Genomic DNA, 113230 nt, shown 5'->3' on the forward strand with positions numbered 1-113230 from the left:
CACCTGGCCTGGACAACACCTGACCCGCTGAAGGGGCGCGGGGAACGGCGCGCTCCCCCCCCCCCCGCCCCCCCCCCCCCCCCGCCCCCCGGGGGGCCCCCCCCCCGGGGGGGGGGCCCGGGGGGCGCCCCCCCCCCCCCCCCCCCCCCCCCCCCCCCCCCCCCCCCCCCCCACGGCCGGTCTGTCAGTCGCGGGCGACCTGCGGGGCGATGTCCTCGGTGAACCGGCCGGCGGGCGCGGCGGCACGCCGGACGGCCGCGGCCGGGTCGGTGCCGCAGAACGAGGCGTCCAGCGTGGCGCCCAGCGTGGTGTTCACCGTGCCGTTGTTCGATGTGTTGGCCAGCGAGGCCATGCTGCGGCGGCCGTCGCTCGTGGTGAAGGCGTACGTGTAGTAGCCCTGCACGGTGCCCGTGTGCCCGTAGACGGTGGTGCCGCAGGACAGCGTCCGGCCGCGCAGCCCCAGCCCGTAGGACTGCTTGCCGTCCGCGGTGACCGGGACCATGGTGGTCATCTCGTCCAACTGCTCGGCGGGCAGCAGCTTTCCGGACAGCAGCGCGGAGAAGAACCGGTTGAGGTCCCTGGCGTCGGAGATGACCGCGCCCGCGGACTGCGCCCAGGAGACGGTCTGCTCGGTGGAGTCGACCAGCGGCAGCGTGGTGTCGTCCTGACGGAGGTAACCACGGGCGTACGTACCGGAGATGGTCGTCCGCGGGTGGACGTACGACGTGTTCCTCAGTCCCAGCGGCTTGAAGATGCGCTTCTGGTAGTGGGTGGCGATCGGAGTCCCCGTGACGTGCTCGACGAGCGCGCCGATGACGACGAAGTTCGTGTTGGAGTAGCTGTAGGCGGCGCCCGGCGTGTTGTTCAGCGGCCGCTCGGTCGACAGGTCGATGAGCTCCTGGTAGCTGAAGACCTTGGTGCGCACCGCCTCGAAGCCCGGCACGGTGTTGTAGAACATGTCGTTCGTGTAGTCGTACAACCCGCTGCGGTGGCTGAGCAGATGACGCACCGTGATGCGGTCGTCGGGCAGCGGCTGCGGCAGGTAGCGGTTGGCGGGGGCGTCCAGGTCGATCCGCCCCTCGGCCACCAGCTGGAGCAGCACCACCGTGGTGAAGGTCTTGCTGACACTGCCCACCCGGAACCGCCGCCCGGTGTCCATCGGCGTGTGGGCGGCGGTGTCGGCCTCACCCGTGGCGACGTGGTAACTCCTGCGGCCCTCGTCGATCCGGGTCAGGGCGCCGGGAGCGCCCTGGGCCAGCGCCTTCTCGTGCACCGCGGCCACGGCGGCGAGATCGGGCGCGGGCAGGGAAGGGGAGTCGGCGAGGGCGGGGGAGGCCGCCAGTGTGACGATCAGGGTGGAGCCGGCGAGCACGACGCTCACGTCTTTGATCCGCATCCGCATCTTCCTGGGTGTGGGGGACGGGCAGGCGCCTGCGGCCGGAGCGTCGAAGCAACTACCCCTGGTCAGAGGGAAGTTGACTGAGTCACAGAAGGCCACGGCGGCAACGTCTGCATCGTAGTCCACCCGCGTCACGGTGATCCGGGGAACGACGTACCGCCGCGCCGGTTGGCCGGTTCTCGTGGGTGAGCCCCGGACCAGGGGAAAGCGGCACCGATGTGTCCCCCGCTCCGTGCCGGGACAGCCGTTCACTGCCGCTCGGGCGTGCCCCCGCCGATCCGGTAGTGACGCGTTCCCGCCGCCCCGCGGGGAGCCGGCGCCGGCCATACGCAGTCCAGCACCGAGGCCGAAGGGCCGAACAGCGCGGACGGCACCTCGCCGCGCGGGAACCACTCCCAGCGCACGATCTTGTCCGGCTCGGTGACCACGGGCGTGCCCGCCGCTCCCTCGGCGACCGCCGCGGCCGTGACCCGGGTCAGCCCCTGGAGGCCGTCCACCACGACCGCCAGGACCCGTACGGCCGTCACCGGCACGGACAGCCCGGTCTCCTCCGCCAGTTCCCGCGCGGCGGCGGTCTCGAAGTCCTCGCCCGGGTCCACCTTGCCGCCCGGCAGCTCCCACCGGCCGTCGTGACCGAGACCGAGCAGGACGCGCCCGGCGTCGTCGAGGACGGCGACGCCCACCCCCGTCATGCTGTGGGGCGCGGGGCGGGCGCGCTCGGGACGCTCGGCGGCGTGTTCAGTCCTGTTCACCGGTCCCTTCTACACCCTCGCGGGGGAGGGGAGACACGACCCCCACGGTGTCCGTGGGGGTCGGGAGCCGGGGCCAGGGGCCACGGGCCAGTGGCCAGGGGGTCAGCCGAACTGGCCGGGCTGGTAGTCGCCGGCGGGCTGCTGGTTGATGACGTTGATGCGGTTGTAGGCGTTGATGATCGCGATCAGGGAGATCAGCGCGGCGAGCTGCTCCTCGTCGTAGTGCTTGGCGGCGCGCGCCCATACCTCGTCGCTCACCCCGCCGGCGGCGTCCGCGATCCGCGTGCCCTCCTCGGCCAGTTCGAGCGCGGCGCGCTCGGCGTCGGTGAAGACCGTGGCCTCGCGCCAGGCGGCGACCAGGTTGAGGCGCTGCTGGGTCTCGCCCGCGGCGGTGGCGTCCTTGGTGTGCATGTCGGTGCAGAAACCGCAGCCGTTGATCTGGCTGGCGCGGATCTTCACCAGCTCCTGGGTCGCGACGGGCAGCGGCGAGTCGTGCACCGCCTTGTTCGCCGAGTTGATGTGCCGGAGCACCTTCCCCGCGAGCGCGTTGCCGAAGAAGTCGATTCGAGCGTCCATGGTCTGCCTCACCCTCCAAGATGCGGTTGCACTCCGTTGACCGGGCAGGCACCGGACCTGTGACCGCCCTGCGATGTGATGCACGTCACCGAGTCCGGGCTTGTAGGGGTGGGGCATGCGTTGGCGAGGCTGGAAGGGGACGCCGGGGCGGGGGGCGCCCACCGCGAGGGTGCCCAGGTAACGGCCGGAGTCGTGATCGGACCTTTGCCTGGCGACCCTTGACGCGTGCCATGGCTGAAAATATCTTTCAGGCTCAAGCCAGTCGCCGAAAGTAAATTTCGACACCGAGGAGTGTGAACGTCGTGCCCGCCGCAGACGCCGTGGAGAACGGCCGGTTGCGTGAGCAACTGGCCACCATGACCACGGAGGCCCACCGCCCCGAGCTGGCGGACATCGACCGCCTGCCCACCCTCGACATCGCCCGCTTCATGAACGCGGAGGACGCCACCGTCACCACGGCCGTCGCCGCCCGGCTGCCGCAGATCGCCGCCGCGATCGACGGCGTCGCCGAGCGGATGGCCCGCGGCGGCCGGCTCGTCTACGCCGGCGCGGGCACGGCCGGCCGGCTCGGCATCCTCGACGCCTCCGAGTGCCCGCCCACCTTCAACACCGACCCCGCGCAGGTCGTGGGCCTGATCGCGGGCGGTCCGACCGCCGTGGTCAACGCCGTCGAGGGCGCCGAGGACCGTGAGGACGCCGCCCGCGAGAACCTCGACGCCCTGGCCCTGACCGCCGACGACGTGGTCGTCGGCATCTCCGCCTCCGGCCGCACCCCGTACGCCGTCGCGGCGGTCCGGCACGCCCGCGCTCTTGGCGCGCTCACCGTCGGCCTGTCCTGCAACGAGGGCAGCGCGCTCGCCGCCGCCGCCGACCACGGCATCGAGGTGGTCGTCGGCCCCGAGACGCTGACGGGCTCGACCCGGCTCAAGGCGGGCACGGCGCAGAAGCTCGTGCTCAACATGATCTCGACCATCACCATGATCAAGCTGGGCAAGACCTACGGGAACCTGATGGTCGACGTCCGGGCCTCCAACGAGAAGCTCAGGGCGCGCGCCCACCGCATCGTCTCCCTCGCCACCGGCGCCCGCGACGAGTCCGTCGAGACCGCGCTGGCCGACAACGAGGGAGAGGTGAAGAACTCCATCCTCACCCTCCTGGCGTCCGTCGACGCCCCCACCGCAGCCCGCCTGCTGCAGGACGCCCACGGGCACCTGCGCAAGGCCCTGGAAGCCGCAGCCGCCTGACGCGGCCTGCCCCACCTCACAGCAAGGCATGACCGCACCATGAGCGAAGAGAACAAGCATCGCGCCACTGCTGCCGCCATCCTTCCCCTCGTCGGAGGCGCGGGGAACGTGACGTCGGTGGCCCACTGCATGACCCGGCTGCGGCTGGGGCTGCGCGACCGGTCCCTGGTACAGGAGGAAGCACTCAAGGCACTGCCGGCGGTCATGGGGGTCGTCGAGGACGACACCTACCAGATCGTGCTGGGCCCGGGCACCGTCGCCCGTGTCACCCCCGAGTTCGAAGCCCTGGTCGAGGAGGGGCGCGCCGACGCCCCCGAGGAGCCCGCCGCTCCCGCGGGCGGGGCCGACCCCGTCACCGCCGAGGAGCTGGCGGCGCAGGGCGCGGCGCTCCGGGCGGAGCGGAAGGCGAAGAACGCCACGCCGTTCAAGCTGTTCCTGCGGCGCATCGCGAACATCTTCGTGCCGCTGATCCCCGCGCTCATCGGCTGCGGCATCATCGCGGGCCTCAACGGCCTGCTCGTCAACCTGGAGTGGCTGCCCGCCGTCACCCCGGCGCTGGCCGCCATCGCCTCCGGCTTCATGGCGCTGATCGCCGTCTTCGTCGGCTACAACACCGCCAAGGAGTTCGGCGGCACCCCGATCCTCGGCGGCGCCGTCGCGTCGATCATCGTCTACGCCAAGGTGGCCGACGTCGAGGCGTTCGGCCAGCACCTGTCGCCGGGCCAGGGCGGTGTGCTCGGCGCGCTGGGCGCGGCCTGCCTCGCCGTCTACGTCGAGAAGCGGTGCCGGCGCTGGGTCCCCGAGTCCGTCGACGTACTGGTCACCCCCACCGTCACGGTGCTGGTCTCCGGTCTCGCGACCTTGTTCGGGCTGATGTTCCTGGCCGGTGAGGTGTCGACCTGGATCGGTGACGCCGCCGACTGGCTGCTGACCCACGGCGGCGCGGGCGCCGGCTTCCTCCTCGGTGGTCTGTTCCTGCCGCTGGTGATGCTGGGCCTCCACCAGGCGCTGATCCCCATCCACACGACGCTGATCGAGGGCCAAGGCTTCACCGTCCTGCTGCCTATCCTCGCCATGGCGGGTGCGGGACAGGTCGGCGCGGCTGTCGCGATCTACTTCCGGCTGCCCCGCAACACCTCGATCCGCACGACCATCAAGTCCGCGCTGTGGCCGGGCTTCCTCGGTGTCGGCGAGCCGCTGATCTACGGCGTCTCCCTGCCCCTCGGCCGCCCCTTCGTGACCGCCTGCGCGGGCGGCGCGTTCGGCGGTGCCTTCGTCGGCCTGTTCAACCAGCTGGGCACGGACGTGGGCTCCACCGCGATCGGACCGTCCGGCTGGGCGCTCTTCCCGCTCCTCGACGGCAACCACGGCCTCGGGCAGACCATCGCCGTCTACGCGGCCGGCCTGGTCGTCGGCTACGTGGCGGGCTTCGTGGCGACGTACTGGTTCGGCTTCACCAGGACCATGCTCGCCGAACTGAACGCGGCGCCCGACGCGCCGGCGGAGAACCGGCCGGCTCCGACGGCGGCTCCGGCGGACGAACGGGTCGCCGAGAAGGTCTGACCCCCGGCCGGGACCCCGGCCGACCGCACGCCCACTGGGCCGTCCCCGGCAAGGGGACGGCCCGGTGCCGTTCGCCCGGCGGGCCGGAACCGCGGGCCGTTCAGCGCGAGGCGAGGGAGGTCTCGGTCTCGACGCGGGTGAGCTTCTCGGGATTGCGCACGTAGTACAGGCGCGTGACCCGGCCGTCCTCCACCCCGGCGGTCAGCACGCCGTCGATCCCGCCGTCCAGGCGCAGGACGAGTCCCGGGTTGCCGTTGACCGTGGTGGCCTCAACGGTGAGGGTGCCGCCGGCCTTGCCGAGGCTGCCGGCCATGTGGCGGAGCACCTTGCCCGCGCCGACGACCGGCCGCAGGGCCGCGAGCCTGAGCCCGCCGCCGTCGCTGACGAAGACGACGTCGGGGGCGAGCACGTCGAGCAGCCCCCGCAGATCGCCGGTCTCCAGGGCGGACCGGAACGAGGCCAGTGCCGCCCGGGTCTCCTCCGCGGACACCGTGGTGCGCGGGCGGCGGGCGTTGACGTGCTGCCGCGCGCGGCAGGCGATCTGACGTGCCGCGGCGGTGCCCATGACGTCTCCTGTCGTGGAATCGGATCTCGGCCTGGAGACACCGGCCGCGCGCGCGGTGTCACACCCGCCGGCGTGTGCCGTGGCTCACGCCGGTCCGGCCGTCGGGGGAGGGCGGCGGCCCTCACGGGCGCCCGGGGTTGAAGGAGCGGAGCTTGTCGGGGTTGAGGACCACCCAGACCTGGACCACGTGGTGGTCGGCGACGTCCAGGCTGATGACCGCCGCCACCTGCCGCTCGTAGCGGACCACCAGACCGGTGCGCCCGTTGACGGAGTGCGTGTCGAGGGTGGTGCGCGGATGCCGGGCCAGGAGCCGCAGCACGCTGCGGGCGACCTGGGCGTCGCCGTGCACCGGTCCCACCAGTGCCCGTACCTTGCCGCCGCCGTCGAAGACGGCTGTCGCGTCCGGAGCCAGCAGCGACGCGAGCAGTGCCTCGTCCTCCTCGGCACAGGCCCGCCGCACCGCGTGCGCCATCACGTCGTGCTGCCGGTCCGACGAGGTCCGTGCCGGGCGGGCCCGTACGACAGGCTCCGCAACGTCGGCCGGGGTGTTGTGGCCGGTGTCCGGCTGTCGTCGTACGCCGGCGGCGGCTTCCCGCGCCGTCCCGAGGACGTCGTCGAGGACCAGGGCGGCCCGTTCGGCGGGTGTCAGGGAGTCGAGGGCCGACAGGCGGAGGCCGGCGGGCTCCTCCTCCGGCACGCCGCCCGCCCCGGGAAGGTCGCCGTCCCGGTCGGGGAGCGCCAGGCGGGACAGACAGAGATCGCCTACGACACCGGCCAGCCAGGAGCGCGGCGTCCCGATGACTTCCCGCTCGTCGTCGGACAGCCCGTACCAGCGGCGGTAGCACTCGTCGACGGCGCTCTCCGCCGCACGGCCGCTGCCGAGGAGCCAGCGCGCCATGGCCACGAGCTGCCGCCGCTCGTCGAGGAGGTCGGCGATCGGCAGGCCCTCGTCGACGCGGCTCATACCCCACCTCCCTCACACGCTCCCGTCCGGCGGCGGACACCGCTGGACCAGGAAGACCGGACAGGCGCCCGTCCTGTGACACCCGGGAACGCGTCGACCCGCCGCGCGGGAGCTTCGGACCTCTGCGCGAAATGGTTTCGTTTCGTCCATGAAACCTGCACCCGTACCACCTACCTTTGGGAGCGCTCCCATCACGTTTCACCCACAGGATTGGAGTCATCCCCCCATGCACAACTCGCATTTATCCGCCGGTACTTACCGGCCGGCACGCCGTCGCGTCTTCCAGGCGTTCCTGATGCTGTTCGCCGTGGTGGCCGGCGCGCTGTCGTGGTCGGGCACCGCCCAGGCCCACGGTTCCGTCGTCGGTCCCGCCTCCCGCGCGTACCACTGCTGGGAGGCGTGGGGCAACGACCACATGAACCCCGCGATGGCGGAGCAGGACCCCATGTGCTGGCAGGCCTACCAGGCCAACCCCAACACGATGTGGAACTGGATGAGCATGCTGCAGGACGGGCTCGGCGGCCAGTTCGAGGCGCGGATCCCCGACGGCAAGCTCTGCAGCAACAACCTCTCGAACTTCGAGAGCCTGAACCGGCCCGGTGCGTGGAAGACCACCACCGTCGGTGACAACTTCTCGGTCCACCTGCACGACCAGGCGTCCCACGGCGCGGACTACTTCAAGGTCTACGTGAGCAAGCAGGGCTTCGATCCCAAGACCCAGACGCTGGGCTGGGACGACCTGGACTTCATCACGCAGACGGGCCGCTTCGCCCCGGCGCAGGACATCACGTTCCCGGTCCAGACCTCCGGGTACTCCGGACACCACATCGTCTTCACCATCTGGCAGGCCTCGCACCTCGACCAGGCCTACCTGATGTGCAGCGACGTGAACTTCGGCTGAGCCGCCCAGCGCACGACGGCCCGGTCCGGTGAACAGCTCACCGGACCGGGCCGCTCCGCGCGCGGGTCAGGCCGGGAGGAACACCGGCCACCAGGGCGGGACGTTGCCCGGACAGTACGGCGCGGGGTAGTCGTCCGGCATGCCGAGCCACGTCACCAGCAACCAGGTGAACGACAGGGCGAGAAGCACCCCCGCCGTCAGGGCCGTGCCGCGACCACGCCTCGCGAGGGCGCCGTACAGGATCCCGCACGGTGTCCCGGCCGCCACCCATACAAGAGGCGCGAGGAACAGCAACGTCACGCTGTTGGCCGCCGAGCCCGAACCGACGTCACACGCGGCCCACGCCCTCCCGATGACGGCAACGGACACCACCGAGGTCAGCCCGCCGAAGAGAACACCGGGACCGACGCCCCGCCCCCAGAAGCCCGGCGAACCGGCCGCACGTTGACCCACGTTCCCCCCCGTTCAGCTGTGCAGGTCGTCAGCCGACAGTATCCCGGCCGGAGACCTGTCCAGGCCTGGTCAGGCGTCTTTCCGCGCCCTTGGGCCCCCGCCCGGTGGCGGGGGCCCAAGGGGAATGGTGAGTGTTACTGCTGTGTCGCCAGCCAGTCCGCGTAGGTTGTGGTGGAGAGTTCGGCGTCGGGGCCCGGGAGGAGGGTGGATTCCTCCACGGGGGCGCCCGAGTAGCCGGCCTGGGGGTCCGTCACGATCGGGCGGGGGTCGCCCGCGGCCGTGAGTGCCGTGCGCAGGGGCTCCTCCAGCGGCACCGCCTCCGGGCCGCCGATCTCCACCATCCCGTCGACGGGCGTGGCGACAGCCGCGCGGGCCACCGCCGCGGCCACGTCGTCGGAGGCCATCGGCTGGAACTTCGCCGGCGGCACCCGCACCGTGCCGTCGACCGTCGACAGGTCCGCGAGCCCCTTCATGAACTCGAAGAACTGCGTGGCGTGGACGATCGTGTACGGCATGCCGGAAGCGGTGATCAGGTCCTCCTGCGCCTGCTTGGCCCGGAAGTACCCGCTCGCCTGCAGCCGGTCCGTGCCCACCACGGACAGGGCGACATGGTGGGCCACGCCGGCCTCCTCCTCGGCCTTCAGCAGGTTGCCGGTGGAGGTGCGGAAGAACTCCATGACGGCGTCGTCCGCGAAGGACGGTGAGTTCGACACGTCCACGACGACCGAGGCGCCCTCCAGAACCTCGGCCAGGCCCTCACCGGTGAGCGTGTTCACCCCGGTGTTGGGCGCGGCCGGGACCGCCTGGTGACCCTGTGCGTCCAGCAGGGCGACGACCTTCGAGCCGATGAGCCCGGTACCGCCGATCACTACGACCTTCATGACGAATCCTTTCGATGACGATGACGATGACGATGGTGAGAGTGGGGGAGTGAAAGGGGGCCACGCGGAGGGGAGTCGCACCGCTCACTCCGCGAGCTTGCCGTCCGCCGACACCTCCTCCATCAGGGAGGCGATCTCCGGCGGAACCGGCGGAATGCTCTCCCGGGTGACGCCGCCCGCCGGCGACCACACGAGGTTCACCCGCAGCCCCGGATCCATGTCCGGGTAGTCGCTGCGGTTGTGACAGCCGCGCGTCTCACGGCGTTCCAGCGCCGCCTCGAGCGTGGCCCGCGCGGCCAGCGCCGCCGCCTTCAGGTCGAAGGCGTGCGCCAGATCCTGGAAGCCGGCGATGTCCGGATGCACCCCGACGTCCTCCATCCGCTTCTCGATCGCGGCGAGTTCGTCCAGCCCGGCGCGCAGCCCCTCCTCGTCGCGTACGACACCCGCGTGCTCGGTCATGGTGTTGCGGATGGCGCGCTGCAACGCGCGGACGTTCTCCGGACCGTCCGCGGCCAGCAGCCCGTCGACCTCCGCCCGCGCCTCGGCGACGGCCGCCGCCGAACGGGGCTGCGCGGTCAGCGACTCCGAGTACGCGGCGGCCGCCTGCCCGGTGATACGGCCGTAGACCAGCAGCTCGATCAGGCTGTTCCCGCCCAGCCGGTTGGCGCCGTGCAGACCGCTGGACGCCTCGCCGATGGCGTACAGGCCGCGCACGTCGGTGCTGTGGTCCTCCGGCCGGACCCACACGCCCCCCATCGAGTAGTGCGCCGTGGGCGCGACCTCGATCGGGTCGCGGGTGATGTCCCGCATCTGCAGGTCCAGCAGCGTCTGGTAGACCCGTGGCAGCCGCTTCATGATCGTCTGCCGGGGCAGGTGGGAGACGTCGAGCCACACACCGCCCTTGGCCGTGCCGCGGCCCTCCTTGATCTCCGTGTAGGAGGCCAGGGCGACCCGGTCGCGGGTGGACAGCTCCATGCGCTCGGGGTCGTACCGGCTCATGTACCGCTCACCGAGCGCGTTGCGCAGGATGCCGCCCTCGCCGCGCGCGGCCTCGCTGACCAGGGTGCCCGCCGCGTTCTCCGGCTCGATGATCCCGGACGGGTGGAACTGCACCAGCTCCGGGTCGCGCAGCCGGGCCCCCGCCTCCACGGCGAGCCGGAAGGAGTCCCCGGTGTTCTCGTCGCGCCGTGACGACGTGCGCCGCCAGATCCGGGTGTGCCCGCCCGCCGCGAGGACGACCGCGTCGGCGTGGACGAGGTAGCGCGTGCCGTCCGTCAGGTCGAAGCCGTACGCACCGAACACGGCGCCCTCGTGGGTGAGGATCCGGGTGATGTACACGCCCTCCAGCACCGGTATCCGCAACTGCTCGGCACGCCGGACGAGGGTGCGCTGGATCTCCAGGCCGGTGTAGTCACCGGCGAAGGCGGTGCGGCGGAACTTGTGCGCGCCGAAGAAGCGCTGGGAGATGCGGCCGTCCTCCTCCCGGGCGAAGGCCATGCCGTAGCGCTCCAGGTCGTCGATGCCTCGCGCGGCGCCCCGGGTGACGATCTCGGTGGTGCGGGGGTCGCCCAGCAGGTAGCTCTCCTTCAGAGTGTCCGCCGCGTGCTGCTGCCAGCTGTCCTCGGGGTCCATCGTGGCCAGGGCCGCGTTGATGCCGCCGGCGGCGAGGGAGGTGTGCGCGTCGTCCTTGGGGCGCTTGCCGACGGCCAGGACGTCGACACCGGCCTCGGCCAGTTCGATCGACGTCCGCAGGCCGGCCCCGCCGGTGCCGATGACCAGCACCGTGGTGGCAAGACGTTGTTCGGTGGCAGCCACGATTGCTCCGATCGTTGAGGTGTTTCACCGACTACGACCGGACGGCCGCACGGGTTGTGACACCTCGGCGCCGCGCACGCCCTCCCAGGATGCGCCCGCCGCGCGCCCCGGGCGACTCGTGCAGGGGCGCGCACCCGCCGTCCGGCGCGGGACGGCGGGTGCGTGGGCGGGCCTCGCCGCGCATCTGCTGCGCCCCGCCCACCCCGCTGTCACTCGGGCAGCGGCCTCGGCGCCGCGATCCGGCGCACCGTCGTGACCACCGTGGGCACGGTGGCCACCGACACGTCCCCCGTGATCAGGCGCTGCACCGGGCAGCGGCCGGCCACCTTCAGCAGCCGCTCCACCTGGGAGGGATCCAGCTCGCCGGTCAGCCGGACGTGCTTGACGATCTGGCCGCGAGGGCCGAACCGCACGTCCACGCCGACGTCGTCGAGCGGCCAGCCCTGGCGTCGCGCGTACGCGCGGACGGCCATCGAGGTGCACGACCCGAGGGCGGCCAGGAGCAGTTCCCCGGGGGTGGGGCCGGTGTCCGAACTGAGCGGTTCGGGTTCGTCCGCGGTCAGCAGATGCGGTCCGACCGTGATGGAACGGGCCAGGCGCCCGCCCTCACGGACGGACACGGTGCGTCCGGTCATGATCCTGCCTCTCGGTGGTCCTGCGGGTCACCCACCAGACCGAAAGGATCACGCCCTTGTGACATGCCACCCGTGAGGGCGGACCCGCGCGGCGCGGAACCGCCCGCACGGAGGAGACCCGCGCGCCGTGACGTCAGGTGCTGAGCGACTCCACGTACGGCGCCAGCTTCTCCGGGTTCATCACCCACATGATCCGGTCGATGCCGTCCGCGGAAGCGTCGACGGAGAGCAGCGCCACCGGGCTGCCGCCCGCCGTGACGAGGACGGCCGGGCGCCCGTTGGCCTCCACCCAGCGGGTTGCGGCCGGCGGCCAGAAGCGGGGCGCGAAGGCGGCCAAATACTTGGACACGTGCGGCCGTCCGACCACCGGGATGCGCGAGGCACCGCGGATGCCGCCGCCGTCGGCGTAGCTGACGACGTCGGCCGCCAGGACGTCCTCCAGCACCCGCAGGTCGCCCGTCTGCGCCGCCGCGAGGAACACCTCCAGCAGCCGCCGGTGATCGGCCGGACTGACCGGCTCCTTGCGCTCGGCCGCCAGGTGCTTGCGCGCGCGGCTCACCAGCTGCCGGGTGTTGGCCTCACTGGTCTCCAGGATCTCCGCGACCTGTCGGTAGGGGTAGTCGAAGGCCTCCCGGAGCACATAGGCGGCGCGCTCCACCGGGTTCAGCTTCTCCAGCAGGAGCAGCACCGCCATCTCCAGCGCCTCGGCCCGCTCCGCGCCCAGTTGCGGGTCGTGCCGGGTGTCGACCGGCTCGGGCAGCCACGGACCGACGTACGCCTCGCGCCGCACCCGCGCGGACTGCGCCACGTTGATCGCGAGCCGCGCGGTGATCGTGGTCAGGAAGGCGGTCGGTTCCTTGACACCGGACCGGTCGGTGTTCTGCCACCGCACCCAGGTCTCCTGGAGGACGTCCTCCGCCTCCGCGGAACTGCCGAGCACCCGGTACGCGATCCCGAACAGCTGCGGGCGGGCCGTGAGGAAGTCCTTCGTCGCCCGCTCAAGGGAATCCGCCTCGTCCCGAGCGTTCATGGTCGTCCTTCCGGCTCCGGGATCACCATGCTACGCGCCGCCTCCACCGGGTGCGTCCGGGGTCCGGGGCGCCCCGCACGGCACCCGGACGCACCCGGCACACCGTGTCACCCGGTGGTTCCGGGCAGCGTCTCGCTTCCCTTCTCCCACCCGTGACGGGCCCGGGCCCGGGCGACCGTCGCGGGGGAGACCTCCCCGGCGCGGGCCAGCCGGTCCAGGGCCGCCACGACGATCGAGCCGGGGTCGACGCGGAAGTGGCGCCGCACCGCCTCCCGGGTGTCGCTCAGGCCGAAACCGTCCGTGCCCAGGGACGCGTAGTCCTGCTCGACCCACTGGCTGATCTGGTCCGGCACCTGCCGCATCCAGTCACTGACGGCCAGCACCGGACCCGGCGCCCCCGCGAGCGCGCGCGTCACGTACGGGACGCGCTCCTCCCCGCGCAGCCGCGCCTCGTCGGCGAGCAGCGCGTCACGGCGCAGCTCCGTCCAGGAGGTCACCGACCACACGTCGGCCCGCACCCCCCACTCCGAGGCCAGCAACTCCTGCGCCTGGAGCGCCCAGTGGATCGCCGTCCCCGACGACAGCAGCTGGATCCGCGGTCCGGCCTCCGGCGACGGGGCCGCCCGGTAGCGGTAGATGCCCCGCAGGATGCCCTCCTCCACCGACGGGCCGGACGGCATGGGCGGCTGCCGCTTCGACTCGTTGTACACGGTGAGGTAGTAGAAGACGTCCTCGGGCCGCTCGCCGTACATCCGGCGCAGCCCCTCCCGGACGATCACCGCGATCTCGTAGGCGAAGGCCGGGTCGTAGCTGACCGCAGCCGGGTTGGTGGACGCCAGCAGGTGCGAGTGCCCGTCGGCGTGCTGCAGGCCCTCTCCCGTCATCGTGGTGCGCCCGGCCGTCGCGCCGACGACGAAGCCGCGCCCCAACTGGTCGGCCAGCGCCCAGAACTGGTCACCGGTACGCTGGAAGCCGAACATGGCGTAGAAGATGTACAGCGGGATCATCGGCTCGCCGTGCGTGGCGTACGAGGTCGCCGCCGCCGTGAACTCGGCCAGTGAACCCGCCTCGGTGATGCCCTCGTCGATGAGCTGCCCGTCCTTCGCCTCCCGGTACCGCAGCAACTGGCCGGCGTCGACCGGTTCGTAGCTCTGTCCCTCGGGCGCGTAGATGCCCGCCGTCGGGAACAGCGACTCCATGCCGAAGGTGCGGGCCTCGTCCGGGACGATCGGCACCCAGCGGTGCCCCGTCTCCTTGTCCCGCATCAGGTCCTTGACGAGCCGGACCAGCGCCATGGTGGTCGCCACCTCCTGCTTGCCGAAGCCCTTCCGCAGCGCCTCGAAGGCGCCCGGCGGCGGCTGCGGCAGGGGCCGCGCCACGACCCTGCGCTCGGGGACCGGACCGCCCAGGGCGGCGCGCCGTTCGCGCAGGTACCGCACTTCGGGGGCGTCCTCGCCGGGGTGCCACAGCGGCGCCTGGCCGCCGTCCAGCGCCCGGTCGGGGATCGGCAGGTCCAGCCGGTCGCGCAGCTCGCGGAACTGCGCCGTGGTCAGCTTCTTCATCTGGTGGTTGGCGTTGCGCGAGGCGAAGTCCGGGCCCAGCGTGTGCCCCTTCACCGTCTGCACGAGGACCACGGAGGGTGCTCCCCGGTGCTCGACCGCCCTGCGGTAGGCGGCGTACACCTTGAGCGGCTCGTGACCGCCGCGCGAGGAGCCGAACAGGCCGGCCAGCCGGTCGTCGTCGAGCCCGCCCGCGACACCGGAGAGGGCGTCGCCGGTGAAGAAGTGCTCGCGGACGTAGGAGGCGTCCCGCGCCGCGTACGTCTGCAGCTGGGCGTCCGGCACCTCGCCGAGCCGGCGCACCAGGGAGCCGTCGGTGTCCTGCCGGAACAACGGGTCCCAGGCCTCGCCCCACAGCGACTTCACCACGTTCCAGCCCGCCCCGCGGAACCGCGCCTCGAGCTCCCGCACGATCTGGGTGCCGGGCCGCACCGGGCCGTCCAGCTTCTGCAGGTTGCAGTTGACGACGAAGGTGAGGTTGTCCAGCCCTTCGCGGGCCGCGAGCGCCAGCGCCGCGGTCGACTCCGGCTCGTCCATCTCGCCGTCGCCGAGGAACGCCCACACCCGGGAGGCGGAGGTGTCCTTGATACCCCGGTGGTGCAGATAGCGGTTGAACCTGGCCTGGTGGATCGCGGCGAGGGGACCGAGGCCCATGGACACGGTCGGGAACTCCCACAGCCACGGCAGCCGCCGGGGGTGCGGGTAGGACGGCAGCCCGTGGCCGTCGGCCTCACGCCGGAAGCCCGCCAGGTGGCGTTCGTCGAGGCGCCCTTCGAGGAAGGCGCGGGCGTAGACGCCGGGCGAGGCGTGTCCCTGCAGGAACAGCTGGTCGCCGGAGCCGTCGCCGTCCTTGCCGCGGAAGAAGTGGTTGAACCCGATCTCGTACAGCCAGGCCGCGGAGGCGTACGTGGAGATGTGGCCGCCGAGGCCCGCGGCGGAGCCGCGGCTCACCATGGCCGCCGCGTTCCACCGGTTCCACGCGGTGATCCGGGTCTCCAGCGCGAGGTCGCCGGGGAAGTCCGGCTGCGCCCACGCCGGGACGGTGTTGATGTGGTCCGTGGTCAGCAGCCCGGGCACGGTCAGCCCCGACCGGGCGGCGTGCTCGTGCACCCGGCGCAGCAGGTACACGGCCCGGTCGGGACCCGCGTTCCGCACGACCGCGTCGAGGGACGCCCGCCACTCGTCGGTCTCCTCGGCGTCACGGTCGGGCAGTTGGTCGAGCTCGCTCGCCGCGGAGGGCTCCGGGAGCCGGAACGGGTCACTCATGGCGCTTTTCCTTCGAGTCACACAGGGGCGGGGCGCGGGGGACACGCCCCGGGGCGGCCCGTCGTCCCCGCCGGCTGCCCGGCGGCGGCGCCTGCCGGCCGCTCACCCCGTACGACCGGCCCGCGTCCCCCGCTGTGACAGCGCGCGCCGTGACGCCCGACACGTCCCCCGGCCGCCGCGCGGTGCCGCCCCGGCAGGAGCTGTCACAGACGGGACGGCTGTCCGGTCCATGAGGAGAACGCGAACGCGTCGACCGAGTGAGGAGAGAGGACGAAACGATGAGTGGCTCGGGTCTGCGAGACCTTCCCCGGCCCGCGACGCCGCCGCCCGGGGGCGTGACCGGTCCCAGGCGCGCCGGTGCCGGGTGCCCGCCGGACCGGCGCGGCCGCGGCGGCCGGCGTGGCCACGGTGCGGGAGCCGCACGGTGAGCACCATCGCGTTCCTCAACGTCCCGCTGCGCGGTCACATCAACCCCACCCTGCCCGTCGTGGCCGAACTGGTGCGCCGCGGCCACACCGTCACGTACCACACCACCGCCGCGTTCGCGGAGGAGACGGCCGCCGCCGGCGCCGTCGTGCACCGCTACCCCGGGGACGGCCCGCCGCTGGCCGGTCCGCCGACCCCCGTCACGCTGCTGGAGCAACTCGCCCGCACCGCCGTCGAACTGCTGCCGTCCGTGCTCCGCGACCTGCGGCACGTCCGGCCCGACCTGATCGTCCACGGCGCCGCGTGCCCCTGGGGCCCGGTCGCCGCGAGCGAACTCGGCGTACCCGCGGTGTCGGTGTTCACCACCATGGCGTTCGGCCCCGGCGCGCCCAGCCCGACACGCGCCTCGGCCGGACTGCTGGCGGAGGCCCTCACCCGGCCCCGCAGCCTCCTGGGCTACGCACGGGCGCGAGCACTGCTCGCCCGCCGCCACCGCACCCGCGGGCTGCCGCTGGTCGACCTGGTGAACGTCACGCAACCGCTCAACCTGGTCTTCACCTCCCGCGCCTTCCAGCCCGGCGCCGGCTCCTTCGCCCGCAGCTACCGCTTCGTGGGCCCCAGCGTCGGCGCCCGCCCGCACGATCCCACCTTCCCCCTGGACGGCCTGCGGCCCCCGGTCCTGTACGCCTCCCTGGGCACGGTGTTCGACGCCGGCCCGCGGGCGCTGCGGGGGTTCGCCACCGCACTCGCGCCGCTCGGCGGCACCGTGGTCGTCGCCACCGGACGCACCGACCCGGCGGACCTCGGCGCGCTCCCGGACAACGTGCTCGCCCGCCGCTTCGTCCCGCAGCCCGACGTACTCGACAAGGCCGCGCTGTTCGTCACCCACGGGGGCATGAACAGCGTCAACGAGGCCCTGTACGCGGGCGTCCCCGTGCTGGTCGTCCCGCAGGGCGCGGACCAGCCGCAGGTGGCCCGCCGGGTCGTGGAACTCGGCGCGGGACTGTCCGTCCGCCCCGAGGACGCCACCGACGCGACGGTGCGCACCCTGGCCCGCCGCCTGCTCACCGAGCCGCGCTTCCGGCAACGGGCCGCCGCCCTGCGCACCGCCCAGCGCCGGGCCGGCGGGCACCGCCGCGCCGCCGACGTGATCGAGTCCCGTCTGCGCGGGCCGGCCCCGGCGGACGGGCCCCGGACGGAACCCTCACAGGAGCGGGAGCACTGAACCATGTCACCCCTCGTCGTCGCCCTGGTGCTGCTCGCCGGCCTCTCCGAGGCGGCCGGGCGGATCCTGCCCTTGGTGGCCCGCCGCCGGACGGTGTCGCCCCCGGTCGTGGCCGGGCTGCTGCTCACCGGCACCGCGGTGGAGAGCGCGGTGATCGCGCTGTGGCCGCTCACCGCATGGACCCTCGCCGAGATGCTGCCGCACGCCACCGCGTCCGCCGCCGCGCCCGGCTGGACGGCCGCACAGGTCGCGCCGATGCTGCTCGGCGCCGTCATCGCGTTCCCCTTGCTCGGCCCGCTGCTGCATCTGATGCTGCTGACCGGCGTCGGGGCCGGGCTGGTCGGCCCGGTCGCCGCGGCGAGCGGCGTGGGCGGCTGGGCCGCCGCGGGCTGCGTGGCCGTCGCCGGGGTCGGACTCGCCGCGGCCGTCGAGGCGGTGCGGCGACTCGTGGGGCGGATCGGCACGACCGGGACGCGGGGGGTGCCGGCATGACGACCTGGTTCCCGCTCGTCGCCCTGGTGCTGGGGCCGCTCCTGCTCGTCGAGGCGCTGCTCGCCCGCTACGAGGTGATGCTGTACACCGCCGGCTGGCGCACCCCCCTCACCGACCTCCCGCCCGGCGTGCCGTACGCCCGGGGCGCCGGCCCCGACCGTCCGCCCGCCGCCTACCTGGTCTACCTGGACGGCATCGGCAAACGGCGCTTCACCGACACGCGCGACGGCGGCCAACTGGTCAAGGCCCTGATCGCCGCCGCCCCGGAACTGCGGGTGCTGGGACAGGTGCAGCCGTACTCGCCGCTGGCCGCCCCCCTCGCCGACCGGCCGGTGTGGGTGCGCATCCGCAGGCACGCCGGACTGCTGCTGTTCCTGCACAACGTCATGCAGATCTTCGTGGCCGCCGACCGCCGCTACCGTCCCCTCTACAACCGCGCCGTGGGCGCCCAGATCGCCGGCCAGCTGCGGCGGGCCGGATACCGGCCGTACAGCGGCGTCCCCGTCGTGCTGCTCAGCTACAGCGGCGGCGCCCAGGTCGCCACCGGCGCCGTACCCGAACTCCACGCCCAACTGCGCGCCCCGCTGCTGCTGATCACCCTCGGCGGCTTCCACAACGGCGCCAACGACCTCACCGACGCCCTGCACCTGCACCAGCTCACCAGCGCCCACGACCGGATCGAACGGGTCGGCACCTGGCTGTTCCCCCAGCGCTGGCCCCTGCTGCGGCGCAGCGGCTGGAACCGGGCCCGGCGCGCCGGACGGATCACGGTGCACCGGATGGACCCGGCCACCCACCTGGGCAGCCGCAGTTACATCAGCCCCCGCTGCCACCGCCCCGACGGCCGCAGTCACCTGGAGCACACGACCGACACCGTGCTGGCGCTCATCCGCACGGTCACCGGAAGCGACCGCCCGTCAGAACCGGTGTGAGGAACGGGGGTTGCGCGACCGCGAGGCTCACGCGCGGGGAAAGGATCGGCCAAGGCACTCGGCCGCCGGCCCCGCCTGTGCTTCCATGCGATGACGCACCCCCCGTCGCCAACAGCGCGTCCGCGCACAGGAGAAGGCATGCTGCCCGGTCCCAGACGTCCCGTCCGCCCCGCCCGCGCCGTCGCCGTGCTCCTCGCCGCCGTCCTGCCGCTCACCGCGGCACCGGCCGCCGGGGCGGAGGATGCACCCGCGTCCGGTTCCGTGCCACTGCGCGTGGCGACGTACAACATCCACGCGGGAGCGGGGGAGGACCAGGTCTTCGACCTCGACCGCACCGCCGCCGCCCTGCGCGGCCTGCGCGCCGACGTCATCGGGCTCCAGGAGGTCGACGTGCACTGGGGCGACCGCAGCGCCTTCGCCGACGAGGCCCGCGCGCTCGCCGGGAAGCTGCGCATGCGGGTGTTCTTCGCGCCGATCTACGACCTCGACCCGGCCGTCGAAGGCGGTGAACGCCGGCAGTACGGGGTGGCCGTGCTGAGCCGCCACCCGGTGCTGTACGCCGAGAACCACGAAATCACCCGGCTGTCCACCCAGACCCCCGACCCGGTGCCCGCCCCGGCGCCGGGCTTCGCCGAAGTGGTGATCCGGGTGAAGGGCGTACGCACGCACTTCTACACCACGCACCTCGACTACCGGGCCGACCCGTCGATCCGCACCGCCCAGGTGGACGACATGCTGGAGGTGCTGGCCGCCGACCGGGGACCGCGCGTCCTGGTCGGTGACTTCAACGCGGAGGCGTCCGCACCCGAGTTGGCGCCGCTGTGGCACACCCTGCGCGACGCCGCCCCCGGCGCCGGGGCCACCTATCCGGCGACCGACCCGGAGAAGCGCATCGACCTGATCACCGTCTCGCACGGCGTGGCCGTGACCGGCGCCCGCACCCCGGAGACCGGCGCGTCGGACCACCGTCCGGTCGTCGCCGACCTGCGTCTGCCCCGCGAGAGGCGCTGACCGCGCGACGAGGACCGCTCGCCGCGCGCGTCACACCGACCGCTCGGCGTGCCCCTCACCCGGGCGGGGCGCCCGCCCCGCCGCCCTGGAGGCGTTCCAGGTCCGAGGGACGGACCTGGATCGCCACCACCGCGACCAGCGCGGCCAGGCCGGCGAAGACCGCCGCCGTGACGAACGCGGCGGAGACCCCGGAGGTCAGCACCTCGGCGCCCCACGGCGCGGGCAGTTCGCCCGTGCGCTGGAACTGCAGCCGCTCGGCCGGGGTCGCCTGTTCCAGGAAGCGCGGGACCTGTTTCTCCGACTCGTTCCGGCTGGCCGTGCCGTACATCGTCACCAGGATGGACAGCCCCAGGGAGCCGCCGACCTGCTGGGTGGCGTTGAGCAGACCCGAGGCGGCGCCGGTCTCCTGCACGGGCACGTTGGACAGCGCCATCAGGGTCAGCGACACGAACTCCATGCCCATGCCGAGGCTGAACACCAGCATCGGACCGAGCACACTGCCCGCGTAGGTGGAGTGCACGTCGGTGAGGGTCAGCCAGCCCAGGCCCGCCGCCGCGAGGAGACCGCCGCCCACCATGAACGGCTTGGGCCCGTACACCGGCAGGAACCGTGAGGCCAGCCCGGCCCCGATCGCGATGACCGCGCTCACCGGGAGGAAGGCGAGACCGGCCCGCAGGGGGCTGAACCCCAGTACGTTCTGCACGAACAGCGTCAGGAAGAAGAACATGCCGAACAGCGCCGCCGCCAGGAACAGCATGATCCCGTAGGTGCCCGCGCGGTTGCGGTCCGCGAACATGTGCAACGGCGTGATCGGCTGCCGTGATCTCCGCTCGACCATGACGAAGCCCACCAGCACCACGACCGCCACCGCGAACGAGGCCAGGGTGAGCGGGTCCCGCCAGCCGTCCTGCCCGGCCCTGATGAACCCGTAGACCAGCAGCACCATGCCCGCGGTGGACATCAGCGCGCCGGTGAAGTCGAAGCGGCCCGGGTGGCGTTCGGACTCCTTGATCCAGCGTGGGGTGGCCAAGGCGATGAGCAGACCGATCGGGACGTTGACGAACAGCACCCACCGCCAGTTCAGCCACTCGACGAGGACGCCGCCCGCCAGCAGTCCGATCGCGCCGCCGCCCGCCGAGACCGCGGCGAACACGCCGAAGGCCCGGTTGCGTTCCGGCCCCTCACGGAAGGTCGTGCTGATCAGCGCGAGGGAGGTCGGGGAGGCGATGGCGCCGCCCACACCCTGCAGCGCCCGGGCCGCCAGCAACTGACCGGAGTTCTGCGCCAGCCCGCCCAGCAGCGACGCCAGCACGAAGAGCAGCACACCGAAGATGAACACCCGCCGTCTGCCGAGGATGTCACCGGCCCGGCCGCCCAGCAGCAACAGGCCGCCGAACGTGAGGGTGTAGGCGTTGACCACCCACGACAGGCCGGTGGTCGAGAAGTCGAGGTCACGCTGGATGTGCGGCAGCGCGATGTTCACGATGGTGATGTCGAGCACCACCATCAGCTGACACGAGGCGATGACGAACAGGGCCATCCCGTTGCCGCCGCCGCTGCCGCCCTGGGCGGTGTCCTGCGCGGAGGCCGCCGGTCGCGGACTTTCGGTCATATCGGGTCGCCCTTCCGGGAGTCCACCGTTCGACCGTACGCGCGCCCCCCGGAGGCCACCACTCGATCACCGGCGCCCCGGACGGTAGCGCCTGCACCACCTGAAGCCGGTAGCCGGCTGCATGGGCGGCGGGCCGCCGCCGCCCTAGCGTCGGTGGGGTCCCGCAGAGCTTCACCCGGAAGGCCCACCATGTCACCGACCCCGGACGGCGTCGCCGTCTGCCTCGAGCGCGTACGCAGGACCTACGGCGGTGAACAGCCGGTCGTGGCGCTCGACGACGTGAGCGCCGTGTTCCCGCGCGGCACCGCGACCGCCGTGATGGGGCCCTCCGGATCCGGCAAGAGCACGCTGCTGCACTGCGCGGCCGGGCTGGACCGGCCGGACTCCGGGCGGGTGCGGATCGGGGACACCGACCTTTCGTCGATGTCGGAGAAGCGGCTCACCGAACTGCGGCGCGGCCGGGTCGGTTTCGTGTTCCAGGCGTTCAACCTGGTGGGCGCGCTGAACGTGGAGCAGAACATCCTGCTGCCGTCCCGGCTGTCGGGCCGGCGGCCCGACCCCGCCTGGGTCGACGAGGTGGTCCGGCGGGTGGGCCTGGAGGAGCGGCTGGGGCACCGGCCCGCACAGCTCTCCGGAGGCCAGCAGCAGCGGGTGGCGATCGCCCGGGCCCTGGTCGCCCGGCCGGAGGTGATCTTCTGCGACGAGCCCACCGGTGCCCTCGACACCCGCTCCGCCGCCGCCGTCCTCGGCCTGCTGCGTTCCGCCGTCGACGAGTACGGGCAGACCGTCGTGATGGTCACCCACGACCCGGTCGCGGCCTCCTGCGCCGACCGCGTGCTGATCCTCGCCGACGGGCGGATCGTCCGGGACATGGAGCGGTCCGGTCCCGAGCGGATCGCCGAACAGCTCGCCGTGCCGGGCCGCCGGCGGCCCGCGGCGAGCCGGGAGGGCTGACGCGTGCTCCGACTGGCAGTGCAGACGCTTCGCTACCGCAAGAGCGGCTTCCTCGCCACGTTCGTCGCCCTCGCCGTCGGGGTCGCCGTCCTGATGACGTGCGCCCTGCTCATGGAGTCCGGGTGGCGGTACAAGGGTGACCCGCTGGGTTACGGGGCGGCGGTCGCCGTGGTTGCCGACCGGGAGCTGACCGTGGACGGGCCGACGGTGTTCGGCGAGACCGAGCGGACGACCGTGGTCCTGCCCGAACGGGGCAGCGTCCCCGAAGCACTGGCCGCCGAGCTGGCCGAGGTGCCCGGTGTGGCCCGCGCGGTGGGCGACCGCCGGCTCGTGGCGGCCACGACGGCCGCCCCGGAGCTGCCGACCACCGGTCACGGCTGGTCGAGCGCGGCGCTCGCCCCGTACCGGCTCGTGGACGGCGGCCCGCCCCGCTCGGACCGGGACGTCGCCGTCGACCCCCGGATCGCTGACGGCACCGGGCTCGCCCCCGGCGGGACCACCGAGGTGGTCACCGGCGGCGTGAGCCGCACCTACCGGGTCAGCGGTGTCGTCGACACGGGCGGGACCGCGACGGGGCCGGCCGCGCTGTTCTTCACCGACGCCCACGCCGCCGCGCTGGACCCGCACCCGGGCCGCTTCGACGCCGTCGGTGTCCTCACCGCACCGGACGCCGACCGGGAAGCCGTCCTCGCCGCCGTACGCCGGATCGCGGACGCCGCGGGTGCCACCGCGTACACCGGTGACGCACGCGGACTGGCCGCCGAGCCCGAGGGCGCCACCGCGCGGGCCCTCACGCTCGGCGCCGGCGGCGCCTTCGCCGGTTACGCGGCGGCGATCGTGGGCTTCGTGGTCGCCGGGACCGTGGGCCTGTCCGTACGGCACCGGCGGCGTGACCTCGCCCTGCTGCGGGCCGTCGCCGCCACCCCGGGCCAGGTACGGCTGATGCTGCTCGCGGAGGTCGGCCTCCTCGGCCTGCTCGCCGCCGTCGTCGGTGTCCCGGCCGGGCTGTTCACCACCGGCCTGGTCCGCGACCAACTCGTTGCCCGCGGCTTCGTGCCGGACACCTTCGCCGTCCAGGGCGGGGCGCTGTCCGCCGCGGCCGTCACCGTGACCGTCGTCGCCGTGGCGCTGCTGTCCGCCTGGGCCGCCGCGCTGCGCGTGACCCGGATCCGCCCCACCGAGGCGCTCGGGGAGGCCGCCGTGGAACCCGGCCCCGGAAGCGGGGCGCGCCTGGTGAGCGGTCTTGCCTGCCTCGCCGGGGCGGCCTCGCTGACCGTGCTCACCGGCGCCGCCGACGGGCAGACCGCGCTGGGCGCCGCGATGGGGATGCTCTACGCCTTCGTCCTGGGCGTCGCCCTGCTCGCGCCCTGGATCAACCAGGGGACGGCCCGCTTGCTCGGGCCCGTACTGCGCGCCGTGTGGGGGAACAGCGGGTACCTCGCCGCCGCCAACCTGCGCGCCAACGCCCGCGGCATGGTCGCCGTGCTCACCGCGCTGGTGCTGTCCGTCGGCCTCGGCGGCACCGTCTGGTTCCTCCAGGACAACCTCGAACGGCAGGCGGTCGCCCAGAGCCGTGCCGGCACCCTCGCCCAGTACGCGCTGACCGCCGGTGCCGGACTGCCCGCGTCCGCCGCGGCCGAGGCCCGCCGGGTCCCCGGCGTGCTCGCCGCGACCGGCGTGCGCCGCACCTCGGTCGTGGTGCCCGACCGGCTGGAGCCGCAGACCGTGCCCGCGCTGGGCATCGACCCTCCGGGCGTGGAACGGACGCTGGACCTGCGGGTGCGGTCCGGCAGCCTCGGCGAACTGCGCGAGAACACCGTCGCCGTGTCCACCACGCGGGCGGACGCCGCCGGCTGGCGGCTGGGGGACCGGGCCCGGCTGTGGCTCGGTGACGGCACCCCCGTCACCCTGCGCGTGGTCGCCCTGTACGAGCGCGGCTGGGGCTTCGGCGACGTCACCCTGCACCGGGACATCCTCGCCGGGCACACGGTCACCGGCCTCGACGACCAGGTCCTCGTCCGCACCGCCCCGGACGCCGGGGTCGAGCGGGACCTGGCCGGACTGGCCCGCCGCCACCCGGGCGGCGCGCTGGTGGACACCGGCGCGCCGACCGGCGAACTCGCCGAGGACGTCGCCGTCAGCGGCTGGCTCAACAAGATGCTCGTCGCCGTGCTGGTCGGCTACGCGGTCCTGGCCGCCGCCAACACCCTCGTCATGGCGGCGCTGGCCCGCACCCGGGAGCTGTCCCTGCTGCGCCTGGCCGGCGTCACCCGCGGTCAGGTCAGGCGGATGGTGCACGCCGAACAGGCGGGTCTGCTGGGCGTGGCGCTGCTGATCGGGGCCGGGATCGCCGCCGTCACCCTCACCTCGGTCGTCCGTGCCGTGACCGGGGCGGGCGTACCCCATGTGCCCGCCGCCGGCTGGGCGGTGCTGCTGGGCGGCACGGCGGCGCTGGCGCTGCTGGCCACGGTACTCCCGGTCGGCCGGATCCTGCGTACCGCCCCGGTCGAGGGCATCGGCGTCCGCGAGTGAGCGCACCCGCCCGCGCCCGGGCCCGCACCCGCCCCGCGACGTCCGGCCGTGAACGCCCGCCGGCCGGACGCGTCGGCGGGCCGGGGCCCGTGCGTTCTATCCTCCGTGCCTGGGAGGTGCGGATGGTGGTGACCCACGACCGCCCGGCGGACGTACGGCCGGGGCGGCGCCGGGCCGGGTCCGCCCGCGCCCGGGCGGCACTGGACGCGCTGGAGCACCTCGTCGGGGGCCTGGGCACCGGACTGCTCGCCCTGCTCGCGACGCTGTGGCTCGCCCTGACCGCGGCGGCCTGCCTCGTCGGGGCGGGCCTGTGGCTTCTGCCGTCCGCCCTGCACGCGGTGCGTGCCGTCGCCGACCGGGAACGCGGCAGGCTCTCCCGCTGGGGTCCGGAGATCGTCGGCCCGGCGCCGCTGCCGTCAGGACTCCGGGCGATGCTCGCCGACCGCGCCGTGCGCCGCGAGGTCCGCTGGGTGGCCACGCACACGCTGCTCGGCCTGTTCCTCGGGCTGATCGGGGCGACGCTGCCGCTCAGCGCGGCGCACGACATCAGCTTCCCGCTGTACTGGCGCTTCCTGCCGGAGAGCGAGGCCACCTCCGCCGTGGGCTGGTGGACCGTCCGGGACTGGCCGGGCGCCCTGGCCGTCAGCCTGGTCGGCGCCGCGCTGGTCGGCGTCGTCCTGGTCTGCGCCCCCGCCCTCGCCCGCCTCCAGGCCTGGCCCGGACGGCGGCTGCTGCGCCCCGACGCGGGCACCGACCTCGTCCTGCGGGTCGCCGAGCTCACCGCCACGCGGGCGGCCGCGCTGGACGCCCACGTCACCGAACTGCGGCGCGTGGAAAGGGCGTTGCACGACGGCACACAGAACCGCGTCGTCGCGGTCACCGTGCTGCTCGGAGCCGCCCGGCGGGCCCTCGCCCGGAACCCGGAGGAGGCCGCCGCCCTGCTGGACCGCGCCCAGGACGCCGCCGAGCAGGCACTCACCGAACTGCGCGCGGTCGTCCGCGGCATCCTCCCGCCGGTCCTCGCCGACCGGAGCCTGCCCGACGCCCTCACCGCGCTGGCGGCCGGCTGCCCGGTGCCGTGCCGGGTCGACGCGGACGTCCCCGTGCGGTGCCCGGCGGCGGTGGAGGCGACGGCGTACTTCGTGGTCGCCGAGGCCCTCACCAACATCGCCCGGCACAGCGGCGCCGGTGAGGCGTGGGTCGCCATCCGCACCGCGGGCGGCCTGCTGCGCGTCGAGGTCCGCGACGACGGCCACGGCGGCGCCGACGAGCGGGGCGGGTCCGGGCTCACCGGCATCCGCCGCCGGGTCGAGGCACACGACGGAACACTGGAGCTGGCCAGCCCCCGGGGCGGCCCCACCACCCTGAAGGTGACCCTGCCATGCGGATCGTGATCGCCGAGGACGACGCCCTGCTGCGCGAAGGGCTGGCGCTGCTGCTGCGCGCCGAGTCCCTGGACGTGGTGGCCACGGCCGAGGACCCCGGCGGCTTCCTGGACGCCGTGGACGCGCAGCGGCCGGACGTCGCCATCGTCGACGTGCGGATGCCGCCCACCCACACCGACGAGGGGATCACCGCGGCGGTGGAGGCCAGGCGGCGCCTGCCCGGCCTCGCGGTGCTGGTGCTCTCCGCCTACGTCGAGCAGGCGTTCGCCGGCGATCTGCTCGCGCAGGGCAGCGCACGGCTCGGCTATCTCCTCAAGGAGCGGGTGGGGCGGGTCGAGCAGTTCCTCGAGGCGCTGCACCGGGTGGCGGACGGCGGCACCGCCATCGACCCGGAGGTGGTCGCCCAGCTGCTGACCCGAGGCAGGCCCGACACCCGGCTGGAGCGGCTCAGCCCCCGCGAGCGGGACGTGCTCGCGCTGATGGCGGAGGGACTGGGCAACGCGGCCATAGCCGAACGGCTCGTCGTCAGCGACGGCGCCGTGCACAAGCACATCCGCAACATCTTCGCCAAGCTCGACCTGCCTCCCACCGACCGCACCGACCGCCGGGTCGCGGCCGTCCTGCACTTCCTGGAGGACACCCGCCGCCGCGGCTGACCCGGCACGGCCTCCTGGCGGGCCCGCCGCACCTTCGCGGCGCGGCCCGGTGAGGTGCCGTCAGGCCGCCTGCCGGTGCCCGAGGGCCCGGGCGCGGGCGGTCGCGTCCAGGTGGGCGCGCTCGCGGGAGCTTTCGAACAGCGGGACCAGGTCCGCCATCGCCGGCACCCGCGGGGCCATGGTCAGCTCCGGGACGATGAAGTCGACGTCGAGCCCCATCATGTCGCCGAGCACCGCGCGCAGGTAGTTCTGCACGTACTCGTAGCCCTCGCGGGGCGTGCCGGGGGCGTAGGAGCCGCCACGGCTGGCGACCACGGTGACCGGGGTGCCCTTGGCGGACGGCGCGTCCCCCGCGGTGCGGCCCACCAGGATCACGTTGTCCAGCCAGGCCTTGAGCGTGGACGGGATCGTGAAGTTGTACATCGGCGCGCCGATCAGCAGCGCGTCCGCCCGCTCGATCTCCTCGATCAGCGGCAGCCGCCGGGCGAGGGCGGCGGCCTGCTCCGGGGTGTGCTCCGCGGGGTCGGTCAGGGCCGCCAGGTGGGAGTCGGCGGTCAGGTGCGGCACGGGGTCCGTGGCGAGGTCGCGGTGGATCACCGTGCCCTCGGGGTGCTGCTCCTCCCACGCCTGGCGGAAGGTCTGCGCCACGGCCCGGGACGCGGAGGCGGAGGCCGGGAAGACGGAGGAGTCGATGTGCAGAAGCGTGGTCATCTGGGGTTTCTCCCATGGCCGGAGAAGCGGAGGCGCATGACACGCAACCGCTGCGGATTCGTACGGGACTATGAATAACACAGGTACTTACTTTTTTTCACCTCCTACGGACGGCAGTACCCTGAGGGCATGGCGGCGGAGCAGGTACACGGGACAGAGGCGTGCAAAAAGGTCGACGGCGGTATCACGCGCGTGTTCCAGCTGCTCGGCAAGCGGTGGACCGGCCCGATCGTGGCCGTGCTGGTGGAGCAGCCCGCCTACTTCGCCGAGCTCCGCAGGGCCATCCCCGGCATCAGCGAGCGCATGCTCTCCGACCGGCTGGCCGAGCTGGGCGCGGCGGGACTGCTGGTCCGTGAGGTGGACGAGGGCCCGCCGCTGCGGGTCGCCTACCGCCTCACGGAGTCGGGGGCCGCGCTCGAACCGGCGCTGAAGGAACTGGGCAGGTGGGCGGAGACCCACCTGCCGGAGGACAGGTCCTGCTGAGGAGGCGCTCCGAACGGCGGCGCGCGGCGGGACGGCCGGGGGAGTCACGCCCCCACGGGCGGCCCGCGGAGGTCACGCCGCCACGGGCCGCCCGCGGGTGTTCACGCGCCCAGTGACCGCTCGGTGAGCCGGTCGAGGTGGCGGGTGAAGACCTCCCGCGCCTCCGGGGTGAGGGTGCGCAGCGCCACCAGGGCCGTGACGGCGACGTCGCACAGCTCGGCGCGCACGTCGTCCCAGTTGTGCGTGACGCCCTTGCGGGGGTTCTGGCCGGTCACGCCGACCAGGGCCTGCGCGACCTCGCCGACCTCCTCGGACAGCTTCAGGACGCGCATCAGCAGGCGCTCGGGGCCGTCGACGGGACTGTTCGCGTCCAGCCAGCCGCACAGTCCGTCGATGGACTCCCACAGACCCGCGGTCGAGGCCGGCGGGGAAGACAGGTGCTCGCTCATGGGCGCAGAGCCTGGCACAGTCCACCGACAGTGCCCGCCGCGCCGTGACGCGCTACTCGAACAGCACGCCCTGCTGACCCTCCCGCGCCTTCCGCAGCCGCCGGCCGCGCGCGCCCACCGCCACCGCCGTGGCCGCCGCCGTGGCCGCGAAGGCCGCCGGAACCATCCAGCTCCGGTCGGCCGCGTGCCCGAGCAGGTGGTCGAGGGAGAGCCGGCCCGCTCCCGTCACCGCGAGACCGGCCGCCGTCAGGCCAAGGGACGCGGCGTACTCGAAGCCGCCCTCCTGGTTGAAGAAGCCGTTCGGCGCGTGCACGGCGGCGGCGCCCGCCATCGCGCCGGCGGCGGCCGCGCCTGCCGCCGGAGTGGCCAGTCCCAGTGCGAGCAGCAGCCCGCCGCCGGTCTCCGCGAGGCCCGCCGCCGTGGCGCTGACCTTGCCGGGCGCGTACCCGATGGAGTCCATGAACTGGCCGGTCCCCGCGATGCCGCCACCGCCGAACCAGCCGAACAGCTTCTGCGAACCGTGTGCGGTGAGCACCCCGCCGGTTCCCAGCCGGAGCAGCAGCAGTCCCAGGTCGCGTCGGTCGTAACAGGTCACGTCGTCTCCCCGTGCACGGTGGTCTGGCCCCGACCACCGTCCCACCGGAGCCCCGGGACCGGCCCACCATCGGCGCCGATCGGGTGACGCGGGTGGCGGGGGCGGGGCATCGGGACGAATCTGACGGCATGACCATTCAGATCACCCGCCTCAGCGACCCGGCCGTCCGCGCCTTCGTCGCGGCCGTCAACAACCATGACCGGGAGGCGTTCATGGCCCTGTTGGCGCCGGGCGCCACCATGGCGGACGACGGCACCGAGCGTGACCTCGCCGAGTGGACCGACCGGGAGATCTTCTCCTCGCACGGTCACATGGAGGTCGACAACGAGTCCGACGGCGGCCGGCGCCTCGTCGCCCGCTACAGCAACGACACCTGGGGCGAGATGCGCACCAGCTGGTCCTTCACCGTGGACGACGACGGCCGCATCTCCCGCTTCGAGACCGGCCAGGCCTGACTGCCCGGCAGACGCCTCACCGTCGGGCCGGGTCCGCGTCGTACTCCTGCCGTGCCCGCTCGACCCGGTCCAGGTGGGCGGCGCCCCACTCGGCCAGATGCGCGAAGAGGGGCGCCAGGCTGCGGCCCAGCTCGCTGATCTCGTACTCCACCCTAGGGGGCACCTCCGGGTGGTAGGTGCGCACCACCAGCCCGTCACGCTCCAGCTGCCGCAGACGCTGGGTGAGCACCTTCGGCGTGATGGTGCCGATGCGCCGTTCCAGCTCGACGAAACGCTGCCGCCCGTAGGTGTGCAGGGCCCACAGCACCGGCGTCGTCCAGCGGCTGAACACGATGTCCACCACCGGGCTGACGGGACAGGCGAACGCGGGCTCGCTCCCGGTGGTCGTCGTCCGTGTCGTGCCGGCCATGCGCACCCCTCCGGGGAAGTCACTATCTTCTAGGTACCTACTATATTCAGGCTGTTAGCGTCCTCACCACACCGAGACAACAGGGGAGTTGTTCATGTTCGTGGTGACCGGGGCAACGGGGAACGTCGGCCGGGAACTGGTCCGTTCCCTCGCGGCGGACGGCGAGCGGGTGACCGCGACGTCGAGGGGGATCACGGCCGCGCGGGTGCCGGACGGCGTACGGCCGGTGCGCGCCGACCTGACCGACGCGGCCGGCCTGCGTGAGGCGTTCGAGGGCGCCGACGCGCTGTTCCTGCAGAACGGGGGCGCCTCCGCCCACCTGATCGACCCGCACGCCGTCGTCGGCACGGCCAAGGCCGCCGGTGTCCGGCGCATCGTGCTGCTGTCCAGCCAGGGCGTCGCCACCCGGCCCGGTTCGGCGTCGCACGGCGCGGTGGCACGCGGCATCGAGGACGCCGTCCGGCAGTCGGGCACGCACTGGACGGTGCTGCGCCCCGGAGGGTTCTCCTCCAACACCCTGGCCTGGGCCGAGGGGGTGCGCGCCGCGCGGACCGTCACCGCGCCGTTCGGCGACGTGGGACTGCCCGTGATCGACCCGGCGGACGTCGCCGAGGTCGCCGCCGCCGTCCTGCGCGACGCCGGGCCGAGCGGCCGCGTGGTCGAGCTGACCGGTCCGGCGCTCGTCACCCCGCGCCGACAGGCCGAGGAGATCGGCGCGGCGCTCGGCGAGCCGGTGCGGTTCGTGGAGCAGTCCCGTGCGGAGGCCCGCGGGGCGATGCTGCGGTTCATGCCGGAGGACGTCGTCGAGACCACCCTCGGCATCCTGGGCGAGCCCACCGAGGCCGAACTGCGCCCCGGCCTCGGTGTCGAGGCCGTCCTCGGCCGCCCGGCGCGTGCCTTCGCCGACTGGGCCCGGCGTCACGCGGACCTGTTCCGCTGACCTCCGGCGACGCCCCGGAACGCGAGAGTCCGAAACACCGGCCGGGTGAGGGTTGGGTGAGGGCATGGTCACGAATCTCGCCCAGGTGCTGGTTGGCGCGTTCAAGTACCCCGCTCAGCTCGGCTTTTGCCGATCGGTTGGCTCCGACATGGGCGGACGTTGTGGAGATGTGCCGTCGCACGGCGTCCGCCGCCACCGGTCACCATTGATCTGACCGCGACAGCTGGTCAGTCTTCTCGTCAGCCTCCCCGTGACATCGCGCCGGAGGTCAACCCCCCACACCTGACGAGGAGATCCCTCTTCATGACGCATCGGATGCGCACCGTCGCACTGAAGGTCACCGCCGCCGCCTGCGCGGTGACCGCCGCGAGCACGGCAGCCCTCTTCGGGGCGACCTCCGCCCAGGCGGCCCCACCCGCCGAGGGCACCGTCTTCGGCCTCGGCGCCGCGAACGCCGTCGCCGGCAGCTACATCGTCCTGCTGGACGAGAGCACCACGCCCGCGGACCGCGAGGAACTGGCGCAGGAGTACGGCGGCGAACTCAGCCGGTCGTACACGGCGGCCCTCGACGGGTTCGCCGCGGACGGCCTCAGCGCGACGGAGGCCAAGCGGCTCGCCGCCGACCCGGCCGTCGGCGCCGTGGTCGCCAACCGCACCTACCGCACCACCGCCACCCAGGACAACCCGCCGTCCTGGGGCCTGGACCGCATCGACCAGGCGGACACCGCGGGCGACAGCGCGTACACCTACCCCGACCAGGCGGGCGAGGGCGTCACCGCCTACGTCATCGACACCGGCGTGCGCATCACGCACCAGGACTTCGAGGGCCGCGCCAGCCACGGCTACGACGCCGTCGACAACGACGACAGCGCCGACGACGGCAACGGCCACGGCACGCACGTCGCCGCCACCATCGCCGGAGCGAAGCACGGCGTCGCCAAGAAGGCGAACGTGGTCGCCGTCAGAGTGCTGGACGACAACGGCTCCGGCACCACCGAGCAGGTCGTCGTCGGCATCGACTGGGTGACCGAGAACCACAAGGGCCCCTCGGTCGCCAACATGAGCCTGGGCGGCGCCGCCGACCCCGCGCTCGACGCGGCCGTGCAGAAGGCCATAGCCTCCGGCGTCACCTTCGCCGTCGCCGCCGGCAACGAGTCCGCCGACGCGGGCCAGGGCTCGCCCGCCCGGGTGCCCGAGGCCCTCACCGTCGCCTCCAGCACCGAGGACGACGCCCAGTCCGACTTCTCCAACTTCGGCCAGTCGGTCGACCTGTACGCGCCCGGCTCCGACATCACCTCGGCCTGGAACGACAGCGACACCGGCACCAAGACCATCTCCGGCACCTCGATGGCCTCACCGCACGTGGCCGGGGCCGCCGCCGTCTACCTGGCCGGCCACCCCGACGCCGACCCGGCCGCCGTCGCCGAGGCGCTGACCGCCGGCGCCACCGCCGACGCGATCGGCAACCCGAGCACCGGCACGCCCAACAAGCTGCTCAAGGTCACCGAGTAAGACCGCACCGCACGGGCGCACACCGCCGCCCGGCACCGGGGCCACAGGGGAAACGCTCCTCTGTGGCCCCTTTCGCGTCATGACGTGCCGGGGCGAGTGGCCCGGCTCACATGGCGTACCGGACCGGCCGCAGACACGATGGTCATCGTCACCGGCAGGCTGAAGGGATCGACCATGTTCCGCAAGGTGCTCGTCGCCAACCGCGGCGAGATCGCGATCCGGGCGTTCCGCGCGGGCTACGAACTGGGTGCGAGGACCGTCGCGGTCTTTCCGCACGAGGACCGCAACTCGCTGCACCGTCTCAAGGCCGACGAGGCCTACGAGATCGGCGAACCGGGGCATCCGGTCCGGGCCTACCTCTCCGTCGAGGAGATCGTCCGCGCGGCGCGCCGGGCGGGCGCCGACGCCGTCTACCCGGGCTACGGGTTCCTGTCGGAGAACCCCGAACTGGCCAAGGCCTGCGAGGACGCGGGCATCACCTTCGTCGGTCCCGACGCCCGGATCCTGGAGCTGACCGGCAACAAGGCCCGCGCCGTGGCCGCCGCCCGCGAGGCGGGCGTCCCCGTCCTCGGCTCCTCGGCGCCCTCCACCGACGTCGACGAACTGGTCCGCGGCGCCGACGAGATCGGCTTCCCCGTCTTCGTCAAGGCGGTCGCGGGCGGCGGCGGGCGCGGCATGCGCCGTGTGGAGGAGCCCGCCCAGCTGCGGGAGTCCATCGAGGCGGCCTCCCGGGAGGCCGCCTCCGCCTTCGGCGACCCCACGGTGTTCCTGGAGAAGGCCGTCGTCGAACCCCGCCACATCGAGGTGCAGATCCTCGCCGACGGGCAGGGCGACGTCATCCACCTCTTCGAGCGGGACTGCTCGGTGCAGCGCCGCCACCAGAAGGTCATCGAGCTCGCGCCCGCGCCCAACCTCGACCCGGAGCTGCGCGACCGCATCTGCGCCGACGCCGTACGGTTCGCCCGGCAGATCGGCTACCGCAACGCCGGGACCGTGGAGTTCCTCCTCGACCGCGACGGCAACCACGTCTTCATCGAGATGAACCCGCGCATCCAGGTCGAGCACACGGTGACCGAGGAGGTCACCGACGTCGACCTGGTCCAGGCCCAGCTGCGCATCGCCGCCGGTGAGACGCTCGCCGGTCTCGGGCTGTCGCAGGAGACGGTCACCCTGCGCGGCGCGGCACTGCAGTGCCGCATCACCACCGAGGACCCGGCCAACGGCTTCCGCCCGGACACCGGCCGGATCAGCGCCTACCGCTCGCCCGGCGGTTCCGGCATCCGCCTCGACGGCGGAACCACCCACGCGGGTACGGAGATCAGCGCCCACTTCGACTCGATGCTGGTCAAACTGACCTGCCGGGGCCGCGACTTCGGAGCCGCGGTGGGCCGCGCCCGGCGCGCGGTGGCCGAGTTCCGTATCCGCGGCGTGGCCACCAACATCCCCTTCCTGCAGGCCGTTCTGGACGACCCCGACTTCCAGGCCGGGCGGGTCACCACCTCGTTCATCGAGCAGCGCCCGGAGCTGCTCACCGCCCGCCACTCCGCCGACCGCGGCACCAAGCTGCTCACCTACCTCGCCGACGTCACCGTCAACAAGCCGCACGGCGAGCGGCCCGAGCTGATCGACCCGATGACCAAGCTGTCCGAGGTGCCCGCGGGGGAGCCGCCGGCCGGCTCGCGGCAGCGGCTGACCGAACTCGGCCCGGAGGGCTTCGCCCGCCGGCTGCGCGAGTCGCCGACCGTCGGCGTCACCGACACCACGTTCCGCGACGCCCACCAGTCGCTGCTCGCCACCCGGGTCCGCACCAAGGACCTGCTCGCCGTGGCGCCCGTGGTCGCGCACACCCTGCCCGGGCTGCTCTCCCTGGAGTGCTGGGGCGGCGCCACCTACGACGTCGCCCTGCGCTTCCTCGCCGAGGACCCCTGGGAGCGGCTGGCCGCGCTGCGCGAGGCGGTGCCGAACATCTGTCTGCAGATGCTGCTGCGCGGCCGCAACACCGTGGGCTACACGCCGTACCCGACGGAGGTGACCGACGCCTTCGTGCAGGAGGCGGCGGCGACCGGCATCGACATCTTCCGCATCTTCGACGCGCTCAACGACGTCTCCCAGATGCGGCCCGCCATCGAAGCGGTGCGGGCGACCGGCACGTCCGTGGCGGAGGTCGCCCTCTGTTACACCGCCGACCTGTCCGACCCCTCCGAGCGGCTCTACACGCTGGACTACTACCTGCGCCTGGCTGAGCAGATCGTCGAGGCAGGCGCCCATGTCCTGGCCGTCAAGGACATGGCGGGCCTGCTGCGGGCGCCCGCGGCGGCGACGCTGGTGTCGGCGCTGCGCCGGGAGTTCGACCTGCCCGTCCACCTGCACACCCACGACACCGCGGGCGGGCAGCTCGCCACCTACCTCGCCGCGATCCAGGCGGGCGCGGACGCGGTGGACGGGGCGGTGGCCTCCATGGCGGGCACCACCTCGCAGCCCTCGCTGTCGGCGCTGGTCGCGGCCACCGACCACTCCGAGCGGCCCACCGGCCTGGACCTCCAGGCGGTCGGCGACCTGGAGCCGTACTGGGAGAGCGTCCGCAAGGTCTACGCGCCGTTCGAGGCGGGCCTGGCCTCGCCGACCGGCCGCGTCTACCACCACGAGATCCCCGGCGGCCAGCTGTCCAACCTGCGCACCCAGGCGATCGCGCTGGGCCTCGGCCACCGCTTCGAGGACATCGAGGCGATGTACGCCGCCGCCGACCGCATGCTGGGCCGGCTGGTCAAGGTCACCCCGTCGTCCAAGGTGGTCGGCGACCTGGCCCTGCACCTGGTCGGCGCGGGCGTCGACCCGCGCGACTTCGAGGACAACCCGGGCCGCTACGACATCCCCGACTCGGTGATCGGCTTCCTGCGCGGCGAACTGGGCACCCCGCCCGGCGGCTGGCCCGAGCCCTTCCGCAGCAAGGCCCTGCGCGGCCGTGCGGAGCCCAAGCCGGTGACGGAACTGTCCGCCGAGGACCGCGACGGCCTGGCCAAGGACCGGCGCCCGACCCTGAACCGGCTGCTGTTCCCCGCCCCGACCCGCGAGTTCGAGACGCACCGGCAGTCGTTCGGCGACACCAGCGTGCTGGACAGCAAGGACTTCTTCTACGGCCTGCGTCCCGGCAAGGAGTACAGCGTCGACCTCGACCCCGGGGTCCGGCTGCTGATCGAGCTCCAGGCGGTGGGTGACGCCGACGAGCGCGGCATGCGCACCGTGATGGCCACGCTGAACGGCCAGTTGCGGCCCATCCAGGTCCGTGACCGGGCCGCGGCCTCCGACGTGCCGGTCACCGAGAAGGCCGACCGCGCCAACCAGGGCCATGTCGCGGCACCCTTCGCCGGTGTGGTGACCCTCGCGGTCGCCGAGGGCGACGCGGTGGAGGCCGGCGCGACGGTCGCGACCATCGAGGCGATGAAGATGGAGGCGGCCATCACCGCGCCGAAGTCGGGCACGGTGTCCCGTCTGGCGATCAACCGCATCCAGCAGGTGGAGGGCGGCGACCTGCTCGTCGAACTCGCCTGAACAACGGGCTCACCCGTGGGCCTGGCCATGCCTGTGGCATATGCCCTCACCGGGGCCGCCGTCATCGCGACGGCGGCCCCGTGCGAACGTCCGGCGCACCTTCGAACAAGCCTGCGCCAATGAGCTGTGGGACCGTAGATTGAGCGCGACAACAGCTCTCGGATCACCACGGACGGTACCCATGACCGACCCTGCGACGGCACCCGGATCAGCGCAGCAGAAGATCGACACCTCGGTGCCGCACTCGGCCCGCATCTGGAACTACTGGCTGGGAGGGAAGGACAACTACCCCGTCGACGAGGAGGCGGGCGACGCCTACACCGGCGTCTTCCCCGGCATCGTCACCATCGCCCGCAGCAGCCGCGCCTTCCTGCGCCGCAACATCACCTACCTGGCCGGCGAGCAGGGCATACGCCAGTTCCTCGACATCGGTACCGGCCTCCCCACGGCCGACAACACCCACCAGGTCGCCCAGCGGATCGCACCGGACGCCCGGATCGTCTACGTCGACAACGACCCGATGGTCCTCGCCCACGCCCGCGCGCTGCTCTACTCCACGCCCGAGGGCGCGACGGCGTACGTCGACGCGAACGTGCTGGAGCCCGAGCGCATCCTTCAGGCCGCGGCCGGGACCCTGGACCTCACCCGGCCCACCGCGCTGATCCTCAGCAACATCCTGGGCCACATCGCCGACTACGACCAGGCACGGTCCGTCGTCGACCGGCTGATGTCCGCCCTGCCGTCCGGCAGTTACCTCTCGATCAACGACGGCTCGCGCGGCGTCGACCCGGTCTTCGAGCGCGCCCAGGACGGCTACAACTCCAGCGGCGCCGTCCCGTACAACCTGCGCACCGTCGAGCAGATCACCTCGTTCTTCGACGGGCTTGAGCTGGTCGAGCCCGGCGTGGTCTCGGTGCAGCAGTGGCGTCCGGAGGCCGACGCGCCGGCCCCGGAGGTCATCGCCGAGCACGGCGGTCTCGCCCGTAAGCCCTGAGCCGTCCGGCGCTCCACGAGAGGCGGGTCCCGCAACTGCCGGGGCCCGCCTCTTCGTTGCCCGTCCGCCGAACTTTGAACTCATCGATGACAAAGTATGGACGGGATCGGCAGAAGTCTCCTACCGTGTCGGCGCAACCGTTGGCGTATTCGCGTACTCGCCCATTCGGTACCGGAGTTGATCCGGCCCTCCGGTCGACCCAGCAGGAGGAAGCATGGACGCACGGCTGTACCGGCATGTCCGAAGATCCCTCACAGGTCTGATCGTCGGCGCCTTCCTCGCGGGCGGGGTGTGGGGGTCGCCCCTGGCCTCCGCCCGCCCGGGCGCCGCGCCGCGGGCCGAGGTGCCGCCCCAGGAGCCCGGCGTCACCCTCCGCGTGTTCGACGTGCAGGTCCCGCTCGAGGAGATCTGCACCCTCAAGCCCGGCCAGACGCCCAACGTCGACCGGCTGGCCCCGGTCGTCGACTTCAGCTCCACCGACGACTTCGGCGGGTTCGCGGACAACTTCGTCAGCCAGGTCACCGGCAACGTCCAGGTGCCGGCCGACGGTTCGTACACCTTCCGGCTGATCAGCGACGACGGCTCGCGGCTGACGGTCGACGACCGGGTGGTCGTCGACCACGACGGACTGCACGGCGCGGAACCCAAGGACGGCACCGTCGAACTCACCGCGGGCCTGCACGCGTTGCGCATCGACCACTTCGAGCGCGGCGGCGGCCAGCAGCTCACCCTGGCCTGGCGGCCGCCGGGCGCCGACGGCTTCACGACCGTGCCGAACGAGGCACTGAGCACCGACGCCGGGGTGGTCCGGGTGACCGCGCCGGGCCGCAAGGAGTGCGAGGGCATCTCCGACTCGCCCGGCGACGGCCTGCCGCTGAACGCCGTACGCCCCGACCACACGCTCACCGACCTGCGCCCCGAAGGCTTCGAACCGCAGGTCACCGGCATGGACTGGCTGCCCGACGGCCGGCTGGTGGTGAGCACCTGGGGCGGCACCGACAACACGGCCGGTGAGGTGTACGTCCTCGACCACGCCACCGGCCCCACCGGACCCGACCAGGTGCGGGCCACGAAGATCGCCGACGGACTCAAGGAGCCGATGGGCCTGAAGGTCGTCGACGGCACAATCTACGTCTCGCAGAAGCACGAGCTGACCGAGCTGCGCGACAGCGACGGGGACGGCTTCCTGGACCGGTCCCGGACCGTCGCCACCTGGCCGTACGGAGGCAACTTCCACGAGTTCGCCTTCGGACTGCTCTACGACAAGGGCCACTTCTACCTGAACCTGTCCGTCGCCATCGACTACGGCGGAGCCACCACCGACCCGCAGCCCGCACCGGGCCGGGGCGTGACCGTCAAGGTGAACAAGAAGACGGGCAAGGTCAGTTACCTGGCCGGCGGCCTCCGCACACCCAACGGCATCGGCTGGGGACCCGGCGGCGGCATGTTCGTCACCGACAACCAGGGCGGCTGGCTGCCCGCCTCGAAGCTGGTCCACGTCCGGCAGGACCGCTTCTTCAACCACTACACCAACCCCACCGGCCCCTTCGACCAGCAGCCGGTGACACAGCCGGTGCTGTGGCTGCCGCAGAACGAGATCGCCAACTCGCCCAGCACACCGCTGTACCTGACCAAGGGGCGCTTCAAGGGGCAGATGCTGTTCGGCGACGTCACCTACGGCGGCCTCCAGCGCGCCTACCTGGAGAAGGTCGACGGCCAGTACCAGGGCGCCGTCTTCCGCTTCACCCAGGGCCTCGAAGCGGGCGTGAACCGGATCAGCATGGGCCCCGACGGCGCCATCTACGTCGGTGGCCTCGGCGCCGACGGCAACTGGGGCCAGGAGGGGAAGCTCAAGTTCGGTCTGCAGAAGCTGACGCCCAACGGCGGCAACACCTTCGACATCCAGGCCATGCGGGTGCGCAAGGGCGGCTTCGAGCTGGAGTACACCCAGCCGCTGTCGCAGGAGACCGCCGAGAACCTGGTGAGCCACTACCGGGCCGAGCAGTGGCGCTACACCCCGACCCGCGACTACGGCGGCCCGAAGATCGCCGAGGAGACCTTGGAAGTGACCTCGGCGAAGCTGTCCGCCGACCGCAAGAAGGTCACCCTGGCGATCGACGGCCTCAAGCCGGGCCGCGTGGTGCACGTCCGCTCCCCGCGCCCGTTCAGCTCCGCGTCCGGCGAGACCCTGTGGAGCACCGAGGCCTGGTACACCCTCAACGCCCTGCCCGGCCCGCAGCCCGCACCCGGCCCGGTGTACGAGGCGGAGGAGGCGTCCCTGACCGGCGCGGCCGGCATCAACACCGACCACCGCGGATACTCCGGCAGCGGCTTCGTCGACCGGTACGGCACCCAGGGCGCCACGACCACCTTCGACGTCACGGCCGGCAAGGCCGGCGAATACGACGTGGGCCTGCGCTACTCCAACGGCCCGAACCCCTTCCAGGGCACCAAGTCCCTCTCCTTGTACGTCAACGGGCAGAAGGTGAGGCAGACGCAGCTGCGCAGCACCGGTGACTGGGAGACCTGGTCCACCCAGAGGGAGACGGTGCGCCTGCGCGCCGGGCACAACACCGTCGCCTACCGGGTCGACGAGGGCGACACCGGGCACGTCAACATCGACCTGATCACCGTCGACCGGCACGGCGCACCGGTCACCCTGTTCGACGGCCGGGGCCTGGACCGGTGGCAGCACACCGACGGGCGGCCGGTGCAGTGGCCGGTCGCCGGCGGGGCGGCGGAGGTCTGCTGCGGCGACATCCGCACCAAGGACAGCTACGACGACTTCCGGCTGCACGTCGAGTACTGGCTGCCGAAGCTGCCCCCGGACGTCACCGGTCAGGACCGCGCCAACAGCGGGGTCTACCTCCAGGACCGCTACGAGATCCAGATCCTGGACTCCTACGGTGACACCACCCCCGCCACCGACGAGGCGGGCGCCGTCTACCAGAAGAAGGCGCCCGACGTGAACGCCGCCCTCCCGCCGGAGACGTGGCAGTCGTACGACATCGTTTTCCGCGCCGCGCGGTACGACGCCGAGGGCCACAAGACGTCCGACGCCCGGATCACGGTGGTGTGGAACGGCAAGAAGATCCACGACGACGTGGCCGTCGACGGTCCGACGGGCGGCGGCGCCCCCGAGGGACCGGCGGCCGCGGCGATCCGGCTGCAGGACCACGGCAGCACGGTGCGCTACCGCAACATCCGCATCGAGCCGCTGAGGTGACGCGAGGCTGAGGAGGAGCAGGGTGGTGGCCGGGTCCGCGGGGACCCGGCCACACCCGTGTGGAGGCGCACCGTGCGGCGGGCTGCCGCTCTCCCGGACGGGGCGACGGCACGGCGTCGAGCGACTCGCCCACTTCATCCCGCGCGCGTGGGACGAGGCCCCGGGCGCCACCACCGCCTGCCTTGAGAGGGAGGCGTGGGAACACGGACTTCTCGCCGTCCGGGACGCCCGGACGGCGAAGCCGGAGGGCGGGCACCTGCGGCCGGTGGCAGGCTGAGGCCGTAGGCCAGCTCCGAAAGGACCTCGCGGTGATCACCACTGACTTCGCCCCCGGCTCGCCCTGCATGCTCGACCTCGGCGTCCCCGACGTCCCGGCCGCCGCCGCCTTCTACGGCGCGGTCCTCGGCTGGGACTACGAACCGATGGACGAGGACGTCGAGGGCGGCATGTTCCGCAAGGACGGCAAGATGGTCGCCGGCCTGGGCAAACTCACCGAGGAGGGCGCCCGGCCGGCCTGGATGATCTACTACACCGTCTCCGACGCGGACGCCACGACCCGGGCCGTGGAGAGCGGCGGGGGCACCGTCCGCGTCCCTCCGATGGACATCGAGCAGTGGGGCCGGATGGCGCAGTACAGCGACCCGCTGGGCGGCCAGTTCGCCGTGTGGCAGCCCAAGGAGAGCGCCGGCGTCGACCTGGTCGACGAGCCCGGCTCGCTGTGCTGGACCGAGCTGTACACGAGCGACGCGACCGCGGCCCGGCAGTTCTACGGGGACGTCCTCGGGTGGCGGTTCAGCGACATGCCGATGCCGGGCGACGAGGGCACGTACACCCTGATCACGCCGTCCGGGCTGCCCGAGGAGCGGATGCACGGCGGTCTGCTCCAGGTCGGCGAGGACGCCCTGTCGCTGGCGGGCGGGCGGCCGTACTGGCACCCGGTGTTCGCGGTCGCCGACTGCGACGCGGCCGTCGCCCAGGTCACCGGGAAGGGCGGCAGTGTGCAGATGGGCCCCGTGGACGCGGAGGGGGTCGGCCGGATGGCCCTGTGCCTCGATCCCTTCCGGGCCGACTTCGTCCTGCTCACCCCGTCGGGGAGCTGACGGACCGGGCGGTCAGGCGGCGGGACCGGCCCTCCGGGCGCGGGCGGTCAGCCGGCGGGGTCGGCCCGCCGGGCCTCCACCTCGATCTCGATCTTCATCCGGGGATCCGCGAGCCCGCGGACCATCATGGTCGCGGTCGGCCGCCCCTCCCCGGAACAGCGGCGCGGCACCGGCCGGCACGGCTCGAAGTCCTCGCGGTCGCAGGAGATAGCGCACCCGACGTCGTAAGCCGCGCCGGCGGAGGCGGGGTGCCGACGTGGTGTCGGTGAGATGCGCACGTCGGTGCGTCGTGAGCGGCACGCCGGGCGGTCGTCGCGCACCGCCCGGGCCGTAGATCATGGCCGCATCGTAGGTGATCGTCAACTCGCCGTGCCATGATGGGAGGACAAGAGACTGGTCGGCGTCAGGGTGCCGGCTCGTGGGTCCTGGCAGTCGCCCCCTATCAGGGCAGTCGGATCCGCCATCGTCGGCCCCCCCGCCAGGGGCATCGCCTTTGGGCTCACAACCCCCTAGAAGGGGGCCGCCCACCATGCACTTCACCACACACATCGACGGTTCCACCGCACGGATCACCGTGCACGGAGACATCGACTACGACACCTTGCCCGCTCTCCGCGCCGCCGCCGGCGGGCTGCCGCCGAGCGTGACCGAACTGGTCTGGGACCTGGAACACGCCCGTTTCATGGACGTCGCCGGTCTCCACCTGCTGTTCGAGGAGAAGACACCGGAGTATCCGCTCCGCAAGACGACGGTGACCAACCTCGCCCCCCAGCCGCTGCGGCTGCTGGTTCTCGCCGCCGAGGTCAGGCCCGACCTGGAATTCAGCCGGCTCTTCCCCGACACGCCGACGGCCCTGCTCGACGACTGACAGGGGGCCGGCCGTCCCGCCCCCGTCCGCCGCCGCACCGGTGGCGTGGTACGCACGGACCTGCCGGGGTACACGGCAGCACTGGCGCCCCCGAGGGGCCGCAATCGTGTCCATGAGACGAGGGAAGCCGGAAGCGGGGAACCGCCATGGAACCTGACGACCAGATCATGCGAGGCCCGGGGGAGCGGCGCGTCGCCGAGGCGGCGGAACGGATGGTGGAGGAGGGGCGCCCACGTCTGCACCGCACCTGGATCTCGCTGGTGGCCACCTCGCTGCTCGGCGGTATCGACGTGGGCGTGGGCGTCATGACGCTGCTGTTCGTGCAGCACGAGACCGGCAGCGACCTCCTGGCCGGCCTGGCCTTCTCCGTGGGGCTGATCGCCCTGCTGCTGGGGCACAGCGAACTGTTCACGGAAGGCTTCCTGGTCCCGGTCGCCACCGTGATCGCCGGCGCGGCCACCTGGCTCGGCCTGCTGCGGATGTGGGCGACGGTCCTGGTGATGAACCTGGTCGGCGGATGGGCGTTCCTCTGGATCGTGATGCGGGCCTTCCCGGAGCTGCACGGCACGGCGGCCGTGGCGGGCGCGAAGTTCGTCGACGGCGGGTACTCCCTGAGCACCTTCTGCCTGGCCGTACTGGGCGGCGGCGTCATCACGCTCATGACCCGCATGCACCAGGGCACCGAATCCATGACCGGGAAGATCGTCGCATCGGTCTCGGCGGCGTTCGTGCTCGCCGGGCTCGGACTCTGGCACTCCGTCCTGGACTCCCTGATCGCGTTCGCCGGCCTGCACGCCGGCGGCACGTCCTACGGGTACGGCGACTGGCTGGTGTGGCTGGCCTGGGCGGTCCTCGGCAACGTCGTGGGCGGCCTGCTGCTGACGACGGCACTGCGCCTCGTGCGCAGTGCGCCGGTGCTGAGCGAGGACAAACCCTCGACGAAGGCCGGGGGCGCCTGAGCCCTGGCGCCGCCGGCCTTTCCCGCGAGGCTTCAGCGGTCCTGCGACAGGTGCAGCAGGTCGGCGAAGGTGCCCCCGGCGTGGACCAGGTCGTCGTAGGTGCCGTGCTCGGTGATGCGGCCCTGTTCCATGACGACGATGTGATCGGCGATCCTGGTGTTCTCCAGGCGGTGGGTCACCACGATGGTGATGCGGTCGCCCGCGATCGCCTTGATCCGCTCGAAGATGCCGTGCTCCCCGCGGGGGTCCATCTGCGACGTCGGCTCGTCGAGGATCAGCAGCGGCGGACGCCGGTACAGGGCCCGGGAACAGGCGAGCCGCTGCCACTGGCCGCCGGACAGTTCGGCACCGCCGAAGATCTCACGGGCCAGGAGCGTGTCGAGACCGCGGGACAGGCCCTGCACCGCGTCGCGCATCCCGACCGCGTCGACCGCCTCCCACACCTCGTCGTCGCCCGCGCCGCGCGGCTGCCCGAGCGTCACGTTCTCGCGCACCCGCAGCGGCCACTGGGCGAAGATCTGCGGCACCAGACCGGTGCGGCGCCACACCGACGCGGGGTCGGTGTCCGCGAGGTCGACGCCGTTCCAGGTGACCCGGCCCTTGTCCGCGACGTAGATGCCGGTGATCAGCCGGGTCAGGGTGCTCTTGCCGGACCCGTTGACGCCGACGACGGCGAGGATCTCGCCGCGCCGCAGCGTCAGCGACACGCCGTCCACGGCGGGCCTCTCCTTGCCCGGATAGCGGTAGGTGACCTCCTCGAGGCGGATCTCCTCGACCCGGGCTCCCACCTCTTCCCGCCCCCGCCGAGGGGCCCGCGCGGCGGCGTCGTCGAGGAACGCCTGCATGTCGCTGAGGTACAGGCTGGTGTGGAACACCGCGGCGCCGTTCATGACGACCTGGGACAGCGCCGCCAGCGTCGTCTGCACGGCGATCACCGCCGTGGCGGCCACGGCCGGGGCGATGCGCCCGGTGGCCGCGAGCCAGGCGAGCATTCCCCAGGTCAGTACCAGGAACCCGCCGCCGGCGAGGGACGACAGCAGGGCGATCCGCAGGGTGCGCGGGGCGGCGGCCAGCGACCGCCGGTCCACCCGCTCGGACAGGGCGCGGTACCAGTGGAGGATGTAGTCGGTCATGCCGTTGGCGCGGACCTCGTCGGCGTACTTCGGGGTGGTCGCCCACCAGCGCGTCATGCCCCGCACGGTGCGGTCGGCGACGTTCGCGTAGTGGATCTCGTAGTCGACGCGCGCGGTGAGGACGGCTCCCGCGCCCGCCGGGGCGACGGCCAGCAGGAGCAGCGGCAGCATCAGCGGGTTCAGCACCGACAGGACGCCGCCGGCGGTGACCATCTTGATGAGCGCGGCCATGAAGCGCTGGGCGTCCGTCACCATGACGTGCGTGCGCATCACGCCCATCTCGGCCGCCTCCTGACGGTCGGCGAACCCGTCCACGGCGTACGCCTCGGCCTCCACCCGGCACACCGCTTCGACCAGCGCGCAGTCGGTCTCCGTGGTCAGCCGGGGGGTGATCCGCCGCTCGGCGTACGTGGCCAGCGCGACCGACGCCCGGGCGACGGCGCTCGCCGCAGCGACGACGACGAGCGCCGGAAGCGCACCGCGCAGCCGGTCCTCGACCGCGCCCGAGCCGAGCAGCGGGCCCATCGCCCTGGCCGTCGCGGTCAGCAGGAGGGCCGCGGACACCCCGGTCACCAGCTGGCAGGTGAGGAGCATCAGCACGGCCCGGCGGTCGGTCTGCCACGCCATGGCGCAGATCCGCCGCAGCACCGCGGGGAGCTGGGAGCACAGGGCGCGGAAGCCGACCTGCCCGAGCGGGTTGACGGAGTGGTGTCCCGAGAAGGTGATCTCGGCGGGCGGCGGGGGCGGGGCGGCCTGGGTGGTGGGTCGGGTCACGGCACTTCTCCCTGCTGGTCCGAGGGGTGAGGGCGACGGCACCCGGCTCAACGAGGAGGCCGCCGGTATCGAACACACGTGTTTCGGACGACGTCCTGCCCGTGCGGGACGCGGCGGCCGGGGTACGAGTGCTTGGGCGCCGGGGGCGGTCGAGTGACCCCGGGTGGCCGAAACGCCGATGAGGGAGGCACCCCGTAAGGGGCGCGGGGAACTGCGCGACCAGCCCCCGACGGCCCGCAGCCGCCGTGTGAGCAGCTTCACCCCTCCCGCTTTTGCCTAAATGCTTTAGGTAATGGCACACTCGTTGTAGCCGAAAGAGGGGATCGCTCATGGCTCCGCGCGTAGGACTCACCACCGAGCGCCTGACCGAAGCAGGCGCGGACCTCGCCGACGAGGTGGGGTTCGATCAGGTGACCGTCTCGGAGCTCGCCCGGCGCTTCGACGTCAAGGTGGCGAGCCTGTACTCGCACCTGAAGAACTCGCACGACCTCAAGACCCGCATCGCGCTCCTCGCCCTGGAGGAGCTGGCCGACCGCGCCGCCGACGCGCTCGCCGGACGGGCCGGCAAGGACGCCCTGGTCGCCCTGGCGAACGTCTACCGCGACTACGCCCGGGAGCACCCCGGCCGCTACGCGGCGGCCCAGTTCCGGCTCGACCCGGAGACCGCCGCGGCCAGCGCGGGAGTGCGGCACGCCCGGATGACCCGGGCCCTGCTGCGCGGCTACGACCTGGACGAACCGGATCAGACCCACGCCGTCCGCCTGCTGGGCAGCGTCTTCCACGGCTACGTCAGCATCGAGATGGGCGGCGGCTTCAGTCACAGCGCGCCCGACACGGAGGAGACCTGGTCCCGCGTCCTCGACGCGCTGGACGCCCTCCTGCGCACCTGGCCGCCCGCGCCCTGACCCCGCGGCGCCCCCTCCCGCCCCCGCCACCCCCTCCACGGACGGACCGAGACATGACCTCCGCACCCCTTGCCCACACCACACCCGTCACCGCGGACCTCGTGCGCGGTGCCCTCGACCTGGAGCAGACGCACGACGGCCTGCTGCCGCACCGCCTGCCCGCCTGGGCGCGCGCGCAGAACACCGACGGACAGCTCGCCATGGCCGAGTCCCAGCCCTCCGGCGTCCGCCTGGTCTTCCGTACCCGGGCCACCGTCGTCGAGCTCGACACGGTCCCCACCAAGCGCGTCTACGCGGGCGCCCCGCCCCGCCCGGACGGCCGGTACGACCTGGTCGTCGACGGCGAGCAGGCGGGGCAGGCATCCGCGACCGGCGGCAACACCGTCACCATCGACATGTCCACCGGGAACGCCGAGATGAGCTCCGGGCCCGCGGGCGGCGTGCGCTTCGACGGCCTGGCCGACCGCGACAAGACCGTGGAGATCTGGCTGCCGTACAACGAGATCACCGCGCTCGTCGCCCTGCGCACCGACGCCCCGGTGGAGCCGGCGCCGCCCTCGGGCCGGCGGACCTGGGTGCACCACGGCAGCTCCATCAGCCACGGCTCCGACGCGGCGAGCCCCACCACCACCTGGCCCGCGCTCGCCGCGGCGGCCGGCGGGGTGGAACTGGTCAACCTGGGCTTCGGCGGCAGCGCCGTGCTCGACCCGTTCGTCGCCCGGACGATACGCGACACGCCGGCCGACCTGATCAGCCTGAAGATCGGCATCAACCTCGTCAACGCCGACGTGATGCGGTTGCGCGCGTTCGGTCCCGCCGTGCACGGTTTCCTGGACACCGTCCGGGAGGGGCACCCCGACACCCCGCTGCTGGTCGTCTCGCCGATCCTGTGCCCCATCCACGAGGACACCCCCGGCCCCACGGCCTTCGACTACAGCCGGCTCGCCGAGGGGAAGCTGTCCTTCACCGCCTCCGGCGACCCGGAGGAGCGGGCCGAGGGCAAGCTGACGCTGAACGTGGTGCGCGACGAACTGGCACGCATCGTGGAGGAGCGTGCGAAGGACGACCCGCGCCTTCACTACGTCGACGGCCGCGTGCTGTACGGCGAGGCGGACCACGCCGAACTGCCGTTGCCGGACCGGCTGCACCCCGACGCGGCCGCCCACCGCCGCATCGGCGAGCACTTCGCCGCCCACGTCTTCGCGGACGGCGGCCCCTTCGCCGACGCCGAGAGCTGACCGGGGCCGGCCGCCCCGTCCCCGGGGCGGCCGTTCGCGGTCGAGGTCAAGATCCGCAAGCACAATCACTGTTGACGCACAGTCACCTCTGCGCAAAGCCTGGACAGCCGCCGAACCTCGTGTTGTCATTCCGCTGCACACCGGATTTCCAACGTTGGAATAACTCCCGGCGGAGCTGACGGCCACCCCCGTTCCGCCGTGGCCCCATGCCCCCAGCGCGAGGAAAGGTTCGATGACCAGACAACACCCCCGCCCGCGATCCAGATGGTGGGCCGTGCTGACCGTGACAGCCCTGGCCCTGTCCACGGGCGCCCTGGCGCCCGCGGCGACGGCCGCGGCACCGGCAGCCGACGGTGCGTCCGCCGCCCGGGCCGCCGACAGCGACGTGACGGTGCACGGGCTGAAAGGCGAGTACTTCCGCATGTCGGCACCCGGCGCCCGGGACTTCGCCGAACTCGGTGGCACCCAGCTCGAGCCGCAGATCAACCTCGCCGGTCTGGCCGGCACGTTCGAGGAGCTCACCGGGCAGACGGAGCACACCACCGCCCGGTGGACCGGCCAGATCGAGGTGCCGAAGACCGACGACTACACCTTCCACGCCATCGGCGACAACGGCTTCCGCCTCTTCATCGACGGCGAGCCGGTCATCGACCACTGGGAGCCCGACTGGGACCGCGAGCAGACCAGCGCCCCGGTCACCCTGACGGCCGGCAAGAAGTACGACTTCCGCATGGAGATGTTCCAGGACGTCGGCGGGGCGAACATGTTCCTGCGCTGGTCCACGCCGACGCTCCCCAAACAGCTCGTCCCCATGACGGCGTTCACCCCGCCCGCCGACTTCGAGGTCTACCCCGTCGAACTGACCGTGGGCCGGGACGGACGCACGCTGCGCGCCCGCTTCGACGGCCGGGTGAGCGATCTCGCGCGGGTGGCCGGGCACCTCAAGGTCGAGGCCGACACCACGGCCATGCCGATCACGTCGGTGAGGACCGTCCCCGGTGACCGCGACTCCCTCCAGGTCACCCTCTCCGAGGCGATCCAGAAGAACCAGACGGTCCGCGTCGTCTACGACGGCGAGGGCGGCCTCAAGGCCGGCGGCGAGACCGTACCCCGTGTCGCCCGCTACGCCGAGAACGTCTCCACCCACCGCCTCACCACCCCGTGGGGCGACAAGGTGAACAAGAACAACCCGCTGCCCGAGTACCCGCGCCCCCAGCAGGTCCGCACGCAGTGGAAGAACCTCAACGGGCCGTGGCAGTTCAGCGGCGCGAAGGCGGGGGAGCAGCCCGTCTTCGGCAAGAACCTGAACGAGAAGATCATCGTGCCGTTCCCGGCGGAGTCGCTGCTCTCCGGGATCGAGCGGCACGAGGACCACATGTTCTACCGCAAGCTCGTGGACGTGCCGAAGAACTGGAAGGTCGGCAAGGGCGGCAAGGAAAGACTCAAGCTGAACTTCGGCGCCGTCGACTACCAGGCCCGCGTCTGGGTCAACGGCAAGAAGGTCGCCGACCACACCGGCGGCTACAACGCGTTCAGCGCCGACATCACCGACGCGCTCAAGCGCAAGGGCCCTCAGGAGATCGTCGTCGCGGTCACCGACACCGGAGGCGCCGACCAGCCGCTCGGCAAGCAGTCCACCAGCCCCGGCGGCATCTGGTACACCCAGTCCTCCGGCATCTGGCAGACCGTGTGGATGGAACCCGTCGCCGAGACGTCCATCGACAACGTCGTCACGACGCCGGACATCGACACCGGGACCCTCGCCGTGACCGTCGAGTCGGCCGGCGCGTCCGCGAAGGCACGCGTCGAGGCCGTCGCCCGCGACCACCGCGGCAAGGTCGTCGGCAAGGTGACCGGCCCGGCCGGCAAGCAGTTGAACCTGCCCGTGGCCGACCAGCACCTGTGGAGCCCGGACGACCCCTACCTCTACGACCTCGACGTCACGCTGAAGGACGGCCGCTCCACCGACACGGTCGACAGCTACTTCGGCATGCGGAAGATAGGCATCGAGGACGTGGGCGGCTACAAGAAGCTCGTCCTCAACGGCAAGCCCGTCTTCTCCCTCGCCACCCTGGACCAGGGTTTCTGGCCCGACGGCCTCTACACCGCGCCCAGCGACGACGCCCTGGCGTTCGACCTGAAGGCGCACAAGCAGCTCGGCTTCAACGCCGTCCGCAAGCACATCAAGGTGGAGTCGCCGCGCTGGTTCTACCACGCGGACCGGCTCGGCCTGCTGGTCTGGCAGGACTTCGTCTCCGGCAACATCACGAACGAGACCGGTCAGAAGGCCTTCGTCGACCAGGGCAGGGAGATGATGCGCCAGCACCACAACTCGCCCTCCGTCATCGGCTGGATCGTCTTCAACGAGGGCTGGGGCGAGTGGAACCGCGAGGAGACCGGCAAGCTCACCGACGCCGTCAAGGCCGCCGACCCCTCCCGCGTCGTCAACGCCCACAGCGGGGTCAACTGCTGCAACAGCAAGGGTGACTCCGGCCGTGGCGACATCATCGACCACCACGACTACACCAACGAGGACCCGCCCTTCCCGGACCACCGCGCGGCCATGGACGGCGAGCACGGCGGCTTCACGCTGCGCTCCCCGGGGCACATGTGGCCCGGCCCGCCCACCGTCATCTACAGCGGCGTGGACAGCAAGGAGGCACTGACCCGCAAGTACGTGGAGAACACCGAGAGGTTCTACCTCGACCAGGCCGGCGCCGAGCTGTCCGGCTCGGTGTACACCCAGATCACCGACCTGGAGAACGAGCTCAACGGCCTCTACACGTACGACCGCCGGGAGATCAAGGTCGACCCGGAGCAGGTGCGCGACATCAACCTCAAGGTCGTCGCGGCCGGCGCGGCGGCGGGCCGGCGGGAGCGACTCAAGGGCGGCGGCCACTGGTCCCTCGACGAGGGCACCGGCACCACCGCCGAGGACAACGGTCCGAACGGCAAGACGCTGAAGCTCACCCCGGGCACCACCTGGACCACCGGGGTCAGCGGCAGCGCGCTGAAGTTCGACGGCAGCGGGCAGTTCGCCCAGACGGACGGGCCGGTGCTCGACACCACCGGCAGCTACACGGTCTCCGCCTGGGTCACCCTCGACGCGCTGCCGGGCAACTACGCCACCGCCGTCAGCCAGGACGGCCGGCGCCAGGCGAGCCCCTTCTACCTCCAGTACGGCCAGGGCGCCTTCGCCTTCAGCACCCCCGACGGCAGGCGGGCACGCCTGGAGACCCGGCCCGAACTCGGGCGCTGGTACCACCTGGTGGGCGTCCGGGACGGCGCCACCAACCAGATCACGCTGTACGTCGACGGACAGAAGGCGGCGACCGTCACGGGCGGCCCGAACTACGTGGGCTCCGGTCCCCTCGCGGTGGGCCGCGCCAAGTGGAACGGTGACGACACCGACTTCTGGAACGGCTCCGTGGACGAGGTCCACGCCTACGACAAGGCGCTCACCGCCGAGGAGGTGACCGCCCTCCACCAGGCGGAGAAGCCGTAACACCGGCACGACGAGGGGGCGGACGCCACGGCGACCGCCCCCTCTCGCGTGCCCGTCATCCCCGGGCCGGTGTACGGCTCAGGGTGTCCAGGGCGCCTCCACCGCCCAGGTCGTGTCCTCGGTGAACAGGGCGGGGGAGTCGTAGGCGCGCGTCCCGCCCGGGACCGCCAGCCACAACTCGGCGTCGTAGTGGCGCAGATACTGTCCGGGGAAGTTGTACGCGGACAGCCGGACCCCGCCGTTCGCTCCCCGTACCGGGCAGAACGTGGCGTCGGCGCGGAACAGGTCGCCGCTGCCGCCCTCCTTGTGCACGCGCGACCCGCGGTGCCGCAGGTACTCGCCCTGGTAGTTGCGCGACTCGAACGAGTAGCAGGAGGTGTCCGCCAGGCCGGGAACGATCCGCCAGGTGGCGTCGGCCTTCAGCAGCGCACCGCTGCCGCCGTTCACCACCTCGGTGAACGCGGCGCCGTCCTTGTGCCGCAGGTAGCGGTCCGTGTGGCCGGGCGTGGTGACACGCAGGGACCGGAACTGGCCGGTGGGCAGGGTCACCGGGGCGGCCGGTGAGCGTGAGGCGTCGATCAGCGCCCGGTTGGCCGCCCGGACCCGTGCCTCGTCCACCTTGACCACCTGGCGGTCGTAGGTGAGCAGGCCGTTCGCCTCGTTCTCCACGTCGGTGATCTCGGTGTAGACCGCGGCGGACAGGCCCCGGGGCAGGCGCACCTCGCGGATGCCGTCGAGGAGCCCGACGAACCGGTTGTTCAGATGGGCGAGGTCCGGCTGGTCCTCGTAACTGAAGCCGCCACCCGGGTACCACTCGTGACCCGCAACCTTGAAGCCCAGTCCGCCGTACTCGCCGAGCACCGCGGCCCGGGTGGAGCTGGGCACCGTCGTGCCGGGTCCGACGTAGACGTGGTGGTCGACGACGTCGCCGTTCCCGCCGTCGACGGCACCGCAGCAGTTGACCCCGCTCATGTTGTCCACCAGCCGCGACGGGTCGTACGCCCTCACCTCGTTCGCGATGCGCGCCTGGTCGTACTGGCCCCAGCCCTCGTTCTGGTTCACCCACATGATGACCGACGGGGAACTGCGGTGCTGGTCGATGACCCGCCGGTACTCGGCCTCCCACTGGGCGCGCCCCGCCGCGTCGGGCGTGCGCTCCATGGACGGCATGTCCTGCCAGACCAGCGGCCCGAGCCGGTCGGCCCAGTGGAACCAGCGCTGCGGCTCCACCTTGATGTGCTTGCGCACCATGTTGAAGCCCAGGTCCTTGTGCTTCTGCAGGTCGAACCGCAGGGCCGCGTCGGTCGGCGCGGTGTAGATGCCGTCGGGCCAGTAACCCTGGTCCAGGGTGCCGGTCTGGAACACGAACTGACCGTTGAGCACGGGCCGCAGGACACCGTCCACCCGGGCGAGACCGACGGTGCGCATGCCGGTGTAGCTGCCGACCGAGTCGACCGTCGTCGACCCGGACAGCAGGCCGGCGCGCACGTCGTAGAGGAAAGGGTCGTCGGGTGTCCAGCGGTGGGCGTTCGGCACCGGGACGGTGAACTCCGCGCCGACCGGACCGGTGGCCGTGCCGACCGCGGTACCGCCGGAGGAGACGGTGACACGGGCCTGGTGTCCGTTCGTCCCGGAGCCCCGTACGGTGACCTTGAGTCGGTTGTTCACGAGGTCCGGCACCATGTCGAGGCGGGTGATGTGCGCCGCCGACGTGGGCTCCAGCCACACCGTCTGCCAGATGCCGGAGGCGGCCGTGTAGAAGATGCCCCCACCCGGGTGCGGGGTGACGTCGTTCAGCCGCTGCTTGCCGACCGCCTGGGTGCCGGTCTGGGTGGGGTCCCACACGGAGACGACGATCGTGTTGGCGCCGCCCCGGTCCAGCAGGTCGGTGATGTCGTACGAGAAGCCGTCGAAGCCGCCGTCGTGAACGGCGCCCGCCTGCCGGTCGTTGACCCACACGGTGGTGCGCCAGTCGCTCGCGCCGAAGTGCAGCTGGACGCGCCGGCCGTCCCAGCCGGACGGGACGGTGAAGGTGCGCTTGTACCAGAGCTTGTCGTTCTGCGTGATCCGGCGCTGGATGCCGGAGAGCGCCGACTCGGCGACGAACGGCACCCGGATCTGCTCGGGGAACACGGCGGGCCGGCCGGCGTCCGCCGAGGTGACGGCGAAGTCCCAGATGCCGTTGAGGTTCGCCCAGTCGGGGCGGGTGAGCTGCGGGCGCGGATACTCCGGCAGCGGGATATCGACCGGAACCTGGTTGGTCCACGGCGTGGTCATCGGCGCCGGCTTCGGCGTCCACGCCGCCGGCGCCGCGGTCGCGGCCCCGGGAACGATGAGGGCGGTGCCGGCCAGCAGGGCCAGCACCGCCAGGACGGCCGCCGTCCACCGTGGTCTCGGGCGGCCGGCGGGCGGGACGGGTGCGGGTGTCCTACGCATCGTCACTCCTCGGGAAGTGGGGGTGGGAGACGTGCGCGTGCGAGAAGCGGCCGGCCGCGCGAGGAGCGTGACCGGCCGCCGTACCGGACGCGGCGGCGGGAGCCAGGAGGCCCGCCGCCGCGCCCGGGGTCTACAACAGTTGCCGTCGGCGCCCCAGCCAGGTCTGGGCGACGACCACCACGGCCAGGAAGGCGCCGCTGACGACCTGCTGGTAGGAGGAGTCCAGCGAGCCGATCTGGTTGATGACGTTCTGGATCACCTTCAGCAGCAGCACCCCGACCAGCGACCCGCTGACGTAGCCGAGCCCGCCGGTGAGCAGCGTGCCGCCGATGACGACGGCGGAGATGGCCTCCAGCTCCATGCCGTTGCCGAGGATGGTCACCCCGGAGGCTAGCCAGGCGGCGTTCAGCGCCCCGGCGAGGCCCGCCAGCACCCCGGACAGGGTGTAGACGAGGATCTTGGTGCGGGCCACCGGGGCACCCATCAGCGCCGCCGCGTCCTCGTTGCCGCCGACCGCGTACACGTGCTGCCCGAACCGCGTCCGGCGCAGCACGACCGCCCCGGCGACGAACAGCGCCAGCATGATCCACACCGGGTTGCCCAGGCCGAGCGTGCTGCCCTGCCCCAGCTCGGCCAGGAACGAGCCCTTGCCGATGAGATAGGTGTCGGCCCCCTCGTCGGTGATCGCCAGCATCAGACCCCGCGCGCCGAGCATGGCCGCCAGGGTGACGATGAACGGCGCCAGGCGGGAGCGGGCCACCAGCAGGCCGTTGACCACACCGATCGCCCCGCACACCACCAGCGGCAGCAGCAGCGCCACCAGCGTCCCGTGCCGGGAACCCCAGGCCGCGAGCACCCCGCCGAGCGCGAACAGCGAGCCGACCGACAGGTCGATGCCCCCGGTGATGATCACGAACGTCATACCGAGCGCGACGATCGCCAGGAACGCCGAACTCGTCGCCATGTTGCTGACGTTGTCGCCCGTGGCGAACGAGTCGAAGCTGAACGTCGCCACCAGGGAGACGATCACCAGCACCGCCAGCGCGCCGTGCTGCTGGACCAGGGCGGTCAGCCGCTCGGACCGCGCCGGCCCCACGGGCCCGTCGCCAGCCGTCCGCCCGCGGCCGTCCACGCTCACCGGCGTCTGCGTCTTCGTGACGGTCATCGCTTCCCCCGTCCCCGCGCCGCGTAGACGGCGGCCACGATCACTACGGCCTGCGCGATCTGCGTCCACGACGGCGGCAGATCATGCTTGATCAGCGTGGCGGTGAGCAGCTGGATGAGGACCGCGCCCGCCACCGTCCCGGCGATGTTGACCCGGCCGCCGGTGAGCGGCGTCCCGCCGACCACGACGGCGGTGATGGCGGACAGCTCCATCAGATTGCCCAGCGACGTCGGGTCGCTGGCCTGAAGCCGGGCGGTGGCGAGCACCCCCGCCACGGCGGCGAGCAGCGCGCTGATCACGTACACGAGGATCAGTACGCGGCGCACCGGCAGCCCCGCGAGCTGCGCGGCCGGACGGCTGTCGCCGATCGCGAGCAGCTGCCGTCCGAAGGTGGTGCGGCGCACCACGAACGCCACCAGCAGCGCCAGCACGGCGGCGATCAGGAAGAGGTACGGGATCCCCAGCACGTCACCGGAACCCAGCGACGCCAGCTGCGGGTTGCGCAGGTCCTCGAGCTGCGGCAGCAGCACCAGGGCCACGCCCCGCCCGCCCACCATCAAAGCCAGTGTCGCCACGATGGGCTGCACCCCGACCAGCGCCACCAGCGCCCCGTTCGCCAGCCCGACCACGGCGGCGAACACCGCCACCACGAGCAGCGCGGGCACCAGGCCGTAGCCCAGGTAGAGGGCGGTCACGGAGGCCGCCAGCGCCATCACGGCACCCACCGACAGGTCGACGCCCTCGGTGCCGATGACCAGGGCCATGCCCAGCGCGACGATGATGACGGGCGCCACCTGCACGGCCTGGGTGCGGAAGTTCTCCACGGACAGGAAGTGCGGCGTGATGGCGATGTTGACGGCCAGCAGCAGCGCCACGCCGGCGTACACGCCGTACGTCTGCAGCCACTGCAGGGCGCGGGCCTTGTCGAGCGGGACGGTCTTGAGAGCGGCTTCAGCCATCGGTGGCCGCCCCCTCGACCGCGTCCCGGTCCGGGGAGTGCCCGGCGATGGTCCGCATCAGTTCGTCCTCGGTGACCTCGTCGCCGGTCAGCTCGCCGACGACGGCACCGTCCTTCAGTACGACCACGCGGTCGGACCCTTCGATCAGTTCCTCCAGGTCGGAGGAGATGAGCAGGACGCCCAGGCCGTCCGCGGCCAGTTCGTCCACGAGCTTCTGCACCTCGGCCTTGGCGCCGACGTCGATGCCCCGGGTGGGCTCGTCGAGGAGGAGCACCTTCGGGTTCATCGCCAGCCAGCGGGCGAGCAGCACCTTCTGCTGGTTGCCGCCGGAGAGTTCACCGACCTTCTGCTGCGGCGAGGACGCCTTGATGCGCAGCCGCTCGATGAAGGTGTTCACGATGCTGTCGACGCGGGCCTCGGAGACCAGCCCGAAGCGGGAGAGCCGGGGGAGCACGGCCAGCGAGATGTTCTCGCGGACCGACAGCCCGGGCACGATGCCCTCGCTCTTCCTGTCCTCCGGCAGGAGACTGACGCCCGCCCGGATCGCGGCCGGTGTGGAACCCCCGCGCAGGGGCACCCCGGCCACCGTCACCCGGCCCGAACTCGTCGCCAGCGCACCGGAGATGGCCTTCGCCGTCTCGGTGCGTCCGGAGCCCAGCAGCCCGCCGAGGCCCACGACCTCGCCCGGCCGGATGCTGACCGACACCCCGCGCAGCTGGTGGGGGACCGTCAGGTCCGCCGCCTCCAGCACCGGCCGGGTGTCGGTGGCGTGGTGGTCGCCGGTGAACTTCGTCAGTCCCTCCGACCGCACCTCGCCCAGCTCCCGGCCCAGCATCGTGGACACCAGGGAGAGCCGGTCCAGGTCGGCGAGGCGGCCGTGGTGGACCCGTCGGCCGTCGCGCAGCACGGTGACCGTGTCGCACACGGCGTACAGCTCGTCGAGCCGGTGGCTGACGTAGACGACGGCGATGCCCTCGTCGCGCAGCCGGCGGATGACCGAGAACAGCGTCTCGACCTCCCGCGGCTCGAGGGACGAGGTCGGCTCGTCCATGATGACGATGCGCGCCTCGCTCGCCACCGCCCGGGCCAGGGCGACCATCTGCTGGGCGCCGACGCCGAGGCTGCGCAGCGGCCGCCGTACGTCGACCCGGACGCCGTAGGCGCCCAGGGTCTCCTCGGCCTCGCGGTGCATACGGGCGAAGTCCAGCAGGCCGAACCTGTTCCGCGGCTCGCGGCCCAGGAACAGGTTGCGGGCCACGCTCAACAGCGGGATGAGATTGACCTCTTGGTAGATCGTCGAGATGCCGGCCTTCTGCGCCTCCAGCGGGGTCGCGAAGGACACCTCACGCCCCTGGAAAACGATGTCTCCGGCGTCGGGCCGGTACACACCGGTGAGGAGCTTGATGAGGGTCGACTTGCCGGCGCCGTTCTCGCCGATCAGGGCGTGGACCTCACCGGCGTGCAGGGTCAGGTCCACGTCGTCCAGGGCCCGGACGCCGGGAAACGTCTTGCTCAGTCCGCGGACGGCGAGGACTTCGGCGGGGGGAGCCACCTGTGCCTCCAGGATGAAAAGGGGTGACGGACGGACGGGGGCCCGGGGGCCGGGCCCCCGGCGACAGGCTCAGTAGGCCTTGCCGAGGTCCTGCTCGGCGTTGTCCGGGCCGTAGGCGCCGTCCTGGATGATGATGTCCTGGTGGACCTCCTTGCCCTGGGTGAAGTCGTCCAGGGTCTGGAAGGCCAGCGGGCCGAACCGCGGGTTGGACTCGACGACGCCGCTGATCCAGCCGTCCACGACGCCCTGGACGGCGTTGCGGGTGCCGTCCACCGTGACGATCTTGACGTCGCCGGCCTTCTTGCCTGCGCCCTTCAGCGCGGCCACCGCGCCCAGGCCCATCTCGTCGTTCTCCGCGTAGATGCCCTTGATGCCGGGCTTGGACTGGATGAGCTGCTCGGTGACCTGCTGGCCCTTCTCCCGGGCGAAGTCACCGGTCTGCTCGAAGACCACCTTCAGGGCGGGGGCCTTCTCGGCGACCCGCTCCTTGAAGCCCTTGGTGCGCTCGGTGGTGACGTTGTTGCCGGCCGAGCCGAGCAGGATGGCGACCTCGCCCTTGCCGCCGGTGGCCTCGATCATCTGGTCGGCGGCGCGGCGCCCCTGCTCGACGAAGTCCGAGGCGATGAAGGAGACGTAGTCCTTGCAGGCGGTGGCGTTGATCTTACGGTCGATGGTGACGATGGGGACCTTCTTGGCGGCGGCGGCCTGCAGCACCGGGTCCCAGCCGTCGGAGTTCAGCGGAGCGATGACGAGGAGGTCGGCGCCCTTGGCGAGCAGGTCCTGCACGTCGCTGATCTGCTTGGAGAACTGCGACTGGGCGTTGGCCGTGAGCAGCTTGACGCCTCTCTTGGCCGCCTCGTCCTTGATGGACTGCGTCTCGGCGATACGGAAGGGGTTGGCCTCCTTCTCCGACTGGGAGAAGCCGACCGTGGCGCCCTTCAGGTCGATCTTCTTGCCGCCGTAGGCGTCGACGGTGCAGGTCTTGCTGCCCGGCTTCGGCTCGGCCACCTTCTGGCCGGCGTCGGCCGCGGCCGTGGGCTTCTTGCCGTCCGCCGCGTCGTCCTCCGACTTGGCACAGGAGGTCGCGGTGAGGGCCACGGCGGCGGCCAGGGCCACGACCACGGGACGGGCGAGGGAAAGGGAACGGTGAGTGGTGCGCTGCATGGTGACCCCGATCCGGGTGACGCTGAAAGGGAACTGGGGAGCCGAAGGACGCGTGCGGTGGAGCTGCTCCCCCTGTGCACAACGGCGTCCGGTGCGCCGCCAAGGAGGTTTTACATCGTTGGAAGGAACCTGTAAACCCCTCGTGCACAAGGTCCGGAAGGGCGGAGCGGAAGGGGTGTCACGGGGAGTCGGCGCCCACGCCGAAGGCGCGCTTCCGGTAAGCGCGTGCGGTGACGGAGCGTTGAGTACGCCGTTGTGCGGCGCTTTGACGGGACCGGGACTCCGGGTGTCCGGCCATACGTGTCCCGCGTGGGAGCGCGAAGCCCGCGGCGCGGGGAGGGAGGTTGCGCGCGAAGCCCGCGGCGCGGGGAGGGAGGTTGCGCGCGAAGCCCGCGGCGCGGGGAGGGAGGTTGCGCGCGAAGCCCGCGGCGCGGGGAGGAGAGTGGTGTGGGGGCGTACGGCCGGTCAGTCCGGTCGCACGCCCGCCGCCGGGCGGCCCAAGGTGCTCTCCCGTTCGACCAGTTGGTAGTCCGCCCAGATGCGGCGCGGCTCCGGGGCCCGGTCGCCCAGGCGGGCCAGCACCGACTCCACCGCGAGGCGGCCGATGGCGGTCTTGTCCGGTGACACCGAGGTGAGGGTGACCGCGCCGAAACGGCCCTCGATCACGTCGTCGAAGCCCACCACCGCGATGTCCTCGGGCACGCGCAGTCCTCGTTCGTGCAGCACCCGCATCGCGCCGATCGCCATCGGGTCGTTGTAGGCGAACACCGCGTCCGGCCGGCGGCCGCTGTCCAGGATGTGCCGCATCGCCCGCGCGCCGTCGGCGTGCCCCCAGCCGTCGACGGCCGCGACCAGGCCCTCGTCCGCGGGCAGCCCCGCCGCCGTCAGCTCCTCGCGCCAGCCGCGGACGCGGAGCTGGGCCGGCTCGCTGCGGTCGCGCCGCGCCCCGATGAACGCCACCTCCCGGCGCCCGAGGCCGATCAGGTGCCGGACGGCGTCACGGGCGGCGGCCACGTTGTCGATCGCGATGTGGTCGTACGGCAGGTCGTAGTCCCGCTCGCCGAGCAGCACCAGCGGCACGTCCTGGTCGCGGTCGCGCAGGTCCTCGGTCCGCAGCTCGATGGGGCTGAGGATCAGCCCGTCGATGACCCGGGCCCGGAAGCCCTGGCTCACCAGCAGCTCCTGGTCGCGCGATCCGCCGGTGTGGTCGAGCAGCACGATGTAGTCGTGCTGGGCCGCCGCGTCGATGACGGAGGCGGTCAGCTCGGCGAAGTACGGGTTGCCGAGCTCGGGCAGGGCGAGCGCGATGATGCCCGTACGGCCCTTCCGCAGGTGGCGGGCGGCGAGGTTGGGCTGGTAGCCGAGCGCGTCGATGGACCGCTGGACCCGCTCGCGCATGGCCGGCGTGACGTGCTGGTAGTTGTTCACCACGTTCGAGACGGTCTTGATGGAGACCCCCGCGTGCGCGGCGACGTCCTTGAGGCTGACCCGCACGGCAATCCCTTCGTGAGCGGCCCGACTCGGTTGGCCGGTGCGGATGCGGTGCCGTCACCGAGAGTCGTGTGCCGAGCCGCTGGGCTCAAGTTTTACAACGTTATACACGCCGTCACCGGACGCTGACAAGGCGTGGGACGGGTGGTGCGGGGGGTGGCGTCCGGGCGGCCGCGGCACCCCCGCTCACGGGACGGAACCAGTTCCCTGAGCGGACCGACTGTGCCACGTGCCGGACTGTGCCGTCTCCCCCCACGACTGCGAGACCTCGCCGAAGACCACCGGGCCCGCTTGCCCGGCCCGTCGCGCCGGAAGGGACCGCCCACCCTGTGGGCCACCCCCTCACCCGCCCGAGCTCTCCCGCACGATCAGCCGGTGGCCGGCCGTCTCGTCGACGGCCGGGCCGCCGGGGCCGGCCGCCTCTATGCGGGCCAGCAGCAGTTCCACCGCCCGGCGGGCGATGCCCGGTTTGTCGGGGGCGACCGTGGTGAGCGTCGGGATGCTGTACCGGGTGGCCTCGATGTCGTCGAAGCCGACCACGTCCACGTCCCCCGGCACCGACCAGCCGTCCTCGTGCAGGGCGCGTACCGCGCCGAGGGCCAGGTGGTCGTTGAGGCAGAGCAGCGCGTCCGGCGGCTGCGGCAGCCGCATCAGGGTGCGCGCGGCGGCGGCGCCGTCGGCCCAGCGGAACGCGGGCACCGGCAGGATCAGGTCCTCGGACACGGTCAGACCCGCTTCCGTCAAGGCCTGTTGATGGCCGACCGTGCGCAGCCGTCCGGTGTTGTGCGTGCCCCGCAGGTCGCCGCCGACCACCGCGATGCGGCGCCGCCCCCGCGCCAGCAGGTGCGCGGTCGCCTCACGGGCCGCCGCCACGTTGTCGATCGCGACGTGGTCCGCGCTGCCGGGCAGGTTGCACTCGCCGAGCAGCACCAGCGGCAGCCGGGTGTCCCGGCCCTCCAGGTCGCGCGGCTGCAGGGCGAGCGGCGAGAGGACGACCCCGTCCGTGAACTGGGCGTCGAAGCCCTGCACGGCGGCCAGTTCCTTCTCGCGCCGCCCGCCGGTCTCCAGCAGCAGCGTGGTGCCGCCCTGCCGTTCGGCCTCGGCCATGACGTGCTTGGCCAGCTCGGCGAAGTAGGCGATGTCCAGGTCCGGCACGGCCAGCGCGATCACCCCGGTCCGGCCCCGGCGCAGCTGACGTCCCGCGATGTTGACCCGGTAGCCGAGGGCGTCGATGGCCTCGCGCACCGCGGTGCGGGTCCGTTCGGAGACGTGTTCGTAGTCGTTGAGGACGTTGGACACCGTCTTCGCCGAGACGCCCGCGTACTCCGCGACGTCCTTGATCCTGGGCCTGCCCATGCTTCCCTTCTCGCCCTCCCTGCCGCCTCCCGGATCGTAGCCGCAGCCCTTCGGGGCGGGACCGTCGGCGGGGAAGGGCCGTGCCGAAAACTTTTCGCCACCGCCATTTACATCGATGTAATCGTATGGTCGCATGGCCCCTGTACGTAGCGCACCGCAGTGACGAGGAGCAGCATGAGCACGCCCCCGCCCCTGGACCTCCCGCGTCCGGAGTACCCCCGGCCCCAGTTCGCCCGCGAGGCGTGGCTGAACCTCAACGGCCGCTGGCAGTTCGAGACCGACCGCGGGGACAGCGGACTGGAGCGGGGCCTGCCGGCCCGCGATCTCTCCGGTGAGATCGTCGTGCCCTTCTGCCCGGAGTCCGAGCTGTCCGGCATCGGCGACACGGACTTCATGGAGGCCGTCTGGTACCGCCGCACGGTGACCGTCCCGGCCGAGTGGGCCGGCAACGAGGTGCTGCTGCACTTCGGCGCCGTGGACCACGACGCCACCGTCTGGGTCAACGGCACCGAGGTGGCCCGCCACCGCGGCGGCTTCACCCCCTTCACCGCGGACCTGCGCGGCGTGGCCGGCCCCGGCGACGAGGCCGTGATCGTGGTCCGCGCCCGCGACTCGCGGCACGGCCCCCAGGCCCGCGGCAAACAGGCCACCTGGTACGCCAACACGCACTGCCACTACACCCGCACCACCGGGATCTGGCAGACGGTGTGGCTGGAGCCCGTCCCCGCCGCCGCCCGCCTCAAGCGCCCCCGCATCACCCCCGACCTCGGTTCCGGCTCGTTCCACCTCGACCTCCCCGTCACCGGAAACCTGCCTGGCCACCGCGTGCGCGCCGTACTCGGCGACAGCGACGGCGAGGTGGTCACCGCCTCCGCCCGCGCCGACCTCGACCTGTGCCCCCGCCTGGTCCTGACCGTCCCCGAGGACCGGCTGCGCACCTGGTCACCGGCCGACCCGCACCTGTACGACCTGCGCCTGCAACTCCTGGACGCCGACGGCACCGTGGTCGACGAGGCCACGTCGTACGCGGGCATGCGGTCGGTCGCCCTGCACGGCAAGCGGGTCCTGATCAACGGCGAACCGGTGTTCCAGCGCCTCGTCCTCGACCAGGGCTACTACCCGGACGGTCTGATGACCGCGCCCACCGACGCCGACCTGGTCCGCGACATCGAACTCGGGCTGCGGGCCGGCTTCAACGGCGCCCGGCTGCACCAGAAGGTGTTCGAGGAGCGCTACCTCTACCACGCCGACCGGCTCGGCTACCTGGTGTGGGGCGAGTTCGGCGACTGGGGCTGCGAGACCGGCGTGCGCGACGACAACCAGCGTCCCGACGCCAGTTACGTCGCCCAGTGGCTGGAGGCCCTGGAACGCGACCACTCCCACCCGTCGATCATCGGCTGGTGCCCGCTGAACGAGACGTACCAGCACCTGCACGACCGCATCACCCAGCTCGACGACGTCACCCGGGCGATGTTCCTGGCGACCAAGCAGGCCGACCCCAGCCGCCCCGTGATCGACGCCTCCGGCTACGCCCATCGCGTGGCGGAGACCGACGTCTACGACTCCCACTGCTACGAGCAGGACCCGCGGGCGTTCGCCAAGACCATGGCGGGCCTCGCCGAGGACCGCCCCTACGTCAACACCGGTCCCGAGGGCCGCCCCTGGTCGGTGCCGTACCGCGGACAGCCGTACTTCTGCAGCGAGTTCGGCGGCATCTGGTGGGACGCGGAAGCCGCCGCCACCGCGGCCGGCGACGAGACCGGGTCGTCCTGGGGCTACGGCGAACGCCCGCGCAGCGTCGAGGAGTTCCTCGCCCGCTTCACCGGCCTGGTCGACGTGCTGCTCGACGACCCGGACATGTTCGGCTACTGCTACACCCAGCTCACCGACGTCTTCCAGGAACGCAACGGCGTCTACGGCTTCGACCGCGCCGAGAAGTTCGACACCGCCGTGCTGCGCCGCGCCCAGCAGCGTCCCGCGGCCGCCGAGTCCACCCGCTGACGACGTCCCGCCCGGCCGGAGCGACTCACCGTCCGGCTCCCGCACCACGCGCCGGCGTGGGCGTCCCCGGTGATGTACATCGATGGAAAAGGAAAGGTAGCGTCATGGTCGACCTGCCAGGCCCACGAGCCGCCTCCGCCCGGCCGGACAGCGGACGCGCCGCACCGTCGCGGCGCGGTGTGCTCCGCGCGTCGCTGGCCTCCGCCGCCGCCCTCCTCGGCGGCGGCGCCCTGGCCGGCTGCGGGGCCGCCGCGGCCTCGGACCCCGACACCGTGCGCATGTGGGACCTGTTCAGCGGGGCCGACGGCGCCCTGCTCGACGAGCTGATCGACATCGCGGCTCCCGACATGGGGGGCACCGGGGTCGACCGGACCGTCCTGGAATGGGGCACGCCGTACTACACCAAGCTCGCCATGGCCTCGGCCGGCGGGCGCGGGCCGGACGTCGCCGTCTGCCACATGTCACGCCTGGCCGGCTACGCCCCGCTCGGCCTGCTCGACCCCTGGGACACCGGCCTGCTCGCCGAGTTCGGCATCCGTGAGGAGGACTTCGCCGACGCGGTGTGGCAGCGCACCCTGTACCGCGACCGGACGTACGCCGTGCCGCTGGACACCCACCCGTTCATCGTCTTCTTCCACCCTGGTCCCGTCCGCGAGGCCGGGCTGCTGACCGCCGGCGGCGACCTGGACCAGGACGCCTTCTCCACCCCGGAGCGCTTCCTGGAGGCGGGCCGTGAACTGGCCCGCGCCACCGGCGAGCAGGGCATCGCCTTCGGCTACGTCAACGACACCGCGCAGTGCTGGCGGCTGTTCTACGGCCTCTACCGGCAGACCGGCAACGACTTCGAGCTGCCCGTCGGCGGCACCGTCACCGCCGACGTCGACGCCATGACCGAGGTCATCGCCTTCATGCGGAAGCTCGTCGACGGCCGCGCCAACCCCCACCGCCTCGACTACCCGGCCGCCCTCGCCAACTTCACCAACGGGCAGACCGGCATGATCCTCTCCGGCGAGTGGGAACTCGGCACCTTCCGCGGTGCCGACCCCGACATCGGAGCCGCCTCCTTCCCCACGGTGTTCGGCACGCCCGCGGTCTACGCCGACTCCCACTCGTTCGTCCTGCCGCGCCGCCCCGACCCGGACGAGGCGCACCGCAGGCGCACCCACCGGGCGGTGGCCGCCATCCTCAAGGCCGGCCAGACCTGGGCGAAGGCGGGCCACATCCCGGCGTACCGGCCGGTGACCCGCACCCGGGAGTACGCCCGCCTCGAACCGCAGGCCCGGTACGTCGTGGCCGCCGACCACGTGGTGCTCGACCCGCCCGTGTGGTTCGCCGGCGCCGGCTCCGACTTCCAGAACGCCATGTCCCAGGTGCTCCAGCAGGCCCTGCTCGACGGCCTCGCGCCCGACCGCGCGGCCCGCGCCATGGTCGACCGCGTCAACACCGCCCTGTCCCAGCCCAGTCCGGCCTGACCGCCGCGAAGGAGGCAGCAGATGTCCACCCCACTCGCAGCGCCGGACCGGGTGCCCGCCGGCGACAGGGCCACGGGCTTCGGCGCGGCCGCGCGCCGGCTCGTCCCGCCGGGCCTGCTCTTCGCCCTGCCGTTCCTCGTCCTGTTCGCCCTGTTCATGGTCTGGCCGCTGGTCCAGGGCGCCTGGATGAGCCTCACCGACACCTCCCTGTCCGCGCACGACCCGTCCTTCGTCGGGCTGGACAACTACGCGGAGGCCCTCGGCGACGCCGAGATGTGGCAGGCCGTCGGCAACACCGTGTGGTTCACCGTGGTCTCCACGGTGCCCCTGGTGGCCGTCGCCCTCGGCATGGCGCTCCTGGTGCACACCGGGCTGCCCGGCCAGTGGGTGTGGCGGCTGGCCTTCTTCGCCCCCTACCTGCTGCCGGTCGGTGTCATCGGCCTGCTGTGGGGCTGGCTGTACCAGCCGGACCTCGGCCTCTACAACCACCTGCTCCAGGCGGTGGGCCTGGACGGTTTCGCGTGGCTGAGCGACCAGGACGTCGCCCTGTACGCCATCGTCATCGCCACCCTGTGGTGGACCGTCGGCTTCAACTTCCTGCTGTTCCTGGCGGCGCTCCAGGCCGTGCCCGACCACCTCTACGAGGCGGCGGCACTGGACGGCGCGGGCGCCTGGCGCCGGCTGTGGCACGTCACGCTGCCCCAGCTGCGCCGTATGACCGGCGTGGTCACGGTGCTCCAGATCCTCGCCTCGCTGAAGGTCTTCGACCAGGTGTACCTGCTGACCAAGGGCGGGCCCGACGGCTCCACCCGGCCCGTCGTCGAGTACCTCTACGACATGGGCTTCACCGGCTACCGGCTCGGCTACGCCTCCGCCATCAGCTACGTCTTCTTCGCCCTCGTCGTCCTCGTGTCCGCCGCGCAGTTCGCCGCCTTCCGCCGCAGGGAGAAGTGACATGACCTCCGTAGACCTCGGGACACGGCCCGCGCGCCGCACGGTCTCCCCGCTCCCCGCCTCCCGCCGTGCCCGGCCGGCCGGCGGGCGGGGCCCGAACCTCACCCTCGGCGCGAGCAGGACCGCCCGCGTCCTGGCCCTGGCGGTCCTCGCGGTGCTGGCCCTGACCTGGCTGCTGCCGATGGCGTGGGCGGTGCTCACGGCGTTCAAGTCCGAACAGGACGCCAGCGACCCCCTGCACTGGTTCTGGCCGCAGGGCGGCTTCACCCTGGACGGCTTCCGCACCGTCGTCGAGCGCGGTGACCTGCCGCTGTGGATGTGGAACAGCTTCTTCGTCTCCGCGGCCGTCACGATCGTCACGGTCGCCGTGTCGGCGGCGGCGGGCTACGCCTTCTCCCGCACCCTGTTCAAGGGGCGCCGCGGGCTGTTCGCGCTGACGGTCGCGTCGATCCTCGTCCCGCCGCAGATGCTGATCGTCCCGTGGTTCCAGCAGATGCTGACGCTGAACCTGGTGGACACCTACGCGGCGGTGATCCTGCCGCAGACGGTCGCCCCGGTGATGGTGTTCATCCTGAAGAAGCACTTCGACACCATCCCCCGCGAACTGGAGGAGGCGGCGCGGCTCGACGGCGCCGGGCACGCGCGGATCTTCTGGTCGGTGATGCTGCCGCTGTCCCGCCCGATGCTCGCCGCGGTGTCGATCTTCGTGTTCATCGGGGCGTGGAACAACTTCCTGTGGCCGTTCGTGTCGACCTCCGACCCGGCGCTGATGACCCTGCCGGTCGGCATCACCGCGGTGAAGGACGCCTACGGCGTCAACTACGCCCAGACGATGGCGTCGTCGGTGCTGGCCGCACTGCCCCTGGTGCTGGTGTTCGTCTTCTTCCAGCGCCACATCGTCAAGTCGGTGGCGACCACCGGCCTCGGCGGCCAGTGACCCGCCTTCGTCACGGACGAGCGAGCGCCCCGCGGCCTGCACGGCCGCGGGGCGCTCGCTCGTCGTGCGCTACGGGAGTCAGCTCCCCACGACGGTCTTGTCGCCCGCCTCCTCGGCGAGGCGCTCCATGCCGCTGGTCGTCTTCAGCGGCTTCTCCTTGATGAAGACCACGGTGATCAGGGCCAGCAGCGCGCACGGCGTGGCGATGAGGAACAGGTCGGCCGTGGCGACGCCGTAGGCGTGCTCGACGATCTGCCGCACCGGCTCGGGCAGGGTGCTCATGTCCGGCACGCTGCTCTCCCCGCCGCCGTCGCCGCCGGAGGGGATGCCCGCGGCGTCCAGGCCCTTGGTCATCTCGGACGCGACCCGGTTGGCGAGGATGGCGCCCAGGACGCTGGTGCCGATGGTGCCGCCCATGCTGCGGAAGAACGACAGCACGGACGTCGCGGCGCCCAGCTCACTGGCCGGCACGTCGTTCTGCGCCGCCAGCACCAGGTTCTGCATCAGCATGCCGACGCCGATGCCGAGGATCGCCATGTAGACGCTGAGCAGGGTGAAGGAGGTGTCCGCGTCGATGGTGGACAGCAGACCGAGGCCGACGGTCATGATGACCGCGCCCGCCACCAGGTAGCGCTTCCACACACCGGACTTGCTGATGAGCTGGCCGGCGACGGTCGACGAGACCAGCAGACCGAGGATCATCGGCAGGCTCATCAGACCGGCCACGGTCGGGGACTTGCCGAGGGAGACCTGGAAGTACTGCGAGAGGAACACCGTGCCGCCGAACATGGCGACACCCACCAGCAGGCTGGCGACGGTGGTGAGGGTGACGGTGCGGTTGCGGAAGATGCCCAGCGGGATGACCGGTTCGGCCGTCCGCGCCTCGACGAACACCGCGGCGACCAGCAGCAGCACACCGGCGCCGGTGAGGGCGGCGGTCTGCCAGGAGGCCCAGTCGAACTCGTTGCCCGCCAGGGTCACCCAGATCAGCAGGGCGCAGACGCCCGCCACGATGAGGAAGGCGCCCAGGAAGTCGATCTTCGCCTCGCGGCGGGCCACCACCGGCAGGCGCAGGGTGCGCTGCAGCAGCGCGATGGCGAGCAGGGCGAACGGCACGCCGATGAAGAAGCACCAGCGCCAGCCCAGCCAGGAGGTGTCCACCAGCACGCCGCCGACCAGCGGTCCGGCGACGGTGCCGATGGCGAACACGGCGCCGAAGATGCCGGCGTACTTGCCGAGCCGGCGCGGCGGGATGATCGCCGCCATGACGACCTGGGCGAGCGCGGTCAGACCGCCCGCGCCGATGCCCTGCACCACGCGGCTGAAGATGAGCAGCTCGACGCCGTGGGAGAAGCCCGCCAGCAGCGAGCCCGCGACGAACATGCCCAGCGACAGCTGGAGCAGCAGCTTCTTGTTGAACAGGTCGGACAGCTTGCCCCAGAGCGGCACGGTCGCCGTCATGGCCAGCAGCTCGGCGGTGACGACCCAGGTGTAGGAGGACTGGCTCGCCCCCAGGTCGGCGATGATGGTGGGCAGTGCGTTGGCCACGACGGTGCCCGCCAGGATCGCCACGAACATGCCGGCCATCAGTCCGGACATGGCCTGGAGTATCTGCCGGTTGGTCATGGCGGCGGGTGGCGCCGCGTCGGGCGCCTGTGTTGCGGTCACGGTCGTCTCTCTCACGGAATCGGTGGTGAAAGCGGGATCGCGCCCCGGGCGGGGCGGGAGTGGGGGAGGGCCGGAGTGTGCGCGGGGGCCCGGCCGGCGAAGGGTCCGGCGCCTACCGGGCCGGGGTCGGCAGTCCGGCGGCGAGGAGGGCGAACACCTCGTGGAACACGTCGGCGAAGGCGACGTCGTCGGGCCGTTCGCACCAGTGCTGCACGCTCACCCGCACCGCCGCGCCGGCCACCGCGGCGAGCAGCCGCGGGTACAGGCCCAGGGCGGCGCGGTCCACGCCGTCCTCGGGCGGGGCGGGGGTCTCGCCGGGCGGGCCGCCGGCGCGGACGCGCGCGGCGATCGCCTCGGCGAGGCCCGTCTCGTCGGCCATCTGGGCGCCGAGGTTGCGCACCAGGAGGTGCGGGGAGGCCCGCAGCACCCGGGCGTGCAGGCTCCACAGTTCGTGCTGCCGTTCCGCCTCGCGCAGCTCGGTGGCGAGCGCTTCGCGCAGCGCCTCCAGCGGCGAGAGGCCGGGCGGCGCGGCGAGGAGCGACCGGCGCACCCGCTCGCTCGCGTCCGCGTCCACGACGACGAAGGCGTCGTCGCGTGAGTCGAAGTAGTTGAAGAAGGTCCGCACGGACACGCCGGCCGCGGCGCTGATCGCCTCGACCGTGACCTGGTCCGCCCCCTGCTCGGCGGCGAGTCGCACCGCCGCCTCCGCGAGCGCGGCACGTGTGGCGCGCTTCTTGCGCTCCCGCAGTCCGCCGCCCGCGGTGTCCTTCCCCGTCATGCCGTGCATGCTATGCAAAAATGCACGGCATGCAAAATTGTGTTCGGGTGATCACGCAGGTGGCGTGGTGAAGGGGGCCTCCGGCCGGTGCGCGGCTAGCGTCATGGCATGACCGGTGACCGGATCGGATGGCGCGCGTGCCTGCTCGGTGGCGCCGTGTTCGCGGTGTGCATGGCCGGGACCACGCTTCCCACCCCGCTGTACCCCCTCTACCAGGACAAGTTCGGCTTCTCCGAACTGACGGTCACCGTGGTGTACGCGGTCTACGCGTTCGCGGTCATCGGCGTCCTGCTGCTCGCGGGCAACGCCTCGGACGCCGTGGGCAGACGCCCGGTGCTGCTGTGGGGGCTGGCCTGCTCGGCCGCGAGCGCGATCTGCTTCCTCCTCGCCACCGATCTGGGCTGGCTGTACGCCGGGCGGCTCCTGTCGGGACTGTCGGCCGGACTGTTCACCGGTGCCGCCACCGCCTACGTCATGGAGGCGGCCCCGCCCGGCCACACCTCCCGGGCCACGTTCGTCGCCACCGCCGTCAACATGGGCGGGCTCGGCTGCGGCCCCCTGCTCGCGGGAGTGCTCGCCGAGTACGCCGCCCGGCCGCTGTACCTGCCGTTCGCCGTCCACCTGGCCCTGGTGGTCTGCTCGGCGGCGGTGCTGTTGCGGCTGCCGGAGACCGTACGGGACATCCGCCCGCTGAGGACCGTACGGCCGCAGCGGCCGGGGGTGCCCGCACAGGTGCGCCCCGTCTTCGGAGCGGCGGCGACGGCCTCGTTCGTGGGGTTCGCCCTGTTCGGCGTGTTCACCTCCGTCAGCCCCGCCTTCCTCGCGCAGTCCCTGGGCGTGACCGACCACGCGGTGAGCGGCACGGTTGTGGCGGCGGCGTTCTTCGCGTCGATCGCCGGACAGACGGCCGTCGGCCGGGTGGGCGTGAGCCGGTCGCTGCCGCTGGGCTGCGCCGTTCTGCTCGCCGGCCTCGCGCTGCTCGCGGGGGCCCTCTACTGGGACCAGCTGGCGCTGGTGGTGCTGAGCGCGCTGGTCGGCGGCTTCGGGCAGGGGCTGGCGTTCCGCGGGGCGCTGTCCGCGGTGGGCGCGGCGTCCCCGGCGGACCGGCGGGCCGCGGTGATCTCGTCGCTGTTCGTCGTCGCGTACACCGGCATCTCGGTCCCGGTCATCGGCGTGGGCCTGCTGTCGGACCCCCTGGGGCTGGAGAACGCGGGTCTGGTGTTCATCGCCTGCATGGCCGTCCTGATCGTCACGGCGGCCGGCTACCTGCTGCGCAGGCCCGTGCGGGCCGGGGCGTGACGGGCCCCGGCCGCCCGGGAACGGCCCTCCCCCGCGCGTTTTTCCGGACGGCCGCCTATAGTCGTCCGTGAATGTTGAATATCGAACTTCTTTGACTCTCGAACGTCCTCGGTGGGAGGCACGCGGCATGAGCAACACGGAGACACGCCCCGCGGAGGTCAGGTGCGGCGGCGGGACGGACGCGGACCTCCCCGGGGAGGTCGAGATCCTCACGGCACGTGACGTGCCGCTCGGCGGACCGCGTGCCATGCGGGTGCGGCGCACCCTTCCGCAGCGGGCCCGGTCGCTCGTCGGCGCCTGGTGCTTCGCCGACCACTACGGCCCCGAGGACGTCGCCGCCACCGGCGGCATGGACGTCGCCCCGCACCCGCACACCGGTCTGCAGACGGTCAGCTGGCTGTTCAGCGGGGAGATCGAGCACCGCGACAGCCTGGGCAGCCACGCCTACGTCCGGCCCGGCGAGCTGAACCTGATGACCGGCGGTCACGGCATCAGCCACTCGGAGGTGTCGACGCCGGACACCACGACCCTGCACGGCGTCCAGCTGTGGGTGGCTCTCCCCGACGAACACCGGGACACCGCACGGGACTTCCAGCATCATGTGCCCGAACCGGTCGCGCTGGACGGCGGCGAGGCGCGCGTCTTCCTCGGCTCGCTCGCGGGCGTCACCTCACCGGTGCGCACCTTCACCCCGCTGCTGGGCGCCGAGCTGACCGTCGCCCCGGGCGCCCGGCTGGTGCTCGACGTCGACCCCGTCTTCGAGCACGGCGTCCTCGTCGATGCCGGCGACGTCCTCGTCGAGGGCACCGCCGTGGGCCGCGCCGAACTCGGCTACACCGCCCCGGGCCGCTCCGCCCTCACCCTCACCAACCGGGGGACCGGCCCGGCCCGGCTGATCCTCCTGGGCGGCCCGCCGTTCGGGGAGGAGATCATCATGTGGTGGAACTTCATCGGCCGCACCCACGAGGACATCGTCCGGGCCCGTGAGGACTGGACGACGGGGACGCGTTTCGGCGAGGTCCACGGCTACGACGGCGACCCGCTGCCGGCACCGCAGCTGCCGACCACGCCCTTGAAGCCCCGGAGGAGCCGGCGCTGACCGGCGTGCGACCGGTCGGCGGGTCACACACCGCTGACCGGCGTGCGACCGGTCGGCGGGTCACACACACTGGGCGATCTGCCGGCGGGCGTCGGTCCGTTGCGCGTCCGCCCTCCGGGCGCCCGTGCGTCACCGGACACGGGCGACAGGGCCTTTCAGCAGAGGCGAGGAAACCCCGCCAGGGTGCCCGGGCCCCGTTGGGGCCTGCTGATCCAACCTGACCGCACGGTCAGGGAAGTGGGCCGGGGCCGTGCGAGGCTGCACCGCATGCGGATACTGGTGGTCGAAGACGAGGTGGACCTCGCCCACACCCTGCGCGCCGGCCTGACCGCCGAGGGCTACGGCGTCGACCTCGCGCACGACGGCCGGCAGGGGCTGTGGATGGCCCGGACCGGCGATTACGCGCTGATCGTCCTGGACTTGATGCTGCCCGGGCTCAACGGCTACAAGGTGTGCGCCCAGTTGCGCCGGGAGGGCAACGCGACGCCCATCCTGGTGCTCACCGCCAAGGACGGGGAGTGGGACCAGGCGGAGGCCCTGGACACGGGGGCCGACGACTACCTCGCCAAGCCCTTCTCCTACCCGGTGCTCGTCGCACGGCTGCGGGCCCTGGTCCGGCGCTCCGTCACGGTCGCGCCGCCCGTCCTCGCCGTCGGTGACCTGTCACTGGACGTCGCCGGCCGGGTCTGCCGCCGGGCCGGGGTCCGGGTGGACCTCAGCCCCCGGGAGTTCGCCGTGCTGGAACTGCTGGCCCGCCGCGCGGGCCGGGCCGTGCCCAAACCGGACCTGCTCTGCCACGCGTGGCCCGACGAGGCCGTGGACCCCAACCTCGTGGAAGCCCGCGTCAGTTCCCTCCGCAAGAAGATCGATGCCGCCTTCGGGCGGCAGTCCCTGCAGACGGTACGAGGTACCGGATACCGATTGGTGGACGACCGTGAACGTGACTGAGCCCCGACGCCGCAGCTGGTGGCCCCGTTCGGTACGGGCCCGCGCGGCGCTGGCAGCCGCCCTGACCGCCGCCGTCGTCCTGGCCGGCATCGGCTGGTGGGTGCACGAGGAGGTGTACGACGAGAGCATGGCCACCGCCCATGAACAGGCGGCGGCGCATCTCGCCGTGCTCGTCCACCAGGTGCAGGACGGTTCGATTCCCAGCCGCAGGAGCGCCGCGCCGTACGAGGTCGTCGCGACCGGCAGGAGCGGCGCAGTGGCCTCCGGCGGAGGCATGGACGCCTTCGACACCGCTGCCCGCCATGTCCTGCCCGCCCCAACCGACCCCACGGCCCTGGCGCTGGCCAATGAGCTGAACGACGACGAGGGCTGGGGGTACGCCTATCGGCCCCTGCACATACCGAACCGCTCCGACTACGACCACGGGGGCGGCGCCGCTCCCCACCTGGCCGGCCGGACCTACACCGTCCTGTACCTCGATGTCCGGGCCGCCGACCTGGGCCGCGACAAGGCCGCCGCCCTGGGCGTCGCCGCCGACGCCACCCTGCGGGTCCACGTGCTGGTCCTCCCGGACGCGGCCGAGAAGATGGCCGCGGCCACCGACGGCACGCTGCTGCGCGCCGGTCTCCTCGGCCTCGTCCTGATCGCCGGCGTCGCCTACGTCACCGTCCGCATGGCGCTGCGGCCGGTCGAGGCCATCCGCACCCTCACCGCCTCGGTCGACGCCAAGGACCCACGCGAACGTGTCACCGTGCCCGCCTCCGGTCACGAGATCGCCGCCCTCGCCACCACCATCAACGCCACGCTGCAACGTCTCGACACCGCCGCCGCCCAGCAGCGACGCTTCGTCGCCGACGCGGCGCACGAGCTGCGCAGTCCTCTCACCACTCTGCTGACCAGTCTGGAGGTCGCCCTCGCCTACCCGGAGCGCGCCGACTGGCCCGCCACCGCCACCACCGCCGCACGGCAGACCCGCCGTCTCCAGGCACTCGCCGAGGACCTGCTGCTCCTCGCCCGCCTCGACACCCGGGCTCCCGAGGCCGACACCGGGACCGTCGACCTGAGCGCTCTCGCCTCCCGGCTGACCGAGCAGTACCCACTCGACGGCCGGCCGTTGACCCTCACCTGCGACAGCACCGCCGCCGTGCACGTCCGCGGCGACCACGACGAGGTCGAACGGCTGCTGCGCAACCTCCTCGACAACGCCGTCCGCCACGCCGAGCACCGGATCGAGGTCACCGTCGGCAGGGAGGGCGACCGGGCCGTCCTGACGGTGCGGGACGACGGACCGGGTGTGCCCCCCGAGGACGCCGAGCGCATCTTCGAACGCTTCGTCCGGCTCGACGACGCCCGCTCCCGCGACCAGGGGGGCGCCGGACTCGGCCTCGCCATCGCCCGCGATCTGGCCCAGCGCCACGGAGGCAGCCTCACCCTCGCCCCGACGACGCCCGGAGCCTGCTTCGAGCTGAGCCTTCCGGTGGCGGACCCCGCCCCGAAGGAGGAGTGAAGCGGCGGGGGTGCGCACGCCCCCGGCCGTCGGTCCCCTCCGCACTCAGTCGTGCGGAGGGGGCTCCTCGCGCGGCGGCGCCGTCGAGGCGCGGACCACGAGTTCGGTGGCGAGTTCGACGTGGTGGGACTCGAGTCTCTCCCCGTTGACCAGCCGGAGCGCGGTGCGCAGGGCGGCGGCGCCCATCTCCCGCAGCGGCTGGCGCACGGTGGTCAGCGGCGGGGAGGCCATCTGGGCGAGGCTGGTGTCGTCGAAGCCGACCACGCTCAGGTCCTCGGGCACGCGCAGACCCCGTGCGCGGGCGGTCTCGACGACACCGAGGGCGATCTCGTCGTTGCCCGCGAAGACCGCCGTGGGCGGCGCCTCCAGGTCCAGCAGCGCCGAGGCGCCGGTCAGGCCCGTCTCGTGGGTGAACTCACCGGGACGGACGTACGCCTCCGGCACCCGCTGCCCCTCGGCCTCCATGGCGGCGCGGTAGCCGTGCATGCGGGCCTGGTTGCAGACGGCCGTGGCAGGTCCGCCGAGGTAGGCGATACGGCGGTGTCCCAGCGACAGCAGGTGCCGGGTCGCGGCCAGACCGCCGCCGAAGTTGGTCGCGCCGACGCTGTTGACCCGGCCGTCCGGCAGGTGCAGCGGGTCCAGCACCACCAACGGCAGCCCGGAGCGCGCCAGTTCGTTCAAGTGGGCCGCGGTGTGGACGCTGGTGACCGCGATGACGGCGCGCCGCCCGGCCGAGACCAGGTCCCGCGCCCAGTGCGGGGCGCCGGACGCCTTGCTGACCACGACCGAGGCCCCCGACTCGGCCGCCGCGTCGATGATGCCCTCCAGGGTCTCCGCCACGTACGACTTGAGACCGCCCTTGAACTGCACCTCGATGGTCGGGGTCTCGACGGCCTCGGTGTGGCGGAACACCGGTGCCAGGTAGTCGTGCTGGTGCAGCAGCTCCTGCACCCGGACGCGGGTGTGCGGTGCCACGTCACCGCGACCGTTGACCACTTTGGACACGGTCGCGACGGAGACCCCGGCCGCTTGGGCGATGTCCGCCAACGTGGTGCGCCTGGCGTTCGGTCGCATCGGTTCCTCTCAGCTGTGGGGCGCCCGAGGGGGCGTCGTCGGGGTCCGGCGCGGGCGGCACCGGACCCCGACGGCCCGGCATGACCTGCACCGACAGTCTGTCAGCCCGCGCTCACCACGTCACCATCGCCTCCGACCGGCCTGTTTCGAAAACTTTTCGATCTCTCGCCGGGACGCCTCAAGGGCGGCACACATGCCGGTATGGAGCGGATGTGGCCCGGCGCGCAAGGCTCGTGCACGCGTATTGACAGGGCATCAGCTCGAAACCTAGCTTGCACGGACAGAGCAAGAAGAAGTGATTTTCGAAAACCTTTCACCATGACTCACGAGAAGCCGACGGCTCTCGAGTGCGGAGAAAATCATGGCGCTCTCTCGACGTACCCTCCTCGGCCTGGCCGCCGCCGTGCCCGTCTCCGCGGCGCTGACGGCCTGCGGCGGCTCGTCCGGACCCGGCAGGAGCAGCGGTGCCACGTACTGGTACCTGAACGGACAGCCGCAGGAAGGGGTCAGGGCCGGCGCCGTGGACGCCTTCAACAAGGCCCACCCCGACACCCAGATCGACGACACGACCTACCAGAACGACGCGTACAAGACGAAGATCAAGACCGCCATCGGCGCCGGCAAGGCGCCGACCATCATCTGGGGCTGGGGCGGCGGGACCCTGCGCGCCTACGCGGAGGCCGGCCAGGTCGAGGACCTCACCCCGTGGTTCGACGAGAACCCCGACGTCAAGAAGGGGCTGTTCCCGTCCTCGTTCGGCGCGGCGACCGTCGACGGCAAGATCTACGCGATGCCGGGCGAGACCGTTCAGCCGATCATCCTCTACTACAACCGCAAGGTGTTCGACCAGGTCGGGGTGGAGCCGCCCGAGACCTGGGACGACATCATGGCGCTGGTGCCGAGGTTCAACGCCAAGGGCATCGCGCCCTTCGCCCTCGGCGGCCAGTCACGGTGGACGAACATGATGTGGCTGGAGTTCCTGTTCGACCGCATCGGCGGGCCCGAGGTCTTCCAGGCCGCCATAGAAGGCGAGAAGAACGCCTGGTCCCACCCGGACGCCATCAAGGCGCTGACCGCACTGCAGGACCTGGTCGAGGCCGACGGGTTCGTCAAGGGCTTCTCGTCCATCACCGCGGACTCCAACGCCGACCAGGCGCTGCTGTACACCGGCAGGGCCGCGATGATGCTCCACGGTGCCTGGTCGTACGGCATCCAGAAGGCCGACGGCGGGGACTTCGTCCCCAGCGGCTCGCTGGGCTTCATGAACTTCCCGGCCGTCGAGGGCGGCAAGGGCGACCTCAGCAACACGGTCGGCAACCCTGCCCAGTACCTGTCCATCTCCTCCAAGGCCAGTGCGGAGGAGAAGAAGGTCGCCAAGGAGTTCTTCGCCAAGGGTCTCCTCCAGGAGGAGGAGGTCAAGAGCTGGATCGGCAACGGCTCGGTCCCGATCCGGCTCGGCACGGAGAAGCTGCTGGCCGCCTCCGACAACGCCGAATTCCTCCAGTTCACCTACGACCTCGCCAGCAAGGCCAAGGTGTTCGTCCAGTCCTGGGACCAGGCACTCAGTCCGACCGCCGCCGAGACCCTGCTGGACAACATCGTCAAGCTGTTCCAGCAGTCGATCTCACCGCAGCAGTTCGCGAGCAACCTCAACGCGGTCACCGGCGTATGAGCGCGGCCACCGGCGCGCCACGGCGTCGCGAGCCGCGCAGCGTCCTGCCGTGGCTCGCGACGCCGGCGCTGCTGCTCTTCGTCGGTTTCGCCGTGGTCCCGCTCGTCGGCGTCTTCGCGCTGAGCTTCACCACCTGGGACGGTATCGGCTCCATCCGCGTGACGGGACTGACCAGTTGGCGTGCGGTGCTCACCGACCCCGGGCTGCCGCACGCCCTCTGGGTGACGTTCCTGGTGATGGCGGTGTCCTGGATCGTGCAGACACCGCTGAGCATCCTCCTCGGCACGTTCCTCGCGGGCCGCCAGCGCTACCGCGCGGTGCTGGGCGTGGTGTACTTCGTCCCGCTGATGCTCAGCTCCGCGGCGATCGCCATCGCCTACGAGGCGCTGCTGGACCCCAACTTCGGGCTCGGCGCCGGACTGAAGATCCAGGCGCTCAGCCAGGACTGGCTCGGCCGGCCCTGGCTGGCGTTCGGGGTCGTCGTCTTCGTCGTCTCCTGGCAGTTCGTCCCGTTCCACTCGCTCATCTACCAGGGCGGCGTCCAGCAGATCCCGAAGTCCCTCTACGAGGCGGCACAGTTGGACGGCGCCGGACGGATCCGGCAGTTCTTCGGCATCACACTGCCCCAGCTGAAGTACACCGTCATCACCTCGTCCACCCTGATGGTCGTCGGGTCGCTGACCTTCTTCGACCTCATCTTCGTCCTGACCGAGGGCGGTCCCGGCGACGCCACCCGGGTCCTCGCACTGGACATGTACAAGCGGGGATTCCAGGCCAGCCTGATGGGACCGGCCAGCGCCATCGCGGTCATCCTGGTCCTCCTGGGCCTCGCCCTCGCCCTGCTGCTGCGCCGCCTCGGAGGCCGGGACGCCGGTGCGAGCCAACTCGAGGGGGCCTCCTGACGTGACCACCACGCCGACCAAGACGCGACGGCCCGAGAAGACCACCCCGCGCCCGCAGCCACGCCGCTCCCGGCCGGTGGCCGCCCGCCGCAACTGGGCCGGGGGGCTGGCCGGATGGCTGTGGCTCGCCGTCGTCGCCGTACCCCTGTACTGGACCCTCATCACCAGTCTGAAGGACCGCAGCCGCTACTACGCGAGCAACCCGCTGGTGCCGACGGGCGACCCGACACTTGAGAACTACCGGCTGGTCATCGAGTCCGACTTCCTGCAGTACTTCGTGAACAGCGTCGTGGTGACCGTGGGCGCCGTGGTGCCCGCGGTCGTCGTGTCCTTCATGGCGGCCTACGCGATCGTCCGCGGCTGGCGCATGCGGGTCCTGCGCGCCATGAACGGGCTGTTCCTGATGGGACTCGCCATCCCGCTGCAGGCGACGGTGATCCCCGTCTACCTGATCATCATCAAGCTGCACCTGTACGACAGCCTCGCGGCGTTGATCCTCCCGTCGATCGCCTTCGCCATCCCGTTGTCCGTGCTGGTGCTCGCCAACTTCATCCGTGACGTGCCCAAGGAGCTGTTCGACTCCATGCGGGTCGACGGCGCCACCGAATGGACGACGCTGTGGCGGCTGGCGGCGCCCCTCACCCGGCCGGCCATCCTCACCGTGAGCATCTTCAACGCCCTGACCATCTGGAACGGATTCCTGCTGCCGCTGGTCCTCACTCAGAGCCCCGACCGCCGGACCCTGCCGCTGGCGCTGTGGACCTTCCAGGGCCAGTACGGCGTCAACGTCCCCGCCGTGCTCGCCGCCGTCGTCCTCACCACGCTGCCCGTCCTGGTGCTGTACGCCTTCGCCCGCCGCCAGCTGTTGAGCGGGCTGACCGCGGGGTTCGGCCGGTGACCGGCGCAGGCACCCACCCACCCGTCCACCGGCTCGCCCGTACCGCCCCGGTCAAGGGGCGGGCGGGCGGAGGAGGAAAGTGAACGCCGACGTGGCCGCGGAGAACACCTCCGCACTCCCGCTCTGGAACGACCCCACCGCCTCCGTCACCGACCGCGTCGACGCGCTGATCGACGCGATGACCCTGGAGGAGAAGACCGCCCAGCTCTACGGAGTGTGGGTGGGCGCCTCCGACGAGGGCGGCGAGGTCGCCCCGCACCAGCACGAGATGGAGGAGCCCGTCGACCTCGACGCGCTCCTGCCCACCGGCCTGGGCCAGCTCACCCGCCCCTTCGGCACGGTCCCCGTCGACCCCGCCCTGGGCGCGCTCTCCCTGGCCCGCACACAGGCCCGCATCGCCGCCTCCAACCGCTTCGGCATCCCCGCACTCGCGCACGACGAGTGCCTGGCCGGCTTCGCCGCCTGGGGCGCGACCGCCTACCCCGTCCCGCTGTCCTGGGGCGCCGCCTTCGACCCGGACACGGTCCGGCGCATGGCCGCCGCCATCGGCCGCGACATGCGCGCCGTCGGCGTCCACCAGGGCCTCGCGCCCGTGCTGGACGTCGTCCGCGACGCCCGCTGGGGCCGGGTCGAGGAGACCATCGGCGAGGACCCGTACCTCGTCGCCACCATCGGGACGGCCTACGTCCAGGGTCTGGAGTCCGCCGGGATCGTCGCCACCCTCAAGCACTTCGCCGGCTACTCCGCCTCCCGCGCCGGCCGCAACCTCGCCCCCTCGTCCGTGGGACCGCGCGAACGCGCCGACGTCCTGCTGCCGCCCTTCGAGATGGCGATCGGCGAGGGCGGCGCCCGGTCGGTGATGAACGCCTACACCGACACCGACGGCATGCCCTCCGCCGCCGACCAGGACCTGCTCACCGGTCTGTTGCGCGACACCTGGGGCTTCGACGGCACGGTGGTCGCCGACTACTTCGCCATCGCCTTCCTCAAGACCCTGCACGGCGTCGCGGCCGACTGGGCGCAGGCCGCCGGAACGGCGCTGCACGCGGGAATCGACGTCGAACTGCCCAACGTCAAGACCTACGGGGCGCCCCTGACCCAGGCCATCGCCGACGGCCGTGTCCCGGAGAAGCTGGTCGACCGCGCCCTACGCCGGGTGCTCACCCAGAAGGTCACCCTCGGGCTGCTCGACCCGGACTGGAACCCCCTCCCCGCCGCCCTCGGCGAGATCGACCAGGACGACCCCGAGGCCCTGCGCGGCCGGATCGACCTGGACGGCCCGGCCAACCGCGCGCTGGCCCGCACGCTCGCCGAGGAAGCGGTCGTCCTGCTCGGCAACGACGGCACCCTGCCGCTGGAACGGCCCCGCCGCATCGCCCTGATCGGCCCCAACGCCGACGAGGCCGCCGCCGTCCTCGGCTGCTACTCCTTCCCCCAGCACATCGGCGTCCGCCACCCCGGCACCCCCCTCGGCATCGAACTGCCCACCCTGCGCGACACGCTCGCCGCCGAGTTCCCGGCCGCCGAGATCACCCACGCCCGCGGCACCGGCGTCGACGACGGGGACCTCTCCGGGCTCGACGAGGCGGCGCGGGTGGCCCGCGAGGCCGACATCGTCCTGGTGGTGCTCGGCGACCGTGCGGGACTCTTCGGGCGGGGCACCAGCGGCGAGGGCTGCGACGTCGAGACGCTGGCGCTGCCCGGCGCACAGCAGCAACTGCTCGACACCCTGCTCGACCTGGACACGCCCGTGGTGACCGTGCTGCTGGCCGGACGCCCCTACGCCCTCGGCCGCGCGGCCCGGGAGTCCGCGGCGATCGTGCAGTCCTTCTTCCCGGGCGAGGAGGGCACCCGCGCGATCGCCGGGGTGATCAGCGGCCGGGTCAACCCCTCCGGACGCCTCCCGGTCGGCGTGCCACGGGGCCCGGGCACCCAGCCGGGCACCTACCTCGGGGCACGGCTCGCGCACGCCAGCGAGGTGTCCAGCATGGACCCGACCCCCGCGTTCCCCTTCGGTCACGGACTGTCCTACACGCGGTTCGACTGGACCGACCTGACCGTGGAGGAGCGAGAAGCCACGACAGAAGGCGAGTTCGCCCTCTCCTTCACCGTCCGCAACACCGGCGGGCGGTCCGGCACCGAGGTCGTACAGCTGTATCTGCACGACCCGGTCGCCTCCGTCGTCCAGCCCGTGCAGCGCCTCATCGGCTACACCCGGGTCGCACTGGAGCCGGGGGAGGCCCGGCGCCTCGGCGTCACCGTCCCGGCCGACCTCGCCTCCTTCACCGGACGCGACGGCCGGCGCGTCGTCGAACCGGGCGAACTGGAACTGCGGCTGGCCGCGTCCAGCGCCGACCCGCGCCTCACGGCCCGGGTCACGCTGACCGGGGCGGAGCGCCAGGTGGACCACACGCGGCGGCTCCACACCACGATCGTCCAGGAGCCGCTCGCCGGCTGACCCCGGGGTGCGCGGCGTACGTCAGGGGCCCGCGCACCCCGGCCCGCCGGGCGAGCCTTGCAGCAGGCCGCGCCGGGCGAGGCTGCGCATCAGCGCGCCCACGCCGAACGTCCACGGCGCGGCCTCCTCACTCGGCACGACGGTGTTGACCAGGGCGCCGAGCCGCGGGCTGGAGATCCGTACGACGTCGCCGTGGGCGTGGGTGAAGCCCGCGCCGGGCGCGTGCCGGTCCTCGGTCGGCGCGAACAGCGTGCCGGTGAACAGCACGAAACCGTCCGGGTACTGATGGTGCGCGCCGTGCGTGGCGGCGACCAGGTCCAGGACGTCACGGCTGATCTCGCGCAGGGAGCTGCTGCCCCGCAGGACGTAACCGTCCGCACCCTCGACCCGCAGGTCGATGTCGAGCCCGCGGACGGCGTCGAGGCCGAAGTTCTCGTCGAGCACCCGGACGAACGGGCCGATCGCGCAGGAGGCGTTGTTGTCCTTCGCACGGGACAGCAGCAGGGCGCTGCGCCCCTCGATGTCGCGGAGGTTGACGTCGTTGCCCAGCGTCACGCCGCGCACCCGGCCGCGCGCGTCCACGACGAGGACCGCCTCCGGCTCGGGGTTGTTCCACACGGAGGCCCGCAGCACGCCGATGTCGGCGCCGGTACCGACCGCGGACAGCACCGGGGCCTTGGTGAACACCTCCGCGTCCGGCCCGATCCCGACCTCCAGGTACTGCGACCACAGCCCCTCGGCGACGAGCAGCTCCTTGACCTCGACCGCCTCCGGCGACCCGGGACGGATGCCGTCCAGCCTGCCGCCCACCATCTGCCCGAGGTGCGCGCGCACCCGCGCGGCCTGCGCCGGATCCCCTCCCGTCCGCTCCTCGATGACCCGCTCCAGCAGGCTCCGGGCGAAGGTGACACCCGCCGCCTTGATCACCTGGAGGTCGACGGGGGCGAGCAGATGCGGCACGTCCCGGCGTCCCGGCGGCGCGCCGAGCAGGTCGTCCAGACGCCAGACGCGCCCCCCGCCGGCCTCACGGACGACCCGCGCCGCGTCCTCGCGCTCCATGAGGTCGGAGACGGTGGGGGCGAGGGACGTCAGGTCGACGACGTCCTCGCCGCGCACCGCGGCCACGCACGGCCCGCCCCCTTCGGGGTCGTGGACGCGCGCGACGAGCGCGGCCCGGCCGGCGTCCTCGGGGAGGACGGAGCCGGCGGTGAGGTGCGGACGGGGGCGCGCGGGTGTGGATTCCACGGTCGATGCACTCCTGAAGGGCGAGGTGGCCGGCTCGGTGGGAGTCGCGGAGGACCCGGCTCAGTGGGAGTCGCGGGGGACCTCGTGTCCGCGGCTGCCGCGCAGAAAGCCGAAGTCGGCGCCCCGGTCGGCCTGTTCGACGTGCTGGGTGTACAGCCAGGTGTAACCGCCGGCGTACCGCTCGGCGGGCGGCGTCCACTCCTGCCTACGGCGGGCGAGCTCGGTGTCGTCGACGTCCAGGCGCAGGATGCGGCGGGGGACGTCGAGGACGACGGGGTCGCCGTCACGCACCAGGGCGAGCGGCCCGCCGACGGCGGCCTCCGGCGCCACGTGCAGGACCACCGTCCCGTAACCGGTGCCGCTCATCCGGCCGTCGCACACACGCACCATGTCGGTGACTCCGGCCTTCAACAGCTTCGCGGGCAGCGGCACGTTGGAGACCTCGGGCATGCCGGGGTAGCCCTTGGGGCCGGCGTTGCGGATGACGATGACGGTGTTCTCGTCGACGTCGAGGTCCGGGTCGTCGGCGACCGCGTGGTACGCCTCCGGCGAGTCGAAGACACGGGCGGGGCCGCGGTGGGTGAGCAGATGCGGTGACGCGGCGGACTGCTTGATCACGGCCCCGTCGGGGCACAGGTTGCCGCGCAGGACGGCGATGCCGGTGCCGGCCGGCTGGAAGGGGGCGTCGAGAGGGGTGATGACGTCGGAGTCGACGCGCTCGGCACCGCCGGTGTTCTCGGCGACCGTGCGTCCGGTGACGGTGACCGGCTCACCGTGCAGCAGCCCGCCGCCCAGGAGTTCGGCCATGACGGCGGGCAGCCCGCCCGCGTAGCAGAAGTCCTCCATGAGGTACGTGCCGCTCGGCATCAGGTTGACCAGGGTCGGTACCGCGCGGACCAGCTCGTCGAAGTCCCCCAGGTCCAGCTTCACACCGACGCGCCCGGCGAGGGCGGTGAGGTGGATGACGGCGTTGGTGGAGCCGCCGATGGCCGCGTTCACGCGGACGGCGTTCTCGAAGGCCTCCCGGGTCAGGATCCGCGAGGGCCGCAGCTCCTCCTCCACCATGGCCACGACGCGCCGGCCGGCCGCCTGCGCGGTCTCCATCCGGCGCGAGTCGACGGCCGGCCAGGCCGCCGAGCCCGGCAGCTGCATGCCGAGCGCCTCGGCCACACAGGCCATCGTCGAGGCGGTGCCCATCGTCATGCAGTGCCCGTTGGAGCGCGCCATGCAGCCCTCGGCGAAGAAGCACTCCTCCTCGGTCATCCGCCCGGTCTTCAGGTCCTCCTCGAACTTCCACACATGCGTGCCCGAACCCACGTCCTGGCCCCGGTACTTGCCGTTCAGCATCGGCCCGCCGGTGACCATGACCGCGGGCAGGTCGACGCTCGCGGCGCCCATGAGCATGGCGGGGGTCGTCTTGTCGCAGCCGGACAGCAGGACGACGCCGTCGAGCGGGTTGGCCCGGATCAGCTCCTCGACCTCCATGGCCATGAGGTTGCGGTACAGCATGGCGGTGGGGCGCATCAGCGTCTCGCCGGTGGCCATGGTGGGGAACTGCAGCGGGAAGCCGCCTGCCTGCCACACCCCGCGCTTGACGGCCTCGGCGACGCGGGTCAGATGGGCGTTGCACGGGGCGAGTTCGGAGGCGCTGGTCGCGATGCCGATGACGGGACGCCCGTCGAACACCTCGTGTCCGAAGCCCTGGTTGCGCATCCAGGAGCGGTACAGCATCCCGCTGCGTCCGCCGGCGCCGAACCACGCCTGACTGCGGCGGTCGGTGCTCCGGTCGTCGGTCATGTACTCACTCCCGTGGCTCCGGCGTCGTCGGTCGCCCGCTGTGCGAAAGGGCGCTGCCGGGTACGGCCCCGCTACCCTGGCGCTCACAATCATTAAATGATTCGATGAATGGCGTCCAGAGGGCGAGCGGAGATCATGACGAAGTTCCCGACCATGCATCAGCGCGTGATGGACGAGCTCGGCCGGCGCGTCGTGGGCGGCGCGTGGGCGCCGGGCGACCCGCTGCCGGTGGAGGACGCGCTCGCGGCCGGGATCGGCGTCAGCCGGGGGGTGCTGCGGGAGGCGGTCAAGTCGCTGGTGGCCAAGGGGATGCTGCACGTACGGCCGCGCACCGGCACGCGCGTGCTGCCTCCGGAGCACTGGAACCACCTGGACCCCGACGTCCTGCGCTGGAAGCAGGCCGAGGACGCGGCGGCCCTGCTGCGTGACACGGGCGAACTGCGGAGGATCGTCGAGCCCGAGGCGGCCCGGCTCGCCGCCGAGCGGGGAGGCCCCGAGGACGTGCGCGTCCTGTACGACGCGCTGGCCGCCATGGAGGAAGCGGCGGCGTCCCCCGGCCGCGACGGCTACGTCGAGGCGGACATCGCCTTCCACCGGGCCCTGCTCGACGCCGGCGGCAACCGTCTCCTCGGCTCGCTGGGTCGCGCCGTGGAGATCGCGCTGGAGCACAGCTTCGTGATCAGCACCCAGACCCCGGGCGCGGTGGAGGGCTCGCTGCCGGGCCATCGCGCCGTCGTGGAGGCCGTCGAGGCCCGCGACCCCGACGCGGCGGCGGCCGCCGTGCTGGCCGTCATCGAGGCCGCCGGCCAGGAGATCGCCCGGTCACCCGGCCTGCCGGCCGACCCCGGCTGAGCGTCCGGCCTGCCCGTCCCGAGGACCGTCCGGCCCGCCCGTCCGCCCCGGCGCGGGGGACGGCCGGCCCGGGGCCGGAGGCCGGCCGGATCTCCTGCGGCGGCGGCCTGCGCGAGATGCCCGTGACGGAGCGGCGCCGACCCCCCCACGGCGCCGCTTCCCCGGCTCCCGGTCGCTGCTCCAAGCCCCCACGCCCCGCCGACGTGCGCCGCCCCCCGCCGTCGCGGACAGTGGAAGACAGGAAGGGAGCGTCGCGCGAGCCGCCGGCTCGGACGGACCCGCCGCCCCAAGCCCGCCGACCGTGGCGGTGGCGTACCGCGCCCCGGGCCGGCCACCACCACGGCGACCGGTCCGTACGAGATCACGGAAAGGGCGATCGATCATGGCAGCACCCGTCATGCAACTGCCCGTCATCAGCGAATGCGCCGCCGAGAGCTGCGCCTACAACCACGACCACGCCTGCCGTGCCGCGGCGATCACCGTGGGCGACCTCGACAGCCCCGTCTGCGAGACCTTCATGGGCGCCGACCTGGACGGCGGCGAACCGTCGACCACCGGCCGGGTCGGCGCGTGCAAGATGGCCGACTGCCGCCACAACTCGGGGCTGGAGTGCCACGCACCGGCCATCTCCGTCGGGTACGAGCACGAGCAGGTCGACTGCCTCACCTACGCGCGGCAGTGAGGGCGTCTACTCGGGCCAGGCCGAGTTCTGGATGACCTCCACGAAGTCGGTGCGGCGGAAGCCCGGGACGAAGTGCTCCAGCACGTCCGCGTTCACCGTGCCGAAGGTCGTGTCCGGACGGTGCTTGAAGCCGTCGGCGAACGCCTGGAGGATCTGGCGCTTGAAGTCCGGGCGCGGGTGGGCCGCGGTGACCTCGTCGATCTGGGCAGCCGTGACGTTGTCCAGGTGCAGGCCCAGCACGTCCGTCTCCACCCCCGCCGTCGTGGCCGCGATCTCCGGCGCCAGCTTGTAGGGCACCTCCGGGGTGGTGTGCAGCGCGACGGCCGTCCACACCTTCTCGGCGTCCCCCGCGGACAGCCCGTGGCTCAGCAGGAACGCGCGGGCCTGGTCCGCGCCGTCCATCTCGAACCGCTGGTCGTCGCTGCGGTACGGCGTCACCAGACCGGTGTCGTGGAACATGGCCGCCACGTACAGCAGTTCCGGGTCGGGCCGCAGTCCGCGCGCCGCCGCCTGCAGACTGCCGAAGAGGAACACCCGGCGGGAGTGGTGGAAGATCAGCGGCGGGGTGGTGTCGCGGATCAGATCGGTGGCGGCCTGCGCCAGCTTGCTGTCGGGGACCGTGATCCCGGCGATCGTCTCACTCATGACTGCCTCCTGGGGCTGTGGTGACCGGTACACCTCCACCCTGCGGCCCCGGAGCCTCCGCGTCCGCTCAGGGACGGCCGACAACCCCTCGAAAACGGACACCCGGCCTGTCAGGGACGCGGGCCGCGCGCCCCGTCCGCCCGGGTGGTCGCAAAGCGCTGCCGGTACCGGGTCGGGGACAGGCCGAGATGGCGTGCGAAGGCCCGGCGCAGGCTCTCGTAGCTGGGGAATCCGGACAGGGCCGCCGCCTCCGTGGCGTTGTGCCCCGCGTCCAGCAGGGCCTTCGCCAGGTCGAAGCGGATCAGCTCCACGTACTTCATCGGGGTGGTGCCCAGTTCCGCGCGGAACATCCGGGTCAGATGCCGGGGACTCACCCGGACGCGCGTCGCGAGCGCCTCCAGGCTGTGATCGGCCGTCGGATCCGCCTGCACCGCGTCCTGCACGAGCCGGAGCACCGGGGTCTGCGGTGCCGGGCCCTGGAGGGAGGCGGAGAACTGCGACTGTCCGCCCGCCCGCTGCATGTACACCACCAGTGACCGGGCGACGTCGCGCGTCAGGTCGGGCCCGTGGTCGTCCTCCACCAGGGCCAGCGCCAGGTCGATGCCCGCGGTGACCCCGGCCGAGGTGTACGTGGTGCCGTCCCTGACGAAGATCGCGTCGGGTTCCACCCGGGCCCCCGGGTGTCGCCGGGCCAGCAGCGCCGTGTGCTGCCAGTGCGTGGTGGCCCGTCTGCCGTCGAGCAGACCGGCCGCGCCGAGCACGAAGGCGCCGGTGCAGATGGAGGCGACCCGGCCCGCCCGCGGGGCCAGGTCCGCCGCGGCCGCGGCGAGATCCGGGTCGACGGGGGAGGTGGGCAGCGCGTCACCGCCGACCACCAGCAGGGTGTCGAAGGCGGGGGCGTCCAGGGCGTCCGCGCCGGCGGGCACCTGGACACCGATCGAGGAGCGTACGGCCTTCCCGCCGACCGAGACGATGCTCAGCCGGTAGCCGGCACCGAAGCGGTTCGCCTCGCTGAAGACCTCGGCGGGACCGGACAGGTCCAGCATCTTCATCCCGTCGAACACCAGAATGCCGACGCGGTGCTGCCGCCGCTCCATCCGCCTCACTCCACCCGCTCACGGCCGCCGCCCCCGCGACGGCCCGCCCACCCGCATTCTCCTCCCGTCGTCGGCGTGCGCCGTCCGGTCACGCCGACGCGGCCGCCTCCGCCGCACGCCGCGAGATGTCCTCGGCCGCCCGTGCGGCACGTCCCGTCACCTTCCAGCCGGCCAGACGCAGCGCCACCCCGGGGGTGGGCGGGAAGACGCCCAGCTGCTGCAGCATCGTCACGTCGTCGCGCACCGCCTCGTGCCGCAGGACGAGACCGTCGCGCAGGTCGAGGACATGGATCTGCTCGAAGTCGACGTCCCGGCCGGTGGGCGGCACCGCCTGGTCGAGCGCGCCGTCGCGGAACCGGACGAAGGGACCGGTGTGACGCCCCTGCATCCGCAGCCGCACCCACACCCGGTCGCCGTCGTGACCGATGTCGTCGATCGGGAAGCGCAGCCCGTCGAAGGCGCCGCGCAGCCATGCCGAGGAGGCGAGGACGCCGGCTCGCCCCCTGAGCGAGCACGCCGCCGGGGCGACGTCCGCCTCGCGATTGCTGAACCGGTCGTGGACGACGTCCGCGGCGAGTGCGGCGTCACCGGTCTCCAGGACGCGGAAGAGTCCGCGTGCCAGTTCTCTGGGATCCATGCCCATGAGTCGCGCCTTCCCTGCGTTGCCAGACATTTTGAGGTTACTGCGAACCTAATCAATATCCTAAGGGTGACCTGAAGGTGAAACCGCAGGCTAGAGTGACGCCATGGCAACCAAGCGCGCCTACGCCTCTCCGCTGCGCCGGCAGGCGGCCGCCCGGACCCAGGAGCAGATCCTCGGATGCGCGGCCGACCTGTTCGCCGGCCGTGGCTACGGCCGGGTCACCGTGGCGGACATCGCCGCGGCGGCCGGTGTCTCCCCGAAGACCGTCTTCGCGAGCGTCGGCAGCAAGAGCGACATCCTGGACCGGATCGTCGACCAGGGCGTGACGGCGTCCGGTCACGAGGAGGCCGTCACGCGTCTGCTCGCGATGTCCGATCCACGGGACCTGCTGCGGGAGCTGGCGGCGGCCACCCGTCTGGGCAACGAGGGGCAGTTCGTCGTCCACGAGGCCATCCGCAAGGCGCTCCCGGCGCACGAGCAGGCCGGAGAACTGTGGCAACGCGCCACCGGGGAGTACCGCCGCGCGCTGGGTGACGTGGCCCGCCACCTGGACACCCTCACGCCGCGCCCGCCGACGCCGGTGGAGGAGACGGCGGACCTGCTGTGGTTCTGGTTCGGCCCGTCCGGCTGGCGCACCCTGGTCGTCGAGAACGGCTGGTCGTGGGAGCGCGCGGAGCGGTTCCTGTGCCGCACCGCCACCGCCACGCTCTGCTGACGGCTGACGGCTGACGGCTGACGGCTGACGGCTGACGGCTGACGGCCGACGGGCGACGGCCGACGGGCGGAAAGGCTTGACGGACCTCAACTCACGGCGGCGAGGCGCTCGTCGACCAGGGAGAACACCTCCGCCTGAGCGGCGGGAGCGAGCGCCGTCGCCAGCCACAGCAGGTGGAAGGCGCCCCGCAGCCGCCGCACCCGTACGTCCACCCCGGCGGCGGCCATGTCGCGGGCGTACCGCTCGCCCTCGTCGTGCAGGGGGTCGAGACCTCCGGTGATCACGGTGGCGGGCGGCAGCCCGCGCAGGTCCGTCGCCAGCCCCGGGGCCGCCCGGGGATCACCCCGGTCGGCGGCGTCGGGCACATAGCACTCGGCGTACCAGTCCAGCAGCTCGCCGGTGAGGTAGTACCCCTGTGCCAGTTCGCGCCTGCTGGCGGTGTCGACGTAGGGCGGGAAGGCGGTGAGCGGGGTGATGAGCACCTGGTGCGCGAGATACGACGCGCCGCGCGTGCGCGACGACTGGGCCACCACCGCGGCCAGCGTGGCCCCCGCGCTGTCACCGGCCACCGACAGGCGGCCCGCGTCGATCCCGAAGTCCCCCGGGTGCGCGGCGACATGACGCGTCGCCGCCTCGGCGTCCTCCACGGCGGCCGGGAACGGGTGCTCCGGCGCCAGCCGGTAGTCCACGGCGACGACCACATGCGCCGTCGCGTCGGCCAGGGCGCACAGCGCGCCGTGGTGGCTGTCCGGTCCGCCGACCACGAACCCGCCGCCGTGCAGGTACACGAGACCAGCGCCCGGCGTGCGGGCGTGACGGGGCCGGTAGACGCGCAGGGTCAGCGGGCCGGCCGGGCCGGGGACGGTCGCGGGGGTCACCGCGACCGTGTCCGGCGCCGGCCCCGCCAGTGCGGGCACGGTCCGGTCGGCACGCGCCTCGGCCGCGTCGGCGGGCCGGCGGCCGGTTCCGCCGCCGGCCGCCATCGCCGCGAGGACGGCGTGCGTCCGCTCCGTGTAGTCGGCGGCGGACAGCTCCACGTCCGCCGCCGAGGGGCCGCTCCCGCCGTCTACGACGTGAGCCATTCCAGGATGTCCTCGTTGAGGACGTCGGGGTGCACCGACAGCATGCCGTGGGGGTAGCCCTCGTAGCTCTTGAGGGTGCCGTTCCTCAGCAGCTTCACCGACAGGGGCCCCGCGTCGTCGTAGGGGACGACCTGGTCGTCGGTGCCGTGCATGACGAGCACCGGGACGTCGATCTTCTTCAGGTCCTCGGTGAAGTCGGTCTCCGAGAAGGCCTTGATGCACTCGTAGTGGGCGTTGGCCGCGCCCGTCATGCCCTGCCGCCACCAGTTGTCGATCAGCCCCTGGGAGACCTCGGCGCCCGGCCGGTTGAAGCCGTAGAACGGGCCCGAAGCCACCTCGATGTAGAACTGGGAGCGGTTGGCCACGAGGGAGGAGCGGAACCCGTCGAAGACGTCGATCGGCGTGCCGCCCGGGTTGCTGTCCGACTTGACCATGACCGGCGGCACCGCGCTCACGAGCACCGCCCGGCCCACCCGGCCCGGCTCGGCGCGCGCCACGTACCGCGCGACCTCGCCACCGCCGGTGGAGTGCCCGATGTGCACGGCGTCCCGCAGGTCCAAGGCGTCGGCCAGCGCCGCGACGTCGGCGGCGTAGGTGTCCATCTCGTGACCGTCCGCCGTCTGCTCGGAGCGGCCATGGCCGCGCCGGTCGTGGGCGATCACCCGGTAGCCCTGTGCCAGGAAGAACAGCATCTGGGCGTCCCAGTCGTCGGCGCTGAGCGGCCAGCCGTGGTGGAAGACGATGGGCCGGCCGTCGCGTGGGCCCCAGTCCTTGTAGAAGATGGTCGTCCCGTCAGATGTCGTCACCGTGCCCATGGGTGTTCCTCCGCGTGATGGTGCTGAGGTGGCCGGATCGTGCGGAATCCCGACGCACGGCAGGCACGCGGGCGGATTCCGGCGACCGGAGGGACTGCATCCGGGGCCCTGGGGCCGCGGCCGAATGCACGGCAATCACCTTACGCCGAAGTCGCGAACCGCTCATCTCGGGGCATTTCCGGTATACGAACTAGCGGTCGTTAGGTGCCGGTTCGTTCCTTATCCTGGTCCAATGCTGCTTGTTCCGAGGTGGGTTCTGCTCTCGTCGGGGCTCGCGCCGTTACTGCTGATCGCGGGCTGGGCGATCGCGGCGGCGCTGGAGGGATCCGCCTACGACCACGAAACTCAGACGATCAGCGTCCTGGCGGCCTACGGCGCCTCGGGTTCCTGGGTGATGACGGGGGCGTTCATCGCCCTGGGCGTGTGTCATCTGCTGACCGCGTGGGGGCTGCGCGCGGCCGCTGCGGCGGGGCGGGCGGCGCTGGCCGGCGGGGGAGTGGCCGCGCTGGCCGTCGCCCTGGTGCCCGCGCCGAGCAGCGGGGGCTCGCTGGGCCACGGATCGGTGGCGGCCGTCGGCTTCGTGCTGCTGGCCCTGTGGCCGGTCCTGGCCGTCGACGGCCGCCGCACCGCCCCGTGGGCGCTGCGCCCCACCCCCTCGCTCGCGGTGACGGCGCTGATGGTCGCCGGCGCGGCGTGGTTCCTCATCGAGATGCACCGGCACGGCATGGCGGGCGTCGCCGAACGCGTGGTGACCGCCGTCCAGTCGCTCTGGCCCTTCGTGGTCGTCACCTCGTGCCTGCGCCACCGCACGGACCGCGAGCGGTCGACCGCGTGACGCGCGGCGTACGGGCACCTCCCGACGAGGCGGGCGGCTCCCGACGAGGCGGGCGGCGCCGGCCGCCGACGGGGAGAGGCCCGCCCGTCAGACGAACCGCGAACTCCGCACCGGGCCGCTCGACCGCACCCCGTCCCGGTCGCCCCGCAGCCACGCGTCCCGCACGGCCGAGACGAACGCGGTGAGCCGTTCGACCGGGTCCGCGGGGGTCGCCCCGTCACCCTCGTCAGGCTCCGGATCGGCGCCCACGACGTCTGCGGCGATCTCCTCCTCCGGTCGCCCGTCCGGCTCGCCCTCCTCCACGCCGCCGTCCGCGCTCTGCCGCAGACCCGCGGCCCACGGGGCCACGACCGACTGGTGCAGGAACGTCACGCTGTCCGCGGCGACCGGCGGCGGGTCGGTCCAGCAGCTCGCGTGCTCGTGCAGCACCTGCCCCGGCGCCCGGTGCGCCAACTGCTCCAGCACGGCCGGACCCTGCGGGTGGCCGGCCGTCACGCGGAGGTCGTGGGCGACGACGACGGTGTCCCGCCGCGCCGCCTCGAAGGGCTCCGCGGGCAGGCCGAGCAGTTCCGCGGCGGCGAGTCCCAGGATCCGGCTGTCGCGGTCCGGCAGCAACGACACCGAGCGGGCCCGCACCCCGGCCGCGTCGAGCACCGCCCGCAGGCGCGACAGACCGAGCAGGCACTGCCCGTGGGTGTCCTGGGTCCAGGCGTACCGGCCGGTCATCCCCGCGTCGAACCCGTACGGGGACAGTGTGGCGAGCACCGTGCCGCCCATCACGTACTGCCAGCCGCGCAGGTCCGTGCCGTCCAGGGGGCCCGCCTTCTCCGCGCTCGCGGCGCGCGCGAGCATGCGGTTCTGCCGGTCGTGCGCCCCGGCCCAGCGGTCGTCCTCCGGCGCGGCCAGCAGCGCGTGCTGTCGGCGTGCCTGCGCCACGTCGCCGGCCAGGAGGGCGTTGTGGACCAGCAGGTAGCGGTCCGGCCAGTCGGCGAGGCCCTCCTCGTGGGCGAGCAGCGCGTCGGCGGCCTCCCGGTGCCGGCTCTCGTCCTCGTACGCCGACACCAGTTCGTGCAGCACCGCGGTGGACCCCCGCGTCAGGCGCAGCGCCTCCCGGAGGGCGGGGACCGCCAGGTAGGGCACTCCGCGCTCGACGCACGCGTACCCGTAGTCGTAGAGGGCCTGGGGCCGGTCCGGGTGCGCGGCCAGCGTGGAGGCGGCCGTCCGCAGGTCGTCGAACCCGGCCGCCCGGGCGGCGCGTCCGACGACGCGGGCGACCTCCGCGAGGGGCGCGGAGCCGGCCTGCCGGAGCCGGCGGAGTGCGCCCGGCACGTCGCCGGAGTCGAGGCACTCCCAGGCTTCGGCGAGGTCGGGGGAGGAGGGACGGCGGTCGCTTCGCGAGAAACGGGAGAACATGGACAGCATCCTGTCCACCGACCACCATCACGCTCAACCGGATTTGAGCGCGCGGGCGTTGACCGGAACTTGGCAGCATCGCCGCTGGCCGCTGGGCTCTGCGAGACTGCTGGTTGCAGAACTGCAGAACTGCAGAACTGCAGAACTGCAGAACTGCAGAACTGCAGAACTGCAGAACCGCAGGGCCGGAGACTGCAGAATCGCTGGGCCACTGGCGGCGAGACCGCGGGACGCCCGGACCGCAGGACTGCGCACCCGGACCGCTGGTCGTTGGTTGTCGGCCGCAGGAGCGCTGGAGCGCAGGGCCGCTGGCCGGAGGACTGCTCGGCGGTTGGGCAACTCCGCTCGGCCCATGGCCGCTGGGGCGCCAGGCCCGTCACCGTCCGCCGTGGTCCGCCGCCCCCGTGGGAAACTCCTCGGTGCCGAGTACCCGCAGGAGCTCCATCCGCTCGCGGGTCTCGGCGTCCGCCGGGGTGAGCACCAGCAGCTGCTGCCTCTGGTCGGGGGTGACCAGGGTCTCGCAGTCCAGCCGCAGCGGGCCCACGCGGGGATGCAGCAGGGTCTTGCGGTCCGCGCGCCGGACCGCGACCTCGTGCTCCGCCCAGAGCGCGCGGAAGTCCGCGCTGGCGGCCCGCAGCCGCTCGACGAGCCCGGCGACCGCGGGGTCGCCCGCCCGGCGTCCGGCGGCGGCACGCAGGTCGGCCACCATGCTGCGGGCGGCGTGCTCCTGGTCCTCGGGAGGGCAGACGGCTCGGACGTCCGGGTCGGTGAACCAGCGGTAGATCATGTACCGGCGGTCGTCACGGAAGCCGGTGAGGTGCCCGACCAGCGCCGACGCGCGGTTCTGCGCGAGCACCTCGCCGAGATCGGACAGCACCAGGGCCGGGGTGTCGCCGAGCAGGTCGAGCATGCGCACCAGACCGGCCCGGGCGAGCCGCGCCGTGCCGTCGGCGGGCGGAGGCCGGTGGCCGGCCAGGTGGAACAGGTGGTCACGTTCGTCGTCGGACAGGCGCAGCGTGCGGGCCAGCGCGACGAGCAGCTGGGCCGACGGCTGACTGCTGCGGCCCTGCTCCAGCCGGACCACGTAGTCCACCGACATGCCGGCGAGCATCGCCACCTCCTCCCGGCGCAGTCCGCGCGTGCGGCGCCGGGCGCCCTCGGCGATACCGACCTCGGCGGGGCGGATCGCCTCACGACGGCGGCGCAGGAAGTCGGCGAGCTGCTCACGTTCCATGCGTCCATGGTCCCGCCCGACCCGGCGTCGAGCCAGGGAGCGGCGCTCCCACGATGAACACTCCGCTCCCGCCGGCCGCGCCACCGGCACACAGTGGGTGGCGGACGACGACAGGACGACAAAGGGAGCACACGATGCGTACAAGGATTCTGGGCAGCACCGGACCGGAGGTCTCCGCGCTCGGTCTCGGCGCGATGAGCATGTCGGGGGCGTACGGCGAGGCCGACCGCGCCGAGAGCATCGCCACCGTGCACGCCGCGCTGGACGCCGGCGTCACGCTGATCGACACCGCCGACTTCTACGGCATGGGCCACAACGAACTTCTGCTCGCCGAGGCCCTTCGCGGCCGCGACCGGGACAGCTACCGGCTGAGCGTGAAGTTCGGCATGCTCCGCGGGCCGTCCGCCACGGATTTCGGCGGTGCCGACGGCCGCCCTCCGGCGGTCAAGAACTTCCTCGCCCACACCCTGACCAGGCTCGGCACCGACCACGTCGACATCTACCGCCCCGCCCGGCGGGACCCCGACGTGCCGATCGAGGAGACCGTGGGCGCGGTCAAGGAGCTGATCGACGCCGGTCACGTACGGCACCTCGGCCTCTCCGAGGTCGATGCCGCGACCGTGCGTCGGGCGCACGCCGTGCATCCCGTCGCCGACCTGCAGATCGAGTACTCGCTGATCTCGCGCGCGGTCGAGGCGGAGATCCTGCCCACGTTGCGGGAGCTCGGCATCGGCCTGACCGCGTACGGCGTCCTCGGCCGCGGGCTCATCTCCGGGCACTGGTCGGCGGACCGCGCCGGCCGGGACGGTGACCACAGGGCGGCGAGCCCCCGGTTCTCGGCCGGCAACGTGGAGCACAACCTCGCCCTCGTCGAGGCCCTGCGCCGGGTCGCCGAGGCGAAGGGGTGCACCGTCGCCCAGTTGGTCATCGCGTGGGTGGCGGCGCAGGGGGAGGACATCGTGCCGCTCGTCGGCGCCCGTACCCGCGAGCGGCTGGCGGAGGCGCTGCCCGCGCTCGACCTGGAGCTCACCGCGGACGACCTGACGGAGATCGAGAAGGCGGTGCCGCCCGGCTCGGCCCGCGGCGACCGCTACCCGGCGGCGCTCATGTCCGGTCTCGGGGTGGGAAATTGAACTGGTGCCGGTGCCGGTACTGGAGGTGAGGGTCGAGGGGTGAGCCACCGGCCGGGTCGGACGGCGGCCTCCACCCCGCCCCTACCCCTAGGGAGGTGACACGGCGGCCCCCCGCTCCCCAGGCGTACGACACACCGCCCCTACCCCGCCTCCAGGCGCAGCACGCGGCGGGCCGCCTCCGCCTCGGCGGCCGGCGGGGAGAGCTCGTCCAGCGTGTCGAGTTCGGTGTCGTCCGCCAACTCCCGTTCCCAGGCGTCCGCGAGCCGCTGCTGCTCCTCGCGCGGTTTCGTACCGACGGCCTCCCGGTGCTCCGGGTCCAGGGCCGTGAGGAAACGCTCGACCGAGTCCGTGGGCATGCCGTACTCCTTGTCCATCGGGAAGGCGCCGCTCGGCCCAGGGAGGGCCGGCGCCGCCCGGAACGGCCGCCCGACACGGCCTGCCACCACCATGATGGCCCCTCGCGCTACGGGACCGCCACTTGCCGCACCTATCGAAATTCGATAGCTTCCGATCGTCATTCGATCGGTGTGCAGCCGCCGTCCCTGGAGTGTTCCCATGCCCTCAGCCGTCCCCGCCTCCCGCCCGTCCCTCACCGGCACGGCCCGTACCGACGTCCTGGTCGTCGGCGCCGGGCTGGCCGGGCTGCACCTCGCCACGCTGCTCGCCCGGCGGGGCCACGAGGTGCTCCTGGTGGACCGGCGCACCACCCTGGCCGGTGCGATCCGCACCACCGGGATCTTCGTGCGCAAGACCCTCGAGGACTTCCCGCTGCCCGAGGAGCACCTCGGACCGCCGATCCGGCGCATGCTGCTCTACCCGCCCGGGATGCGCCGCCCCGTCGAGCTGGTCAGCGACCGGGACGAGTTCCGGGTGGGCGACATGGCCGGGCTCTACCAGACCTCCGCCGAGGCCGCCGTCCGCGCCGGGGTGCGCCTCGCACTGGGCACCCGCTACGGCGGACGGAGGGACGGCGTCTGCCACCTGAGCGGCCGCGCGGGGCCGCTCCAGGTCCGCGCGCGCTACGTCGTCGGTGCCGACGGCGCCCGGTCGAGCGTCGCCCGCGACCTCGGCCTCGACCGCAACCGCCACATGCTGATCGGAGCCGAGGAGGTGTTCCCGGTGTCCCCGAACGGCGAAGAGCCCGCGTTCCACTGCGTGCTCGACCCCCGGTTCGCCCCCGGATACCTGGCGTGGGTGGTCAACGACGGGCAGCACGCCCACGTCGGCGTCGCCGGCTACGCCGACCGCTTCCCCGACGGGATGCGCCGGGCCATGGGGCGCTTCGTGGCCCGCGCGCCCGGGCTGGACGGCGTACGGCGGACCGGCACCGTCGAGCGGCGCGGCGGACCGATCCCCGTCGGCGGTGTGCTGCGCCGCATCGGCTGCGCGGACGGACTGCTGGTGGGGGACGCGGCGGGCGCGGTCTCCCCGCTCACCGCCGGCGGCCTCGACCCCTGTCTGCGGCTGTCGGAGCTGGCCGCCGAGGTCCTCGACGACGCCCTGCGCACCGGGACCCCGCACGCGCTGACCCACTACAGCGGAGCCGCGCTGCGCTCCCGTTTCCGCGGACGGCTGGCGCTGCGCACCGGCCTCGCCCGCATACGCACCCCGGCCGCCACCACCGCGGCGTTCACCCTGTTGCGCACACCCCCGGGCCGGGCCGCAGCGCGCCGGATCCTCTTCGGGGACGGTTCCTTCCCAGGTCAGCCCGTCCCCCGGCCGAGCCTGGCGAGCGGCTGACCCCGTCCTGGCAGGGCGGCCGTGCCGCATGCGCGCCCCTGCCGCCCCGGGCACGCTGGACCCATGGCGAGCGACCTGCCCATCGTGATCTACCCGCCCGCTGACGACGGCGGCCGCCGTGTCCGCGCGGGCCCGCACTTCCTGGGCATGGCCTACGGGCTCCTGGACGTCGTGGAGTTCCTTCGTCTGGCCGGGATGGAGGACGTCGACGACGCCTTCATGCGGCAGTCCCCGCATGTCGAATGGCGCGGCGGCGGCCCGGACGCCTGGCACTACGAATGACGGGCGCCGTCGGCCCACCCGGGCGACCCGGCCCGGGCGACCCCACCCGGGTGACCCGGCCCGGGCGACCCCCACCCGGGCGACCGGCCCGGTGACGGTCCCGGCGCGCCGGCCGCCTCCGGCACGATGGGGCCATGACGGAGATGGTCGAACGGGTGGACGAGGACGATCGGGTCGTCGGCCTCGTCAGCAGAGGTGAGGCAGTACGCCGGCGGTGGCTGCACCGCGTGGCGACGGTCGTCTGCCGGGACACACGGGGGCGGATCCTCGTACACCGCAGGCCGGACGGCGTGGCGCGGTTCCCGGGCGGCCTCAACTGGATGCTCGGGGGCGCGGCGGAGCCCGGCGAGACCTACGAGGAGGCCGCCGCCCGCGAGCTGGCGGAGGAGCTCGGCGTGCGGGCGCGCCCCGCCCTCGTCCTCACCTTCCGGTGCGCGGGCGTGATCAGCCCGTACTGGCTGGGGCTGCACGAGGTCGTGGTGACCGGGCCCGTCAGCCCCGACCCGCGGGAGATCGCCTGGTACGACTGGCTGACGGAGCCCCGGCTCGCCGAGCTGGTGCGGGACGAGAGGTTCGTCCCCGACGCCCGCGAGGCCTACGACCGCTGGACGGCCCTCCGCCGCCGCAGCGGCCCGGCCCCCGCCGCATGAGACCACCGGAACGGGCGCCCCTCACCAGGGGCGCAGGGCCCCTCCGTGCCACGTCCGCGTTCGCGTGCGGTCGGCCGGGCGGTCACCATGGCAGGAACCGGGGGCGGGCCGTCTCGTCGTCGCGGAGGATGGACATGTTGGTGCCGGTCCTGTTCGCCCTGGGCGCCGCGCTCAGCAACGCCCTCGCGACCGTGCTCCAGCGCAAGGCCGCCCTGACCGTGCCGCGTTCCGAGACCCTCCGGGCCGGCCTGATCCTCGACCTCCTGCGCCGCCCCGTGTGGCTCGTCGGCATCGTCGCCGTCGTCACCGCGGGCGTCTGCCAGGCCGTCGCGCTCGCCACCGGACCGATCACGATCGTCCAGCCGCTCTTCGTCCTGGAACTGCCGCTCGCCCTCGTCATCGCCACGGCGGTGCTGCGCGGCGGACTGTCCCGGACCGGCTGGGCGGCCGTCGGCACGGTCGTCGTAGGGCTCGCCGTCGTCCTGTTCGCGGCCTCGCCCGGGGGCAACCGCACCCAGGTGCCGATGACCCACTGGATCCCCGCCCTGATCGTGTGCACCGCCGCGATCGCCGCGCTGGTGCTCGCCGCGCTGCGCCGCCCCGAGGGCCGCGGCCGCGCCGCCTGCTTCGGACTGGCCGCCGCGATCGGATACGCCACGACAGCCGCGCTGATGAAGGCCTCCATGCACACCCTCGACGAGGGGGGCGCCGCCGCCTTCTTCACCGCCTGGCAGACCTACGGCTTCGCCCTCTTCGGCGTGGGCGCCCTGTTCTTCCTCGAGAACGCGATGCAGTCCGGCCCCCTGGTCGCCTCTCAGCCGGCCCTCACCCTCGGCGACGCCGGCGTGAGCCTCGCGCTCGGCATCACCGTCTTCGCCGAGTACGTCCGCACCGGCTGGTGGCTGGTGCCGCAGATCCTCGGCGCCGCCCTGATCGCCGCCGGCGTACTGGCCCTGTCGCGCCTCCCCATGGCCCGCGCCCTGACCACCGAGGACCCCGCACCCGCCGGCACGGAAACGGCACGCTAGCCGAGCGCCGTGCCCTGGCGGGCGAGCCGGGGCGGGGTGGCGTCGGAGCGGGCCGACGTCGTCGTCGGTGAAGGTGCCGCTGTGTGGGTACGTCCGGCCCTCTACGCTCTCGCCATGCAGCGCAGTGAGGTCACGAAGGCCGACGGCACATGGGTGGGCGTGTCCCTGGACGTGGAGGAGCGCCGCCGGCCCGGATTGTGCGTGCTCAACGCCGGAGCGCGACTGCTGATCTCCCAGCTGTCGCGTCCTGTCCTCCTCGCGGTCGTCGGTGAACAGCTGCAGGGCGTGGACTTCTGGCGCACCGACGCGTACCGCCCCTGCGTCCCGCCCCTGCGCGCCGACGCGGGACGAGCCCTGGCGGGCAGCCGGGAACGGTGGGCACACCGCTTCGCGCAGTACCTCGTGGACGCGCCGGACAGCCCGTTGCACGACGGCCGGTGGCTGCTCTCGGTCGAGTGCCCGCTGAGCCGTTGGGACCACGCCGAGGTGTCGCATGCCGAGCACTGGAGGTCGATGCTCGTCGGCGGCCATCCTGACGGCGGCATCGACTGGTTCCACCATGCGCATTCCTGGGAGGTCCTCCCGCTAAGGCCCATGCCTGACGCCGACGACAGCAGGGTCAAGGCGTACCGCAAGCAGGCCCGTGAAGGGATGCTCCCGCCCGTTCTGTTGTGGTGGGTCAGCGGACTGGACTGTCATCTGATTCTGGACGGCCACGCACGTCTGGCGGCGGCGATCGCCGAATCCGTCGAACCTCCCGTGCTGCAGTTGCACCGCACGGTGCCGCGCGACGACCTGACCGCGCGCATCGAGGAGGCGGTGAGCTACTACGAGGACGAACTGGCACGCTTCTCCCGACTCCGCGCCGTCCACGGCCCCACCGTGCCGGACGGCGCCGCCGCCACCGGACCCCAGCTCGTCCGGCTTCTCCACGACCTGAACACCGCGGAACAGCCCACATGGTTCTGGCCCCTGCCAGGAGGGGCGGACCAATGGCGTCGCACCGCACGCGAGGTGACAGGCAACCACGACTGGCCCCGCGGCTGACCTCCGCCTGGCCGCGTGCGCCTTCCGGTGCGGGGGCGGTGTAGCGTCCCCGCACATGAACCCGGTGCCCTCACCGCCCCCCGCCCCCGGCAGCCGCCCCCGCACCCGTGACCTCGGCATCGTCGTCGGGCCCACCCCCACCGGCCCCCTCAACGCCCTCACCGACGTACCGGGAGTCCGTGTCGGGCACACCACCGTCCGGGCGCGCCCCGACGTGCACAGCGGGGTGACCGCCGTCGTGCCGGACGGTGTGCGGCCCGGGGCGCCGGTTCCTGCCGGTGTGTTCGCGGGGAACGGGTACGGGAAGCTCGTCGGCTCCACCCAGCTCGCCGAACTCGGCGAGCTGGAGACCCCTGTGCTGCTCACCGCCACGCTGTCCGCGTTCCGGGTGGCCGACGCCCTGGTCGGGTGGGTGCTGGAACAGCCGGGCTGCGAGGGGGTGTTGAGTCTCAATCCCGTCGTGGGGGAGTGCAACGACGGTCATCTGTCCGACATCCGGAGCCGGCCCGTGCGCGAGGAGCATGTGCGGGCCGCGCTCGACGGAGCGTCCGCGGGCCCCGTGGCCGAGGGCTGTGTCGGAGCCGGGACCGGCACCGTCGCCCTGGGGTTCAAGGCCGGCATCGGGACGTCCTCACGTACACCGGAAGTGGCCGGCCGCCGCTTCACCGTCGGCGCCCTCGTGCAGGCCAACTTCGGTGGCACCCTGCGCGTCCTCGGGCGCACCCTCGACGGCTCCGGACCGGCCTCCGAGACCGGCTCCTGCATGATCGTCGTGGCGACGGACGCCCCGCTCGACGCCCGGCAGCTCACCCGTGTCGCGCGGCGCGCGGTGTTCGCCCTCGCCCGGACCGGCGCCGCCTACAGCCACGGCAGCGGCGACTACGCGATCGCCTTCGCCACCCGCCCCGGTGCGGCGCCCCCGGTCGCCGACGACACCTTGAGCCCGCTGTTCGAAGCGGTCCTCGACGCGGTCGAGGAGGCCGTGCTCAACTCCCTGCTCGCCGCCACGACCACCACCGGCCACGGCGGCCGCACCGTGCCCGCCCTCCCCGTCGACCGCCTGCTCACCGCCCTCGCCGACGCGCCCGGCGCCGAAGGCCACTGATCACGGACGGCGCCCCCAGACCGTCGCCATCCCCGGGCCCAGCTCGGCCAGGTCCGGCGACTCCAGGTACGTCAGAGCCTCCTCCACCACCCGGGCGTCGACCAGGCCGGACGCCTCCAGCTCCGGCCGCATCCGGCGCCAGGTACCGGACCAGAACCGGGCCGCCGCGCCGCCCGGGACCAGCGGCGGGCAGAACACCTCGGCACCGACCTCGCGCAGCCCCTCCTCGCGCAGATAGCGGGGATACGTCGGCACCTCCGTGAGGTCGGTGCCGATCGTCGTGCGCAGCGCCACCCACATGGCGTCCATGGTGCGCCGGTAGGCGGAGGACCGGTCGCGGGTGTCCGGCAGCTCCACCGCGTCGCCGAGCACCAGCACCCCGCCCGGGTTGAGCAGACCGGCCAGCCGGGAGACGAGCCGGCGCCGCCCGGGCAGATGCATCAGCACGAACCGCGCGTGGACGAGGTCGAAGGTGCCGGGGTGCAGGTCCTCGTCGGTGACGTCCGCCGTGAGCATCCGCAGCCCCGGCAGCCCCAGAGCGGCCAGCGACCGGGTGTCCCGGTCCAGGGCGACGACCTCCGCGACCCCGGCCCGCTCCAGCAGCCACCGCGCGACGGTCCCCGTGCCCGCCCCCACCTCCAGACACCGCAGGCCCGGACCGGCGCCCAGCTCCCGCAGCAGCCCCGTGGTGACCGGGTCGTACACCTGCGCGGCGTCGTCGATGCGCTCCGACTCCCGCGGGTCCTCCGGCGTGAACAGCTCCCGCCCGTACCGGCCCGTCCCCCCGCCGGCCGCGCCACCCGGGGGACCCGCCGGATCCGTCACCGGACGCCCCGGTCAGTTGATGCCGCTGGGCGTGGGCGACGGGGTGCGGCCCGCGAGCACCTCCTGGAGCCGCTGGGTGCCCTGCTCCACGGCGGCGGAGGTGGTGTCGTGGTCGGCGCCGTCGAGACCGCCGTTGGTGACCGTGATCGCGTCCGCGCCGATCTGCACGGCGGCGACGTCCAGGCTCAGCGTGACGGGGGCGCCGCTGCTCTCGCCCTTCACGGTCACGGTCAGCCCCTGCCGCTTGTCGCCGACCTTGGGCAGGGACGTCTCGATGACCTGGACGGTGCGCTCCCCGGCGTCGCCGCCGGTCAGTGTGAACTGGTCACAGGTGTCGGGCAGGTCGCTCAGCCACTGCATGGAGTCGTCGAGCTCGGCCTTGTCGTACGCGGCGACCTGGTACAGCAGCCGCGAGTCGCCCTGCTCGAACCCGGTGAGCGCCGACGCACCCGACGGGCGGCCCAGCAGCGTCTCGTCGAACAGCGCGTCGACCAGGCGCTGGCAGTCCGCCACGTCGCCCTTGCCGTCGACGAACGCCGCCACGTCGACGTTGCCCACCAGCAACGAGTCCCGCCACTCCTGCGGGTTCTGCACCTGCGTCCAGTCGTCCTCGATGTCCGCCGGGGTGATCAGCGCGTTCCGGGCGCCCTGCTCGCTGAGGTCCGACGCGGGCGAGGACGTGGCGGGCGACGACGAGGCCGGGGGCGAGGTGGTCTGCGCGGCGAGGCCCCGCTCGGCGATCGTGGACGAGGTGTCCGCCTCGGACGACGCGCTGCTGTCCGAGCCGGAACAGGCCGCCGTCGCGAGCAGCGTGCCGACGGCCAGGGCGGCGGCCAGGACGCGGGCCGGCCGGGCGAGCGGGCGAGGGGTGGTCACGTGTGCCTCCTGATGGACGGGACGAACACCCGGCGCCGAAGGGCACCGGGCACGCTTTCCCCCCGGCCTCCCACCGCACCACCGCTCCGCCCGGGTGACCAGCGCAGCGGAGGCATACAGGTGACGGCACAGGGAAGACGGGCCCGTGGCCCCGGCCGGCGGCGCCCCGACCGGGGCGGCGATCACCCCGAAGGGCGCCCACCCACGGCGTTCGGCCATGAACGCTGATAAGTTCCCAAAGCAACGTTTTGTCCTGGAAAGGAACGTAGCCACGTCCTCCACCGACAACGGCCCGATGCCGTCCACCGAGGCGGCCAGGCGCCATCCGACCCTGTTCCGTGCCATCCGCCGCCGCCGCAATCCGCCGCTGCGCCGGTCGGACATCACGGTGACGGACGAACGTGCGGTCAAGCGCGCGGTCAAGGCCGCCTCGCTCGGCAACGCCATGGAATGGTTCGACTTCGGCATCTACGCCTACCTGGCCGGCACCATCGGCCGGGTCTTCTTCCCCTCCGGGAGCGAGACGGCGCAGCTGCTGTCGTCCTTCGCCACCTTCGCCGTCGCCTTCCTGGTGCGGCCGCTGGGCGGCATGGTCTTCGGACCGATGGGGGACAAGGTCGGCCGCAAGAAGGTCCTCGCCCTGACGATGATCCTCATGGCCATCGGCACCGCGGCGATCGGCATGCTCCCGACGTACGCGGCGGTCGGCTTCTGGGCACCGCTGCTGCTGATCCTCTTCCGGCTGCTCCAGGGCTTCTCCACCGGCGGCGAGTACGGCGGCGCCTCCACCTTCATCGCGGAGTACGCCCCCGACCGGCGGCGCGGCTACTTCGGCAGCTTCCTGGAGCTGGGCACGCTGGCCGGCTACACCGGCGCGGCCACCCTGGTCGTGGCGCTCACCGCCTGGCTAGGTTCCGACACCATGGACGCGTGGGGCTGGCGCATCCCGTTCCTGGTCGCCGGACCGCTGGGCATCGTCGGCATCTACCTGCGGCTGAAGCTGGACGACACCCCCGCCTACCTCAAGCTGGGGGAGGGCAACGTCCGCGCCTCCGAGGCGGCGAACCAGGTCGAGACCACGGCCCGCGGCGACCTCGCCAAGATCTTCCAGCGGCACTGGCGGCCCCTGGTGCTGTGCATCGCCCTGGTCGGCGCGTACAACATCACCGACTACATGCTGCTGTCGTACATGCCGACGTACCTGTCCGACGAGCTGCACTACAAGGAGTCGCACGGGCTGCTAATCCTGGTCGGCACCATGGTGGTGCTGATGCTGATCATCAACCAGGTCGGCCGGCTCAACGACCGCTACGGGCGCAAGCCGCTGCTGATGACCGGCATGCTGGGCTTCCTCGTGCTGTCCGCGCCGGCGTTCCTGCTGGTGCAGCAGGGCAGTCTGCTCGCGGTGTCGGCCGGCATGCTGATGCTCGGCCTGTCCCTGGTCTGCCTGCTGGGCACCATGTCGGCCGCGCTGCCCGCCATGTTCCCGACGTCGGTGCGCTACGGCTCCCTGTCGGTCGGCTACAACCTGTCGGCGTCGCTGTTCGGCGGTACCACCCCGCTGGTCATCACCGCGCTGATCGGCGTGACCGGCTCCGAGATGATGCCCGCCTACTACGCCATGGCGGCCGCCCTGGTCGGTGTGATCGCGGTGGCGTGCATGAAGGAGACGGCCCAGCAGCCGCTGGAGGGGTCGCCCCCGTCGGTGCAGAGCGAGGCTGAGGCCGCGGAGATCGTGGAGGCGCAGGCGCCGACACCCAGGTTCTGACGGCCGGACCGGCACACCGTTGAGGGGCGGGCACCGCGCGGTGCCCGCCCCTCACGCATGTCACCTTCCCGCCCGTCAGAGCCCGGCGAGCAGCCTGTCCAGGGGCTCCGGCACGCGCTCCCCGCCCAGTGCCTCGACCAGCACGCGGCCGTAGCGGATCTTGCGGCCCTTCTTGGTGCCGAGGAAGCGGCGGAGCTGCTGCTGGGGCGGGCGGCCACGCTGGGCGGGCTGGCGCAGGAAGGTCCGCAGGGCGCGGAACTCGCCCTGCTCCCGCACGAGCTCGGTCACCCGATCCGCACCGAGGGCACGGATCAGCTCGTCCTCCAGATCCGCCGCGCAGACGAAGACGCCGTCGCTCCCGGCGCCGGCCCGCTCCCAGCCCCGCGTGTAGTAGCCCAGTTCCCGCTCGTCGCAGAGCCCCGTCAGGCGCAGGCCCAGTCCGCGCGGGCCCAGCAGCGCGGAGAACCGCCCGACGTTCATCGCGCCGCCCATCGGCAGCACGCAGACGCCCTCCGCTGCCAGGTCCCGGCCGTGACGCGCGGCCAGCGCGCCGACCGCGGCTTCGTCACTGAGCCCCTCCAGCAGGACGACGGCACGGACGGACAGCCGCCCGGCGAGCTCGCGCACCGGGTCACCGGGCCCGCCCGCCGTCCATGCGGTCGCCAAGTCCCGGAACGCGTTCATGTCACTCATGAGGACGAGTCTTCGCCGGTGTCGCCGGCGGCGGTAGTGATTTACGGCTCGCGGTCACGACACCGCGGCTCCGGTCAGGCGGAGGGCTGACGTGCACCCGCAAAGACGGTGGGCGAGGGGAGCCGCCGCAGAGGGCGTCGGCGTTGGCGGGAACCCGTCGGAGACTGGCACCCGCCCCCATGGGAGCCCGCCCGACGGCTCGCTAGCTTCGGTGACGTCCGCCGAGAACGGACATCCCCACCGAAGGGAAGACAGCGTATGCACGCGCAGATCGTCCTGTTCGACGGCTTCGACCCGCTCGACGTCGTCGCACCCTACGAGGTCCTGTACGCGGGCGGCACCGCGTCCGACGGCGCGCTCACGGTCGAGCTGGTCACCGCCGAAGGCCCGCGCGAGGTGGTCGGCGGCACCGGCGCCCTCACCCTGCGGGCCACCGGCACGCTCGACCCCCGCACCGCCGACCTGATCGTGGTCCCGGGCGCCTCGGGCCGGGTCGGTGAGCCCGGCGAGGTGCCCGACGTCGAGGCGGGAGAGGGGGAGTGGCGGCAGGACGAGTTCATCCCCGTCCTGCTGGGCCGCGCCCTCACCACCACCCTGCCGGCGCTGCTCAAGGAAGCACTGGACGACCCGACCGTGACCGTCGCCACCGTGTGCGGCGGCTCGCTCGTCCCCGCCATGGCCGGTCTGCTTGAGGGCCGCCACGCCACCACCCACCACCTCGGCATCGACATGCTCGACGCGACCGGCGTCCACGCGGTGCGGGCCCGGATCGTCGACGACGGCGACCTGGTCAGCGGCGCCGGCGTCACCTCGGGCCTCGACCTGGGCCTCTACCTGCTCGAACGGGAACTGGGCCCGCGCATCGCCCACGCCGTCGAGACGCTCTTCGCGCACGAGCGCCGCGGCACCGTCTGGCGTGCCACGGGTCTCGCCCCGGCCGCGCTGTGACGTACGGCCCCGCCTCACCCGTCATCACTCCCGCCCGCCTGTCAGGAGCAACCCCGCACATGACCGCCGAAAGCGCCCGGACCGCCACCGTCGAAGGTGTCTGGGACCTGACCATCGCCACCCCCATCGGCCGCATCAAGGCCGCCGTCACGTTCCGCAGGGAGGACGAGGCCCTGGCCGGTGTCGCGTCCGGGGCCGGTGAGGACGTACCGCTCCGGGACATCGCGGTCGACGGCGCCCAGGTCACCTGGAAGCAGTCCGTCACCAAGCCCCTCCGGCTGAACCTCGCCTTCACGGTCCACGTCGAGGGCGACACCCTGGAGGGCACCTCCCGCGCCGGCCGCCTGCCCGCCTCGAAGGTCACCGGGACGCGCCGGACGACACCGGCGCGGGTCGCGGAATAGGGGACCGGGGGGCGCTGTTACACCTGCTGCCTGACATGCGCGAGTCACTCGACTCGGGCGGTGACGGCGGAAGGAGCACCTCATGGCACGCAGCACGGCACGCCCGATCGTCAAGCTGAAGTCCACGGCCGGCACGGGCGTCACCTACGTGACGCGGAAGAACCGTCTGAACGACCCCGACCGTCTGGTCCTGCGCAAGTACGACGCGGTCGCCGGCGAGCACGTCCTCTTCCGCGAGGAACGCTGACCCACCCTGTCTCCGCCGCCCCCGGCGGCGGAGGCCGCGAGAAAGGACACCCCATGAGGCACGGCATCCACCCCGTCTCCCGCCCGGTCGTCTTCCGGGACCGCGCGGCAGGGTTCCAGTTCCTGAGCCGCTCCACCCTCGACTCCGACAAGACGGTCGAGTGGGAGGACGGCACGACGTACCCGGTCGTCGACGTGGAGATCTCGTCGGCGAGCCACCCGTTCTACACCGGCACCGCGCGTGTCCTCGACACCGCGGGACGCGTGGAGCGCTTCGAGCGGCGCTACGGCACCGCCTCCGCCCGCCGCTGACCGGTCCCGGCCCTGTCCGGGGTGCCCACCAGGAGTTCGTGATGAAGGTACGCAAGTCCCTGCGCTCGTTGAAGGCCAAGCCCGGCGCCCAGGTGGTGCGCCGCCGGGGCGTGACCTTCGTGATCAACAAGAAGGACCCGCGCTTCAAGGCCCGCCAGGGCTGACGAGCCGCAGGCTCCACGACGTCCGGACGGCCCGGCACCGCACTGCGCGGTGCCGGGCCGTCCTGCGTGGGTGAGGCATGGGCGAGGCCTTCCCCGCCGCACGGCCGGGGCCTCCCGGTGCGGTACTCCCGCCGCGCGGCCAGGATGGAGGGACGTCGCGCACCGCCCGGGGAGCGCCGACGGCGACCGGGACCACCGGCCTCGGGCGAGGGCGACCCGGCAGGCGCTGCCGCCCGCCGGGGCGAACGGCAGCCTGGAGGCGGAGATGACGGTGAACCGGGTCGGCATGGTCGTGCACGGCGGACGCCCCGAGGCGGTGGAGGCGGCCGGCACCGTCCGGGCGTGGTGCCTGGAGCACGGCATCGCCTGCAAGGACATCGACGTCTGGGACGACGGCGGTCGGCACAGCGCCCGCGAGGAGGTGGCGGCCGCGGGCGACCCGGACCTGGTGGTCACCCTCGGCGGCGACGGCACCTTCCTGCGCGGCGCCCGCCTGGCCGCCGCCGCGGACGCCCTGGTCCTCGGCGTCGACCTCGGCAGGGTGGGCTTCCTGACGGAGGTGCCCACGACCGAGGTGCGCACCGCGCTGGACGCCGTGCAGGAGGGCCGGATGGAGGTCGAGCAGCGCCTGCTGCTGACCATGCGCGCCTCCCGGCGCCTGGAGGTCCCCGCCGACATAGAGGCACTCATGCGGTACGGGCGCGGTCCGCTGCTGCCGCCGACCAGCGTGCGGCCCGACTGCGAGACGGGCGGGGAGTGGGGCGTCCCGCTGGACGTGGCGGCCCTCAACGACGTGGTGCTGGAGAAACTCGCCCGGGACCGGCAGATCTCGGTCGGCGTCTACATCTCGGGCAGGCTGCTCGCCTCGTACTCCGCGGACGCGCTGCTGGTGGCGACCCCGACCGGCTCGACGGCGTACAGCTTCGCCGCCGGGGGGTCGGTCGTCTCCCCGCGGGCGGAGGCGCTGGTGTTCACGCCGGTCGCGCCGCACATGACGTTCAACCGCTCGGTGGTCGCCGCGCCGGACGAGCCCGTCGGGCTGCGGGTGCTGGAACGCTCCGGGCGCGCCGCCGTCAGCGTCGACGGCCAGGTCCGCGGCGTCATCGGCCCCGGTGACTGGATCGGCGTGTACGCGGCTCCCCGCAGGCTGCGCGCGGTACGCCTCGGCCCGATGGACTTCTACGGCCGGCTGCGTGAACGCATGAACCTCACCGACGCGCCCGCCGCGGTGGCCGACGGCACGCCCGCGCCCCTGTGGCCCGTGAGCACCCCGCGCCCCGGGGACCTGGCCCACCTGGCCATGCCCCAGGGCCCGGTCGCCCAGCCGTGACCGGGCGCGGGCCGGGGGCTCAGTGGACGAGCGATTTGACGGCCGTGAGGTCCTCGCCGGTCAGCTCCGCGATCCGGTGCGCCGGCACTCCGGCCGCCACGGCACGGGCGAGCAGCGCCTCGCGGCCCTCCGCGCAGGAGCGGTAGGCAAGGAGTTCCTCCTCCATCCGGGCGACGTCGTGCGGCGCGTTGAGCTGCCGCACACGGCTCAGCTCCTCGTCGCCGAGGGGCACGGGAAGCCGCTCGGCACCCTCCGGGACGGCGGAGGTCTCCTCCGGCGGCAGCAGCCGCAGTCCGGGCGTGGTCACGGTGACGCCCTGGGCCTCCAGCCACGCCCGCACGGCCGGCGTGTCCAGGAAGGCGGCGTCCTGAACGGCGGCGAGCGGCACCCCCAGCGACACGGCGGGGTCGTCGAACAGCACGAGATAGGCGTCGTCGGTCATCGTCGTTTCCTCCTGCGGGGACATGTGGTCCCACTCCGGTGTCCGGTGGACCCCCTCTACCCCGCAACGGCCGATCCACGACAGCGCGTCACCCGCAAGGGGGCGGGTACGCGCACGGCAGGGCCGGGCCCGGAGCCGGCCGGGGACGAAGGGGTCGCACATGCCCTACGTGGGATGGTCGGTGGAACAACGCGCAGAGCTGAAGAGACGGATGCTGTTCGTCAACGTGTTCGCCGTGGCCGGAGCAATCCTGTCGCTCGTCCTGATCGCCGGCGGCAACACGGGCGGCTGGGTCGTCCTCGGCATGACGGCATGCATGTACGGAGCGCTCCAGTTGCTCCTGGGCCACATGAGGAGGCGCCAACCACGATGACCGGGGGCGGTGTTGAGCTGCGTGGGCCACCGCGCTTCGGTCATGTCGGCGGGCTCCGCCGTGCGACGATGCCTTGGCATGGCGGAGCTATGGACGAGGACAGGGTGATGGATCACGTCGAACTCGAAGGGCGGACAGGTGAGTTGTCCGGCTTTCTGGACCCGGCCCGCTACCTGAGCTCCCTGCCCTCGATCGCTGGTGATCTGCCACCGGGGGCCCGCGCCTTCGCCACCGACCCGGATCACTACGACTTCCGCAGCCGGCGTTGTGTAAAGGACCTGATCATTCACGCCGTCCGGGGGGCGGGTACCGAGGAGGTGGAGATCGAGTTCCGGCACAACTGCTGGAAGCACGACCAGGACTTGGTCATCCGCTACGCGGAGGTGTCGAGCTTCCTCATCGAGTCCGCCGCCGCGGACCAGGCCCGAGGGCCGGAACTCGGCGCCGTGATGCTCGACGAGATCCTGCCGCACGAGGACGGCTGCGCCCACGAGATCGCCTGCTGGGACGGAACCCTCACCATCGTCTGCCGTGACCTACGGGCGACGTGGACGGAAGCCGTCTGTCCAGACGCGTGAGTTCCCCGTATGCGTGATCTGCCGTGACGTGTCGCCGTACGGCCGGCATGGACAAAGCTGGGGCGCGGCATCCTCGCCGCGCCCCACCCCCAGCCTCGTCACTGCTACCGGTTGTCGACCTCCCGGTCGAAGTCCCGCGCGCAGTCCTGCCGGTCGCTCTGGCTGTTCGCGTGCTCGATGCAGTCCTGGTAGTCCTTGAACTCGTCGCTGTTGATCACGGCCACACCCATGGCCAGAAGCACCGACGACACCACCAGGGTCAGCCCGCCGAGCACCGCGCCGATGACGGACATGGTCCCGTTCGTGGCCACACCTCGTCTGCTGCGCCGGAAGCCCAGCACACCGAAGATCAGGGCCAGCACACCCAGCGCGATGCCGCCGATCGCGGTCCAGAACAGCAGGGCACCCACGATGCCCAGCACCAGCGCCGCGATCCCGAAACCGTTGCGACGCTCACCCGCGCCGACCGCCTGCTGAGGCCCCGCCCCGTGGTGTCCTTGTGTCGAAGTCATCCGCGTGTCCTCCGATATGAGGGGTCATCAGTTGGTCCCGCCCGGTCCGTGTGCCCTGACGTCCCGCTCGCATTCCGCCCGGTGCGGCGAGAGCCGTCCCAGGGGGCGGTCACAACCGAGTCGACCAGCGCCTTGCGTGCGGATACGGAACGGCGGTGGCCGGCATGACGCCGGCCACCGCCGTTCGCTTCCCCCGCCGAGCCCCCCGGCGGAGAACCGCCGGGACCGCGCTCAGCCCCGGCGCCCCGGCAGGCCGGCCAAAGCCTTGGAGCGCTGGGCGACCAGTTCGTCGTAGGTGCCGTCCCGCTCTGCCCAGCGGTGCTTCCGGACGCCCTCGACGAGGATCTCGCGGGGCGTCGGCTCCTGCGCGAGGAGGTCCATGACCTCCGTGGCGAAGTCGTCCAGCGGCAGCGCGTGCGGGTTCACCTTCTCCTGTCCGGCCGTCGCGACGGCCGGCGGCACCAGCTCGACGACGTCGACCCCCGTCCCCGCGAGCTGCGCGCGCAGCGCCTCCGAATAGGCGTGCACCCCGGCCTTCGAGGCGGCGTAGCCCGGCATCGGCGGGAACGGCAGGAACGCGATGCCGGAGGTCACGGTGATGAAGGCGCCGGCGCCCCGCGCGATCAGCTGCGGGGTGAACGCGTCGACGACCCGGATCGTGCCCAGCAGGTTGGTGTCGATCGCCGTCGCCGTCGCCTCGAAGTGCGCGGGGTCGCGCAGGTCCTCCATCAGCATGACGCCCGACATCGTCACCACGGTGTCCAGTCCGGGGTACCGGGCGAGCACGGCGTCCCGCGCCGACGCGACGGAGGAGCCGTCGGTGACGTCGATGCGGACCGTCCCGAAGCCTTCCTTCTCCAGCCGTGCGAGGGCGTCCTCGCCGCGGCCGCCGACGACCACGGTACTGCCGGCCGCGGCGAACCGACGCGCCAGCTCCTGCCCGATGCCCGAGGTCCCACCGGCGATGAAAACGGTGTGGTCGGAGAGTTTCACGAGATCGTCCCTTCGTGAACGACGTGCTTCCACGTTCTCGACCACGAGCCTCCATCGCATCCCGTGCGCGCGGCAGAGCCCTCGTTGTCCCTGGTCCTGACAGGACCCCCTCTGCGCCGCGCCGACCGCACTACGGTGGCTTCATGAAGGACGACGCTTCCGGCAACCGGCTCGGCAGTTACCTTCGTGCCCGGCGGGAGCTGGTCACCCCGGAGCAGGCGGGCCTCCCGCCCGGCGGCAACCGGCGCGTGCCCGGCCTGCGCCGTGAGGAGGTCGCCCTGCTCGCCGGCATCAGCCCCGACTACTACCTGCGCCTGGAGCGGGGCCGTGACAAGAACCCCTCGCCGCAGGTCCTCATGTCCCTCGCCCGCGTCCTGCAGCTCGACGAGGTCGAACGCACCTACCTCCTCGGCCTCGCCTCCGCCCGCCCCAGGGCGCCCCGCCGCAAGCGGCCCGAGCACGTCCCCGCGCGCGCCCACCAGCTGCTCGCGCAGCTCCGGATCCCCGCCTTCGTGGAGGGACGCGCCTTCGACGTCCTGGCGTCCAACCCCATGGCCGTCGCGCTCTCCCCGCGTCTGCGCCCCGGCCGGAACAGGCTGCGCGATCTCCTCCTCGATCCCGAGGAGCGCGCCTTCCACCAGGACTGGTCCCAGGCGACCGCGATCGCCGTCGCCACCCTCCGCACCACCATCGGCGACGACACCGACCACCCCCGCTTCGTCGAACTCGTCGGTGAACTCGCCCTCACCAGCGAACGGTTCCGCACCCTCTGGGCCCGCCACGACGTCCGCACCCTCGACGGAGGCGCCACGATCGTCCACCACCCCGTCGTCGGTGACCTGCGCCTCCACCGCGACAAACTCCCGCTGGACGACGTCATCCTCGTCGTCTACTACCCCGACAGGAACAGCGACAGCGACGAGAAGCTGCGGCTCCTCGCCTCCTTCGCCGACACCGGCTCCGCCGACACCGGCTCTGCCGACACGACGGAGGGCGGACGTGAGGACGCCCGGCATACGTAGCCGCCGCTCCCCGCGGCGGGCGTCCGCGTCGACAGAGCGAGAAGACGACAAGGCGACCCGTACCGGCGGCCACGCTTCGGCGGACGCAGGAACGGCCTGGCCCGGCCGCGACCGTGCCGAGGGGCGCGGAGCTCCGCCCACCCCCACCCCGCCCACCGCCACCTCGCAATCGCCCCTTGTGCCCTGACCTGCGCACCCCTACGATGAATGCGCTTTCATCACGATCACACCCGCCCACGCCGCGCGCACTGACTTAGGGATGACGCCCGATGAGTACCGCCCCCACGGTGTACGACGTGGCCGAACGCTCCGGCGTGTCCATCGCCACCGTGTCCCGCGTCTACCGCAACCCCGACTCGGTGCGGGCGCAGACCCGTGAGCGGGTCCTCGCCGCCGCGCGGGACCTCGGCTACGTACCCAGCGGCAACGCGCGCGGACTCGCCAGCCGGTCCACCGGCGTCCTCGGCCTCTGCTTCCCCGACTACGCGGACCCGGACACCGACGCCGAGGACGACGACGCGGCGATGCTCTACTCCGACCAGATCATCCGCGGCATGGAGCGCGCGGCCCGAAGGCACGGCTACGCCCTCCTCATCGCCGCCTCCCTCAAGGGCGGCCCGGAGAGTCTGGTGGCCAAGGTCGCCGGACGCGTCGACGGGTTCGCCGTGCTGGCCCGCACGGTGCCCACGGAGGAACTCGAGGGCATCTCCCGCCGCCGACCCGTCGTCATGCTCGCCGGGCCCCGCGAGGAGGGCGACCACCTGGACCACCTCGACCACATCGAGGTCGCCAACTTCGACGGTCAGCGTGAGCTGACCCGCCACCTCATCGACGACCACGGCCTGCGCCACCTCGCCTTCGTCGGCTCCGCCGAGGAGTCGCCGGACGCCGAGGCCCGCTTCCAGGGCTTCCTCGCGGCCTGCCACGCCGCCGGCATCGACGCCCCCGAGCAGCCTGCCGTACGCGCCGCCATGATGACCCAGGCCGAGGGCGCCCGCGCCGCCGACGCACTGTGCGACCGTGCCGGCGGACCGCCGCAGGGGCTCGTCTGCGCCAACGACCAGATGGCCGTCGGCGCGCTGCACGCACTGGAGCGCCGGGGCGTGGCCGTGCCCGGCGACGTGGCGGTCACCGGTTTCGACGGCATCCCGCTCGGCCGGCTCGTCCGCCCGACCCTCACCACCGTCCGCCAGCCCATGCTGCGCATGGGGGAGGAGGCGGTGGAACTGCTCGTACGACGCCTCGGCGGCGCGTCCGCCACCGACCCGGTGTCCCTCATGC

The 113230-nt window shown here is 72.8% G+C and carries 101 protein-coding genes and 1 pseudogene (1 of these 102 cut by a window edge); 58 read left to right on the forward strand and 44 right to left on the reverse strand.

The features are described 5' to 3' along the window. Nucleotides 1–184: 184 nt before the first annotated feature. The 3 genes from ACIF8S_RS21110 to ACIF8S_RS21120 all read right to left on the reverse strand — a co-directional run bounded on the left by ACIF8S_RS21110 (nt 185) and on the right by ACIF8S_RS21120 (nt 2727). Nucleotides 185–1396, reverse strand: coding sequence for a serine hydrolase domain-containing protein (locus tag ACIF8S_RS21110; protein WP_400000800.1), 1212 nt, complete (start codon nt 1394–1396; stop codon nt 185–187). Between the two features lie 251 nt (nt 1397–1647). Next, nucleotides 1648–2151, reverse strand: a complete 504-nt coding sequence (locus tag ACIF8S_RS21115) for an NUDIX hydrolase (RefSeq protein WP_400000801.1) — start codon at nt 2149–2151, stop codon at nt 1648–1650. A 102-nt stretch (nt 2152–2253) separates the two neighbouring features. Next, nucleotides 2254–2727 carry a carboxymuconolactone decarboxylase family protein gene (locus ACIF8S_RS21120; protein WP_400000803.1) on the reverse strand — a complete coding sequence of 158 codons (474 nt, stop codon included), beginning with the start codon at nt 2725–2727 and terminating at the stop codon, nt 2254–2256. 293 nt (nt 2728–3020) lie between these two features. Between ACIF8S_RS21120 and murQ the strand changes: the two genes are divergently transcribed. Both murQ and ACIF8S_RS21130 read left to right on the forward strand, forming a co-directional pair. Continuing rightward, complete coding sequence (gene murQ / locus ACIF8S_RS21125) at nt 3021–3971, forward strand: N-acetylmuramic acid 6-phosphate etherase (RefSeq protein WP_400000805.1); 951 nt, start codon at nt 3021–3023, stop codon at nt 3969–3971. A gap of 39 nt (nt 3972–4010) precedes the next feature. After that, nucleotides 4011–5534 carry a PTS transporter subunit EIIC gene (locus ACIF8S_RS21130; protein ID WP_400000807.1) on the forward strand — a complete coding sequence of 508 codons (1524 nt, stop codon included), beginning with the start codon at nt 4011–4013 and terminating at the stop codon, nt 5532–5534. A gap of 100 nt (nt 5535–5634) precedes the next feature. Here ACIF8S_RS21130 and ACIF8S_RS21135 read toward each other — a convergent pair. Together ACIF8S_RS21135 and ACIF8S_RS21140 are read right to left on the reverse strand one after the other, a co-directional pair. Continuing rightward, nucleotides 5635–6090: pseudogene (locus ACIF8S_RS21135) on the reverse strand (RNA polymerase subunit sigma-24); the annotation flags it as partial. Between the two features lie 130 nt (nt 6091–6220). Further along, nucleotides 6221–7063 carry an RNA polymerase subunit sigma gene (locus ACIF8S_RS21140; protein WP_400000809.1) on the reverse strand — a complete coding sequence of 281 codons (843 nt, stop codon included), beginning with the start codon at nt 7061–7063 and terminating at the stop codon, nt 6221–6223. 295 nt (nt 7064–7358) lie between these two features. Between ACIF8S_RS21140 and ACIF8S_RS21145 the strand changes: the two genes are divergently transcribed. Continuing rightward, nucleotides 7359–7964, forward strand: coding sequence for a lytic polysaccharide monooxygenase (locus tag ACIF8S_RS21145; protein ID WP_145828491.1), 606 nt, complete (start codon nt 7359–7361; stop codon nt 7962–7964). Between the two features lie 66 nt (nt 7965–8030). Here the strand turns inward: ACIF8S_RS21145 and ACIF8S_RS21150 are convergent, their stop codons facing one another. The 6 genes from ACIF8S_RS21150 to aceE all read right to left on the reverse strand — a co-directional run bounded on the left by ACIF8S_RS21150 (nt 8031) and on the right by aceE (nt 15603). Beyond that, the gene (locus ACIF8S_RS21150) at nt 8031–8417 is read right to left on the reverse strand and encodes a hypothetical protein (protein WP_400000811.1); all 387 of its coding nucleotides are present in this window, start codon (nt 8415–8417) and stop codon (nt 8031–8033) included. Between the two features lie 134 nt (nt 8418–8551). After that, a complete protein-coding gene (locus tag ACIF8S_RS21155; protein WP_400000813.1) occupies nt 8552–9298 on the reverse strand; it encodes an SDR family oxidoreductase in 747 nt (248 codons plus the stop codon). 84 nt (nt 9299–9382) lie between these two features. Beyond that, nucleotides 9383–11113 (reverse strand): L-aspartate oxidase, encoded by a 1731-nt coding sequence (locus tag ACIF8S_RS21160; protein WP_400000815.1) that lies wholly within the window; start codon nt 11111–11113, stop codon nt 9383–9385. A 209-nt stretch (nt 11114–11322) separates the two neighbouring features. After that, complete coding sequence (locus ACIF8S_RS21165; RefSeq protein WP_400000817.1) at nt 11323–11748, reverse strand: OsmC family protein; 426 nt, start codon at nt 11746–11748, stop codon at nt 11323–11325. A 133-nt stretch (nt 11749–11881) separates the two neighbouring features. Beyond that, entirely contained in the window at nt 11882–12778 is an 897-nt protein-coding gene (locus ACIF8S_RS21170; protein WP_400000819.1) for an RNA polymerase sigma-70 factor, read from the reverse strand. 107 nt (nt 12779–12885) lie between these two features. After that, nucleotides 12886–15603 carry a pyruvate dehydrogenase (acetyl-transferring), homodimeric type gene (gene aceE, locus ACIF8S_RS21175; protein ID WP_400000820.1) on the reverse strand — a complete coding sequence of 906 codons (2718 nt, stop codon included), beginning with the start codon at nt 15601–15603 and terminating at the stop codon, nt 12886–12888. 424 nt (nt 15604–16027) lie between these two features. Between aceE and ACIF8S_RS21180 the strand changes: the two genes are divergently transcribed. From ACIF8S_RS21180 to ACIF8S_RS21195, 4 genes are all read left to right on the forward strand, one after another. Continuing rightward, nucleotides 16028–17254 carry a macrolide family glycosyltransferase gene (locus tag ACIF8S_RS21180; RefSeq protein ID WP_400000822.1) on the forward strand — a complete coding sequence of 409 codons (1227 nt, stop codon included), beginning with the start codon at nt 16028–16030 and terminating at the stop codon, nt 17252–17254. Nucleotides 17255–17257: 3 nt separating this feature from the next. Continuing rightward, nucleotides 17258–17746 (forward strand): hypothetical protein, encoded by a 489-nt coding sequence (locus ACIF8S_RS21185; protein WP_352166758.1) that lies wholly within the window; start codon nt 17258–17260, stop codon nt 17744–17746. Continuing rightward, nucleotides 17743–18678 carry a hypothetical protein gene (locus ACIF8S_RS21190; protein ID WP_400000823.1) on the forward strand — a complete coding sequence of 312 codons (936 nt, stop codon included), beginning with the start codon at nt 17743–17745 and terminating at the stop codon, nt 18676–18678. The genes ACIF8S_RS21185 and ACIF8S_RS21190 overlap by 4 nt, the downstream gene beginning before the upstream one ends. Nucleotides 18679–18816: 138 nt before the next feature. Next, a complete protein-coding gene (locus ACIF8S_RS21195) occupies nt 18817–19689 on the forward strand; it encodes an endonuclease/exonuclease/phosphatase family protein (RefSeq protein ID WP_400000825.1) in 873 nt (290 codons plus the stop codon). 55 nt (nt 19690–19744) lie between these two features. Here the strand turns inward: ACIF8S_RS21195 and ACIF8S_RS21200 are convergent, their stop codons facing one another. Then, nucleotides 19745–21229 (reverse strand): MFS transporter, encoded by a 1485-nt coding sequence (locus ACIF8S_RS21200; protein WP_400001214.1) that lies wholly within the window; start codon nt 21227–21229, stop codon nt 19745–19747. A 261-nt stretch (nt 21230–21490) separates the two neighbouring features. Between ACIF8S_RS21200 and ACIF8S_RS21205 the strand changes: the two genes are divergently transcribed. The 4 genes from ACIF8S_RS21205 (at nt 21491) to ACIF8S_RS21220 (ending at nt 26828) form a co-directional block, all read left to right on the forward strand. Further along, nucleotides 21491–22255 (forward strand): ABC transporter ATP-binding protein, encoded by a 765-nt coding sequence (locus ACIF8S_RS21205; RefSeq protein ID WP_400000827.1) that lies wholly within the window; start codon nt 21491–21493, stop codon nt 22253–22255. A 3-nt stretch (nt 22256–22258) separates the two neighbouring features. Further along, nucleotides 22259–24787: an FtsX-like permease family protein gene (locus ACIF8S_RS21210; protein WP_400000829.1), complete on the forward strand. Its 2529-nt coding sequence runs from the start codon at nt 22259–22261 to the stop codon at nt 24785–24787. A 122-nt stretch (nt 24788–24909) separates the two neighbouring features. Then, entirely contained in the window at nt 24910–26181 is a 1272-nt protein-coding gene (locus ACIF8S_RS21215; RefSeq protein WP_400000831.1) for a sensor histidine kinase, read from the forward strand. Continuing rightward, nucleotides 26169–26828 carry a response regulator transcription factor gene (locus ACIF8S_RS21220; protein ID WP_349796514.1) on the forward strand — a complete coding sequence of 220 codons (660 nt, stop codon included), beginning with the start codon at nt 26169–26171 and terminating at the stop codon, nt 26826–26828. The genes ACIF8S_RS21215 and ACIF8S_RS21220 overlap by 13 nt, the downstream gene beginning before the upstream one ends. A gap of 60 nt (nt 26829–26888) precedes the next feature. On the opposite strand, the gene ACIF8S_RS21225 is transcribed toward ACIF8S_RS21220, so the two are convergent. Beyond that, the gene (locus tag ACIF8S_RS21225; protein ID WP_400000834.1) at nt 26889–27539 is read right to left on the reverse strand and encodes an FMN-dependent NADH-azoreductase; all 651 of its coding nucleotides are present in this window, start codon (nt 27537–27539) and stop codon (nt 26889–26891) included. Between the two features lie 129 nt (nt 27540–27668). Here ACIF8S_RS21225 and ACIF8S_RS21230 point away from each other — a divergent pair, with 129 nt between their 5' ends. Then, nucleotides 27669–28022 carry a helix-turn-helix domain-containing protein gene (locus ACIF8S_RS21230; RefSeq protein WP_349796510.1) on the forward strand — a complete coding sequence of 118 codons (354 nt, stop codon included), beginning with the start codon at nt 27669–27671 and terminating at the stop codon, nt 28020–28022. Between the two features lie 101 nt (nt 28023–28123). On the opposite strand, the gene ACIF8S_RS21235 is transcribed toward ACIF8S_RS21230, so the two are convergent. Beyond that, nucleotides 28124–28471, reverse strand: a complete 348-nt coding sequence (locus ACIF8S_RS21235; protein ID WP_400000836.1) for a MazG-like family protein — start codon at nt 28469–28471, stop codon at nt 28124–28126. A gap of 52 nt (nt 28472–28523) precedes the next feature. Then, the gene (locus tag ACIF8S_RS21240) at nt 28524–29066 is read right to left on the reverse strand and encodes a DoxX family protein (protein WP_400000838.1); all 543 of its coding nucleotides are present in this window, start codon (nt 29064–29066) and stop codon (nt 28524–28526) included. Between the two features lie 128 nt (nt 29067–29194). Here ACIF8S_RS21240 and ACIF8S_RS21245 point away from each other — a divergent pair, with 128 nt between their 5' ends. After that, nucleotides 29195–29521: a nuclear transport factor 2 family protein gene (locus tag ACIF8S_RS21245; protein ID WP_024887786.1), complete on the forward strand. Its 327-nt coding sequence runs from the start codon at nt 29195–29197 to the stop codon at nt 29519–29521. 16 nt (nt 29522–29537) lie between these two features. On the opposite strand, the gene ACIF8S_RS21250 is transcribed toward ACIF8S_RS21245, so the two are convergent. After that, entirely contained in the window at nt 29538–29930 is a 393-nt protein-coding gene (locus ACIF8S_RS21250; RefSeq protein ID WP_400000840.1) for a winged helix-turn-helix transcriptional regulator, read from the reverse strand. A gap of 94 nt (nt 29931–30024) precedes the next feature. Between ACIF8S_RS21250 and ACIF8S_RS21255 the strand changes: the two genes are divergently transcribed. From ACIF8S_RS21255 to ACIF8S_RS21280, 6 genes are all read left to right on the forward strand, one after another. Beyond that, nucleotides 30025–30870, forward strand: a complete 846-nt coding sequence (locus tag ACIF8S_RS21255) for an NAD(P)H-binding protein (RefSeq protein ID WP_400000841.1) — start codon at nt 30025–30027, stop codon at nt 30868–30870. A gap of 303 nt (nt 30871–31173) precedes the next feature. Then, nucleotides 31174–32382 (forward strand): S8 family peptidase, encoded by a 1209-nt coding sequence (locus ACIF8S_RS21260; RefSeq protein ID WP_400000843.1) that lies wholly within the window; start codon nt 31174–31176, stop codon nt 32380–32382. Between the two features lie 174 nt (nt 32383–32556). Next, nucleotides 32557–35931: a pyruvate carboxylase gene (locus tag ACIF8S_RS21265; protein ID WP_400000844.1), complete on the forward strand. Its 3375-nt coding sequence runs from the start codon at nt 32557–32559 to the stop codon at nt 35929–35931. 181 nt (nt 35932–36112) lie between these two features. Continuing rightward, nucleotides 36113–36925 carry an SAM-dependent methyltransferase gene (locus tag ACIF8S_RS21270; RefSeq protein ID WP_400000845.1) on the forward strand — a complete coding sequence of 271 codons (813 nt, stop codon included), beginning with the start codon at nt 36113–36115 and terminating at the stop codon, nt 36923–36925. Nucleotides 36926–37139: 214 nt separating this feature from the next. Continuing rightward, complete coding sequence (locus tag ACIF8S_RS21275) at nt 37140–40151, forward strand: family 16 glycoside hydrolase (protein WP_400000846.1); 3012 nt, start codon at nt 37140–37142, stop codon at nt 40149–40151. A gap of 308 nt (nt 40152–40459) precedes the next feature. Then, entirely contained in the window at nt 40460–41251 is a 792-nt protein-coding gene (locus ACIF8S_RS21280; RefSeq protein WP_400000847.1) for a VOC family protein, read from the forward strand. A 47-nt stretch (nt 41252–41298) separates the two neighbouring features. Here ACIF8S_RS21280 and ACIF8S_RS21285 read toward each other — a convergent pair whose 3' ends face one another. Beyond that, complete coding sequence (locus ACIF8S_RS21285; protein ID WP_400001225.1) at nt 41299–41571, reverse strand: hypothetical protein; 273 nt, start codon at nt 41569–41571, stop codon at nt 41299–41301. Between the two features lie 209 nt (nt 41572–41780). Between ACIF8S_RS21285 and ACIF8S_RS21290 the strand changes: the two genes are divergently transcribed. Together ACIF8S_RS21290 and ACIF8S_RS21295 are read left to right on the forward strand one after the other, a co-directional pair. Beyond that, nucleotides 41781–42119 (forward strand): STAS domain-containing protein, encoded by a 339-nt coding sequence (locus tag ACIF8S_RS21290; protein ID WP_400000848.1) that lies wholly within the window; start codon nt 41781–41783, stop codon nt 42117–42119. A gap of 146 nt (nt 42120–42265) precedes the next feature. Further along, nucleotides 42266–43078 (forward strand): formate/nitrite transporter family protein, encoded by an 813-nt coding sequence (locus ACIF8S_RS21295; RefSeq protein ID WP_400000849.1) that lies wholly within the window; start codon nt 42266–42268, stop codon nt 43076–43078. A gap of 32 nt (nt 43079–43110) precedes the next feature. Here the strand turns inward: ACIF8S_RS21295 and ACIF8S_RS21300 are convergent, their stop codons facing one another. Then, nucleotides 43111–44985, reverse strand: a complete 1875-nt coding sequence (locus ACIF8S_RS21300; RefSeq protein ID WP_400000850.1) for an ABC transporter ATP-binding protein — start codon at nt 44983–44985, stop codon at nt 43111–43113. A gap of 329 nt (nt 44986–45314) precedes the next feature. On the opposite strand from ACIF8S_RS21300, the gene ACIF8S_RS21305 reads away from it, so the two are divergent. From ACIF8S_RS21305 to ACIF8S_RS21315, 3 genes are all read left to right on the forward strand, one after another. Beyond that, nucleotides 45315–45890 (forward strand): TetR/AcrR family transcriptional regulator, encoded by a 576-nt coding sequence (locus tag ACIF8S_RS21305; protein ID WP_400000852.1) that lies wholly within the window; start codon nt 45315–45317, stop codon nt 45888–45890. A 53-nt stretch (nt 45891–45943) separates the two neighbouring features. Then, entirely contained in the window at nt 45944–47128 is a 1185-nt protein-coding gene (locus ACIF8S_RS21310) for a GDSL-type esterase/lipase family protein (protein ID WP_400000853.1), read from the forward strand. A 232-nt stretch (nt 47129–47360) separates the two neighbouring features. Next, entirely contained in the window at nt 47361–50633 is a 3273-nt protein-coding gene (locus ACIF8S_RS21315) for a LamG-like jellyroll fold domain-containing protein (protein ID WP_400000854.1), read from the forward strand. A 78-nt stretch (nt 50634–50711) separates the two neighbouring features. On the opposite strand, the gene ACIF8S_RS21320 is transcribed toward ACIF8S_RS21315, so the two are convergent. From ACIF8S_RS21320 to ACIF8S_RS21350, 7 genes are all read right to left on the reverse strand, one after another. After that, nucleotides 50712–53069 carry an AbfB domain-containing protein gene (locus ACIF8S_RS21320; RefSeq protein ID WP_400000856.1) on the reverse strand — a complete coding sequence of 786 codons (2358 nt, stop codon included), beginning with the start codon at nt 53067–53069 and terminating at the stop codon, nt 50712–50714. Nucleotides 53070–53199: 130 nt separating this feature from the next. Next, nucleotides 53200–54234 (reverse strand): ABC transporter permease, encoded by a 1035-nt coding sequence (locus tag ACIF8S_RS21325; RefSeq protein WP_400000858.1) that lies wholly within the window; start codon nt 54232–54234, stop codon nt 53200–53202. Beyond that, on the reverse strand, nt 54231–55193 hold the full coding sequence (locus ACIF8S_RS21330; protein ID WP_400000860.1) for an ABC transporter permease: 963 nt from the start codon (nt 55191–55193) through the stop codon (nt 54231–54233). Before ACIF8S_RS21330 ends, ACIF8S_RS21325 begins: the two co-directional genes overlap by 4 nt. Then, the gene (locus ACIF8S_RS21335; protein ID WP_400000861.1) at nt 55186–56745 is read right to left on the reverse strand and encodes a sugar ABC transporter ATP-binding protein; all 1560 of its coding nucleotides are present in this window, start codon (nt 56743–56745) and stop codon (nt 55186–55188) included. Before ACIF8S_RS21335 ends, ACIF8S_RS21330 begins: the two co-directional genes overlap by 8 nt. A gap of 69 nt (nt 56746–56814) precedes the next feature. After that, nucleotides 56815–57909: an ABC transporter substrate-binding protein gene (locus ACIF8S_RS21340; RefSeq protein WP_400000863.1), complete on the reverse strand. Its 1095-nt coding sequence runs from the start codon at nt 57907–57909 to the stop codon at nt 56815–56817. 465 nt (nt 57910–58374) lie between these two features. After that, entirely contained in the window at nt 58375–59403 is a 1029-nt protein-coding gene (locus ACIF8S_RS21345) for a LacI family DNA-binding transcriptional regulator (RefSeq protein WP_400000864.1), read from the reverse strand. Between the two features lie 339 nt (nt 59404–59742). Next, a complete protein-coding gene (locus ACIF8S_RS21350; RefSeq protein ID WP_400000866.1) occupies nt 59743–60756 on the reverse strand; it encodes a LacI family DNA-binding transcriptional regulator in 1014 nt (337 codons plus the stop codon). Nucleotides 60757–60930: 174 nt separating this feature from the next. Between ACIF8S_RS21350 and ACIF8S_RS21355 the strand changes: the two genes are divergently transcribed. From ACIF8S_RS21355 to ACIF8S_RS21370, 4 genes are all read left to right on the forward strand, one after another. Next, nucleotides 60931–62757 carry a sugar-binding domain-containing protein gene (locus ACIF8S_RS21355; protein ID WP_349796452.1) on the forward strand — a complete coding sequence of 609 codons (1827 nt, stop codon included), beginning with the start codon at nt 60931–60933 and terminating at the stop codon, nt 62755–62757. Nucleotides 62758–62861: 104 nt separating this feature from the next. Further along, on the forward strand, nt 62862–64229 hold the full coding sequence (locus tag ACIF8S_RS21360; protein ID WP_400000868.1) for an extracellular solute-binding protein: 1368 nt from the start codon (nt 62862–62864) through the stop codon (nt 64227–64229). A gap of 21 nt (nt 64230–64250) precedes the next feature. Continuing rightward, nucleotides 64251–65183, forward strand: coding sequence for a carbohydrate ABC transporter permease (locus ACIF8S_RS21365; protein WP_400000869.1), 933 nt, complete (start codon nt 64251–64253; stop codon nt 65181–65183). Nucleotide 65184: 1 nt separating this feature from the next. Then, nucleotides 65185–66120: a carbohydrate ABC transporter permease gene (locus ACIF8S_RS21370; protein ID WP_349796449.1), complete on the forward strand. Its 936-nt coding sequence runs from the start codon at nt 65185–65187 to the stop codon at nt 66118–66120. Between the two features lie 78 nt (nt 66121–66198). On the opposite strand, the gene ACIF8S_RS21375 is transcribed toward ACIF8S_RS21370, so the two are convergent. Next, nucleotides 66199–67746, reverse strand: a complete 1548-nt coding sequence (locus ACIF8S_RS21375; protein ID WP_400001215.1) for an MDR family MFS transporter — start codon at nt 67744–67746, stop codon at nt 66199–66201. Nucleotides 67747–67900: 154 nt separating this feature from the next. Next, on the reverse strand, nt 67901–68575 hold the full coding sequence (locus ACIF8S_RS21380) for a TetR/AcrR family transcriptional regulator (RefSeq protein WP_400000871.1): 675 nt from the start codon (nt 68573–68575) through the stop codon (nt 67901–67903). Nucleotides 68576–68674: 99 nt separating this feature from the next. Between ACIF8S_RS21380 and ACIF8S_RS21385 the strand changes: the two genes are divergently transcribed. The 4 genes from ACIF8S_RS21385 to ACIF8S_RS21400 all read left to right on the forward strand — a co-directional run bounded on the left by ACIF8S_RS21385 (nt 68675) and on the right by ACIF8S_RS21400 (nt 73419). Beyond that, nucleotides 68675–69865, forward strand: a complete 1191-nt coding sequence (locus tag ACIF8S_RS21385) for an MFS transporter (protein WP_400000873.1) — start codon at nt 68675–68677, stop codon at nt 69863–69865. 127 nt (nt 69866–69992) lie between these two features. After that, nucleotides 69993–70964: a pirin family protein gene (locus tag ACIF8S_RS21390; protein ID WP_400000875.1), complete on the forward strand. Its 972-nt coding sequence runs from the start codon at nt 69993–69995 to the stop codon at nt 70962–70964. A 267-nt stretch (nt 70965–71231) separates the two neighbouring features. Further along, a complete protein-coding gene (locus ACIF8S_RS21395; protein WP_400000877.1) occupies nt 71232–71912 on the forward strand; it encodes a response regulator transcription factor in 681 nt (226 codons plus the stop codon). After that, nucleotides 71899–73419 (forward strand): sensor histidine kinase, encoded by a 1521-nt coding sequence (locus ACIF8S_RS21400; RefSeq protein ID WP_400000879.1) that lies wholly within the window; start codon nt 71899–71901, stop codon nt 73417–73419. Before ACIF8S_RS21395 ends, ACIF8S_RS21400 begins: the two co-directional genes overlap by 14 nt. Nucleotides 73420–73464: 45 nt before the next feature. On the opposite strand, the gene ACIF8S_RS21405 is transcribed toward ACIF8S_RS21400, so the two are convergent. Then, entirely contained in the window at nt 73465–74493 is a 1029-nt protein-coding gene (locus ACIF8S_RS21405) for a LacI family DNA-binding transcriptional regulator (RefSeq protein ID WP_400000881.1), read from the reverse strand. 361 nt (nt 74494–74854) lie between these two features. Here ACIF8S_RS21405 and ACIF8S_RS21410 point away from each other — a divergent pair, with 361 nt between their 5' ends. The 4 genes from ACIF8S_RS21410 (at nt 74855) to ACIF8S_RS21425 (ending at nt 80423) form a co-directional block, all read left to right on the forward strand. Then, nucleotides 74855–76165 (forward strand): extracellular solute-binding protein, encoded by a 1311-nt coding sequence (locus tag ACIF8S_RS21410; RefSeq protein ID WP_400000883.1) that lies wholly within the window; start codon nt 74855–74857, stop codon nt 76163–76165. Then, nucleotides 76162–77067 carry a carbohydrate ABC transporter permease gene (locus tag ACIF8S_RS21415; protein ID WP_400000885.1) on the forward strand — a complete coding sequence of 302 codons (906 nt, stop codon included), beginning with the start codon at nt 76162–76164 and terminating at the stop codon, nt 77065–77067. The genes ACIF8S_RS21410 and ACIF8S_RS21415 overlap by 4 nt, the downstream gene beginning before the upstream one ends. Before the next feature lies 1 nt (nt 77068). Continuing rightward, entirely contained in the window at nt 77069–77965 is an 897-nt protein-coding gene (locus tag ACIF8S_RS21420) for a carbohydrate ABC transporter permease (RefSeq protein ID WP_400000887.1), read from the forward strand. Nucleotides 77966–78044: 79 nt separating this feature from the next. Further along, a complete protein-coding gene (locus ACIF8S_RS21425; protein WP_400000888.1) occupies nt 78045–80423 on the forward strand; it encodes a beta-glucosidase in 2379 nt (792 codons plus the stop codon). Between the two features lie 21 nt (nt 80424–80444). On the opposite strand, the gene ACIF8S_RS21430 is transcribed toward ACIF8S_RS21425, so the two are convergent. Further along, nucleotides 80445–81668 (reverse strand): fumarylacetoacetate hydrolase family protein, encoded by a 1224-nt coding sequence (locus tag ACIF8S_RS21430; RefSeq protein ID WP_400000890.1) that lies wholly within the window; start codon nt 81666–81668, stop codon nt 80445–80447. A gap of 60 nt (nt 81669–81728) precedes the next feature. Continuing rightward, entirely contained in the window at nt 81729–83465 is a 1737-nt protein-coding gene (locus ACIF8S_RS21435) for an IlvD/Edd family dehydratase (protein WP_400000892.1), read from the reverse strand. Between the two features lie 108 nt (nt 83466–83573). Between ACIF8S_RS21435 and ACIF8S_RS21440 the strand changes: the two genes are divergently transcribed. Beyond that, the gene (locus ACIF8S_RS21440; protein ID WP_400000894.1) at nt 83574–84317 is read left to right on the forward strand and encodes a FadR/GntR family transcriptional regulator; all 744 of its coding nucleotides are present in this window, start codon (nt 83574–83576) and stop codon (nt 84315–84317) included. Between the two features lie 397 nt (nt 84318–84714). Then, complete coding sequence (locus tag ACIF8S_RS21445) at nt 84715–84999, forward strand: DUF1540 domain-containing protein (RefSeq protein ID WP_349796939.1); 285 nt, start codon at nt 84715–84717, stop codon at nt 84997–84999. A gap of 6 nt (nt 85000–85005) precedes the next feature. Here ACIF8S_RS21445 and ACIF8S_RS21450 read toward each other — a convergent pair whose 3' ends face one another. The 3 genes from ACIF8S_RS21450 to ACIF8S_RS21460 all read right to left on the reverse strand — a co-directional run bounded on the left by ACIF8S_RS21450 (nt 85006) and on the right by ACIF8S_RS21460 (nt 87378). Continuing rightward, nucleotides 85006–85644 (reverse strand): HD domain-containing protein, encoded by a 639-nt coding sequence (locus tag ACIF8S_RS21450; protein ID WP_400000896.1) that lies wholly within the window; start codon nt 85642–85644, stop codon nt 85006–85008. 110 nt (nt 85645–85754) lie between these two features. Next, nucleotides 85755–86741, reverse strand: a complete 987-nt coding sequence (locus ACIF8S_RS21455) for a GlxA family transcriptional regulator (protein ID WP_400000897.1) — start codon at nt 86739–86741, stop codon at nt 85755–85757. 88 nt (nt 86742–86829) lie between these two features. Then, nucleotides 86830–87378 carry an ester cyclase gene (locus ACIF8S_RS21460; RefSeq protein ID WP_400000898.1) on the reverse strand — a complete coding sequence of 183 codons (549 nt, stop codon included), beginning with the start codon at nt 87376–87378 and terminating at the stop codon, nt 86830–86832. 109 nt (nt 87379–87487) lie between these two features. Between ACIF8S_RS21460 and ACIF8S_RS21465 the strand changes: the two genes are divergently transcribed. After that, on the forward strand, nt 87488–88099 hold the full coding sequence (locus tag ACIF8S_RS21465; protein WP_400000900.1) for a TetR/AcrR family transcriptional regulator: 612 nt from the start codon (nt 87488–87490) through the stop codon (nt 88097–88099). 86 nt (nt 88100–88185) lie between these two features. Here the strand turns inward: ACIF8S_RS21465 and ACIF8S_RS21470 are convergent, their stop codons facing one another. Together ACIF8S_RS21470 and ACIF8S_RS21475 are read right to left on the reverse strand one after the other, a co-directional pair. Next, nucleotides 88186–89181: an alpha/beta hydrolase gene (locus tag ACIF8S_RS21470; RefSeq protein WP_400000902.1), complete on the reverse strand. Its 996-nt coding sequence runs from the start codon at nt 89179–89181 to the stop codon at nt 88186–88188. Continuing rightward, nucleotides 89166–89996, reverse strand: a complete 831-nt coding sequence (locus ACIF8S_RS21475; RefSeq protein WP_400000904.1) for an alpha/beta fold hydrolase — start codon at nt 89994–89996, stop codon at nt 89166–89168. Before ACIF8S_RS21475 ends, ACIF8S_RS21470 begins: the two co-directional genes overlap by 16 nt. A 232-nt stretch (nt 89997–90228) precedes the next feature. Here ACIF8S_RS21475 and ACIF8S_RS21480 point away from each other — a divergent pair, with 232 nt between their 5' ends. Then, nucleotides 90229–90831, forward strand: coding sequence for a DUF998 domain-containing protein (locus tag ACIF8S_RS21480; protein ID WP_400000905.1), 603 nt, complete (start codon nt 90229–90231; stop codon nt 90829–90831). Between the two features lie 87 nt (nt 90832–90918). Here ACIF8S_RS21480 and ACIF8S_RS21485 read toward each other — a convergent pair whose 3' ends face one another. Beyond that, a complete protein-coding gene (locus tag ACIF8S_RS21485; RefSeq protein WP_400001217.1) occupies nt 90919–92253 on the reverse strand; it encodes a hypothetical protein in 1335 nt (444 codons plus the stop codon). Between the two features lie 367 nt (nt 92254–92620). Then, entirely contained in the window at nt 92621–93478 is an 858-nt protein-coding gene (locus ACIF8S_RS21490) for a helix-turn-helix transcriptional regulator (RefSeq protein ID WP_400000907.1), read from the reverse strand. A 134-nt stretch (nt 93479–93612) separates the two neighbouring features. Between ACIF8S_RS21490 and ACIF8S_RS21495 the strand changes: the two genes are divergently transcribed. After that, on the forward strand, nt 93613–94611 hold the full coding sequence (locus tag ACIF8S_RS21495; protein WP_400000909.1) for an aldo/keto reductase: 999 nt from the start codon (nt 93613–93615) through the stop codon (nt 94609–94611). A 140-nt stretch (nt 94612–94751) separates the two neighbouring features. Here the strand turns inward: ACIF8S_RS21495 and ACIF8S_RS21500 are convergent, their stop codons facing one another. Then, complete coding sequence (locus tag ACIF8S_RS21500) at nt 94752–94967, reverse strand: hypothetical protein (protein ID WP_145828293.1); 216 nt, start codon at nt 94965–94967, stop codon at nt 94752–94754. A 199-nt stretch (nt 94968–95166) separates the two neighbouring features. On the opposite strand from ACIF8S_RS21500, the gene ACIF8S_RS21505 reads away from it, so the two are divergent. The 6 genes from ACIF8S_RS21505 to ACIF8S_RS21530 all read left to right on the forward strand — a co-directional run bounded on the left by ACIF8S_RS21505 (nt 95167) and on the right by ACIF8S_RS21530 (nt 100463). Further along, nucleotides 95167–96351: an FAD-dependent monooxygenase gene (locus tag ACIF8S_RS21505; protein ID WP_400000911.1), complete on the forward strand. Its 1185-nt coding sequence runs from the start codon at nt 95167–95169 to the stop codon at nt 96349–96351. Nucleotides 96352–96414: 63 nt separating this feature from the next. After that, nucleotides 96415–96633: a hypothetical protein gene (locus ACIF8S_RS21510; protein ID WP_024887730.1), complete on the forward strand. Its 219-nt coding sequence runs from the start codon at nt 96415–96417 to the stop codon at nt 96631–96633. A 134-nt stretch (nt 96634–96767) separates the two neighbouring features. After that, the gene (locus ACIF8S_RS21515) at nt 96768–97283 is read left to right on the forward strand and encodes an NUDIX domain-containing protein (RefSeq protein WP_400000913.1); all 516 of its coding nucleotides are present in this window, start codon (nt 96768–96770) and stop codon (nt 97281–97283) included. A 128-nt stretch (nt 97284–97411) separates the two neighbouring features. Continuing rightward, nucleotides 97412–98311, forward strand: coding sequence for a DMT family transporter (locus ACIF8S_RS21520; RefSeq protein ID WP_400000915.1), 900 nt, complete (start codon nt 97412–97414; stop codon nt 98309–98311). Between the two features lie 114 nt (nt 98312–98425). Beyond that, on the forward strand, nt 98426–99358 hold the full coding sequence (locus ACIF8S_RS21525) for a hypothetical protein (RefSeq protein ID WP_400000916.1): 933 nt from the start codon (nt 98426–98428) through the stop codon (nt 99356–99358). Between the two features lie 55 nt (nt 99359–99413). After that, entirely contained in the window at nt 99414–100463 is a 1050-nt protein-coding gene (locus ACIF8S_RS21530; protein ID WP_400000918.1) for a P1 family peptidase, read from the forward strand. Here ACIF8S_RS21530 and ACIF8S_RS21535 read toward each other — a convergent pair whose 3' ends face one another. Continuing rightward, the gene (locus ACIF8S_RS21535; protein ID WP_400000919.1) at nt 100464–101288 is read right to left on the reverse strand and encodes a class I SAM-dependent methyltransferase; all 825 of its coding nucleotides are present in this window, start codon (nt 101286–101288) and stop codon (nt 100464–100466) included. A gap of 12 nt (nt 101289–101300) precedes the next feature. Continuing rightward, nucleotides 101301–102164 carry a hypothetical protein gene (locus tag ACIF8S_RS21540; protein WP_400000921.1) on the reverse strand — a complete coding sequence of 288 codons (864 nt, stop codon included), beginning with the start codon at nt 102162–102164 and terminating at the stop codon, nt 101301–101303. 295 nt (nt 102165–102459) lie between these two features. On the opposite strand from ACIF8S_RS21540, the gene ACIF8S_RS21545 reads away from it, so the two are divergent. Beyond that, complete coding sequence (locus tag ACIF8S_RS21545) at nt 102460–103932, forward strand: MFS transporter (protein ID WP_400000923.1); 1473 nt, start codon at nt 102460–102462, stop codon at nt 103930–103932. 75 nt (nt 103933–104007) lie between these two features. On the opposite strand, the gene ACIF8S_RS21550 is transcribed toward ACIF8S_RS21545, so the two are convergent. Continuing rightward, the gene (locus tag ACIF8S_RS21550) at nt 104008–104625 is read right to left on the reverse strand and encodes a TOPRIM nucleotidyl transferase/hydrolase domain-containing protein (RefSeq protein WP_400000924.1); all 618 of its coding nucleotides are present in this window, start codon (nt 104623–104625) and stop codon (nt 104008–104010) included. Nucleotides 104626–104883: 258 nt separating this feature from the next. Between ACIF8S_RS21550 and ACIF8S_RS21555 the strand changes: the two genes are divergently transcribed. The 6 genes from ACIF8S_RS21555 to ACIF8S_RS21580 all read left to right on the forward strand — a co-directional run bounded on the left by ACIF8S_RS21555 (nt 104884) and on the right by ACIF8S_RS21580 (nt 108029). Beyond that, nucleotides 104884–105573 carry a DJ-1/PfpI family protein gene (locus ACIF8S_RS21555; protein ID WP_400000926.1) on the forward strand — a complete coding sequence of 230 codons (690 nt, stop codon included), beginning with the start codon at nt 104884–104886 and terminating at the stop codon, nt 105571–105573. Nucleotides 105574–105632: 59 nt separating this feature from the next. Continuing rightward, entirely contained in the window at nt 105633–105977 is a 345-nt protein-coding gene (locus tag ACIF8S_RS21560; protein ID WP_400000927.1) for a hypothetical protein, read from the forward strand. Between the two features lie 82 nt (nt 105978–106059). Next, nucleotides 106060–106224 carry a 50S ribosomal protein L33 gene (rpmG, locus tag ACIF8S_RS21565; protein ID WP_024887720.1) on the forward strand — a complete coding sequence of 55 codons (165 nt, stop codon included), beginning with the start codon at nt 106060–106062 and terminating at the stop codon, nt 106222–106224. A gap of 53 nt (nt 106225–106277) precedes the next feature. Further along, nucleotides 106278–106535 (forward strand): type B 50S ribosomal protein L31, encoded by a 258-nt coding sequence (locus tag ACIF8S_RS21570; RefSeq protein WP_349796380.1) that lies wholly within the window; start codon nt 106278–106280, stop codon nt 106533–106535. 41 nt (nt 106536–106576) lie between these two features. Further along, a complete protein-coding gene (ykgO, locus tag ACIF8S_RS21575; protein ID WP_006130958.1) occupies nt 106577–106699 on the forward strand; it encodes a type B 50S ribosomal protein L36 in 123 nt (40 codons plus the stop codon). Nucleotides 106700–106964: 265 nt separating this feature from the next. After that, nucleotides 106965–108029, forward strand: a complete 1065-nt coding sequence (locus ACIF8S_RS21580) for an NAD(+)/NADH kinase (protein ID WP_400000929.1) — start codon at nt 106965–106967, stop codon at nt 108027–108029. Nucleotides 108030–108048: 19 nt separating this feature from the next. Here the strand turns inward: ACIF8S_RS21580 and ACIF8S_RS21585 are convergent, their stop codons facing one another. Continuing rightward, nucleotides 108049–108471 (reverse strand): DUF6003 family protein, encoded by a 423-nt coding sequence (locus ACIF8S_RS21585; protein ID WP_400000930.1) that lies wholly within the window; start codon nt 108469–108471, stop codon nt 108049–108051. A gap of 160 nt (nt 108472–108631) precedes the next feature. Between ACIF8S_RS21585 and ACIF8S_RS21590 the strand changes: the two genes are divergently transcribed. Both ACIF8S_RS21590 and ACIF8S_RS21595 read left to right on the forward strand, forming a co-directional pair. Then, complete coding sequence (locus tag ACIF8S_RS21590; RefSeq protein ID WP_400000932.1) at nt 108632–108844, forward strand: hypothetical protein; 213 nt, start codon at nt 108632–108634, stop codon at nt 108842–108844. Between the two features lie 107 nt (nt 108845–108951). Beyond that, nucleotides 108952–109422, forward strand: a complete 471-nt coding sequence (locus ACIF8S_RS21595) for a hypothetical protein (RefSeq protein WP_400000933.1) — start codon at nt 108952–108954, stop codon at nt 109420–109422. A gap of 104 nt (nt 109423–109526) precedes the next feature. Here the strand turns inward: ACIF8S_RS21595 and ACIF8S_RS21600 are convergent, their stop codons facing one another. Both ACIF8S_RS21600 and ACIF8S_RS21605 read right to left on the reverse strand, forming a co-directional pair. Beyond that, a complete protein-coding gene (locus tag ACIF8S_RS21600) occupies nt 109527–109934 on the reverse strand; it encodes a DUF4190 domain-containing protein (RefSeq protein ID WP_024887714.1) in 408 nt (135 codons plus the stop codon). 231 nt (nt 109935–110165) lie between these two features. Beyond that, nucleotides 110166–110927: an SDR family oxidoreductase gene (locus ACIF8S_RS21605; RefSeq protein ID WP_400000935.1), complete on the reverse strand. Its 762-nt coding sequence runs from the start codon at nt 110925–110927 to the stop codon at nt 110166–110168. A gap of 143 nt (nt 110928–111070) precedes the next feature. Here ACIF8S_RS21605 and ACIF8S_RS21610 point away from each other — a divergent pair, with 143 nt between their 5' ends. Both ACIF8S_RS21610 and ACIF8S_RS21615 read left to right on the forward strand, forming a co-directional pair. Next, entirely contained in the window at nt 111071–111949 is an 879-nt protein-coding gene (locus tag ACIF8S_RS21610) for a helix-turn-helix domain-containing protein (RefSeq protein WP_400000937.1), read from the forward strand. Between the two features lie 269 nt (nt 111950–112218). After that, nucleotides 112219–113230 carry the 5' portion of a LacI family DNA-binding transcriptional regulator gene (locus ACIF8S_RS21615; RefSeq protein ID WP_400000939.1) on the forward strand. The gene runs 74 nt beyond the window's last position, so the window shows 1012 of its 1086 coding nt (coding positions 1–1012); it begins with the start codon at nt 112219–112221; its stop codon lies off the right edge, out of view.

Origin of the sequence: Streptomyces sp. NPDC085937, assembly GCF_044540535.1 — a bacterium.
Classification (GTDB): Bacteria; Actinomycetota; Actinomycetes; order Streptomycetales; family Streptomycetaceae; genus Streptomyces.

What these genes read in the sequence shown, in the direction of transcription:
- ACIF8S_RS21185 (WP_352166758.1), top strand. Translation starts at nt 17,258, where the DNA reads ATGTCACCCCTCGTCGTCGCCCTGGTGCTGCTCGCCGGCCTCTCCGAG.
- ACIF8S_RS21370 (WP_349796449.1), top strand. Translation starts at nt 65,185, where the DNA reads ATGACCTCCGTAGACCTCGGGACACGGCCCGCGCGCCGCACGGTCTCC.
- ACIF8S_RS21130 (WP_400000807.1), top strand. Translation starts at nt 4,011, where the DNA reads ATGAGCGAAGAGAACAAGCATCGCGCCACTGCTGCCGCCATCCTTCCC.
- ACIF8S_RS21145 (WP_145828491.1), top strand. Translation starts at nt 7,359, where the DNA reads ATGCTGTTCGCCGTGGTGGCCGGCGCGCTGTCGTGGTCGGGCACCGCC.
- ACIF8S_RS21585 (WP_400000930.1), bottom strand. Translation starts at nt 108,471, where the DNA reads ATGACCGACGACGCCTATCTCGTGCTGTTCGACGACCCCGCCGTGTCG.
- ACIF8S_RS21560 (WP_400000927.1), top strand. Translation starts at nt 105,633, where the DNA reads ATGACCGCCGAAAGCGCCCGGACCGCCACCGTCGAAGGTGTCTGGGAC.
- ACIF8S_RS21495 (WP_400000909.1), top strand. Translation starts at nt 93,613, where the DNA reads ATGCGTACAAGGATTCTGGGCAGCACCGGACCGGAGGTCTCCGCGCTC.
- ACIF8S_RS21385 (WP_400000873.1), top strand. Translation starts at nt 68,675, where the DNA reads ATGACCGGTGACCGGATCGGATGGCGCGCGTGCCTGCTCGGTGGCGCC.
- ACIF8S_RS21205 (WP_400000827.1), top strand. Translation starts at nt 21,491, where the DNA reads ATGTCACCGACCCCGGACGGCGTCGCCGTCTGCCTCGAGCGCGTACGC.
- ACIF8S_RS21315 (WP_400000854.1), top strand. Translation starts at nt 47,361, where the DNA reads ATGACCAGACAACACCCCCGCCCGCGATCCAGATGGTGGGCCGTGCTG.
- ACIF8S_RS21170 (WP_400000819.1), bottom strand. Translation starts at nt 12,778, where the DNA reads ATGAACGCTCGGGACGAGGCGGATTCCCTTGAGCGGGCGACGAAGGAC.
- ACIF8S_RS21600 (WP_024887714.1), bottom strand. Translation starts at nt 109,934, where the DNA reads ATGACTTCGACACAAGGACACCACGGGGCGGGGCCTCAGCAGGCGGTC.
- ACIF8S_RS21320 (WP_400000856.1), bottom strand. Translation starts at nt 53,069, where the DNA reads ATGCGTAGGACACCCGCACCCGTCCCGCCCGCCGGCCGCCCGAGACCA.
- ACIF8S_RS21490 (WP_400000907.1), bottom strand. Translation starts at nt 93,478, where the DNA reads ATGGAACGTGAGCAGCTCGCCGACTTCCTGCGCCGCCGTCGTGAGGCG.
- ACIF8S_RS21510 (WP_024887730.1), top strand. Translation starts at nt 96,415, where the DNA reads ATGGCGAGCGACCTGCCCATCGTGATCTACCCGCCCGCTGACGACGGC.
- ACIF8S_RS21265 (WP_400000844.1), top strand. Translation starts at nt 32,557, where the DNA reads ATGTTCCGCAAGGTGCTCGTCGCCAACCGCGGCGAGATCGCGATCCGG.
- ACIF8S_RS21500 (WP_145828293.1), bottom strand. Translation starts at nt 94,967, where the DNA reads ATGCCCACGGACTCGGTCGAGCGTTTCCTCACGGCCCTGGACCCGGAG.
- ACIF8S_RS21480 (WP_400000905.1), top strand. Translation starts at nt 90,229, where the DNA reads ATGCTGCTTGTTCCGAGGTGGGTTCTGCTCTCGTCGGGGCTCGCGCCG.
- ACIF8S_RS21215 (WP_400000831.1), top strand. Translation starts at nt 24,910, where the DNA reads ATGGTGGTGACCCACGACCGCCCGGCGGACGTACGGCCGGGGCGGCGC.
- ACIF8S_RS21295 (WP_400000849.1), top strand. Translation starts at nt 42,266, where the DNA reads ATGGAACCTGACGACCAGATCATGCGAGGCCCGGGGGAGCGGCGCGTC.
- ACIF8S_RS21260 (WP_400000843.1), top strand. Translation starts at nt 31,174, where the DNA reads ATGACGCATCGGATGCGCACCGTCGCACTGAAGGTCACCGCCGCCGCC.
- ACIF8S_RS21520 (WP_400000915.1), top strand. Translation starts at nt 97,412, where the DNA reads ATGGACATGTTGGTGCCGGTCCTGTTCGCCCTGGGCGCCGCGCTCAGC.
- ACIF8S_RS21310 (WP_400000853.1), top strand. Translation starts at nt 45,944, where the DNA reads ATGACCTCCGCACCCCTTGCCCACACCACACCCGTCACCGCGGACCTC.
- ACIF8S_RS21530 (WP_400000918.1), top strand. Translation starts at nt 99,414, where the DNA reads ATGAACCCGGTGCCCTCACCGCCCCCCGCCCCCGGCAGCCGCCCCCGC.
- ACIF8S_RS21365 (WP_400000869.1), top strand. Translation starts at nt 64,251, where the DNA reads ATGTCCACCCCACTCGCAGCGCCGGACCGGGTGCCCGCCGGCGACAGG.
- ACIF8S_RS21225 (WP_400000834.1), bottom strand. Translation starts at nt 27,539, where the DNA reads ATGACCACGCTTCTGCACATCGACTCCTCCGTCTTCCCGGCCTCCGCC.
- ACIF8S_RS21485 (WP_400001217.1), bottom strand. Translation starts at nt 92,253, where the DNA reads ATGCTGTCCATGTTCTCCCGTTTCTCGCGAAGCGACCGCCGTCCCTCC.
- ACIF8S_RS21475 (WP_400000904.1), bottom strand. Translation starts at nt 89,996, where the DNA reads ATGGGCACGGTGACGACATCTGACGGGACGACCATCTTCTACAAGGAC.
- ACIF8S_RS21380 (WP_400000871.1), bottom strand. Translation starts at nt 68,575, where the DNA reads ATGCACGGCATGACGGGGAAGGACACCGCGGGCGGCGGACTGCGGGAG.
- ACIF8S_RS21455 (WP_400000897.1), bottom strand. Translation starts at nt 86,741, where the DNA reads ATGGAGCGGCGGCAGCACCGCGTCGGCATTCTGGTGTTCGACGGGATG.
- ACIF8S_RS21120 (WP_400000803.1), bottom strand. Translation starts at nt 2,727, where the DNA reads ATGGACGCTCGAATCGACTTCTTCGGCAACGCGCTCGCGGGGAAGGTG.
- ACIF8S_RS21355 (WP_349796452.1), top strand. Translation starts at nt 60,931, where the DNA reads ATGAGCACGCCCCCGCCCCTGGACCTCCCGCGTCCGGAGTACCCCCGG.
- ACIF8S_RS21470 (WP_400000902.1), bottom strand. Translation starts at nt 89,181, where the DNA reads ATGGCTCACGTCGTAGACGGCGGGAGCGGCCCCTCGGCGGCGGACGTG.
- ACIF8S_RS21305 (WP_400000852.1), top strand. Translation starts at nt 45,315, where the DNA reads ATGGCTCCGCGCGTAGGACTCACCACCGAGCGCCTGACCGAAGCAGGC.
- ACIF8S_RS21440 (WP_400000894.1), top strand. Translation starts at nt 83,574, where the DNA reads ATGGCGTCCAGAGGGCGAGCGGAGATCATGACGAAGTTCCCGACCATG.
- ACIF8S_RS21350 (WP_400000866.1), bottom strand. Translation starts at nt 60,756, where the DNA reads ATGGGCAGGCCCAGGATCAAGGACGTCGCGGAGTACGCGGGCGTCTCG.
- ACIF8S_RS21165 (WP_400000817.1), bottom strand. Translation starts at nt 11,748, where the DNA reads ATGACCGGACGCACCGTGTCCGTCCGTGAGGGCGGGCGCCTGGCCCGT.
- ACIF8S_RS21390 (WP_400000875.1), top strand. Translation starts at nt 69,993, where the DNA reads ATGAGCAACACGGAGACACGCCCCGCGGAGGTCAGGTGCGGCGGCGGG.
- ACIF8S_RS21220 (WP_349796514.1), top strand. Translation starts at nt 26,169, where the DNA reads ATGCGGATCGTGATCGCCGAGGACGACGCCCTGCTGCGCGAAGGGCTG.
- ykgO (WP_006130958.1), top strand. Translation starts at nt 106,577, where the DNA reads ATGAAGGTACGCAAGTCCCTGCGCTCGTTGAAGGCCAAGCCCGGCGCC.
- ACIF8S_RS21450 (WP_400000896.1), bottom strand. Translation starts at nt 85,644, where the DNA reads ATGAGTGAGACGATCGCCGGGATCACGGTCCCCGACAGCAAGCTGGCG.
- ACIF8S_RS21590 (WP_400000932.1), top strand. Translation starts at nt 108,632, where the DNA reads ATGCCCTACGTGGGATGGTCGGTGGAACAACGCGCAGAGCTGAAGAGA.
- aceE (WP_400000820.1), bottom strand. Translation starts at nt 15,603, where the DNA reads ATGAGTGACCCGTTCCGGCTCCCGGAGCCCTCCGCGGCGAGCGAGCTC.
- ACIF8S_RS21460 (WP_400000898.1), bottom strand. Translation starts at nt 87,378, where the DNA reads ATGGATCCCAGAGAACTGGCACGCGGACTCTTCCGCGTCCTGGAGACC.
- ACIF8S_RS21410 (WP_400000883.1), top strand. Translation starts at nt 74,855, where the DNA reads ATGGCGCTCTCTCGACGTACCCTCCTCGGCCTGGCCGCCGCCGTGCCC.
- ACIF8S_RS21190 (WP_400000823.1), top strand. Translation starts at nt 17,743, where the DNA reads ATGACGACCTGGTTCCCGCTCGTCGCCCTGGTGCTGGGGCCGCTCCTG.
- ACIF8S_RS21235 (WP_400000836.1), bottom strand. Translation starts at nt 28,471, where the DNA reads ATGAGCGAGCACCTGTCTTCCCCGCCGGCCTCGACCGCGGGTCTGTGG.
- ACIF8S_RS21195 (WP_400000825.1), top strand. Translation starts at nt 18,817, where the DNA reads ATGCTGCCCGGTCCCAGACGTCCCGTCCGCCCCGCCCGCGCCGTCGCC.
- ACIF8S_RS21580 (WP_400000929.1), top strand. Translation starts at nt 106,965, where the DNA reads ATGACGGTGAACCGGGTCGGCATGGTCGTGCACGGCGGACGCCCCGAG.
- ACIF8S_RS21275 (WP_400000846.1), top strand. Translation starts at nt 37,140, where the DNA reads ATGGACGCACGGCTGTACCGGCATGTCCGAAGATCCCTCACAGGTCTG.
- ACIF8S_RS21375 (WP_400001215.1), bottom strand. Translation starts at nt 67,746, where the DNA reads ATGACCAACCGGCAGATACTCCAGGCCATGTCCGGACTGATGGCCGGC.
- ACIF8S_RS21330 (WP_400000860.1), bottom strand. Translation starts at nt 55,193, where the DNA reads ATGGCTGAAGCCGCTCTCAAGACCGTCCCGCTCGACAAGGCCCGCGCC.
- ACIF8S_RS21140 (WP_400000809.1), bottom strand. Translation starts at nt 7,063, where the DNA reads ATGAGCCGCGTCGACGAGGGCCTGCCGATCGCCGACCTCCTCGACGAG.
- rpmG (WP_024887720.1), top strand. Translation starts at nt 106,060, where the DNA reads ATGGCACGCAGCACGGCACGCCCGATCGTCAAGCTGAAGTCCACGGCC.
- ACIF8S_RS21340 (WP_400000863.1), bottom strand. Translation starts at nt 57,909, where the DNA reads ATGCAGCGCACCACTCACCGTTCCCTTTCCCTCGCCCGTCCCGTGGTC.
- ACIF8S_RS21250 (WP_400000840.1), bottom strand. Translation starts at nt 29,930, where the DNA reads ATGGCCGGCACGACACGGACGACGACCACCGGGAGCGAGCCCGCGTTC.
- ACIF8S_RS21110 (WP_400000800.1), bottom strand. Translation starts at nt 1,396, where the DNA reads ATGCGGATCAAAGACGTGAGCGTCGTGCTCGCCGGCTCCACCCTGATC.
- ACIF8S_RS21435 (WP_400000892.1), bottom strand. Translation starts at nt 83,465, where the DNA reads ATGACCGACGACCGGAGCACCGACCGCCGCAGTCAGGCGTGGTTCGGC.
- ACIF8S_RS21465 (WP_400000900.1), top strand. Translation starts at nt 87,488, where the DNA reads ATGGCAACCAAGCGCGCCTACGCCTCTCCGCTGCGCCGGCAGGCGGCC.
- ACIF8S_RS21570 (WP_349796380.1), top strand. Translation starts at nt 106,278, where the DNA reads ATGAGGCACGGCATCCACCCCGTCTCCCGCCCGGTCGTCTTCCGGGAC.
- ACIF8S_RS21200 (WP_400001214.1), bottom strand. Translation starts at nt 21,229, where the DNA reads ATGGCCCTGTTCGTCATCGCCTCGTGTCAGCTGATGGTGGTGCTCGAC.
- ACIF8S_RS21360 (WP_400000868.1), top strand. Translation starts at nt 62,862, where the DNA reads ATGGTCGACCTGCCAGGCCCACGAGCCGCCTCCGCCCGGCCGGACAGC.
- ACIF8S_RS21550 (WP_400000924.1), bottom strand. Translation starts at nt 104,625, where the DNA reads ATGAGTGACATGAACGCGTTCCGGGACTTGGCGACCGCATGGACGGCG.
- ACIF8S_RS21545 (WP_400000923.1), top strand. Translation starts at nt 102,460, where the DNA reads ATGCCGTCCACCGAGGCGGCCAGGCGCCATCCGACCCTGTTCCGTGCC.
- ACIF8S_RS21610 (WP_400000937.1), top strand. Translation starts at nt 111,071, where the DNA reads ATGAAGGACGACGCTTCCGGCAACCGGCTCGGCAGTTACCTTCGTGCC.
- ACIF8S_RS21515 (WP_400000913.1), top strand. Translation starts at nt 96,768, where the DNA reads ATGACGGAGATGGTCGAACGGGTGGACGAGGACGATCGGGTCGTCGGC.
- ACIF8S_RS21245 (WP_024887786.1), top strand. Translation starts at nt 29,195, where the DNA reads ATGACCATTCAGATCACCCGCCTCAGCGACCCGGCCGTCCGCGCCTTC.
- ACIF8S_RS21270 (WP_400000845.1), top strand. Translation starts at nt 36,113, where the DNA reads ATGACCGACCCTGCGACGGCACCCGGATCAGCGCAGCAGAAGATCGAC.
- ACIF8S_RS21325 (WP_400000858.1), bottom strand. Translation starts at nt 54,234, where the DNA reads ATGACCGTCACGAAGACGCAGACGCCGGTGAGCGTGGACGGCCGCGGG.
- ACIF8S_RS21395 (WP_400000877.1), top strand. Translation starts at nt 71,232, where the DNA reads ATGCGGATACTGGTGGTCGAAGACGAGGTGGACCTCGCCCACACCCTG.
- ACIF8S_RS21555 (WP_400000926.1), top strand. Translation starts at nt 104,884, where the DNA reads ATGCACGCGCAGATCGTCCTGTTCGACGGCTTCGACCCGCTCGACGTC.
- ACIF8S_RS21230 (WP_349796510.1), top strand. Translation starts at nt 27,669, where the DNA reads ATGGCGGCGGAGCAGGTACACGGGACAGAGGCGTGCAAAAAGGTCGAC.
- ACIF8S_RS21155 (WP_400000813.1), bottom strand. Translation starts at nt 9,298, where the DNA reads ATGAAGGTCGTAGTGATCGGCGGTACCGGGCTCATCGGCTCGAAGGTC.
- ACIF8S_RS21595 (WP_400000933.1), top strand. Translation starts at nt 108,952, where the DNA reads ATGGATCACGTCGAACTCGAAGGGCGGACAGGTGAGTTGTCCGGCTTT.
- ACIF8S_RS21290 (WP_400000848.1), top strand. Translation starts at nt 41,781, where the DNA reads ATGCACTTCACCACACACATCGACGGTTCCACCGCACGGATCACCGTG.
- ACIF8S_RS21255 (WP_400000841.1), top strand. Translation starts at nt 30,025, where the DNA reads ATGTTCGTGGTGACCGGGGCAACGGGGAACGTCGGCCGGGAACTGGTC.
- ACIF8S_RS21445 (WP_349796939.1), top strand. Translation starts at nt 84,715, where the DNA reads ATGCAACTGCCCGTCATCAGCGAATGCGCCGCCGAGAGCTGCGCCTAC.
- ACIF8S_RS21525 (WP_400000916.1), top strand. Translation starts at nt 98,426, where the DNA reads ATGCAGCGCAGTGAGGTCACGAAGGCCGACGGCACATGGGTGGGCGTG.
- ACIF8S_RS21405 (WP_400000881.1), bottom strand. Translation starts at nt 74,493, where the DNA reads ATGCGACCGAACGCCAGGCGCACCACGTTGGCGGACATCGCCCAAGCG.
- ACIF8S_RS21415 (WP_400000885.1), top strand. Translation starts at nt 76,162, where the DNA reads ATGAGCGCGGCCACCGGCGCGCCACGGCGTCGCGAGCCGCGCAGCGTC.
- ACIF8S_RS21505 (WP_400000911.1), top strand. Translation starts at nt 95,167, where the DNA reads ATGCCCTCAGCCGTCCCCGCCTCCCGCCCGTCCCTCACCGGCACGGCC.